Raw genomic sequence first — 115343 nt, forward strand, 5'->3', positions numbered from 1 at the left:
ACAGCAGCTCCAGCACCCCGGCGGCCTCATCGGGGCCGAGCAGCGCGGTGGGCTCGTCGGCGACGAGCAGCGCCGGCCGGATGGCCAGCGCGCGGGCGACGGCGACGCGCTGGCGCTGGACGCCGCCGATCTCGTCGGGCCGCCGCCCGGCCAGCTCGGCAAGGCCGGCCTCGGCCAGCAGCCGGGAGACGCGCTCCTCGCGTTCGTGCGCGGGGACGTTGCGCAGCCGCAGCGGAACGCCGACGTTCTCGGCGACGGTGAGGACCGGCAGCAGTCCCGGGGAGGGGAAGACGATGCCGATGCGGTCGCGGCGCAGCCTCAGCCGCTCCTGCTCCCCCATTCCGTCCAGCCGTACGCCGTCGACGGTGATCCGGCCCGAGACGGGGGTGTCGAGTCCGCCGACGAGGCCCAGGAGTGTCGTACGGCCCGCGCCGGGGCGTCCGGTGACCGCGACCAGCTCGCCGCGCCGGACGGTGAGCGACAGACCGCGCAGTACGGGGACCGCGGCGGGTGCGTGACCGTGGGAGTGGTGCAGGTCCTCGACGACGACCACGGCGCCCATACGGCCTCCCCTTCCGGACGGCTCCGGACGGTGCCGAGCCTAGCGCCCCCGCGGGCCGTTCCGGCCGGGCGGAACGACGCCACTTCTCCCGGGCGGTGGTCTCGGCCGCGTGGCCGGCCCCGGTCTTCTCCCCAGCCGGACGGAGGCGATCCGGCCCGTTCATCGGCACGGTGCCCCCGGTCCCCGCGGACTCTCCGGAACGGGCCCACGGCGGCACACCCCGTCCGCAGCCGTCGTCGGGCCGCAGGAGCATGAGGGGGCTCCGGCCCTGCCGCCTCGCACGGCGGCAGGGCTCCAGGCGGCGTCCCGGTCAGCGGACCTCGGTGATCTCCGGGCCGCGCTGGAGCTTGTCGATGCCGCCGGCGAAGCGGGAGCCCTCCTGCGCCTGCTCCTGCTGGACGCCGTCGGGCACCATCTGCGCGTCGTCGGGGAGCTTGAGGACGATCGGGTCGCGGGGGGCCATCGGGGCGTCGCCGCGCACCACGACCGTGTCGCGGAAGATCTGCTCCAGCAGTCCGGCGGCCTGCGGCTGCACCGCGCCCTGGCCGGAGATGACACCGCGCAGGAACCAGCGGGGACCGTCCACGCCGACGAAGCGCACGACCTGCATGCCGCTGTTGCCGTCGGGCAGCCTGACCGGCACCTGCGCACGCAGCTCCCAGCCCAGCGGTCCCTCGACCTCGTCGATGATCCCGCCCTTCTGCGTGATGCCCGAGGCGATCTCCTCGCGCACCTCGTCCCAGATGCCCTCGCGCTTGGGCGCGGCGAAGGCCTGGAGCTGGACGGCGCTGTCCTTGAGCACGATCGTCGCGGCGACGATGGCGTCCCCGGCGACCTCCACCCGCAGCTCCATGCCCGGCACTCCGGGCACGAACATGCCGCCCAGGTCGACCCGGCCCTCGCCCGGCGCGCGCAGTTCGCTCACGTCCCAGGGGCCGTCCGGCCGGGGGGCCGGGGGGAGCTTGACCCTGGACTGCTCGCCACCGGTGCCGTCGGCGGACCCGTCCGACGTGTCGGTGCCCTCGTCGGATCGTTCCGTCTCGAACTCGTCCGAGGCGCCCTCGGGCCCTACCTTCTTCTTGCGACGACGTCCGAACACGTCACTGTCCCTTCAGGTCGGCGGCCTCGTCGGCCGCGACCGCAGCGTAATGGTTGTGCTGTGCAGCGTGGTCCTGTGCGGCGCCGTCCTGTGCGGCGTGGCCGCCCGTGGAGCCGAAGCCCCCCGCCGCTCGCGCCGATCCCGGCAGTTCCTCCACCTCGTGGAAGCGCACCTTCTCGACTTGCTGGACGACGAGCTGGGCGATGCGGTCGAACCGCTCGAACCGCACGCTCTCGCGCGGATCGAGGTTGGCCACGATCACCCTGATCTCCCCACGGTACCCGGCATCGACGGTTCCGGGGGCATTCACGAGACAGACCCCGCAGCGGGCCGCCAGACCGGAGCGCGGATGCACGAAGGCGGCGTACCCGTCGGGCAGTGCGATGGAAACCCCCGTGGGCAGAACGGCCCGTTCCCCGGGGGCCAGTTCGGCCGCCTCGGTGGTGACCAGATCGCAGCCCGCGTCGCCGGGGTGGGCGTAGGCGGGCAGCGGCACCTCGGGGTCGAGGCGGCGGATCAGCACCTCGACGGGATCGCGCCCGGGCAGGCCGGCGCGGCTCACGGGTTCACCTCGAAGGCGCGGGCCCGGCGGACGGTGTCGGGGTCGGCCATCGCGGCCTCGATCTCGTCCTTGCGGCCGTGGTCGACGAAGTGCTCGACCTTGACCTCGATGAAGAGGGCGTCGGCGCGCACCGCCAGGGGGCCGTCGGGGCCGCCGACGCGTCCGGTGGCGGTGCAGTAGATCTTGCGTCCGTGCCGGGCCGTGGCCCGTGCCGTCAGGTGCAGTACGGAGTCCACGGGGACGGGCTGGAGGAAGTCGGTCTCCAGCCGCCCGGTGACCGAGATGGTGTGCATCAGCCAGTTCAGGGAGCCCAGGATCTCGTCCATGGCGGTGGCCAGCAGTCCGCCGTGGGCGAGGCCGGGGGCGCCCTGGTGCTCGGGGCGGACGGTGAACTCGGCGGTGACGCTGACCCCCTCGCCCGCCCGGGCCTCGAGGTGCAGTCCGTGGGGCTGCTCGGTGCCGCAGCCGAAGCACTGCGCGTAGTGGGCGCCCAGCGGCTCTCCGGGAGCGGGGGCGTCGGGGTGACGCTCCGGGGGAACGGCGTCGTCCGGCGGGGTCAGGGATGTCTTGGTGGCACTCACGGATGCTGACCTTACCGCCGGGTCAGTGAGCCGGTCGCGGGCGTGCCAAGCTGGGGACATGCTTCCTCCCGGCGTGCTGTACGACGAGCGGCTGACCGCGCCCCGCCCCTGGTGGCTGATCGCCGCCCTGTCCGGGGTCTCCCTGGGCCTGATCCTGTTCCCCCTGGGCCTGATGCCCCTGCTGGGCGGTCTGGTGGTGGGGACGGCGCTGGGCGCGGTGGCGGTGAGCGCCTACGGTTCGGCCCGCATCCGCGTGGTCGCGGACTCGCTGGTCGCGGGGGAGGCCCGGGTGCCGGTCTCCGCGCTGGGCGAGGCGCACGTCCTGGACGAGGAGGAGGCCCGCGCCTGGCGCACCCACCGCGCCGATCCGCGCGCCTACATGCTGCTGCGCGGCTACGTGCCGACGGCGCTGCGCGTCGAGGTCACCGATCCCGAGGACCCCACGCCGTACCTGTACCTGTCCACACGGCGCCCACGGGCGCTGGCCGACGCCCTGGAGGCGGCGCGCCGGTAGCGCGGCCGGCCGTACGGGCGGCCGCGGAGGTCCGGCGGTAGCGAGGGGACGCCGGGGGCGAGGGGACGGCGGGCGTCAGCCGTCCTCGTCCGGCGCGCGTGTGGGCTGCGAGGGGATGACCTTCCCCGGGCGGTCCTCCAGGGGGACGGCGTCCCAGGGGATCTGCCGTCTTCTCAGGTCGTCGCGGATCGTCTCCGCCAGCTTCCTGGTGTCGCGCCGGTTCATCAGGGCGCCCACCGCCGCGCCGATCATGAACGGCGTGAGATTGGGGAGGTTGCGCATGGTGCGCTTGAGGAGGGTCTGGCGCAGCTGGCGTCTCATGTGGTTGCCGAACGCCGCGCCGAACGTCGCGGGCACGGCCAGTTCTATCCCGCGCTCCTGGGTCCACTCGGCGAGGTAGGCGGCGGCCCGCTCCCGGACGTTGCCGGGCGGGCGCAGTCCGTAGACCTCGTGCAGTTCGGCGATGAGCTTGAGTTCGACCGCGGCCACCCCGACGACCTCGGCGGCCAGCTCGGCGGGCATCGCCGGCGGTACGGGCAGCATCGCCGAGGCGCCCACTCCGGCGCCGACGGTCGCGCTGCCCTTCATGGCGCCCGATATCAGCCTGTCGGCCATCTCCTCGGGCCCCAGGCCCGGGAACTGCCGGCGGAGCGTTTCCAGGTCCCTCACCGGGATCCTGGGCGCGAGGTCGACGATGCGGTCGGCCACCACGCCCAGGAACGCCCTGACCGTGCCGCGCTCGTGCGGCTCCCGGGCTCTGCCTTCGTCCGCGCCGTCCGCGCCGCCTGTCCGGCGCGGACGGAGCCGCCGCAGCCCGCGGCCGAGGGCGGCTGCGGGCGCGGAACGGGGTGCGGGTACGGGCGCGAGCGAGGCCTTGCCGTCCTGGCCCCGCTCGGCGTCGCGTGCTTCCTCGGCCGTCATCAGCCGGCCCCGGCTCAGGCCGCGCAGTCGCGGCAGATGGGGTGACCGTTCTTCTCCGCCGCGAGCTGCGAGCGGTGGTGGACGAGGAAGCAGCTCATGCAGGTGAACTCGTCGGCCTGGCGGGGCAGCACCCGCACGGACAGCTCCTCGTTGGAGAGGTCCGCTCCGGGCAGCTCCAGACCCTCGGCCTGCTCGAACTCGTCGACGTCGACGGTCGAGGCGGACTTGTCGTTCCGCCGGGCCTTCAGTTCCTCGATGCTGTCCTCGTTGACGTCGTCATCGGTCTTGCGTGGAGTGTCGTAGTCGGTCGCCATGTCGCTCTCCCCCTCTGGGTGTCTGTGGTGTCTCCAGCGCACGTAACGCGCGAGAGGCCGGACTTGTGCCCGACCTGAGGCGGAGATTTTGCCTCACATCAAGCCCTGTTACTCAATCGACACCCAACCGCGCCCCTGATGGGGTGACCGAGTCGGCCGTCGACCGAGGGCCCGGGACGGCCCCCGTGTCCACTTTGCGCCTACCGCCTCCCCTCTTTTCCACGATCGCGACCTGCGAAAACATGGATTTTCCGGCATTTTTCGGCAGGCCCTGGGATGCTGTACGCGTGTGACCGAAAAATCGTGTGTGTGATCGATCACAACCGGGTCGAACCATGGAGGAATTCCCGGATTTCGCCCCATAACACCGGGCCCCGCGGAGATATTCCATGATCGTCCTTTCCGCCCCGCGCCCCGGGCGTCAGACGGGGAGCGTGACCCGGACCACCAGTCCGCCCTCCTCGCGCGGCCTGGCCGCGACCGCCCCGCCGTGGGCGCGCACCACCGACCGCACGATCGACAGGCCCAGGCCGACCCCCCTGTCGCTGCCGGTGCGCTCGGTGCGCAGCCTGCGGAAGGGCTCGAAGAGGTTGTCCACCTCGTACGCCGGGACCACCGGGCCGGTGTTCTCCACCACCAGCACCGCCTGCCCGGGCTGGGCCCGGGTGTCCACCGAGACCCAGCCGTCACGGGGGACGTTGTAGCGCACGGCGTTCTGCACCAGGTTGAGCGCGACCCGTTCCAGCAGCACCCCGCTGCCCTGCACATAGGCGGGCTGGCGCACGCCCCGCAGCTCCACGCCCCGCTCCTGGGCCTCGCCGCGCGCCTGCTCCACGGCCTGGGAGGCGACCTCGGCCAGGTCCACGGGCTTGCGGTCGACGATCTCGTTCTCGCTGCGGGCGAGCAGCAGCAGACCCTCCACCAGCTGCTCGCTGCGCTCGTTCGTGGCGAGCAGCGTCTTGCCGAGCTGGACCAGCTCCGGCGAGGCGCCGGGATCGGAGAGCTGGACCTCCAGCAGGGTGCGGTTGATCGCCAGCGGGGTGCGCAGCTCGTGCGAGGCGTTGGCGACGAACCGCTGCTGGGCGGTGAACGCCCGGTCCAGCCGGTCCAGCATCTGGTCGAAGGTGTCGGCCAGCTCCTTGAGCTCGTCGTCCGGTCCGTCCAGCTCGATGCGGCGATGCAGGTCGGAACCGGCGACCCGCTGGGCGGTGCGCGTGATGCGCTCGAGCGGCGAGAGCACCCGGCCGGCCATGACGTAGCCGAAGGCGAAGGCGGCCACGGCCAGGCCCAGCAGGGCGAGCAGTGAGTGGTTGAGCAGGGCCTCCAGGGCCACCTGCCGCTGGTTCTCCATGCACTGCTGGACGGCGGCGGTCAGCTCCTGGGGGGTCAGCTCCCCGCCGTCCGCCCGGCTGGGCAGGCTGCACACGGCGTCGGTGGTCTGGTCCCGCACGCCGATGATCTGGAAGGGCAGGTGGCTGCCGTCCTTCAGCGCCTGGGCCGCCAGCAGGTAGATGATCGCCAGCAGCACCATCCCGGCGATCAGGAACATCCCGCCGTACAGCAGGGTCAGGCGTATGCGGATGGTGGGCCGCAGCCAGGGATGGGAGCGGCCCGGCTGGAAGGGGTCCCAGGTGGGCTTGGGCGGGGTCGCCGGGGGCTGGGGCGGGGGGCCGGGGGTACCGGGCGTGCTGGGTGTCATGAGGGGCTCAGATGCGGTATCCGGAGCCGGGCACGGTGACGATCACCGGCGGCTCGCCGAGTTTGCGGCGCAGGGTCATCACGGTGACCCGTACGACGTTGGTGAACGGGTCGGTGTTCTCGTCCCAGGCCTTCTCCAGGAGCTGCTCGGCGGAGACCACCGATCCCTCGCCCCGCATGAGCACCTCCAGCACCGCGAACTCCTTGGGGGCCAGCTGCACCTGCCGGCCGTCCCGGAAGACCTCGCGGCGGTTGGGGTCCAGCCGGATGCCGGCGCGCTCCAGCACCGGCGGCAGGGGGGCGGTGCTGCGGCGGCCCAGCGCCCGCACCCGGGCGGTCAGCTCGCTGAAGGCGAAGGGCTTGGGCAGGTAGTCGTCCGCGCCCAGCTCCAGGCCCTCCACCCGGTCGCTGACGTCACCGGAGGCGGTGAGCATCAGCACCCGGGTGGGCAGGCCCAGCCGGATGATCTCGCGGCACACGTCGTCACCGTGGACCAGCGGCAGGTCGCGGTCGAGCACCACCACGTCGTAGTCGTTGACCCCGACGCGTTCGAGGGCGGCGGCGCCGTCGTAGACCACGTCGACGGCCATGGCCTCCCGGCGCAGTCCGGTGGCCACGGCATCGGCGAGCAGCCGCTCGTCCTCGACGACGAGTACGCGCACGGGTGGTGTCCTTCCTGGGTTCGCGGGCGGGGGAACCGCCCCGGGGGTGTCCGAGGGCGGCGCGGCAGCGGTGCGGAGCGGGGACGGGGTGAGCCCCGGCCCGGCGGACCGGGGCGCGCCGCGTCCTGTTCCACCCCTGTCCATCGTGGTCCATCGTGCCCGCGACCTCAGTAAACGGGCCGTAAGGGACTCCCGTCGCAGCCGTTCACCGAATTTTCGTCCCTCTTGAGGTTTCTCTGAGGTTTGAGGTGGGGAGGACGGCAGTACACCCGCGATCACGCCCTGTAGGCGGCATCTCACGACCCCTCTTCCCAGTCCTCCCAGCCCCGGAAGAGCCGTCGGCCGACCGCTCGGGGAGTACACCGTGATCGCCCCACCCCCGGCACACCCCCGTGCCGACGACCCACGACGAGGGGGCGCACCATGGACGCGTTCACCGCAGGCATTCTGCAGCGCATACGGACCACGGAGTCCGACCTGATCCGCGCTCGTGAGTCGGGCGACGACTTCCTGGTGGACGTCGAGCAGGCCGAGCTCGAGGATCTGCGCCGTCTGGCCGCCGAGTACGGAGTGGAGGTCGGCGCCACCAGCGCCTGACCCGGCAGCATACGGCAGCGCCCCGGAGGGTTCTCCCCTCCGGGGCGCTGCCGCGTGCCGGGCGCAGGAGGGGCCGGTGCCCCTGGTGCCCCGGCCGGAGCCGTTCAGTCGTGCCAGGCGCCCAGTTCCTCCAGCAGCGGCTGGAGCACGCCGAAGACCCCGGGCGAGGCGGCCACCGTCAGTTCGCCCGTCGGCGGGGAGCCGGGCCGCCCGCCGGTGAGGGCGCCCGCCTCGCGGGCGACCAGATCGCCCGCGGCGAAGTCCCAGGGGTGCAGCCCCCGTTCGTAGAAGCCGTCCAACCGCCCGCCGCCCACGTCGCACAGGTCGATGGCGGCCGAACCGGAGCGGCGGATGTCGCGGACCCTCGGCAGCAGTCGGCGGGCCACCTCGGCCTGGGCCTGCCGCCGCCCGGCGACGTAGTTGAAGCCGGTGCCGATCAGCGCCTGCTCCAGCGGCGGCGAGGGGCGGCAGCGCACGCGCTCCCCGTTCAGCCAGGCGCCGGCGCCCAGCACCGCGTGGTACGTCTCGCCGCGCGGCGGGACGTGGACCACGCCGACGACCGTCTCGCCCCGGTGCTCGGCGGCGATCGAGACGGCCCAGGCGGGCTGCCCGTAGAGGTAGTTCACGGTGCCGTCGATCGGATCGATCACCCAGCGCACCCCGCTGCCGCCCTCGGTGGAGGCCCCCTCCTCCCCCAGGAAGCCGTCCTCGGGGCGGTGGTCGCCCAGGAAGCCGGTGATCAGCTTCTCGGAGGCGAGGTCCATCTCGGTGACGACGTCGACGGGGCTGCTCTTGGTCGCGGCCACCCCCAGGTCGGCGGGGCGGCCCTCGCTCAGCAGCGCGCCCGCCCGGCGGGCGGCCTCCAGCGCGAGGCCCAGGAGCTCCCTCCTGAGCGGATCCGCCACGGCGGCGGTCGCGCGGTCGGTCTCCGTTCCGGCCCCGGCGGGGCCGCCTGCGGGGGTCCCGGCGGAACTTGCGGCGTCGGTCACGGCTCTCCTCGGCGGTGTCGGACGGGTGTCGGACGGGTGTCGGGCGGCTGTAGGACGGGGGTGGGCCGGGGGTCAGGCGTACGGGCTGTCGGCGCCCGCGGCGGCGGGCTTCGGCGTACGGGCCGGGCAGCAGCCCACCGGGCACACGTCGTGGCTGGGGCCCAGCGCGCCCAGCGCGCAGCGCTCGGGCCGCTCGCCGCGCTCGGCGGCGGCGCGCTCGGTCACCAGGTCGCGCACGGCCGCGGCGAAGCGCGGGTCGGCCCCGACGGTGGCCGACCGCACCGCCGGCAGGCCCAGCTCCTCGGCCTTGGCCATCGCCTCGGTGTCGAGGTCGTACAGGACCTCCATGTGGTCCGAGACGAAGCCGATCGGGACCATCACCGCGGCCGGCGCGCCCTGCCCGCGCAGCGTCTCCAGGTGGTCGCAGATATCCGGCTCCAGCCAGGGGATGTGCGGGGCGCCGCTGCGGGACTGGTAGACCAGCTCCCAGGGCCTGTCCACCCCGGTCTCCTCGCGCACCGCGTCGGCGATCACCCGGGCCACGTCCAGGTGCTGGGCGACGTACGCGCCTCCGGCGGGCCCGGAGGTCTCGGCCTGGGAGAGGGGGATGGAGTGGGTGGTGAAGACCAGGTGCGCCCCCGCGCGGACGTCCTCGGGCAGTTCGGCGAGTGAGGCCAGCACCCCGTCGGTCACGGGGCGGACGAAGCCGGGGTGGTTGAAGTAGTGCCGCAGCTTGTCCACCCGCGGCACCGGGAGCCCCTCGGCCTCCAGGGCGGCCAGGGCCTCGGCGAGGTTCTCCCGGTACTGGCGGCAGCCGGAGTACGAGGCGTACGCGCTGGTGGCCAGCACCAGGATCCGGCGGCGGCCGTCGGCCGCCATCTCGCGCAGGGTGTCGGTCAGATACGGCGCCCAGTTCCGGTTGCCCCAGTAGACGGGCAGGTCCAGCCCGTTGGCGGCGAAGTCCTCGCGCAGGGCGGCGAGCAGCTCGCGGTTCTGGGCGTTGATCGGACTGACGCCGCCGAACAGGTGGTAGTGCTGCCCGACCTCCTCCAGCCTCTCCCGCGGGATCCCCCTTCCACGGGTGACGTTCTCCAGGAACGGCACCACGTCGTCGGGGCCCTCCGGTCCTCCGAAGGACAGCAGCAGCAGGGCGTCGTAGGGGCGGGCGTCAGTTGCGTCGGACATGTCTCGATCCTGCCATCCGGCCGCGGGGCACACCGCCCGGACCCGCGGTGGGGCCGGGAACGGCCCGCGTGAGTATGATCCCCCTCCGACCCGCCGGGTCCAGCGCCCGCGCGGTACGCCAGCCATGGGGAGGGCCGTCAGCGATGAGCACGCGCACAGCACGGCGTACGAAGCGGCCCGCACCGCCGACGTGGCGCAACTGGGCGGGCAACGCCACCGCCCGCCCGCTGCGGACCTCGGCCCCCTCCACCACCGAGGCGCTCGCGGAGGTGGTGCGCCGCGCCGCCGAGGACGGGCTGACGGTCAAGGCCGCCGGCACCGGGCACTCGTTCACGCCCGTGGCCGCCACCGAGGGGGTGCTGATACGCCCCGACCGCCTGACCGGCATCCGCCGGATCGACCGCGGGGCCGGGACGGTGACGGTGGCCGCCGGGACGCCGCTGAGGCAGCTCAACGAGGCGCTGGCGGCCGAGGGCCTGTCCCTGACCAACATGGGCGACATCATGGAGCAGACCGTCTCCGGCGCGGTCGGCACCGGCACCCACGGCACCGGCCGCGACTCCGGCTCCCTGGCCGCCCAGATCCGCGCCCTTGAGATGGTCCTGGCCGACGGTTCGGTCCTGCGGTGCTCCGGGGGAGAGGCCGGCGAGAACCCGGAGGTGTTCGCGGCGGCCCGCGTCGGCCTGGGGGCGCTGGGGGTGATCACCGAGATCACCTTCGCCGTGGAGCCGCTGTTCCTGCTGACCGCGCGCGAGGAGCCCATGCGCCTGGACGCGGTGCTGGCGGACTTCGACCATCTGGTGCGCGGCAACGAGCACTTCGAGTTCTACTGGTTCCCGCACACCGACCGCTGCGTCACCAAGCGCAACAACCGCAGCGACGGTCCGGCCGACCCGCTGCCGCGCCTGGACGGCTGGCTGGAGGACGAGTTCCTCTCCAACGGCGTCTTCCAGGCGGCCTGTTCGGTGGGCCGGGCCTTCCCCGCCGCCGTGCCCGGCATCGCGCGGATCGCCGGCCGCGCGCTGTCGGCCCGCACCTACACCGACATCCCCTACAAGGTGTTCACCTCGCCGCGCCGGGTGCGCTTCGTGGAGATGGAGTACGCCCTGCCCCGGGCGGCCGCGGTGGAGGCGCTGCGCGAACTGCGGGCGGCGGTCGGCCGTTCGGGCCTGCGGGTGAACTTCCCCGTCGAGGTGCGCGTCGCGCCCGCCGACGACATCACGCTGTCCACGGCCTCGGGCCGCGACACCGCCTACATAGCGGTGCACGTCTACCGGGGCACCCCGCACGAGCGGTACTTCACGGCCGCCGAGCAGATCATGGTCGCGCACGGCGGGCGCCCCCACTGGGGGAAGCTGCACAGCCGCGACGCCGGGTACCTGTCCGAGGTCTATCCGCGCTTCGCGGAGTTCACCGCGCTGCGCGACCGCCTCGACCCGCAGCGGGTGTTCGGCAACGACCACCTGCGGCGGGTGCTGGGCGACTGAGCCGGGCGCCGCCCCTCCGCCGCCCCGCCACCGCCGGTTCACCGCCGTCAGCCCGCCGCCCCGCGCGTCCCCCTACCGGGCCGGGTCGCACATATCTTCCTCTCCGCCCCCGCGGAGCGGTTTCCGGCCAAGGTGGTGATTCCGTTTCGGCGGATTCCGTGAAGATCCACACCTTCGATGCCGTCTTTTTACGGCCGGCGCGGTGTTCAACTCCCCGGCGCTGTGAGAACTTGGGCGGCGTGCCGATCCAACGGCGTGGCCCCAATGGAGTAGTGTGGCGAGCCCTGACCTTGGCCCCGGTCAGCCGATACCACGGACAGTCACCACCTCGGTCACTTTCCGTGGTCAACAGGCAACCGTGCCACAGTGGCGGATCAGGGCGCGGGCCCGACACGCCGGGCAGGTCGGCAAGGTTGTGGCAGGCTGCGCCCGGGCACGCCACACTCGTCTAGCGGGAGCAGCGACGCACGTGACGTCGGCAGGCACCACCCGGGAGGTTCCCATGCCCGAACTGCGTGTCGTGGCCGTCAGCAACGACGGCACACGGCTGGTGCTCAAGGCTGCCGACAACACGGAGTACACACTCCCGATCGACGAGCGGCTGCGCGCCGCCGTCCGCAACGACCGCGCCAGGCTCGGCCAGATCGAGATCGAGGTCGAGAGCCATCTGCGCCCCCGCGACATCCAGGCCCGCATACGGGCCGGAGCCACCGCCGAGGAGGTCGCCCAGCTCGCCGGCATCCCCGTGGACCGTGTACGGCGGTTCGAGGGGCCGGTGCTCGCCGAGCGCGCGTTCATGGCCGAGCGGGCCCGCAAGACACCGGTGCGCCGCCCCGGCGAGAGCACCGGCCCGCAGCTCGGCGAGGCCGTGGCCGAGCGGCTGATGCTGCGCGGCGCCGACAAGGAGACCGTGCAGTGGGACTCCTGGCGCCGGGACGACGGCACCTGGGAGGTGATGCTCGTCTACCGGGTGGCCGGCGAGCCCCACTCGGCGAGCTGGACGTACGACCCGCCGCGGCGGCTGGTGCAGGCCGTGGACGACGAGGCGCGGGCGCTGATCGGCGAGAGCGACGACACCCCCGAGCCGAGCTTCCCGTTCGTGCCGCGCATCGCGCGGCTGCCGCGCGACCGCTTCGACCGGGCGGAGCGGTCCGACGCCTCCGAGTCCGAGCCGCCGGAGGCCGCGGGCCAGGACGCCGGTGCCGAACGTGACTCCCTGACCAGCCTGTTGGAAGCGGTGCCCAGCTTCCGGGGCGATCTGGTGGTGCCGGAGCAGTCCTCCTCGCCCGACGGAGCGCCGGAGGACGAGGCCGAGGAGCCGGAGGCGGTGGAGCCGCCCGCTCCCGCGGCGAGCGCGGGGGCGGCCTACGCCGATGTGCTCATGCCGCGCTCGGTGGCGGGCCACCGCGACCGGCTCACCGGCAGCACCGACCGCCAGGCCGAGGCGGACGGCGTCCGCCCGGGCCGCCGCGCCGCGGTCCCCAGCTGGGACGAGATCGTCTTCGGCACGCGGCGCAAGAAGCAGGAGTAGGGCGGCGGCAGCGTGGCCCGGGAAGCGGGCCCGGAGGGCGGCGGGGCCGGGCCCCGCCGCCCTCCGGCGCGTGTGCCGGCCGCGCGCCGGCCCGGCCCTCAGCCCGGCTCGGGGCCCGTGGCCACCGGGCGGGAGGGGTCGGCGGACCACTGCGACCAGGAGCCCGGGTACAGCGCCGCGTCGATGCCCGCGATCGCCAGCGCCAGGATCTCGTGGGCCGCCGAGACCCCCGAACCGCAGTAGACGCCGACCTCGGTGTCCGCGTCGATGCCCAGTCCGGCGAAGCGGGCGGCCAGTTCGGCGGCGGGACGGAAGACGCCGGGAACTCCCCCGGCGGCGTTCCCGGAGACGCCCTCGGCGGTGTTCTCGGCGGTGTTCTCGGCGGTGTTCTCGGTGGTGGGCGCCGACACCGCGCCCGGGATGTGACCGGCGACGCGGTCGATCGGCTCGACCTCGCCGCGGTAGCGCTCGCCCGAGCGGGCGTCGAGCAGCACCCCGGTGCGGGCCAGGGCCGCCGCACCGTCGGCGTCGAGCACTGGCAGCGCGCCCGGCCGGGGCGTGAAGTCGCCCTCGGGCGGCTGCGGCACCTCTCCGGTCAACGGGCCCTCCCAGGCCGCGAGGCCGCCGTCCAGCACCCGCACGTCCTCGTGGCCCGCCCAGCGCAGCAGCCACCAGGCACGGGCCGCGGCCCAGCCCCGGCCGCCGTCGTAGACCACCACCGGGTGCCCCTGCCGGACCCCGGCCCGGCGCATGGCCGCCCCGAAGACCTCCGGGTCCGGGAGCGGATGACGACCCGTTCCCTCCCCCACCGGCCCGGCCAGCTCGGTCTCCAGGTCGACGTACACGGCTCCGGGCAGGTGCGCCGCCTCGTAGTCCGGGCGCCCGGACGGACCGGCCAGATCCCAGCGGACATCGAGCAGCGTTGGCGGGGTATGCGGTGGGGAAGGCGAACCGGTGAGTTCGCGCGCGAGTTGGGTAGGGGAGACGATGACTGCCATGGCCGTATCTTCGCGCGGCCGTTCCCGTATGTCCTGGCCACCGCCCGGCACGGCCCGTCCGTGTCGGCGCGCGGAGCGGGGCCGGGGGCGAGATGTCCGCTGTTCTCCCCGGAGGACCGCCTCTCCCCTTACGGGCGGGACGGCCCCGTGCGCGGCATGGGCGTCGAATGAGACCATGGGCACCGACAGTGCACGGAAGATCACCGGACGACCGCATCGACGACGGTCCCGAGGAGAGAAGTGAAGAGATGACCGAGGCAGCGGCACCACACGCTCCGGGCACCCCCTCCTGGCTGAGCCTGCTGGCCCACGACCCGGCGGCGAGCCAGGAGTTCTACCACGAGTTGTTCGGCTGGGAGTACCGGCAGGGGCCGGGGCCGGGGTCGGCCGGCCCGCACTTCCGTGCGCTGCTCGACGGGAGCGAGGTCGCGTGCATCGGCCAGATGCCGCGGGGGCGGCAGTGCCTGCCCGCCTGGCTGCCGTACCTGTCCGCCGACGACGCCGACAAGGCCGCGGAACTGGTCCGGCTGTGCGGCGGGACGGTCGGGGTGGGGCCGCTGGACATGGAGGGGACGATGCGCGTGGCGATCGCGGCGGACCCCTCCGGGGCCTCCTTCGGGATACGGCAGACGGACACGCGGCCCGGGGCCCGCATGGGCGGCGGCCCGGGCACGGTGGTGTGGAACGAGCTGGTCACCCACCGGGCGTCGGCGGTCGAGAAGTTCTACCAGACGGTCTTCGGCCTGGAGAGCGAGCCCTCCGGGGAGCGCCCGGGAGCGGGCGGTGCGGACGCGGAGCCGGACCGTCTGACCCTGACGGCGCACGGGCGGATCGTCGGCGGTGTCCGCGGCGTCGGGGGCGAGTTGCCGCACGACCGCGGCTCGCACTGGCTGATGTACGTCGAGGTGGCCGACACCGACGCGGCGGCGCGCCGGGTGGCCGAACTGGGCGGACGCGTCCTGCTCCCGCCGCACGACACGCCGTACGGGCGGACGGCGCGGGTGGCCGACCGCGAGGGCGCGCCCTTCGCGGTGGTCCACACGGGCCGCCGGGGTTCGTGAGACCCCCTGCGGAGAGCGCCCGTTGAGGGCCGTTCAGCCGTGGTGCAGGGCGGGGGCGTCCGCACCGTCCACGGGCAGCACGTCCGGGGACAGCACCCCCGCCCGGGCCGCGGCCGCGGTGAGCCGGCGCCGGTGGTGGCGCCGGCACAGCACCTCGTAGCCGACGTCCTCCCCCGCGGTGCCCTGCGGGCCCGCGACGTCCCCGACGACGACCTGTGCCCCCTCTACGACCATACGGCCGCCGACCGTGCGGGCGTTGTGGGTGGCGCGTGCGCCGCACCAGCACAGCGCCTCGACCTGGAGGGACTCGATCCGGTCGGCCAGCTCGATCAGCCGCCGGGAGCCCGGGAAGAGCCTGGTGCGGAAGTCGGTGGTGATGCCGAAGGCGAAGACGTCGATGCCCAGGTCGTCGACGACGCAGGCGAGTTGGTCGACCTGCCCCGGATCCAGGAACTGCGCCTCGTCCGCGATCACGTAGTCCGTGCGGCCACCGGATGTCAGATGCCGCACCAGATGGGCGTGGAAGTCGAAGCCCTCGCCCGCCTCCACGGCCTCGGTGACCAGGCCGAGCCTTGAGGAGAGCCGCCCCTCCCCCGCCCGGTCGTTGCGGGTGAAGATCATCCCCGACAGTCCCCGCGCCGAGCGGTTGTGCTGGATCTGGAGTGCGAGGGTGCTCTTCCCGCAGTCCATCGTTCCGGCGAAGAAGACCAGTTCGGGCATGGGGAGGCGAAACCTTTCGGCGGTCGGCGTACGGCGGTGGCGGGCGGACCCGCGCGGCGGCCGGCGGATCCGGCGGGCCCGGCGGCCCCGGGCTACGTGCGGACTTCCAGCAGGGGGACCAGCTGCTCGGCCGGCGTCATCGAGCCGTGCATGCCGATCAGTTCGGACTCGTTGGGCTCGGTCTCGGTGGCGACGACCGCGACCGTGCCGGTCATCGCGGCCACCACGTCACCGATCCGGGCGCGCACCCGGTCGTCGACGCGCGGTCCGAACCAGCCCAGTTCGATCGCCTCGTCCCGGGTGGCCACCCACGCCCGGTCCGCCAGGACCTCGCGCCAGACGGCGTGGACGTCCCCTGCGGCGCCCGGCACCGCGTACAGGTGGCGGGCCCGGCCCTCGCCACCGAGCCGTGCGACGCCGGCGCGCAGTTCCCAGTCGTGGTCGAAGTCGTAGCGGGCGTCCGGGTCCTGCGGGACGTCCACCATGCCGTGGTCGGCGGTGATGTAGAGCGCGGAGCGCGGCGGAAGCCGCTCGGCCAGGCGCTGGGCGAGGCGGTCGACGTACATCAGCTGGCCGCGCCAGGCGTCGGAGTCCACGCCGTGGCGGTGGCCGCTGCCGTCGAGTTCGGCGTAGTACGTGTAGACCAGCGCGCGGTCGGCCGAGCCCAGCCGCTCGGCGGCCAGGTCCATGCGCTCCTCGGCCGGCAGGCGGCCGAGGAAGGAGCCCCCCGACAGCGCGATCTTCGTGAGCGGGGTGTGCTCGAAGTGGGGGGCGGTGACCTGGCAGGCGGTGACGCCGGCGGCGTCGGCGAGCTGGAAGACGGTGGGGTACGGCTGCCACAGGTACGGGTCGGTCCACGGCTGCCAGCGCAGCTGGTTCATCAGCTCGCCGGTGGCCGGGTCGAGCACGGTGTAGCCGGGCAGCCCGTGGGCGCCGGGGACCTGGCCGGTGCCCACGGAGGCGAGCGAGGTGGCGGTGGTGGAGGGGAAGCCCGCGGTGAGGGGCTGCCCGGTGCCGCCGCGCGAGGTGGGCAGCAGGGAGGCCAGGAAGGGCGCCTCCCCGGGATGGGCGGCCAGCAGTTCCCAGCCCATGCCGTCCACCAGGAAGACGCACACCCGGTCGGCGGGCTCCAGCTCCAGGCCCGAGGAGAGTCCGGGCACGCCCTGCCCGGCGGCGACGGCGGGCAGCAGGTCGGCCAGCGACGCGTCGCCGTAGCGCGGCACGGGCGCGGTGCGCGGGTCCAGGGGGACGGGGTCGTGGGCGGCCGGACCGTGCGGGAGGGACTGGACCATCAGCGGGTGCCGGCGGTGGCCGCGGTCGCCTCGGACAGCGCCTGCGCGAAGGTGAGCGCCTGGCGGACGGTGTCCGGTCCGTCGCCCGCCTCGCTGACGCGCAGCGAGAGGTCGTCGGCGGTCAGGGAGCCCGTGTAGCCGTGGTCGGCCTCGCAGTTGGGGTCGCCGCAGTTGGCGGGCTCCATGTCGAGGCGGGAGACGGCGCCCCAGCCGATGGTGAGGACGACCTCGCGCGGCAGGGTGCCGGGGGTGTAGGACTCGGGGTTGGCGACGACGCGGCTGAGGACGACCGAGGAGATCCGCTCCAGCTTCACCGACTCGGTGGAGGTGGTGGCGTACGGCGAGGGGGAGGTGCCGTCGGCGGGCTGCTCGTCGGTGTGGCTGACGATGAACCGGGTGTCGGTGAGCACCAGCACCGTGACATGGCGGCGGACCTCGTTGGAGTCGAAGGTCGTCTCCTGGTGGACCACGTACGAGGAGACGGGCTCGCCGCCCACGGCGGACTCGACCGCCTCGGCCACGAGAGCCGGGTAGTAGCCGCTGCGCTCGATGGCCGCGCGCAGCCCCTGGGTCGTCGTACCGGTCTTCGCCATGCGGCCCATCCTACGGGGAGCGGGCGGATCAGTACGCGGGCAGGCGGCGGGGGCCGAGGTCGGCCCAGGCCGGATGGGCCGTGCCGAAGGGGGCGGGCGGCTCGGCGACGCGGACGGCCGCGTCCAGGACGGTCAGCCCGCGGGCGGCGACGACCACCGGTTCCAGGTCCACGGAGACGACCTCGGGATGGTCCTCGACCAGCCGGGAGACGCGCAGCAGCAGCTCCTCCAGGGCGGCGGTGTCCACCGGCTGGGCACCGCGCCAGCCGAACAGCACGGGCGCGGAGCGGATGGAGCGGACCAGCTCGGCCGCGTCCCGGTCGGTGACGGGGACGAGCCGGTGGGCGACGTCGCCCAGCAGTTCCGAGGGCGGGCCGGCCAGCCCGAAGGAGAGCACCGCGCCGATGGCGGGGTCGACGGTGGCCTTCACCGCGGTGTCCACGCCGCGGGGCGCCATGGCCTGGACGACGGGCCGCAGCTCGGCGGGATCGCCCAGCTGCTCGGTCATCCTGGCGTAGGCGCGCCGCAGTCCTGCCTCGCTGCCGATGTCCAGCCGTACGCCTCCCAGGTCGGGGCGGTGGCGCAGGTGGGGGGCGGTGGTCTTCAGGGCCACGGGGTAGCCCAGCCTCTTCGCGGCGGCGCGGGCGGCGCGGGCGTCGGGCGCGGGCAGGACGGGCTGCACCGGGACTCCGTAGTGGCCCAGCAGTTCGGCCGCCTCCCCACCGCTCAGGGGAGTGCTGCGGAGCGTGCCGCGGTCCGGCTCGCGCACCCGGGTGAGCAGGGCGGCGGCCGCCGCCTCGTCGATGTCGTCGTACTCGGGCACCCGGCCCGGTTCGGCCGCGTCGCGCCGCCACTGCGCGTAGCGGACCGCCTCCGACAGGGCGCCCACGGCGCGCTCGGGGGCGGGGTAGGCCGGCAGGCGGTGCTCGGCGAGGGCGGCGTCCAGGCCCTCGATGGCCAGATGGACCACGGCCACCGGCTTGGCCGGGGCGCTCGCGGCTCCCGCGCCGTTCCGGCCGCCGTCCTCACCGCCGCTCGCGCCACCGGCCGGCTCGCGCAGCGCCTGTGCCAGCGACTCGGCCAGCAGGGCCGCGTCCTTCGGGCCGTGGCTGGCGTCCACCCAGGGGATGGCGGTGACCACGACGGCGTCGGTGGCCGGGTCGGCGAGGGTGGCGGCCAGGGCCCGCCGGAAGTCCTCGGGGGTGGCCTCGGTGGTCAGGTCGGTGACGGGCTGCGGGCGCAGGCCCCGGGCCAGGCAGGCGTCGTAGGTGAGCAGGCACAGCGACTCGGCGTTGCCCAGGATGCCCACGCGCGGGCCGGCGGGCAGCGGCTGGGTGGCCAGCAGCACGCCGGCGTCGACGAGTTCGGTGACGGTGTCGACGCGGATGACCCCGGCCTGCCGCAGCAGCGAGGAGACCGTGGCGTCGGGGGTGCGGCCGGCCGGGACGGCGTGGCCGGGGGGAGGGGCGCTGGCGTTGTGGCGGGCGCCCTTGACCACGACGATCGGCTTGCGGGCGGCGGTGCGCCGGGCCAGGCGGTTGAACTTCCTGGGGTTGCCGAAGGACTCCAGGTACATCAGGACGACATCGGTGTCGGGGTCGTCGTCCCAGTACTGGAGCACGTCGTTGCCGGAGACGTCGGCGCGGTTGCCGGCCGAGACGAAGGTGGAGACGCCGCCGGCCCCACGGCCGCGGCGGTGCAGTCCGGCGAGCACGGCGATGCCGATGGCCCCGGACTGCGTGAACAGCCCGATGCGGCCGCGTTCGGGCGTCTCGGGCGACAGGGTGGCGTTGAGCCGGACGTCCGGGGCGGTGTTGATCAGGCCGAAGGCGTTGGGCCCGATGATGCGCATCCCGTACGAGCGGGCCTGCCGCACCAGTTCGCGCTGCGCGTCGCGGCCGAAGTCGGCGGAGAGGACGACCAGTCCCTGCACGCCCCGCTCCCCGCACTCGGCGACCACCCCCGGCACCTCCCGGGCGGGGACGGCGACGACGGCGAGGTCGACGGGCTCGGGGATGTCGCGCACCGAGCGGTGGGCGGGCACCGAGTCGATCTCGGCGCGGCCCTCCTCCAGCGCGCGGTTGACGGCGTGGACGCGGCCGGTGAAACCGGCCGTGCGCAGACTCTCCAGGACGGTGCGCCCGGCCCCTCCCGGGTTGCGGCTGGCGCCGATGACGGCGACCACGCCGGGGGACAGCAGCCGCTGCACGGAGCGGGCCTCGGCGCGCTGCTCACGGGCCCGCATGACCGCCAGGGACTGCTCGGTCGGTTCGATGCCGAAGGTGAGGTGGACCGCGCCGTCCTCGAAGCTGCGCTTCTGGGAGTAGCCGGCGTCCGTGAAGACCTTGACCATCTTCGTGTTGGCGGGCAGCACCTCGGCGACGAAGCGGCGCACCCCGCGCTCGCGGGCGCAGGCGGCGATGTGCTCCAGCAGGGCGGAGCCGACCCCGCGGCCCTGGTGGTCGTCGCGGACGAGGAAGGCGACCTCGGCCTCGTCGGCGGGCAGGGAGGCGGGACGGCCGGAGGAGTCGATGCGGTCGTAGCGGACGGTGGCGATGAACTCGCCGCCGACGATGGCGGCCAGGCCGACCCGGTCGACGTAGTCGTGGTGGGTGAAGCGGCGTACGTCGCGGTCGGAGAGCCGGGGGTAGGGGGCGAAGAAGCGGTAGTACTTCGACTGGTCGGAGACCTGCTCGTAGAACCTGACCAGGCGCTCGGCGTCGTCGGGCGTGATGGGGCGGACCCGGGCCGTGCCGCCGTCGCGCAGCACCACGTCGGCTTCCCAGTGGGCGGGGTAGGCAGGCTCGCTCGGCGTCCGCATGGGGGCCAGCCTAGTCACCGGGCCCCAGATCGCGGAGGTGTCGGCTCCCCTTCCCGGGCGCCCGCCTGTGCGAAGCTGGGCTGGGCCCCGGACATGCGCCCCGGTCCCGACCGGACCCGGCCCGGTCCGCTCCGATCCGTTTCGACCCGAAGGGCAACACCATGGCAGAGCGCCGTGTCACCGTCGGCTGGCCCGAGGGCCTGCACGCCCGCCCCGCCGCGATCTTCGTCCGCGCCGTGACCTCCTCGGGCGTCCCCGTCACCGTGGCCAGGCCGGACGGCGAACCGGTCAACGCCGCCTCGATGCTCTCGGTACTGGGACTGGGGGTGGAGGGCGGCCAGGAGATCGTGCTGGCCTCCGCGGCCGAGGACGCCGACACCGCCCTGGACCGGCTGGCGAAGCTGGTCTCCGAGGGGCTGGACGAGCTGCCCGGAGCCGTCTGAGCCACCCGGTCCGGCACCCGGCCGCGCCGGACCGGGCCCGTACACGGCACTGGATACGGACCCGGCGTGGAAACGCGGCGGAAAGCACCGGAGGAAGACACCGGCTAAGGCTGCGGGGCGAACGCCCCGCAGCCTTTCTCCGCACCCGAAGCATTTCGGGAACGCATTCCCCGCGTACTCCCGTCCTGCATACACAATTCCTGTTACGAATTGTCACACGGCGTGTTTACGGCGTGTTTCGCTCTTCTCACCGGGCCTTTCCGGCGGCCGTCGCGCGCGGCCACCGGCCGCTGCTCGCGGCGCACCGCGACGGAGCGTTCCACGTGCTCGCTCGCCAGGGCGCGCGCCCGCTCCGCGTCACCGCGCGCGACGGCGTCCACGACGGCTCCGTGCTCCCGCCACACGGCGACCGCGCGCAGCGGCGGTTCCGCGGCGTACACCCAGTTGATCTTGCGGCGCAGCTGTGTGAGCAGCGAGGCCAGGCTGGGGCTGCCCGACGCCCGGGCCAGCGTCTCGTGGTACCAGTCCTCCAGGGCCCCCAGATCGGACAGCCGCCCGCTCTCCGCGCGCTGCAGGCCCAGGCGGACCAGCCCGCGCAGCACCCTCAGCTGCGCCTCGGTGCGGCGCCGGGCGGCCCGCGCGGTACCCAGCGGCTCCAGCAGGGCGCGGATGTCGAGCAGGTCGGCGGCCTCCTGCTCGGTGGGCTGGGCGACGCAGGCGCCCGCGTGGCGGCGGGAGACGACGAAGCCCTCCGACTCCAGGGTCCGCAGGGCCTCGCGCACCGGGACGCGCGAGACGCCGTAGCGTCTGGCGAGGAGTTCCTCGGTGAGCCGGGCCCCGGGCGGGAACACACCGGAGACGATGTCGTCACGGACCGCGCTGCACACCATGTGCGCGGAAATGCGCATGGGCCGACCTCCGCCGCCGTCTCCATGTTTCCCGAAGTGCCGCAGGGACGAACTGTATTCCACTGCCACACGTTTTCCGATGCCCGTCGGAAAACAGACGTGAAAACATCCGCCGCGCGACCTCGCGGGCCGCGCGGCGGATGCCGGTGCGTGACTGCCGGGTGCCCTGCGGGCCGGGTCCGTCAGACGTCGACGCCCTTGCCGGCCAGATAGGTGATCGGGTTGAAGTCCGAGCCGTAGTAGGCGCCGTTGCGGGCCTCGAAGTGCAGGTGCGGGCCGGTGCTGTTGCCGGTGGAGCCGACCGCGCCGATCTGCTGGCCGCCGTCGACCTTCTGGCCCGCCGAGACCTTCGTGGCGGACAGGTGGGCGTACTGGGTGTACTTGCCGTCGTCGTGGCGGATGACGATCTGGTTGCCGTACGCGCCGCCCCAGCCGACCGTCACCACGGTGCCCGGGCCGACGGACCGCACCGGGGTGCCGGTGTTGGCGGGGAAGTCGATGCCGCTGTGCTTGCCGGAGGACCAGGAGGCGCCGGCCTGCTTGTAGGTGGTGGTGGTGTCCACGCCCGCGACCGGGTCGGCGTAGCCGGTGGCCGAGCGGCGCTCGGCGGAGCGGCCGGCGCGCTCGTTCGCGCGCTTCTTCTGGGCGGCCTCGCGCTCCTCGGCGGCCTTGGCAGCCTTCGCAGCCTTCTCGGCGGCCTTGGCAGCCTTCGCAGCCTTCTCGGCGGCCTTCGCGGCCCTCTCCTTCGCGGCCTTCTCCTCGGCCGCCTTCTCCGCGGCGGCGTCGGCGACGCGCTGCTGGGCCCGGGCCTGGGCCCTGACGTCGTCGGCGATCGTGTCGCCGACGGCCATGGCCTGGACGAAGCCCAGGGCGTAGGTTCGCGAGCCCTCGCCCGGAGCGGCGATCGCGGGGGTGGCGGCGGCGCCGACCACGCCGGTGACGGCAACGGCGGCGGCTCCGACCAGACCGGCGCGGGTGCGCACGGAGCGGCTGGAGAGGTGGTGCTTCTCTGTGAGGCTCTCGGTGAGCCCGGTGAGCTTCTCGGTCAGCTTCTCGGCGAGCTGCGCGGTGGCACGGGTGAACGCCATGGGTGGCGTACTCCTTTCCTTCCTTCTCGCCTACCGGGTTAGCTGTCGGGTTCGGAGCAGGAAGGTCTCCTACGGGCGCACGGCCCGATTCACCCCAGGTGCCTCGGAAGAGGACCGCTCCCGCGCAGAAGGGCGGGAGGGTGGGTCCCCGGCTCCCCCGCTCGGGGGACTCGGCGATCACTGCCGTCGGCCGCGGTCGCGGTCACTTCTGACGGCCAGCGGGGTCGACGCTAAACGGACAAATTTGAGCGAGCAAGCAAATAGCGCCTTTTGTAGGCCACACCACACAGGCCACCCACCGGAACAGCCCAAAACCGGACATACGGAAGGCCCTTGGTGTGGCAATCCCACCAAGGGCCTTCCGTCGCACAGCCGCCGCGGCGCGGCCGGGGATCACTGGTCCGTGACGACCGTCACCTCTCCGATGCCCAGGTCGCGCACCGTGTCGGCGATCTGTGACGCGTCTCCCACCAGCACCGTCACCAGGCGGTCGGCGGGGAAGGCGGCCACGGCCGCCGCCGTCGCCTCCACGGTGCCGGTCTCGGCCAGGCGGGCGTACAGCTTCGCCTGGTAGTCGTCGGGGAGGTGCTGCTCCACCTGGTCGGCGAGGGTGCCGGCCACAGCCGCCGCCGTCTCGTAACGCAGCGGGGCGACCCCCACCAGATTCTGCACGGCCGTGTCGCGCTCGGCGTCGGTGAGGCCCTCCTCCGCCAGGGTGCGCAGCACGCGCCACAGGTCCTCCAGTGCGGGACCCGTCACATCGGTGGCCACCGAGCCGTTGATCGCCAGCATCGAGGCGCCGGTGCCCTCGGGCGAGGAGCGCAGCACCTGGGCGAAGGCCCGTACGCCGTAGGTGTAGCCCTTCTCCTCGCGCAGCACCCGGTCCAGGCGGGAGGTGAGCGTGCCGCCCAGGCAGTACGTGCCGAGCACCTGGGCGGGCCAGACCCGGTCGTGCCGGTCGGGGCCGATCCGGCCGATGAGGAGCTGGGTCTGCACCGCTCCGGGCCGGTCCACGACGACCACCCGGCCGGTGTCGTCCGCGGTGATCGGCGGGACCGGGCGGGGCCCGGCAGCCGCGCCCTTCCAGTCCCCGAGGGTCTCGGCCAGCGCCTTGTCCAGGTCCACCCCGGTGAAGTCGCCGACCACCACGGCCGTGGCCGTCGAGGGCCGCACATGCTCCGCGTAGAAGGCGCGCACCGCCGCGGCGTCGATGTCCCTGATGGTCTCCTCGGCTCCCTGGCGGGGACGCGAGAGCCGGGAGTCGGCCGGGAACAGCTCCTTCGACAGTGCGATGGCCGCCCGGCGGGCGGGATTGGCCAGCTCGTGCGGGATCTCGTCCAGGCGGTTGCGCACCAGCCTCTCGACCTCGCCCTCGGGGAAGGCGGGGGCGCGCAGTGCGTCGGCGAGCAGACCCAGCGCCCTGGTCAGCCGGGAGGCGGGGACCTCCAGGGAGACCCGCACACCGGGGTGGTCGGCGTGCGCGTCCAGGGTGGCGCCGCACCGCTCCAGCTCGGCGGCGAACTCCTCGGCGCTGTGCCGGTCGGTGCCCTCGCTCAGCGCCCGGGCCATGATCCCGGCCACACCCTCCAGGTCCCGGGGCTCGGCCTCCAGCGGCGCGACGAGGTTGACCTCGACGGCCACGACCTTCTGGCCGGGGCGGTGGCAGCGCAGCACGGTCAGCCCGTTGGGCAGTTCGCCGCGCTCGGGGGCGGGGAACGCCCACGGCCGGGGCTCGCCGCCGCGGGGCTGGGGGTGGAACTCCATCGACATTCCGTTCTGGGCCGTGGCGTCGCTCACTGAGCGGCCTCCTGGTCGTGGGTGTCGGCGGCGGAGCCGGTCTCGGAGACGGTGGCGCCCTCGGAGACGTCGGCCCCGGTGTCGGGGGCGGTCACCTGGGTGGGCTCGTAGATCAGCACCGCGCGGTTGTCGGGGCGCAGCCGGGCCGCGGCCACCTCGCGCACCTCGTCGGCGGTGACCTGGAGCACGCGCTCCACAGCGGTCAGGGCGAGCTGGGGGTCGCCGAACAGCACCGCGTAGCGGCACAGTTCGTCGGCGCGGCCGCCGACCGTGGCCAGCCGGTCCAGCCACTCGCGCTCCAGCAGCGCCTGGGCGCGCTCCATCTCCGCCGGGGTCGGTCCCTCCTCGGCGAAGCGGGCCAGCTCCTCGTCGACCGCCCGCTCGATGTCGGCGATCTCGGCGTCGCCGGAGGCCTTCACGTCCAGCCACCCCATCGAGGGCGCGCCCGCCAGCCGCAGCATGCCGAAACCGGCGGTGACGGCGGTGCGGTCACGGCGGACCAGGCGGGTCTGCAGGCGGGAGGAGTCGCCGCCGCCGAGCACCGTCAGCGCCAGGTCGGCGGCGTCCGCCTCACGGGTTCCGTCGTGCGGCAGCCGGTAGGCGGCCATCATCGCCCGGGAGGGCACCTCCTCGTGGAGGATCTGCTTGACCTCCTCGCCGATGACCTCCGGCAGGGAGCCGTCGCGCGGCGGCCGCTTGCCCTCGTGGGAGGGGATGGAGCCGAAGTACTTCTCGACCCAGGCGAGCGTCCGCTGCGGGTCGATGTCGCCGACGACCGCCAGTACGGCGTTGTTCGGCGCGTAGTAGGTGCGGAAGAAGTCCCGCGCGTCCTCCAGGGAGGCGGCGTCCAGGTCGGCCATGGAGCCGATGGGGGTGTGGTGGTACGGGTGGCCCTCGGGGTAGACCATCGCCGTCAGCCTCTCGAACGCCGTGCCGTAGGGCACGTTGTCGTACCGCTGGCGGCGCTCGTTCTTCACCACGTCGCGCTGGTTCTCCATGGACTCCTCGTCCAGGGCGGCCAGCAGCGACCCCATGCGGTCGGCCTCCAGCCACAGCGCCAGCTCCAGCTGGTGGGCGGGCATCGTCTCGAAGTAGTTGGTGCGCTCGAAGCTGGTGGTGCCGTTGAGCGAGCCGCCCGCTCCCTGCACCAGCTCGAAGTGGCCGTTCCCCTTCACCTGTGCCGATCCCTGGAACATCAGGTGCTCGAAGAGGTGTGCCAGACCCGTGCGCCCGGCGACCTCGTGGCGCGATCCGACGTCGTACCAGAGGCAGACCGCGGCGACCGGCGTCTGGTGGTCCTCGGAGAGCACCACGCGCAGGCCGTTGGCCAGCCGGTGCTCGGTCGCCGTCAGGCCGCCGGCGGTGGGCGGAGGGGAGGCCGTGTGAGCCATGGGCAGGGAGTCCCTTCGATCGCGATCGCGGACCGCGTTCTCACAACGCGTGTGTGGTCACTGTATGCAAGCGACCGGACAAAGCGCGAAGTTCCCGTACGGTTCGGGGCGGGGGCCGGACTGTCGGTGCCGAGGTCCACAATGGTGCCCGTCCGCCCCCTGCCCCGGTACGGGGACACACAGTCCGCAGTACGCAAGAAGGAGTCGCAGCCGCGATGGCCCGCCGCAGCACGAAGACCCCGCCGCCCGGGGGAGAGTTCGAGGAGCGCGTCCTCGACATCGACGTCGTCGACGAGATGCAGGGCTCCTTCCTGGAGTACGCCTACTCGGTCATCTACTCGCGCGCCCTGCCCGACGCGCGCGACGGACTCAAGCCGGTCCACCGGCGGATCCTCTACCAGATGCACGAGATGGGGCTGCGGCCGGAGCGCGGCTACGTCAAGTGCGCACGCGTCGTCGGCGAGGTGATGGGCAAGCTCCACCCGCACGGCGACAGCGCCATCTACGACGCCCTGGTGCGCCTGGCCCAGCCCTTCTCCATGCGGCTGCCGCTGGTGGACGGGCACGGGAACTTCGGCTCGCTGGGCAACGACGACCCGCCCGCCGCCATGCGGTACACCGAGTGCCGCTCCGCCCCGGCGGCCGGGCTGATGGTCGAGTCGATCGACGAGGACACCGTCGACTTCGCGCCCAACTACGACGGCAGCGAGTCCGAACCGTCCGTACTGCCCTCGGCCTACCCGAACCTGCTGGTCAACGGCTCCTCCGGCATCGCGGTCGGCATGGCCACCAACATGCCCCCGCACAACCTGGGCGAGGTGATCGCCGCCGCCCGGCACCTGATCAGGCACCCCGGCGCGGACCTGGAGACGCTGATGCGTTTCGTGCCGGGCCCGGACCTGCCCACCGGCGGCCGGATCGTCGGGCTGGAGGGCATCAAGGACGCCTACGCCAAGGGGCGCGGCACCTTCAAGATCCGCGCCACGGTCTCCGTGGAGAACGTCACCGCGCGGCGCAAGGGCCTGGTCGTCACCGAACTGCCCTTCAACGTCGGCCCCGAGAAGGTCATCTCCAAGATCAAGGACCTGGTCAACGGCAAGAAGATCCAGGGCATCGCCGACGTCAAGGACCTCACCGACCGCGAGCACGGGCTGCGGCTGGTCATCGAGATCAAGAACGGCTTCAACCCCGAGGCCGTGCTGGAGCAGCTCTACAAGCTGACGCCGATGGAGGAGTCCTTCGGCATCAACAACGTCGCCCTGGTCGACGGCCAGCCGCTGACGCTGGGGCTGAAGGAGCTCCTGGAGGTCTACGTCGACCACCGCTTCACCGTGGTGCGGCGGCGCAGCGAGTTCCGGCGCGGCAAGCGGCGCGACCGGCTGCACCTGGTCGAGGGCCTGCTGGTGGCGCTGGTCGACATCGACGAGGTCATCCGGATCATCCGCTCCAGCGAGAACGCCGCACAGGCCAAGGAGTCGCTGATCGCCCGGTTCGGCCTGTCCGAGGTGCAGACGCAGTACATCCTCGACACCCCGCTGCGCAGGCTGACGAAGTTCGACCGCATCGAACTGGAGGCCGAGCGCGACCGGCTGAACGCCGAGATCGAGGAGCTGACCCGCATCCTGGAGTCCGACGCGGAGCTGCGCAAGCTGGTCTCCTCGGAGCTGTCCGCGGTCGCCAGGAAGTACGGCACCCCGCGCCGCACCGAGCTGCTGTCCTCGGCCGACGTCCCGGCGGCGGCCGTCCCGCTCCAGGTGGCGGACGATCCGTGCCGGGTGCTGCTGTCCTCCACCGGGCTGCTGGCCCGCACCGCGGGAGGCGAGCCGGCCTTCGACTCCTCCGCCAAGCGCCGCAAGCACGACGTGGTGGTCTCGGCCGTCCCCGCGACGGCCCGGGGCGAGGTGGGGGCGGTGACCTCCGCCGGGCGCCTGCTGCGGATCTCGGTCATCGACCTGCCGCAGCTCCCGGAGAACTCCGCGCCGAACCTGGCGGGCGGCGCCCGGTTCACGGAGTTCCTGTCCCTGCGGGAGGGCGAGGAGCTGGTGTGCCTCACCACTCTGGACGAGTCCTCGCCGGGGCTGGCGCTGGGCACGGAACAGGGCGTGGTCAAACGGGTGGTGCCCGACTACCCCTCCAACAAGGGCGAGTTGGAGGTCATCACCCTCAGGGAAGGCGACCGGATCGTCGGCGCGGTGGAGCTGCGCACCGGCGAGGAGGATCTGGTCTTCATCACCGACGAGGCGCAGCTGCTGCGCTTCCCCGCCGGGCAGGTCAGGCCGCAGGGGCGCCCGGCCGGCGGTGTGGCGGGCGTCAAGCTGGGCCAGGGGGCGAAGGTGATCTCCTTCACCGCCGTCGATCCGGCCGCCGACGCGGTGGTCTTCACGGTCGCGGGCTCGCACGACACGCTGGTCGGCGAGGTGGGCACGGCCAAGCTGACGCCGTTCGACCAGTATCCGCGCAAGGGCCGCGCCACGGGCGGGGTGCGCTGCCAGCGATTCCTCAAGGGCGAGGACCATCTGACCTTCGCCTGGGCGGGCGCCGCGCCCGCTCGCGCGGCGGACGCCAAGGGCTCGCCGGTGGACCTGCCGGAACCGGACCCGCGGCGCGACGGCTCGGGCACTCCGCTGGCCAAGCCGGTCTCGGTGGTCGCCGGGCCGGTGTGATCTCCCGGTGCGGCGGCCCGGCCCGTGGCCGGGCCGCCGCACCGCCCCGCGAAGCGGCGCGCTCAGGGCCGCACGTAGCGCAGGACGCCCCACATGCTGTCGGGGCTCGCCTCCTCCGGCGAGCCGGAGGCCGCGCACGAGGCCAGCTCCTCACGCACCGCGTCGGCGTCGATGCCGGAACCGATCAGCACGAGCTGGGTCAGACGCGGCTCGCCGCTCCCCCACGCCCCGGGACTGAAGCGCAGGAAGCGCCCGACCGCGTGCAGCCCGTACTTCTCCCGGTGGCCGGGCACGCCGAAGTGGACGAAGCCCTTGATCCGGTACAGGCCGTCGGGCCTGCCGTCCAGGAACTCCATGAGCCTGCGCGGGTCCACCGGCTCGTCGGTGGTGAACTCCACACTCTGGTAGGCGGCGTGGAGGTGCCCGTCGTGCCCTTCGCCGCATCCGTGCCCGGCCTCGCGGATCTCGGCCCACACGTCCTCGAAGGAGAGCTGCCGCACCCCCTGTGCACCGTCGTCGCGGGGGCGCGGGTCGAAGAGCAGCTCCGGGTCGACGCGCCCGTGGGAGGCGCGGACGACGGGCACGCCCCGGCCGATCCTCCGCAGCTCAGCGGTCAGGGCGGACAGCTCCTGCTCGCCGGTCCGGTCCGCCTTGTTGAGCACCACCAGGTCGGCCATCGCCACATGCCGTTCGAGCTCCGGGTGCCTGGCACGGGTGACCTCGAACTCCGCGGCGTCGACGACCTCCACCAGCCCGCCGTAGACGATGTTCTCCTCGGCGCTGGAGAGGATCATGCGGATCAGGGTCCGCGGCTCCGCGAGGCCGCTGGCCTCCACCACGATGACGTCGATGCGGGCCGAGGGGCGCGCGAGGCGCTCCAGCATGGCGTCCAGATCGCTGGTGTCGACGGCGCAGCACAGGCAGCCGTTGCCCAGGGAGATCATCGAGTCCACCTGCCCGGCCACCGACATGGCGTCGATCTCGATGCTGCCGAAGTCGTTGACGACCACACCGATGCGGGTGCCCCCGCTGTGGGCGAGGAGGTGGTTGAGAAGGGTGGTCTTCCCGGACCCGAGGAAACCGGCGAGCACGACGACCGGGATCCGCTTCCTGACCAAGCTCGCGCCTCCATCGTGCGGGTGGCAGCCGTACCGGAACGGCTGCCGATGGTAGCCGACGGCCCTCCCGTCCCCGATCCCGCCCGCACCCCGCGCCCGCACGGCTCTGCGGGGCCCTGGCCGGCCTCACCGTTCCGTCGGCGGGACTCCCCGGGCGCGAGCGGTTAGGCTCCCCTGTGTGAGCACCTGTTCGACCGCCTCCCGAGCGCTGGCCGAACCGCCGGCCGCCACCGCCGCGACCGCCCGGACGTGGCTGCTGGTCGAGCAGCCCGGGCCCTGGGGGGCCAAGGCCCTCACCGACAGCCGCCTCGACCCGGTGCTCGGCCGCGCGCTGGAGCGGGCCGCCGACGGCACCGGCGTACGGGTCGCGCTGATCCGCCGCCCCGGCCGCCATCCGGACCGCCACGGGCCCGCCCTCCGCCGCGTCTACCTCGCCCACACCCTCCCCGGCCGGTCCTGGGTGCGTACCGCCCTGCTCACCGGCCCGGACGAGCTGTACGGCCTCGACGCGGCCGCCATGACCTCGCTGGGCGCGGGCGACCACGGCGGGCTGTGGGAGCCGTACGGCGGCGATCCCCTGGCCCTGGTGTGCACCAACGGCAGGCGCGACCGCTGCTGCGCCACCCTGGGCCGCCCGCTGGCAGCCGAACTGGCGGCCTCAGGGACCTGCGAGGTGTGGGAGACCACCCACATCGGTGGCCATCGCTTCGCCCCCACCCTGCTGGTCCTGCCGTACGGCTACGTGTACGGCAGGCTGGGGGGCCACGCCGTCAAGGGCGTGCTGGACGAGCTGCGGCGCGGCCGGATCGCCACCGACGGCTGCCGGGGCCGGTCCGCCTGGGAGCGGCCGGGCCAGGCCGCCGATCTGGCGGTGCGCGAGCTGACGGGCGAGGCGGGCGCCGACGCCCTGGCGGTCACCGGCACTACGGGTGCCGCCCCGCGGTGGAGCGTCACGGTGGCCCACGACGACGGCCGCTCCTGGCGTGTCACGGTCGCCGAGGACACCGGCGTCCCGCCCGTGGCCGCGAGCTGCGGGGCCGTCCCCGCCGTACAGCCCCGCATGACGGCCGTGGACGTGACCCCGCTCTGACCCGCACCCCCGGGGCCGCGGCGGGGCACGGCGGCCCGGCCGCGCGCCGGTCACCGGGCCGCCGTGCCCGCCGCGCGGAACGGTTCGTGTCCGCACCGGCACGGCCCGGAGACCTCCACGCGACCGTCCCGGGGCAAACGCGTGTGGCGGGCGTACGCCCGGACCAGCAGGCAGACGGCGGCGAACTGCGCGAACCCGGCGGCCGTGCCCGCCGTGACGGGGCCGCCGCCCAGCGTCCGGCCCATAACGGCGGGCACGGCGGTGACCGCGACCAGATACGCCAGGTGGCAGGCGAGGAGGGCGGCGCCGGCGGACAGGACGAGGCGGCGGTGGCGGCCGCGCGTCCCCCGGAGGGCGGCTCCGCGGGGGCGGGCGGCGGTGGCGGCCGCCGTGCCGGGAGCGGCCCGCCGGGGGAAGGGCGCCGCGGTGGCGCCGTGCTCCTCCCCCCAGCCGGAGGCGAGGGTGTCGTGCCAGGGGTCGTCGATCCGCATGTCCCAGGATGGGCAGGGCCCCGGGCCCCGCGGCAGACCAATCCGGACTCTTCACCCTTTCAGGGGAGGATTCACCGATCCGCTCCCGCGCCCCCGGCGGGCCTGGCCGCCGGACGCCCGGGCCGTGACCTGGATCGGGGTCGTGACCTGGGCCGAAAGAGCCGCGCCGCGCCTCCGCCCCCGGGCGGGCCGGGGGCGGAGGCGCGGCGAAGGCGGCGGAAGGCCCGGGACTCCGCGGGTCAGACGTCGATCCGGGAGCGGTCCAGGGTGGCCGCGGAGGTGGTGATGAACTCCTTGCGCGGCGCGACCTCGTTGCCCATCAGCAGGTCGAAGGTCTTCTCGGCGGCCTCCAGGTCGCTGATGTTGATGCGCCGCAGGGTGCGGTGGCGCGGATCCATCGTCGTCTCCGCGAGCTGGTCGGCGTCCATCTCGCCCAGGCCCTTGTATCGCTGGATGGAGTCCTTGAAGCGGATTCCCCTGCCCTGCAGCTCCAGCAGGGTCTGGCGCAGCTCGTTGTCGGAGTAGGTGTAGATGTACTTCGCCTGGCCCCGCCGGGGATTGATCAGTTCGATCCGGTGCAGCGGCGGCACCGCCGAGAAGACCCGGCCCTGCTCGACCATCGGCCTCATGTAGCGCTGGAAGAGCGTCAGCAGCAGGCAGCGGATGTGCGCGCCGTCGACGTCGGCGTCGGCCAGGAAGATGACCTTGCCGTAGCGGGCCTGGTCGATGTCGAACGTCCGGCCGGAGCCCGCCCCTATGACCTGGATGATCGCGCCGCACTCGGCGTTCTTCAGCATGTCGGAGACGGACGACTTCTGGACGTTGAGGATCTTGCCGCGGATCGGCAGCAGCGCCTGGAACTCGGAGTTCCGGGCGAGTTTGGCGGTGCCGAGTGCCGAGTCGCCCTCGACGATGAACAGCTCGCTGCGCTCGACGTCGTCGCTGCGGCAGTCGGCGAGCTTGGCCGGCAGGGCGGAGGACTCCAGCGCGGTCTTGCGGCGCTGGGCCTCCTTGTGCTGGCGGGCGGCGATGCGGGTGCGGGCCGCGGCCACGGCCTTCTCCAGCACCGAGCGGGCCTGCTGCCTGGCGTCGCGCTTGGTGGAGGTCAGAAAGGCCTTGAGTTCCTTGGAGACCACCTGGGCGACGATCCGGGAGGCGGCCGAGGTGCCCAGCACCTCCTTGGTCTGCCCCTCGAACTGCGGCTCGGCCAGGCGCACGGTGACGACCGCCGTCATGCCCTCCAGGGCGTCGTCCTTGACGATGTCGTCCTCGGCGACGCGCAGCAGCTTGGTGGAGCGCAGCACCTCGTTCACCGTGCGGGTGACCGCGCGCTCGAAGCCGGCGACATGGGTGCCGCCCTTGGGGGTGGCGATGATGTTGACGAACGACCTGACCGTGGTGTCGTACCCCGTCCCCCAGCGCAGCGCGACGTCCACGCCCAGCTCGCGGGTGACCTCGGTGGGGATCATGTGGCCGCGCTCGTCCAGGACCGGGACGGTCTCCTTGAAGGTGCCCTGGCCCGTCAGGCGCAGCACGTCGCACAGCGGCCGGTCCGGGGCGAGGTACTCGCAGAACTCGCTGATGCCGCCGTCGTAGTGGAAGACCTCCTCCTCGGGCTTCCCGGGCGACGCGCCGTCGAGCCCGCGCTCGTCGCGGACGACGATCGTCAGGCCGGGCACCAGGAAGGCGGTCTGGCGGGCACGTGCGTGCAGGTTCTCCAGGGAGAGCCTGGCGTCCTTGAGGAAGATCTGGCGGTCGGCCCAGTACCGCACACGGGTGCCGGTACGGGCCTTGGGGATCTTCTTGCCCTTGCGCAGGCCGCTCGTCGGGTCGAAGGGGGCGTCCGGGCCGGACTCGGTGAAGATGCCCGGGACGCCGCGCCGGAAGCTGACGGAGTGCGTGCGGCCGTCGCGGTCGACCTCGACGTCGAGGCGGGCGGACAGGGCGTTGACGACGGACGCGCCGACGCCGTGCAGACCGCCGGAGGCCGCGTACGAGCCGCCTCCGAACTTTCCGCCGGCGTGCAGTTTGGTCATCACGACCTCGACGCCCGACAGCCCCGTCTTGGGCTCGATGTCGACGGGGATGCCGCGGCCGTTGTCCTGCACCTCGACGGAGCCGTCCTCCCGGAGGATGACCTCGATGTGGTCGCAGTGCCCTCCGAGGGCCTCGTCGACCGAGTTGTCGATGATCTCCCAGAGGCAGTGCATGAGGCCGCGGCTGTCGGTGGAGCCGATGTACATGCCGGGCCGCTTGCGCACCGCCTCCAGCCCCTCGAGGACGAGCAGGTGCCGCGCGGTGTAGTTGGAACCGTCACGGTCCGCGCCCGTGAGCAGGGCGGTGGACGGCATGGGGTTTCCCCTGCCGGAGGCCAGGGGAGTCTCGGCGGTCACGCGGTTCGCTCCTCGCTGAATTTCGCTGGGGATGGCTGTCTTGCGGGTCAGAGGGTACCGAGGCCATGGAGAGCCAAGGTGAAGCCACCCAGGAGAAGGCCCATGCTAAACCAGCGTCGACCAAACGTTCGATAACTCGTCCGGGTGACGTGTACATCACGTTCCCTTCCGGGCATGAACCATCTAGGCTCCGGGCACGTCCTCTGGAACGACACCGGCGAGACCGGCGCCGGAGGAGACAACCGAACACACAACATGAAGACGACAAAGATCAACACATCTCTGTAAACGGCTCATTCGCCGCCAACCGGCAACATGTCAGCCACCTCACACAGAGATTTTCGAGGAAAAGCCACGAGCGGGAACGTTTTCGGCCTGGTTGGATGTTGACCCTGGTACGACAGCTCGTCGAGCTAGAGAAGAGGCGACGTGACTACTGTTCTGACCCCCGCGAGCCCGCTGACGGCCGCTGACCGCTGCGACCGTTGCGGCGCCCAGGCATACCTGCGTGTTGTGCTCGTCAGCGGTGGAGAGCTGCTGTTCTGCGCCCACCACGGCCGCAAGTTCGAGCCGGAACTCAAGAAGATCGCTGCGGAGATACAGGACGAGACCGAACGGCTCAACGCCACCCCCGCGACGGCGGGTGGCGGCGAGCACTGACCTGCCGACCGACGGCGAACGCGTCCCCATCCGACGAGCTCGGACCGGCCCAGGGCCGGACGCCACGGGCGGTCGCCCCCTCGCGGGGCGGTCGCCCGTTTGCCGTATCCGGGCACAGGCGGGCGCGGCGGGCAGCGGCGTGACGGGGAGGGCACGAGGGCTCCCGCACGCCGGGAGACAGGCGCATGGGACCTCCCTGAGCCTGCGATCGTCCCCGCCCTCACCCCAGGGTGAGCCATGCGGGCTACTTCCGCATCCGGAGAACCGCCCGCACCCGCGTGCCACGGCACGGATGCCGGAGGGCCCGGAACCCCGCTGCGGGGTTCCGGGCCCTCCGGCATCCGCGGACGGACCCGATGGGTCAGTCGAGGTAGTCCCGCAGAACCTGTGAACGGGAGGGGTGGCGCAGCTTCGACATCGTCTTGGACTCGATCTGGCGGATCCGCTCGCGGGTCACGCCGTAGACCTTGCCGATCTCGTCCAGCGTCTTGGGCTGGCCGTCGGTGAGGCCGAAGCGCATCGAGACCACGCCGGCCTCGCGCTCGCTGAGCGTGTCGAGCACGGAGTGGAGCTGCTCCTGCAGGAGCGTGAAGCTGACCGCGTCGGCCGGGACGACCGCCTCGGAGTCCTCGATGAGGTCACCGAACTCGCTGTCGCCGTCCTCGCCCAGCGGGGTGTGCAGGGAGATCGGCTCGCGACCGTACTTCTGGACCTCGACGACCTTCTCCGGGGTCATGTCGAGTTCCTTGGCCAGCTCCTCCGGAGTGGGCTCGCGGCCCAGGTCCTGAAGCATCTGGCGCTGGACGCGCGCGAGCTTGTTGATCACCTCGACCATGTGCACCGGAATGCGGATGGTGCGCGCCTGGTCGGCCATGGCGCGGGTGATGGCCTGGCGGATCCACCAGGTCGCGTAGGTCGAGAACTTGTAGCCCTTGGTGTAGTCGAACTTCTCGACCGCGCGGATCAGGCCCAGGTTGCCCTCCTGGATCAGGTCCAGGAAGAGCATGCCCCGGCCGGTGTAGCGCTTGGCCAGCGAGACCACCAGACGGAGGTTGGCCTCCAGGAGGTGGTTCTTGGCCCGGCGGCCGTCCTCGGCGATGATCTCCAGCTCGCGCTTGAGCTTGGGGGCGATCTTGTCGCTGTTGGCGAGCTTGTCCTCGGCGAAGAGACCGGCCTCGATGCGCTTGGCCAGCTCGACCTCCTGCTCGGCGTTGAGCAGGGGGACCTTGCCGATCTGCTTGAGGTAGTCCTTGACCGGGTCGGCGGTGGCGCCCGCCGCGGCGACCTGCTGGGCGGGGGCGTCGTCCTCGTCCTCGTCGGACAGGACGAAACCCTCGTTCTCGCCCTTGGGCTCCGCCGCGGGGTCCTCGGCGACCTTGCCGCCCTTGATCGGAGGCTCGTCGATGGCGTCCTCTTCGCCCTCGAGCAGCTCGTCGACGTCCGCCTTCTTGGCGGCGGTCTTCTTCGCGGGCGCCTTCTTGGCCGCGGTCTTCTTGGCCGCGGCCTTCTTCGCGGGCGCCTTCTTGGCGGCGGTCTTCTTGGCGGGCTTGGCCGCGGTCTCCTCGGCGGTCCCTTCCGCGTCCTCGGCGGGGTCCTCGGAGGCGGCGGCCGGAGCGGCCTTCCTGACGGCGGTCTTCTTGGCGGCGACCGTCTTGGTCGCGGTGCGTTTGGCCGGGGCCTTCGCTGCGACGCTCTTCCGGGTGCGCTTGGGGGCCTCCGCGGCACTCACCATCAGCGTCACACCCTCCTCATCGAGGATCTGGTTGAGACTGCGCAGGACGTTCTTCCACTGGGTCGGCGGAATCTGGTCGGCCTCGAAGGCCCGACGCACATCGTCGCCGGCGATCTGCCCCTCGGCCTTTCCCCGCTCAATGAGCGCCATCACAGACGCGGACTCGGCGATCTCCGCAGGGAGCGTACGGGATGTGCTGGCCGACACGAACAACCTCTCGGAACGATGGAAACGGCTTCGGCCCCGCCCACGAGGGGATCCGGGACCTGCAAGCCCCGGCGGGGATGACCGGCGGCTCGGGCGGAGCGACAGGGGAGACTACAGCGCCGGATGCGGCGTCCGTATTCCCCCGGTAGCTGCCACCTCTTGAGTCATCGCGCTGCCACGCGAAGCGTTACGCCCAACCGGAGTGTCCCGGGTCACATGACATAGAAGGACAGAGATCCCCATACGGGGACTTATCACCGGCCGCGGCCCGGGGTGGTCGGCGCCGCGGGTCGGCGCCGCGGAAGCGGGCGAACCGGCCGGAAGGACGTCGCCGGACCCCGCCGGGCGGGATCCGGCGACACCGTGCCGGTGCGGCCGGTACCGGACGTCAGTGCTCGCGGGGCGCCGGCACCACGTGGTCGGAGCCGCCGCCCGCGGCCGGAGCCGCAGCGGAGGCCTGGGCGTCGGAGGGCACGACGGGGGCGGCCGGAGCGGGCGCACCGGGCATCGCGGGGACGGCCACCTCGGAGGGGACCGCGAGCAGCTGGCGCACCGCGTTCTCCGCGGCGGCCGCCTCCCCGGAGGCTACGGCTTCGGCGATCCTGCGATGGTGCGCCAGGGACGCCTCAGTGGGACGCTCACATCCGGCGGCGGGCGCCCCGGAGACCTGGAGAGCCGCGCCGACGATGCCGGAGAGGTGCTCCAGCATCCGGTTGCCTGCGGCCTGCAGGAGCAGGGCGTGGAACTCGGCGTCGGCCCGGGAGAAGGTCAGGGTGTCGCCCTGGGCGAGTGTGTGGCCCATGATCTCGACCATGTCCGCGAGTCGCTGCTGCACCTCGTCGCCGCTGCGGTCCGCGGCGAGGCGGGCGGCCAGCGGCTCGATGGCCCAGCGCAGCTCGCACAGCTCGCGGCGCTGGTCATCGCGCTGCGGGCCGAAGGCGCGCCACTCGATGATGTCGGGGTCGAGGAGGTTCCAGTCGCTGACCGGCCGGACCCGCGTTCCGACATTGGGGCGGGCACTGACCAGGCCCTTGGCCTCGAGGACCCGGAGCGACTCTCGGACGACGGTGCGCGACACCTCGAATCGCTGGCCGATCTCCTCGGGTACGAGGGGACGGTCGGCGCCGAGGTCTCCGGAGACGATCATCTGTCCCAGTTGCTGTACGAGTTGGCCGTGCAGCCCGCGCCCCCGGCTTCCGGCGGCACGTCGTCCGGCCCGGGCCATGTCCGCTTCGCCGCCGTCCCACGCGGGGACGGTGGTGGCACGGGTCGCGCCGGTCGACTCGGCATAGGCGTAACGGTCCGGCTCGCCCGAACCCGTGAGGCCGGAGTCGGCGGAGCGAGCCGAGGTCATCATGGTGTGCGCAAGGGTAGTCACGCATCCTTTGTCGGCGGTGCTCCGGACGGCCTTGAGGGCTTTGGTGAAAAGCACACGAAAGGGTGATCAGTGGTCTCCTCGCGATTGACGCCTTATCGGAAAGAAACGGTCTTCCGATCGGGCATATGCGGCAGATGGCGCGCACCTGTGGCGGCGCGGGACCACTGATGGCCCCGGATCCGCTGGTGAGAGGCGTGCCGGCTCGTCGACGGAAGGGTCTGCGGGTCAAGCGCCGCTCCGGGGGAGGACGGGAATCCGGCCCCCTTCCCCCCTCAGACCTCCGGGCGCAGCATCGGCGGGTTCAGCACCGTGGCGCCACCGGCCCGGAACAACTGTGCGGGCCGACCGCCCTGACGGGTCGTCGTACCGCCGGTGGGCACCAGGAAGCCCGGGGTGCCGGTGACCTTGCGGTGGAAGTTCCTCGGGTCGAGTGCGACGCCCCACACCGCTTCGTAGACCCGCCGCAGTTCCCCCACGGTGAACTCCGGCGGGCAGAAGGCGGTGGCGAGCGAGGAGTACTCGATCTTCGACCGGGCCCGCTCCACCCCGTCCGCGAGGATCCTGGAGTGGTCGAAGGCCAGCAGAGCGGGCTGCTCGCCGCTTCGGTCCGGGCCGCCCCCGGAAGGCAGCAGGGTGTCCACCGGCGCCCAGCGGACGCTGTCGGCGTCGCCGCCGGCCGTGGGGGTGGGCAGGTCGGGGGCCAGTACCAGATGGGCGACGCTGACCACCCGCATCCGCGGGTCCCGCCCCGGATCACCATAGGTGGCGAGCTGTTCGAGATGGGCGCCGGTGTGCCGGTCGTCCGGCCCCTGGACGCGCAGTCCGGTCTCCTCGGTGAGTTCGCGGGCGGCCGCGGCCCCGAGATCCTCGTCGATGCGCACGAAACCTCCGGGCAGTGCCCACCGCCCCTGGTACGGAGGTTCGCCCCGGCGTACGACCAGCGCGCACAGGGCGTGCCTTCGCACGGTGAGCACGACCAGATCGACGGTGACGGCGAAGGGGGGAAAGGCCGACGGGTCGTAGGGCATGACGTGATCATAGTCGTCTGCCTGACGATAAACAGAGGCTCGCGCCGCTCCGCCGTCAGCCCTGGACCGCCGCGGTTCCGAGGCCGCGCGCGGCCCGCTGCCTCCGCAGACACCGCCTCAACGGTTCGGGGTCGAGCCCGCTGTTGCACGCGCCGTGGAGCAGCCGTGCGAAGACATACCCCGGATCCAGCTCCAGTGCCCGGCCCAGCGCCACACGCGCGCCGGGCTCGTCCCCACCGGACCAGGCGACCCAGCCGGCCAGGGTGAGCGGGGCCGCCGCGTGCTCGGCGTAGGCCCCGACGCACCGCCGGGCCAGCGCCCGCCACAGCCGCAGCGCGGGGGCGGCGTCCTCGCCCTCCATCCACTCCGCGGCCCAGTCCCGGGTGATCCGGTCCTGGAGGCCGAGGATCACGGTGGCGGCCTCCTCGTGGGAGAGGAGGCGGTCGTCCCTGGCGTCGGCTCCGGCCACTCCCTCCCTCCGGTCCGCCGTCGCCGCGTCCCGGTAGCGGTCGAGCAGCCGCCCGGCGAGCGCCAGGGTCTCGGCACGCACCGTCGCGCGGTCGGCCTCGCCCAGCATCCGGGGCACCAGGGCCGTGCCCGCGATGTCGAGGGCCTGCTCCTGCGGTCCGGCGGCCGGTGGACCCAGCGGCGCGAGCCTGGCCGTCATCTCCTTCAGCGTGCCCTCCACCCGCAGCCCTGCGTACGCCGCCGCGGCCGCCATGGCGGAGGTGCCGGGAACGCCCAGCGGTGTGCCCTCGGCGGGGCAGCACCGGGCGTCGGGGCAGCAGTAGGACCAGTAGCGGCCGTCGGAGACGCACAGTGCCTCGTACACCGGCATGTCCAGCGCTCCGCAGGCGGTCCGCAGCCGCTGGGCGAGAGGACGGAGCCGTTCCATGACGGCCCGGCCGCTCTCGCCGTCTGCGGGATCCTGGCACAGGAAGGCGAGTGCCGCGTCGGGGCGGTCACCGCGCGGGACGCCGCTGCCTCGCAGACAGTCGGCGAGCTGCTCGGCCAGTCCGGGCCATCCCTCCTCCCGCGCGGGAATGCCCACGCGGAGCCGGCCGCCGAAGCGGCCGCTCGGACCGTGGAGGCCGACCAGGACGATGGAGTCGTCGGGGTGGTAGCCGAGCAGGTAGGGAAGGGAGTCGATCAGCTCGGCCGGACCGCGCAGGGTGACCTGTGTGGTGGCGGACGGCTGCCGGGTGGATCCGCTGTGCTGTGTCATGCCCCGACATTGGCGCGGACGGACGGGGCGCCGTGCGGCTCCGTCCACAGGCGGCCTCAACAGGCATATATGTCGATATACCGATGATCACATTGGCTGTATGGACGTCTGGTTGTCCACAGGCGGTTCGCACGGTGTCGGTGTCATCGGGTTGCATGGACGCATGAGCGAGGAGAATCTGCGTGCCGCGGCCGACGCCGTACTGGCCCGCCTGACCGGCGACACCACCGGTACGGCGAGGCTGCGCACCGACCAGTGGCGGGCCGTCGAGGCTCTGGTGGTGGAGCGCCGGCGGGCCTTGGTGGTCCAGCGCACGGGTTGGGGCAAGTCGGCGGTGTACTTCGTGGCGACGGCGCTGCTGCGCGAGCGCGGTGAGGGGCCGACCGTGATCGTCTCCCCGCTCCTGGCCCTGATGCGCAACCAGGTCGAGGCCGCGGAGCGGGCGGGCGTGCGCGCCCGGACGATCAACTCCGCGAACACCGAGGAGTGGGACACCGTCCACGCCGAGGTGGCCGCGGGCGAGGTCGACGTACTGCTCGTCAGTCCGGAGCGCCTGAACAACCCCGACTTCCGTGACCAGGTCCTGCCGAAGCTGGCCGCCACGACCGGACTGCTGGTGGTCGACGAGGCGCACTGCATCTCCGACTGGGGCCATGACTTCAGGCCCGACTACCGGCGGCTGCGGACGATGCTCGCCGAGCTTCCCCCGGGCGTCCCGGTGCTGGCCACCACCGCGACGGCCAACGCGCGGGTGACGGCCGACGTGGCCGAGCAGCTGGGCACCGGCGGGACGGGGACGGACGCGCTGGTGCTGCGCGGCCCGCTGGACCGTGAGAGCCTCAGCCTGGGGGTGCTGCGCCTGCCGGATGCGGCACACCGGCTGGCCTGGCTCGACGGTCATCTCCACGAGCTGCCGGGCTCCGGCATCGTCTACACGCTGACGGTCTCGGCGGCCGAGGAGGTCGCGGCGTTCCTGCGGCAGCGTGGGCACACGGTGGCCTCCTACACCGGGCGGACGGAGAACGCCGACCGGGAGGCAGCCGAGGCGGACCTGCTCGGCAACAGGGTCAAGGCGCTGGTGGCCACCTCCGCGCTGGGCATGGGCTTCGACAAGCCGGACCTGGGCTTCGTCGTCCACCTCGGTTCCCCCTCCTCCCCCATCGCCTACTACCAGCAGGTGGGCCGGGCCGGGCGCGGTGTGGAGCACGCCGAGGTGCTGCTGCTGCCCGGCCCTGAGGACGAGGCGATCTGGCGGTACTTCTCCTCCCTGGCCTTTCCTCCGGAGGAACAGGTGCGGCGCACCCTGGACGTGCTGGCGTCGGCCGACCGGCCACTGTCGCTGCCGGCTCTGGAACCGCTGGTGGAACTGCGCCGCTCGCGGCTGGAGATGATGCTCAAGGTGCTCGACGTGGACGGGGCGGTGCGGCGGGTGCGCGGCGGCTGGGTCTCCACGGGAGAGCCCTGGTCCTACGACGCCGAGCGGTACGCCTGGGTGGCGCGGCAGCGGGAGGCCGAGCAGCGTGCGATGAAGGAGTACGCCGCCACCTCCGGGTGCCGGATGGAGTTCCTGCGGCGGCAGCTGGACGACACGGAGGCGGCGCCCTGCGGGCGGTGCGACAACTGCGCGGGCCCGCGTTTCGGCGCCGATGTCGATCCGGCGGCGCTGGAGGCCGCCCGGGGGGAACTGGGGCGCCCCGGCGTGGAGGTGGAGCCCCGCAGGATGTGGCCGACGGGGCTGCCCGCGATCGGGCTGGACCTCAAGGGCCGTGTCCCTCCGGGCGAGCAGGCGGCTCCCGGCAGGGCGCTGGGCCGGCTGTCCGACATCGGATGGGGCAACCGGCTGCGCCCGCTGCTGGAGTCGCCCTCGCAGGACGGGCCGGTGCCCGACGACGTGGCCGGCGCCGTGGTCTCCGTACTCGCCGACTGGGCGCGGGGGCCGGGCGGCTGGGCCTCCGGAGAGGAAGGCGCGCCGGCCCGCCCGGTGGGGGTGGTGACGATGAGCTCGCGGACCCGGCCGCAGCTGATCAGGTCTCTCGGGGAGCGGATCGCGGCGGTCGGCCGGATACCGCTGCTGGGCACCGTGGAGTACGCCGACGCGGCGTCGGACACCCGTATTCCGCGCAGCAACAGCGCGCAGCGCCTCCGGGCCCTGCACGGCGCGCTGACCGTGCCCGAGCCGCTGGCGGAGGCGGTCGCGGCGGCCGGTGGCCCGGTACTGCTGGTGGACGACTTCACGGAGACCGGCTGGACCCTGGCCGTGGCCGCGCGGCTGCTGCGCCGGGCCGGAGCCCAGGGGGTGATGCCGCTGGTGCTGGCCATACGGGGTTGAGCCGCCCGCCGGTACGCACGCCCACCGCCGCGGGAGGCTCCGGCGTGACCGGGGCGACTCTTTGTTCCATTGCCGCAACCGTGTTCACCCGTGAGAATTGATGTGGTGCCACGGAGGGAGGACCATGACCGTCGGCTTCGTCTCACCGCCGCCCGCCGAGACCCCGTCCCGCGCCGGACGCACTCTCGAACCCGCCGAGTGGGCCGCCGCCGGGATCCCTCTGCTTCGCAGTCCGCGCGAACTGGTCGCCGGTCTGCACACCCGCCACCGGCCCGGACCGGCCACCTCCGTCGTCGCGGTGCTCGACCCGGATGAGCGGATCGTCGCCAGCGCGTCGTTCTCCCGGGCCAACTCCGCTCCGGACGGCTGGGAGTGCCGCAACGTCCTGCTGTCCCAGCTGCGCAGGATCGTCCCGCACGACCTGCGCCGCCGCAGGCCCTCGCGGACCGCCGTCCTGCTGTGCTGCCGGGGGGACGGCCCGGGCTGGAGGGACGAGGACGGCGCGTGGATGTGGGGACTGCGCGACGCCTGCATCCTGCACGGCCTGCGGTGCGGGGCGTACATCACACTGACCCGTGGCGGCTGGCAGGTGCTCGGCGAGGACCGCGGCGGACGACGGCCGTACGTCGGCGGCCCCGCCGCCTGGGACACACGGCCGGAAAACGGAGGCCCGGGAGACGGGGCCCCGGAGTAAGGCGACCGTGGGACAGGGCCCGGAAACCGTCCGGGGCGCGGCGGGGTACGACGGCCCGCTGACCCGCCGGGCCGCGGGCCGCGGGCCGGGGCACCGGTTCAGAGCAGGGTGCGCAGCCGTCCCGGATCGCCGCAGACGATCAGCCGCGACCCCGTCCTGGCAAGGGCCGCGGGCAGCGCCCGGGCAGCCTGCTCGTCCGTCCCGCCGTTGACCGCGAGCACGACGACCGGACGGCCGGTGGTGCGGTCCGCGGCCGACGCGTGGGCGTAGAAGACGTCTTCGCCCTCGGCCTGTTGGCGCCAGTAGGCGTCCTCGCCGAAGGTGAGTTCGTGCTGCGCCCAGGGGTGCTGCTCACCGGTGGTGAACACCAGGACGTCGGCGGGCGAGCGGCCCTCGTCGAGCAGCCTGTCGACGGTCTCGTCCGCGACCTCGACCGCGGTGGCATCGGTGGCATCGACGAGCTGGATCTGCGGTGCGTCCTTCCCCGGAGCGTCCTTCCCCGGGGCCGTCCTCGCCTCCGCTGCCTCCGCCGCAGGGCGCGAGGGCCCGGCGGTGCGCGTCGGCACCGGCCTGCCGGGAGCGGGACGGCTGCGGTCGGCCCGCTGCGGCGTCGGCCGGGGGCCGGGCCGGGGACCGGGAACGGGTGCGGAGGGGTGGGGAATCTGTGGGGCCCGGGCGGTACCCGTCGTGTTGCGGGGGCCGGGGACATTCGGGTGGATCTTGGGCTCCTCGGAGCTGTGCGGCATGGGGTGTTGTCTATCAAACGCCGGTGCGTAACGCGCCAGCGGGTTCGGAAAAAGATTCGGTTTCGGCTCAGAAGAGGCCGATCTGCTCGATCCGTTCGGCACGTGCCCGTTTCAGGTGCCGCCAGCGCGGCAGCGCGTCCAGGTACGACCACGACAGCCGGTGGTGGGGTGTGGGCCCCAACTCCTCAAGGGCGGCACGGTGGACGGGCGAGGGGTAACCGGCGTTGCGGTCGAAGCCGAACTCGGTGTGATCGGCGCCCAGTTCGGCCATATGGGAGTCCCGGTGCACCTTGGCGATCACGGACGCCGCGGCGACCGGGACACACGACCGGTCGCCCTTGACCACCGTGCGGACCCTCCAGGGCGCCCCCAGGTAGTCGTGCCCGCCGTCGAGGATCACAGCGTCGGGACGGACCGGCAGCGCCTCCAGCGCGCGTACGGCGGCGAGCCGGAGGGCGGCCGTCATCCCCAGTTCGTCGATCTCCTCCGGAGAGGAGTGCCCGAGCGCGTGGGCTGTGACCCAGTCGGTGAGCGTTCCGGCGAGTTCGGTGCGGCGGACGGGCCCGATGAGCTTGGAGTCCGTCAGTCCTTCGGGCGGCCTGCGCAGCCCGGTGACCGCCGCGCAGACGGTGACGGGCCCCGCCCAGGCGCCCCGGCCGACCTCGTCGATCCCGGCGACGACCTTCGCCCCCGTGGTGGCCCGCAGGGAACGTTCGACGCGGTGGGTGGGAGGCTCGTACGGCATGGCGCCAGCCAGGGTACGCCCCTCCGCCCGGCAGGCGTTCCCCGGGGGCCGGAGAGGGCCGTCCCCCTCCCCCGCACGGCACGGCCCAGCCCGCCCAGCCCACCCGGCCCGCCCGGCCAGGCACGGCACGGCGCGGTTCAGCGGGACTCCGGAGTCCGCCCCTCCCGGTCCAGCCTCCCGCAGGGGAGCTCTGCCCGGTCGGCGGGGCGGTCGGTGAGCACGGCACGGGCCCGCGTCTCGCCGTAACTGGTCGCGTACCAGGGCTTGTCCCCGTCCAGGACGTTCCGGGCGATGTCCCGCAGGGCGCAGGAGCGCTGGGGCTCGGGCAGGGTGTCCAGGGCCGGTACGGCGTCCGCGGAGAGCCCCCGCAGATACGCCAGGTCGATCTGCCCGGTGCGCTCGAAGCGCCGCACGTTCTGCTCGGCCACCAGCCCGTCCGGCGAGACCAGCCCGAAGCACAGCACGGCGGCCGCCGCGCTCGCCACCACCGCGCGCGGCAGCCAGCGCCCGCCGAACACCCCGGCCGCCATGATCAGGACGATGACGATGCCGAACCACAGCTCGATCCCGGCCACGGACACCCTCAGCCTGGTCAGGCCGTACGCGTCGACGTACAACTCCATGCGGCGCAGCGCCGAGAGCACCACGACGAGGGTCAGCGCGCAGAGGACGCCCAGGACGGCGCGGACCAGTGTGCGGTCGCGGGCCGCGCCGCGCGGCGCCCAGCGCAGGGCCAGCGCGATCACGACGAGGGTCAGGAGGGTGACGGTCAGCAGCTGCCAGAAGCCCTGGCGGGCGTACTCCGAGTAGGTCAGCCCGGTCTCGCTGAGCACCTTGTCGTAACCGCCGAAGAGGACGGCGAGCTGGATGGCGATGAAGACGGCGAACAGGCCGTTCAGCACGACCAGGGGAAGCGCCCACTCCACGCGCCCCCGGGGCCGCCCGCGGCCGCCCTCGACGCGGTCCCATCGCCAGGGGGCCGCGGCGGTGCGGGCCGCTCCCAGCGCGGCCGCCACCCCCAGGACGAACAGGAGGGCGTGCGCCGGCCCGTCCGACACCGACACCTCGGGCACCAGCCCGGCCAGCAGGTCCGCGAAGGCCGCGTCCGCCCCCGCGAACAGCGCACCGAAGACGGCCAGCAGCACGGCCGCGACACCGGCCGTCCGGACGACGGGCCACCAGCGGTCGCGCGAGCCGTCCGCCCGCTCGCGCAGCCCGCGCCAGGCCCAGAGGACGCCCGGCAGGACCTCGCCGAACACACCGGCGCATCCGATCAGCGTCCCGCGCCAGGTGCGCGTGCCGTGCAGCGCCAGCGATCCCGTCGCCAGGGCGGCCGCCAGCGCCAGGAAGGTCGGCCACCCCGCGTCCCGCAGCGCGGGCACCAGCAGCAGCGCCGTCCCGCCCGCGGCCCACACCAGTGACCACGGGTGGATCCCGCGCCCCGCCGCCCGCCCGGCGAGGTACGCGGCCAGGGCGGCCGGCAGGGCGGTCAGCAGCACGTTGAGGCCCAGCCCGTCACCGAGCAGCAGTCCGGCCAGCGTTCCGGTGGCCAGCACGGCCCAGAGGGAACCCCCGCCGATCGGCGGGGGTTCCTCCGGCCTCGCGGCCGTCACCCAGGCGGGCGGGGGCGGAGGCTCGTACGCGGCCCAGGACGACGCGCCGTGGGGCGCGCCGGACCGCCGTCCGCCCGGGGCGGCGTCCTGCTTCGCCGTACGGGCGGACTTCCGCGGCGGCCCGGCGTCGCCGGGGGCGGCCTCCCGGCGCGGGGCATCATCGTGCCCGCCCTCCTGCCGTACGGCAGCCTTCCGCGGGGTGTCATCCGCCTCGTTCGCCGCGGGCACGCCGGACGGCTGATCGGACATGGGTCCCCCTCCCCCACCGCGCCTTCCCCCCACCGCCCTGCGGTGATCAACGCGACGACTCGGGCGCCACCGTAGTGCGCCTCCGGCGCGCACCTCCGCCCCGAGCGCCGCTCTGTGACAGAGCGGTGACAAGGGCGGCGGCAGGGAGCGCACCCGGCGTACGCCCGGCGACCGGCCGAAGACGCCGTGCCCGCCCGCCGCTGCGTCAGCGCCTCACCGGAGCCTGCCGGGACGCCCGCGTACCCCGGACATCCCGTACGTCTCCCCGGACTCCCCCTCGTAGGGCCCGGCGTACGACTCGGGGGTGCACCATCGCTCGAACGGCCGGTCCAGGTGGTAGCGCCCGTCCGTTCCCAGTTCCAGGGTCCGCATCTCCCCGTTGCCCGGGTTGGACAGCGACTCGAACTCCGCGACCGTCCAGTGCAGCCACCTCATGCAGAACAGCCGCATGGTCAGCCCGTGCGTCACCAGCAGCACGTTCGGAGGGTGGTCGGGGAACTCGAAACTGCGCCACAGGCTCTCCAGGAAGGCCCCCACCCGGTCGTAGACGTCCGCACCCGACTCGCCCTGCGCGAACCGGTAGAAGAAGTGCCCGTACGCGTCGCGCGCCGCCTTCTGCCGCCGTACGTCCTCGCGGTCCTGCCAGTTGCCCCAGTCCTGCTCGCGCAGCCGGGGCTCCTCGCGCATCCGCACCCGCGTCGGATCCAGGCGCAGCGCGCGGAAGGTCTGGTGGGTGCGGCGGTACGGCGAGACGTAGGCCGAGATCCGCTCGTCGCCGAAGAGCGCCCGCAGCCGCTCCCCCGCCGCCTCGGCCTGCCGGAATCCGCGTTCGGTCAGGCTCAGGGCGTGGTCGGGCACCCGCTCGTAGACCGAGTCGTCGAAGTTCCCCTCCGACTCGCCGTGCCGGACCAGGACGATGCGCCGGGGTCGTGCCATGCACCCCACCCTAGGCGCGCGGCGGCTCAACAGCCCAACCGCAGCCGGCGCGGCGGTGTCGGAACGGCTCCGGTGCCGACTCCGGCGGGGGCGGGGGCGGGGACAGGGGCGTCAGACCGTCCAGGACGGTTCGAGGTCGATCACGTCCCCGCCGACCGCCGTGACATCCGCCCCCAGTTGGGCACGGAGCGCCAACCGCTCGATCCGCTCCGTGCGGTACTTGCCGTGCTCCGCCGCCGAGTCCCACATCGACAGCACCAGGAACTCGTCCTCGGCCTGCGCCTGCGCGAAGACCCCTCGCAGCATCCCGGGCGACCCGGCCATCGCCGGGTTCCACACCTTCTCCTGCATCAGGGTGTAGTGCTCGATGCGCTCGCGGCGCACCCGGCAGTGGGCGACGCGCAGCAGGTCCGCGTCCGTGAACTGCGGCCGGAACCCCACCTTCACATCGAAGCGGTACTCGAACAGCCGGACCTGGGCGTCCTTGTAGGTGCCGTTCTGCGACGCCGCCAGCCGGTCGTGGGAGCGTGCCATGAACGAGTCGTAGAAGGCCCGGCTCTCCCAGAAGCCGAACAGGTGCGCGACGCCCGGCCGGGACCGGCTCCAGCCGCCGCCCTGCGCGCGGAAACCCGGCTCGCCCAGCAGGCCGGCCCACTTCCGCTGCCCCCTCTCGAAGCCGCGTCGGTCGACCACCGTGCAGCGCATCCACTTGACCAGCACCGCGCCATCGTACGGCCATATCGGTGACTGATCGCATGGCTTCGCCCCCTCTGCGTCCGCCGGGAGGCGACTGCGCCGCGGCCGGGCCCCAGCGGGCTCCCGGTGGCCCCGGCGGCACCCCGATTCACCGCACCGCACCCGCCAGGTACTCCTCGTACGTGATCCGGCCCACCGCGTGGTCCGGCGCCAGATGGCCGCCCGCCCGGTAACCGCGGAAGACCGCCCCTGGCAGCCGCAGCGGCAGCACCGGGCGGCGGCGGCCGCGCGCCCTGAGCGTCACCCGGGTCAGCTCCGCGTGGTCGCGTACCCGGGGCCCGCCCATGTCGGGCACCCGTCCGGCGGGCTCGCCGACGGCCAGGTCCGCCAGCCGCTCGGCCACCTCCCCGGCGTCGACGGGCTGGAAGCGCACCCCTGCCAGCGCCAGTGCCACCGGCGACAGGCGCTGCGCGTCGGTGATCCTGGCGATCAGGTCGTGGAACTGGGTGGCCCGCAGAATGGTCCAGGGCAGGCCCGACTCCGCCACGACCCGCTCGGCCGCCAGCTTGGCGCGGTAGTAGGGGAGCGGCACCCGGTCCACTCCGACGATGGAGATGTACACCAGGTGCGGACGGCTCCCCGCGCGGTGCGCCGCGTCGGCCAGGCGCCGGGTCGCGGCCACGTCGCCGCCTCCGAGCGTGGTCGCGCAGTGCACGATCACACCGGCGCCCGACACCGCCGCGTCGACGCCCTCGCCCGTGGCCAGGTCGCCGGTCGCCCACCGGCAGGGTCCGTGATCACCCGCCGGACGCGGGCGGCGGCTGAGCACCCGCACCGCGCGCCCCCGCGCCGGCAGCCCGCGCACCACGGCGCGGCCGAGTGTGCCGGTGCCGCCGGTCACCAGTACGAGGGCCTCGGCATCCGTTCCGGGCTCCACGGGTTCCACCACTCGTCCGCCTTCCCTGCCGTTCCCGCCGCCAGCGACGCGGCGCCGTCCACGGCGCCCGTGACGTCCCTTCCCCGTCCGGGGCGGGCGGGCACCCCTGGACACGGCATCTCGCCCGTCCGCCCCAACACCCACCGGGACCGGAGACCGGGTGCCGTGGACAAACCGCCTGGTAGCCGGGAGAGTTGATGTGCTGTCACGACGGCCGCACGCGTCGGTCCCCGGCCCGGGGGCGGTCGCGTCCCGCAGCAGCTCAGTTCCTAGGAAGGGGAGCCTGGTGAGCAGTCCCAACAAGGGGATGGAGAAGGTCGAGGTGGCGATCAGGTGGGACCCCAGCCCCTCCGAGTCCTCGCCCCACGACCTCGACATCATCGCCGCGACCTACAGCGCGGAGGACCCGCACGGTGAGCCCACGTACATCGTGCACTTCGACAGCCGCTCGCCCGACGGCACCATCAGCCTCAGCAGGGACAGCCGGACCGGCCTGGGGCTCGGCTACGACGAGGTCATGACCCTGGAACTCGGCCGGCTGGCCTCCTCCTACGCCCGGGTGGTGGTGGGCGTGGCGGTCCAGCAGCACAGCGGACGCCGGACGTTCGGCGACATAGCGCGCACCGGTGTGCGGATCAGGGAGGGGTACGTCGAGCTGGCCGAGCACGACTTCTCGGGCGTGTCCGGGGCGACGGCCGCCACCGTCGCGGAGTTCACCCGCAACGGCACGGGTGCCTGGGAGTTCCGTGAGCACCTGCGCGGGTTCGACGCCGATCCGGAGTCGTTCATCCGTCTGATGGGCGGCGCCCCCGTCTGACGTACCGGCCCGTACCTGCCCCGGCCCGCCGCGCGGCGGGCCGGGGCAGGAGGCACCGGGCGGCGCGGAGGGCGCCGACCGCTCCGGTCGGCGCCCTCCGGTCGCCCCGCGGTGCGGCGCAGGACACCCGCCGCACCGCGGGTCAGCTGCAGCCGCTGGTGGAGCCGCAGCCCTCGCACAGGTAGCAGCTTCCCGCGCGGCGCATCTTGGTGCCGCAGGAGAAGCACAGCGGCGCGTCGGCGTTGAGGCCGAGCTGCATCTCCACCAGCTCGGTGGAGCTGTGCGCCTCCTTCGGCGCCGGGACCGGGGCCTGCGGCTCGGAGGTGTTGCTCACCGCCTTGGGAGGCTCCACCTGGCGCGGGGCCGACTGGGCCAGGCTCTCGACGTCCAGCTCGTCGTCGGCCGGCTCGTAGGAACCGGTCTCCAGATGGCGCTGGCGCTCCTCGGCGGAGTGGATGCCGAGGGCCGAGCGGGTCTCGAAGGGCAGGAAGTCCAGCGCCAGGCGGCGGAAGATGTAGTCGACGATCGACTGCGCCATCCGCACGTCCGGGTCGTCGGTCATGCCGGCCGGTTCGAACCGCATGTTGGTGAACTTCGAGACGTAGGTCTCCAGCGGCACGCCGTACTGCAGGCCCACCGAGACGGCGATCGAGAAGGCGTCCATCATGCCCGCGAGGGTCGAGCCCTGCTTGGACATCTTCAGGAAGACCTCGCCCAGGCCGTCGTCCGGGTAGGAGTTGGCGGTCATGTAGCCCTCGGCGCCGCCGACGGTGAAGGAGGTGGTGATGCCGGGCCGGCCCTTGGGCAGGCGCTTGCGCACCGGGCGGTACTCGACGACCTTCTCGGCCTCGGACTGCCGCTCCTCGGCCTTCCCCTCCTTCTTCTTGGCGGAGAGCGGCTGGCCGACCTTGCAGTTGTCGCGGTAGATCGCCAGCGCCTTCAGGCCGAGCTTCCAGCCCTCGAAGTAGATCTCCTCGACCTCCTCGACGGTGGCCGACTCGGGCATGTTGACCGTCTTGGAGATCGCACCGGACAGGAAGGGCTGGGCGGCGGCCATCATCCGCACGTGCCCCATCGGGGAGATGGAGCGCTCGCCCATGGCGCAGTCGAAGACCTCGTAGTGCTCCTGGCGCAGGCCCGGGGCGTCGATGACGTTGCCGTGCTCGGCGATGTGCTCGACGATCGCCTCGACCTGCTCGGGCTGGTAGCCGAGCCGCTTGAGCGCCTTGGGCACGGTGTTGTTGACGATCTGCATCGAGCCGCCGCCGACCAGCTTCTTGAACTTGACCAGGGCCAGGTCGGGTTCGATGCCGGTGGTGTCGCAGTCCATCATCAGGCCGATGGTGCCGGTGGGGGCCAGCACGGACGCCTGGGCGTTGCGGAACCCGTTCTTCTTGCCCAGCCGGAGCACGTCCTGCCACGCCTCGGTGGCCGCGGCCCACACCGGGGTGTCCAGGTCGTCCATGCGCTTGGCGTCGGCGTTGGCGTCGGCGTGCTGCCTCATGACGCGCTGGTGGGCGTCGGCGTTGCGGGCGTAGCCCTCGTACGGGCCGACGATCGCGGCCAGCTCGGCGGAGCGGCGGTAGGAGGTGCCGGTCATCAGGGAGGTGATCGCACCGGCCAGGGCGCGGCCGCCGTCGGAGTCGTAGGCGTGGCCGGTGGCCATCAGCAGGGCGCCGAGGTTGGCGTAGCCGATGCCCAGCTGGCGGAAGGCGCGGGTGGTCTCGCCGATCTTCTCGGTGGGGAAGTCGGCGAAGCAGATGGAGATGTCCATCGCGGTGATGACCAGCTCGACCACCTTGGCGAAGCGCTCGGCGTCGAAGGACTGGTTGCCGGCGTCGTCGTCGCGCAGGAACTTCATCAGGTTCAGCGAGGCCAGGTTGCACGAGGAGTTGTCCAGGTGCATGTACTCGCTGCACGGGTTGGAGGCGGTGATGCGGCCCGACTCCGGCGAGGTGTGCCAGTGGTTGATGGTGTCGTCGTACTGGATGCCGGGGTCGGCGCAGGCCCAGGCGGCCTCGGCCATCTTGCGGAACAGCGCCTTGGCGTCGACCTCCTCGATGGTCTCGCCGGTCATCCGGGCGCGCAGGCCGAACTTCCGCCCGTCCTCGACGGCCTTCATGAAGGCGTCGTTGACGCGGACGGAGTTGTTGGCGTTCTGGTACTGGACGGACGTGATGTCGTCGCCGCCCAGGTCCATGTCGAAGCCCGCGTCGCGCAGGGCGCGGATCTTCTCCTCCTCCTTGACCTTGGTCTCGATGAACGCCTCGACGTCGGGGTGGTCGACGTCCAGGACGACCATCTTGGCCGCGCGGCGGGTGGCGCCGCCGGACTTGATCGTCCCGGCGGAGGCGTCGGCGCCGCGCATGAAGGACACCGGGCCCGAGGCGTTGCCGCCGGAGGAGAGCAGTTCCTTGGAGGAGCGGATGCGCGAGAGGTTCAGGCCGGCGCCGGAACCGCCCTTGAAGATCATCCCCTCTTCCTTGTACCACTCCAGGATCGACTCCATGGAGTCGTCCACGGAGAGGATGAAGCAGGCGGAGACCTGCTGGGGCTGGGCGGTGCCGACGTTGAACCACACCGGGGAGTTGAACGAGAACACCTGGTGGAGCACGGCGTAGGCCAGCTCGTGCTCGAAGATCTCGGCGTCGGCAGGGGAGGCGAAGTAGCCGTGCTTCTCGCCGGCGGCGCGGTAGGCCTTCACCACGCGGTCGATCAGCTGCTTGAGGCTGGTCTCGCGCTGGGGGGTGCCGACGGCGCCGCGGAAGTACTTGCTGGTGACGATGTTGACCGCGTTCACCGACCAGAAGTCGGGGAACTCCACGCCGCGCTGCTCGAAGTTGACCGAGCCGTCGCGCCAGTTGGTCATGACGACGTCACGGCGCTCCCAGACCACCTCGTCGTACGGGTGCACCCCCGGGGTGGTGTGGATGCGCTCGATCCGCAGACCCTTGCCGGCCTTGGTCCCCTTGGACCGGGACCCTCGTGCCGGGTCGCTCGTCGTCTCTGTCATTCCGCCTCCCTGTACAGGCATAACGCCCTGACACACCCCGCACTTCCCGGGGTGTGGTGTTCGTTTCGATGGCCGGAGCACGTCGCGCTCCGGTCAGGTCCGTGCGGGGCCGCTCAGCTTCCGGCGGCCAGTGGCGCGGGCGGGGCGGCGGGGTTCTCGCCGCCCCCGCCGTCACGTCCGCCCCCGCCGTCACGTCCGCCCCCGCCGTCACTTCCGTCTCCGGTCTCCCCGGCTCCGCCGCGGTCTCCGGCTCCCGCGGCCGTGGTTCCGCCCGAGCCGTCGCCGCCCGCCGGCGCCCGCTCTCCGCGCAGCTCGGCGATCGCGGCCTCGAAGTCCTCCAGCGAGTCGAACGCCCGGTAGACGGAGGCGAAGCGCAGGTACGCCACGAGGTCCAGCTCGCGCAGCGGGCCGAGTATGGCCAGCCCGACGTCGTGCGTGGACAGCTCGGCGCTCCCGGTGGCGCGTACCGCCTCCTCGACCCGCTGGCCCAGCTTGGCGAGCGCGTCCTCGGTGACCGGGCGTCCCTGGCACGCCTTGCGCACCCCGGCGATCACCTTGTCCCGGCTGAAGGGCTCGGTGACCCCGCTCCGCTTGATGACCATCAACGACGCGTTCTCCACCGTCGTGAAGCGGCGGGAGCAGTGCGGACACTGGCGGCGTCGGCGGATCGCGGTGCCGTCGTCGGTGGTGCGGCTGTCGACGACGCGGCTGTCGGGGTGCCGGCAGAAGGGGCAGTGCATCGCTTCCCACCCTCCTTCACCCTCGGTGGCGCAGCATGAGCGGCGCAGCAGAACAGCATTGGACACGCGTTCGAGTACCCGGCGAGCGGGCCCCGAAGCGGCCACCAGCATAGGTGATGCCCGCCGCTCTTCAGGACCGGGGGACCACAACTTCTGGGTGGCTGCCGAACATCTAACCACTACATCTGGTGGCTGCTCGACGAACACGCCTTGCGTGTCGGAAACGCCGGAACGGCAAACGTACGAGAGGCTACCGTAGTGATCGGAGGCGATCCGCGAGCCATACACCGCCCTCATCGATCACGTCAGCTAATCTGCGAAATTTCACTCGAACGTGTGTTTGGCGCAACCTTTCGAAAGCACCTACCGTTGTCCAACCAGGGAGAACCGCTTGAGAGGGGCCGACGTGACCACCACCGCAGAGAGCGCCACCATCACCCCACGGGACAGTTCCCGGGGCCGGGCCGATCATGTGCAGGAAGCAAACGCCGTTCCCGGCACGTCCGGCGACGCGAACGGCGCGGGGGCCGCCAAGCCCGCCCGCTCGCTGCCCGGCCGCCCACCGGGGATCCGTGCCGACAGCTCCGGGCTGACGGACCGGCAGCGCCGGGTGATCGAGGTGATCCGCGACTCGGTGCAGCGCCGCGGCTACCCGCCGTCGATGCGGGAGATCGGCCAGGCCGTCGGCCTGTCCTCCACCTCCTCCGTGGCCCACCAGCTGATGGCCCTGGAGCGCAAGGGCTTCCTGCGGCGCGACCCGCACCGGCCCCGCGCCTACGAGGTGCGCGCCTCGGACGCGCCCACCAGCCAGACCACCGACACCACCGGCAAGCCCGCCGCCTCCTACGTCCCCCTGGTCGGCCGGATCGCCGCCGGCGGCCCGATCCTGGCCGAGGAGTCGGTGGAGGACGTCTTCCCCCTGCCCCGCCAGCTCGTCGGCGACGGCGAGCTGTTCGTGCTCAAGGTCGTCGGCGACTCCATGGTCGACGCGGCGATCTGCGACGGCGACTGGGTCACGGTGCGCCGCCAGCCGGTCGCGGAGAACGGCGACATCGTCGCCGCCATGCTGGACGGCGAGGCGACCGTCAAGCGCTTCAGGCGCGAGGACGGGCATGTGTGGCTGATCCCCCACAACTCCGCCTACCAGCCGATCCCCGGCGACGAGGCCACCATCCTCGGCAAGGTCGTCGCGGTGCTGCGGCGCGTCTGACGCCCCGGCCTCACGCCGACCTCACGAGACGGCCTCACGGAGGCCGGAACAGACCGCCCCGGGGCCACTGCGCCGGTCCCGGGGCCCGGCCGCACCCCGGCGGGAGCTCAAGGCTCCGGGCCCCGCCGGGCTCCTGCCCGCCCGCCCCCACCTGCCCTGCTCGGCTGCTCTGCCCTACGCGCCCCTACGCGCCCTCCCTGGCCGCGGCGTCGATGGCCGCCAGTGAACGGCGCACCTGGTTGCGGTCGGTGGTGTACCAGAAGTCCGGCATCGAGGCCCGCAGGAAGCTCCCGTACCGGGCCCGGGACAGCCGCGGATCCAGCACCGCGACCACGCCCCGGTCCCCCGTCGCCCGCACCAGACGGCCCGCCCCCTGCGCCATCAGCAGGGCGGCGTGAGTGGCGGCCACCGCCATGAAGCCGTTGCCGCCCGCCTCCTCCACCGCCTTCTGCCGGGCGCTCATCAGCGGATCGTCGGGGCGCGGGAACGGGATGCGGTCCATCACCACCAGCTGGCAGTTCGGACCCGGCACGTCCACCCCCTGCCACAGCGACAGCGTCCCGAACAGGCAGGTCTCGGCGTCCTCGGCGAAGCGGCGGATCAGCTCGCCCAGGGTCTCCTCGCCCTGCAGCAGCACGGGTACGTCCAGCCGTCCGCGCAGTTCCTCCGCGGCCGCCTGGGCGGCCCGCATCGAGGAGAACAGTCCGAGCGTGCGCCCTCCGGCCGCCTGGACCAGCTCGGTCAGCTCGTCCAGCATGTCGCCGCGGCCGCCCTCCCGGCCGGGAGGTGACAGGTGCTGGGCGACATAGAGGATGCCCTGCCTGCGGTAGTCGAAGGGCGAGCCGACGTCCAGCCCCCGCCACTGCGGAACCCCGGCGTCCGCCTCCGCTGAGCCGTGCCCGTCCCCCCCGTCCCCGTCCTCGCCGCCGGCGGCGCCCGCGCCCCCGGCCTCCGCGGCACCACCGGAGCGCTCGGCCGCGCCACCGGCCTCGGTGACCCGTCCCTCCGAGCTCAGCCCCAGGGAGGCGCCGACCCCGTCGAAGTCCCCGCCGAGCTTGAGCGTGGCGGAGGCCAGGACCACCGACCGGTCCTCGAACAGCTTCTCCCGCAGCAGGCCGGAGACCGCCAGCGGGGCGACCCGCAGCGAGGCTCCGTAGCGGTCGTGGCGCTCGTACCAGACGACGTCGTACTCCGAGCCCTGCACGATGCGCTCGGCGACCGCGTGGACGTTCTCCACCGACGCCAGGGCCTGGCGGCGGACGGCGTCCTCGTCCTGGACGGACCGGTCGCGGGTGTTGCCCAGTGCGGTGATGACCGCGCGGGCCGCGTCGCGCAGCGCCGTCAGGGCGTACCCGAGGTCCTCGGGGATCTCCTCGAGCCGGCCCGGCAGCGCCAGTTCCATCAGCCGCTCGAAGCCCTCCGCGGCCGTCTGGAGCCGGTCGGCCTCCTTCTCGTCGACCAGCTTGGCCGCACGGCGCACCGCCCGGTTGACCCCGCCGGGCGTCAGCTCGCCGGTGGCCACCCCGGTGACCCGGGAGACCAGTTCGTGCGCCTCGTCGACGATCAGGACCTCGTGGCCGGGGAGCACCGGCGCACCCTCGATGGCGTCGATGGCCAGCAGCGCGTGGTTGGTGACGATCACCTCGGCGAGCTTGGCCCGCTCGCGCGCCGCCTCCGCGAAGCACTCCGCCCCGTAGGCGCAGCGGGTGGCACCCAGGCACTCCCGCGAGGAGACCGACACCTGGGACCAGGCACGGTCGGAGACGCCCGGGGTGAGGTCGTCGCGGTCGCCGGTCTCGGTCTCGTCCGCCCAGTCCCGCAGCCTCAGCAGGTCCTTGCCCAGCCGGCTGGTGGGGGCCGCGGCCTCGAAGGGGTCGAAGAGGCCGTCCTCGTCGTCCTGCGGCACCCCCTCGTGGAGGCGGTGCAGGCACAGGTAGTTGGAACGTCCCTTGAGCATGGCGTACTCCGGGCGGCGGCGCAGCAGCGGATGGAGCGCCTCCACCGTGCGCGGCAGGTCGCGTTCGACCAGTTGCCGCTGCAGGGCGAGCGTCGCGGTCGCGATGACCGTGCGCTCGCCGTGCGCCAGGGCGGGCACCAGGTAGCCCAGCGACTTGCCGGTCCCGGTGCCCGCCTGGACCAGCAGGTGGACGTTGCTGTCGATGGCCTCGGCCACGGCTTCGGCCATGGCGACCTGGCCGGGTCGCTCGGTGCCTCCGACGGCGGTGACCGCGGCGTGGAGGAGATCGGTGAGGGCGGGCTTGGTCATAGGAACGCCACCTTACGCGGCGTCGCCGACAGCCGTGGCCGGTACGGCCCACAGCTCACCTGGGGAGTCACAGGGCATGGCGCAGCGCCCGGTCGCGGACCACCACGGCGGCCCGTTTGCCCGGGAGTTCCGCCTCGGCCGCCAGCCGGAAACCCGCCCGCAGGAAGGCCGCGACGGACGGGACGTTGCGGATGTCGGGTTCGGCGATGACGCGGCCGCACGTCGGCCGCCGGTCCAGGACGAGGTCGGAGACCGCCCGCAGCAGCACCGTGCCGACACCGCGCCCCCGGTCCGCCGCCGCGCCGATCAGCAGGTGCAGCCCGGTGTCGTGCGGGCGCACCGGGTGGTACCGGGCGAGCGGGTCGAGATCGGCGCGGTAGACCTCCCAGTAGCTCATGGGGACGCCCGAGAGCACCCCCAGGCACGGCACGCTGCGCCCGTCGCCGTCCACCTGGGCCCGCAGATGCGCGGCGGTGGTCTCGGCGGGGCCGGCCAGGTGCCAGAAGGCCGCCACCGCGGGGTCGTTCATCCAGGCGGTGATCAGCCGCAGATCGCGTTCGATGCGGACGGGGACGAGCCGGAAGACTCCGGCGGCCGTGGTGGCCGGTCCCCAGTCGGCGACGGTGTCCAGCAGGTCCGGCCGCGCCGCGGGCTCCGGCACCGGCCCGTACGGTGTGCCGTACGGGCCGGCGGGCAGTCGCAGGTCGAGGGTGTCGTCGGTGCCGGCGGCCGACGGGGCGGCCGGGGTCACCGGGGCCGCCGTATCCGCTGCCGCGCGCGTCGCGGCAGCGGATACGGCGGGTGCGGCGGGTGCGGGGCAGGCCGGTGGAACACCGGTGGTCATGGCGGTGCCTCCTGTGCGGTTCAGGGCTTCACCAGGGGGTTGGTGACGGTGACGTAGACGGACTGGGTGTCCACCGGTCCGACCAGCTCGTCCAGTCCGTGCAGCCGGGTGAGGAGGTTGGCCTTGCACCGCAGGATCGGGGAGTGCAGCAGCAGGGCGGGCAGCGGTGAGCGGCCGGCACTCCCGCCGGAGCCGTCGGCGGGGCGGTCGGCGTCGGTGAGGAAGCGGCGCAGCGCGGCGAGCAGCAGCCTCTCGTCGGCCAGGCCCTGGGAGCCGAACGCCCCGATCAGGCCCAGCACGTTGTTGACGCCCAGGTAGTAGGCGAAGCGCTCGTCGACGACCTCGTCGGCGACGAAGGTGTCGCTGTCGGCCCCGATGCCCGGCAGGCGCCGCCGGAGCGCCTCGCGGTGGGACTCGCGGAAGTAGTACCCCTGGTTGTCGCGGTAGCGTCCGCCCACCGGCCAGCCGTCGCCGTCGAGCAGGACCACGGTGTTCTGCTGGTGTGCCTCCAGGGCGACGCCCGCCTCGGCGTCCAGCCACAGCACGGGGCGCACGACGGTGTGGAGGTAGCGCAGGAACCACTCGGCGGCGACGGTGGCCACCGGCCGCCCCGTACGGGCCGCGAGCCGGGCGACGGCGTCGGCCAGCCGGGAGCGGAGCGCGCCGCGGGGGTCGCCGGGCCAGGGCCGGGGGGAGGTCAGCCCGGCCAGGCACACGGCGTCGTCGCCGGGCCCGAAGGGGTTGTGCCGGATGACTGTGTCCAGCCCTGCCACCGGTTCCCCGCCGCCGTCGTCGACGGCGAGCCAGGCGGGGTCGCGCACGATGTCGAAGCCCGGGCGGCCGGGGAAGGCCGCCCGCCAGCGCGCGCCCAGGCCGGTGCGCAGCAGCCGGTGCACCTCCACTCCCCGGTGCAGCTCCTTGCGGAGGTTCTCCCGGCGGGAGTTGGTGATCCGCAGACCCAGCGAGAGCTTGAGCATCGCCGGTACGCCGGGCCGGTGGACGGTGCGCACGGAGGAGGTCGGGTACCAGGGGTCGCCGTGCGGGCCGAGATCGTGGAGCACGCCTGCCTCCAGCAGCGCCGCGACGGCGGGGCGCTGCCGTACCTCGCGGGCCTGCCAGGGGTGCAGCGGAAGGGGGACCGTCCCCTCGGGCAGGCGCAGCCCGGGCCCGGCCAGCTCGGCGGCGATCCGTTCGGCGGGCACGGTCCGGCCGCGGTCGGTCCAGGCCGAGTCACAGGCCAGGACGGAGCGGTCGACGGCCATCCAGTGCAGGGGGAAGGATCCGCGCAGCTCGGGGGACCAGGCGCGCGCCTCCGCGTCGGTGAGCCCCTCGCGGCTCTTGGGCACCGGGTGCAGCGGGTGCCCGAGGATCAGGGACTGCTCGCCGTCCAGGAACGGGTCGGCGGCGGGCGGCGCTTCGGGGCGGGCACGGCGGTCGGCGAGGAAGACGGCGGTACGGCGTACGGAGTCGGCGACCCGGCCGACCAGTTCCGCGCCCTCCCCCGCGACGGGCCCCGGTACCGCGGGGCCGCGGTGCGCGGCCTCCCGCGCCAGCAGGGCGGCCAGCGTCACCGCGTCGACGGGGGCGGTACCGGGCGCCGCGCCCTCCAGGGCCGGCGGGCCGAAGCGGTGCCAGCCGGTGGCGGACCAGTGGCGGACCGGCACCCGCAGCACCAGGCCGCAGGAGGCCAGGGCGACGCGGAGGGCGCTCCCGCCACCGGAGCCGCCGGGCCGGGGCAGGTCGTTCTCCCTCACCCAGCAGCGCAGCAGATTCTCGGCGGCCGCGGCGTCGGCGGCCGCGACCGGGTCGGGGTGCTCCAGCGGGTCGTCCGCCTTCCTCTCCCCGGTGTGCGCCTGTGGCACGGCACGGCTCGGCTGCCGGGGTACGACGGGGTCCGCGGGATCCGCGACCACGGCGGGTTCCGCGACCACGGCGGGTTCCGCGACCACGGCGGGTTCCGCGACCACGGCGGGCCGCCCTCCCGCCGGGGCCGCCGCCTCCTGCGTCGTCCTCCCGTCCGGAGCGGGACATGCGTTCACGGAAGTCTCCCTGGGGGTGAGGGCACCGCACCGGTGCGTGGTCGTCCGGTTCCCGTGGCACGGCGTCGCCGGTACGAGCGCGCCGCATCTCCGCCCGTACCAACGACGCCGCCCCCGCCGGATCACGGTCCGGGGCGAGATCGTTGCCTCCCGGGCGGGTTGGAACCGCGGACCCGCCGTGCGCCGTCCCCCGCAGCACCGGCATAGTGGGGCCCGCCTCGTTCGGCGGGGCCCATGGCAGGCCGGTAGGTGCAGCGTTCCGTCTCAGGGGGATTCTCAGTCCATGTCAGCTACGAGCAGGAGGCGGCCCGCGCTGGCCGCAGCGGCGATAGCCGCGGCCCTGGCCGTCACGGCCACCGCGTGCGGCCCCGCCGAGGACGAGTCCGGTGCGCAGGCCGGTCCCAGCGCCACCGAGCCGGACGGGGAGGGCGGACCCGGCATCGACGGTCTCCGCCTGCCGAAGGAACTGCCCGCCGCCCTGAAGGACTTCGATCCCGAGAAGTGGAAGAACGGGGAGTGGCGGAACTGGGACAAGGACGACTGGCTGCGTGAGGCCAGGGACTTCGTCAACCCGATCATCGAGGGCCTGTGGGACCCGGACCGGATGAAGGACGCCGAGGAGAACGACCGCAGGGTCGACCCCGACGCCGGCGACGAGAGCACGGGCGGTGAGGGGGACGAGGGCATCACCGACCCCGACCCCGCGCCGAGGAAGGCCCGGCCGGTCGCGACGCCGTACCACGAGAACGCCCCGGCGGTGGGCAAGGTGTTCATGGACACCCCCAAGGGCCCCATGGTCTGCTCCGGCACCGTCGTCGAGGACCCCCGCAACCCGGGGAAGTCCAACCTGGTGGCCACCGCCGGGCACTGCGTGCACGCGGGCTCGGCCGGCGGCTGGTTCCGCAACGTCGTCTTCGTGCCCGCGTACAACGACTCGGCGCTGAAGGCCTCACAGCTGGAGCAGGCGTCCCCGGCCGAGGTCGCGCCGCACGGCGTGTTCTGGGCGACCTGGGCGCAGACGACCGAGCACTGGATCTCCAACGGTGCCGAGACCGGCGGTCTGGGCGCCTCGCAGGACTTCGCCGTGCTGCAGGTGGAGGCCGAGGACAAGGGCGGCAAGTCGCTGGAGGAGACCGTCGGCACCGCCGTGCCGGTCGACTTCGGCAAGCCGTCGGTGGCCTCGCTCTCCCCGGTGCGGGCCTACGGCTACCCCGCCGCCCCGCCCTTCGACGGGCTCACCATGCACACCTGCACCGACCGTGCGGGCCGGCTGACCCTGAGCGACTCGGAGTCCACGATGTACCGCATCGGCTGCACCATGACCGGCGGTTCCTCGGGCGGCGGCTGGTTCGCCGAGGGGGCCTCCGGAGAGCAGACGCTGGTGTCGGTCACCTCCATCGGCACGATCGACCACACCTGGCTGGCCGGTCCGCGGCTGGGCGAGGAGGCCGAGGGCGTCCTGGAGGGCGTCAGCGAGAAGTTCGCCGGCAAGAACTGAGCGCGCCGGGCGTGACGTGCCGAGGGCCCCGCCGCTCCCTACGGGGAGCGGCGGGGCCCTCGGCCTGTCTCTGTCCTGTACGCGGGTGCGGGGGCGGTGCGCCGGGTGGTCAGACCATGGCCATCGGGCTGCGCACCGTGTCGCTGCCGGGCACCGGCTCGGACGGGTCGCTGCCCAGCTCCACGATGCGGTTGTCGGCGTCGACGTGCACCACCGCGGGCCGGTGGGAGCGGGCCTCGGCATCGTCCATCTGCGCGTAGCTGATGAGGATCACCAGGTCCCCGGGGTGGACCAGATGCGCGGCCGCGCCGTTGATCCCGATCACCCCGGAGCCGCGCCGCCCCTCGATGACGTAGGTCTCCAGGCGGGCGCCGTTGGTGATGTCGACGATGTGGACCAGCTCTCCGGGCAGCAGGTCGGCGGCCTCCATCAGGTCCGCGTCGATCGTGACGGACCCCACGTAGTGGAGATCCGCCTCGGTGACCGTGGCACGGTGGATCTTCGACTTGAACATGGTGCGCAGCACGGTGCCGACTCCTCGAAGGTGGGTAGGGTCGCGCTCCCGGGGCGGGATGCGCGCCGTCCCGCCCATCGTACGGCCGCGCCCCCGGCCGCCCGGTGGAGCGTGACCCGGATCACGGTCGGCCGACGGAAGCCGGGCGGTGCGGTGCGTTGACGATGTCTTCGGGAAGGCTCTGAACGCTCGTGGTTTCCAGCCGTTCCAGCCGATGTGACGTCCGGACGCGGGGACGCGTGCTTCTTCCGTCGCACCGCCCCGCGGAGGCGGGCCTTTCTCTCACCTCGCGGCGGGTACCCACGGTGTGTCCGACATGAAGCGTTTCCGGAAGACCGTTCCGGGGGCCGCGAGGGCCGCTTCGACCGCCTCTGCCGCGATCCCGCCGCTCGTGGCCCGCCTTGGGACCTTGAGATAGCCGCAGGCCCGGATGAGGTCCGCGGCCGAGGCCCAGGTGTCGGCGGCCACGACCACCTCGTCCAGGGCGTCGCACGCGTTGGTCGCGTCGACCAGGACCGCGTACGCGACGACGAGGTCTGCCACGCGCGCCCTGGCGGTCATGTCCCCCACGTTCCCTCCCCCCGGTAAGGGCAGCGGGACCACACTATGCGCGACCTCGCCACCTGCTCCCCTGGCGGTGTCCGCCAATGGCCCGCATCGCGGCTCCTGAAGCCAGGAGGAGCAGGCCCAGGCTGAGCGCGGGGAGCCCCGGGCCGGGAAGAACGTACATAGCTGCTCCGAGGACCGTGACTACGGCACCGGTCGACATCAGCACGATGCCGATTCGCGAGAGGGACATGGTTTCTCCTTGGCTGTCGGCCTGTACGGCCGATGGGTGAGGCGTTCAGTCGTGGTGATCCATGCGGTGCCTTCCGGCCCCGAATGTGGTTCCCGGAGAGGATCAGCGTCCCCAGGAGGTCCTCGAGGAGTCGGCATAGCGCATGTGATGCCGGTGGGCTTGTGGATGTGGTGCTCCGGGGCGGGGGCGGGAGACTTGTCCGCATGCCGAAGAAATCATCTCGCCGCGGCGGAGGCTTCGCGCGGATGCTGCAGTCGCTGGGGCCGGCGGAGGAGACCGGCGGCGAGTTCGTCCCGTCTCCGGCGACCGCGGGACTTCTCGTCGACGACGACGGCGACGCATGGGTGCTGACCAAGCACCCGCTCGACGCCCGGACGGCCAGGCGGCTCATGCGCCGGGCCGACGTGGTGGTCATCGGTGACGGCGCGGGTGATGTCCTGCGCCGCGTCGGGACGGCGGCGCAGGACAGGGAAGCGGCGTGGGCCGAGGTCGAAGACCGCCTCGGCCGCGAGGACCACCCCAGCTACTCGGCTTTTCGCGGACGGTCCGACGACGGAAGGAGACTGCTCTACATCGAGCAGTCCTGCTGAGAGGCGTAACGGTTCGTGCGGTCAGCCGCCCGCACGCGAGCCGTTCCCGTCCTCGCCACCTTCGCGCATGTCCGCGCCGAAGAGGCTGCCCCGCTCTCGATACCTCGAAGGCGGCGTCCGGGCAACCGCCTGCCGCGGGGCGGACCGTGGCCCGGATCACCGTCGGTCGGCCGCCGCCTCCCGCGGCCCGCGGCGCAGACTCCGGCACCGCAGATAACGCCCCCTGACCGGCCACACCACCGGGGACAGCGCACACCAGGCCGCCAAAACCGCCACCGGCACAGCGGAGACCGGATCGAGCAGAAGGGAAACAGCCCCGTCCAGAAGGCCGGCCAGGTCCCCTCCGAAGAAGACCGGACCGCAGACGATCCCCACTGCGAACACCACCACGACTCCGGCGGCCAGCCAGGACAGGAACCAGGCGAACCGCTCGGCGGCCGAGGCACGCGGAAACCCCTCACGCCACCGTCCGGCCGTGTCCGGGTGATTCACGCCGGGCGGGAAGAAGAGGACCACCAGGACGTAACCCAGCAGGACCGCGGCCGGAAGATCCGGCACCCCCGCTCAGTCCCCCGGCCAGGACGACCGCAGTGGCACCCGTGCAGGCTGTCCGACCACCCGCTCTCGCAACCCGATGGACGAAAGTCTCACCATGCGGGCCTTGGAATCGGTCGATCATCCTACTGCGCCGGAACCCCGCCCCCAGATCGCCTCTCCTTTCTCGCCGCCCATCTGCGGCGAAAAGATGGGAGCAGCACAAACCCAACGACACCGGCACCGACTGGAGGCAGAACAAACAGCCAAGCATCAAGGAGGAAAACGGATGAAATAAAGAGCGACACTGCATACACGACAGACTGGGCGAGTCTGTGCATTTTATCCCCTCCTGGAGGCGGAGCGCTCTTCCGCAAACAGCTGGACCGCTGGGCCCGGCTCCTGAAAGCCGGACCCAGCGGCAGACCATCGGCCAGGAATTCATAGTTCACCAAGCGCTTCCTGCACTCCGGACGTACACAACCACCGAAAGGAGCAGAAGCCAGGAGACAACGATCGCAGCTCTGGCCGCCTTGCCGACGGTCTTCTTGATCCAGCGGCCCCAAGTGATCAGCAACAGCAAACTGTATCCATCCAGAAACGCCGCAATGACATGACTTGCAACGTAGGGGTCGAGGTATTGCACGCCCCCCCCCAAAAAACGGGTGACGGTTTTCAGCAGAGGGCCCGCCGGGTCTGGCAGCCCGGCCCGAGGCGGCCTGCCGCCCCCGGCCGACGTCGGCTACGCCCGCGCGGGCACAGGCGTGCACACACCCGTCCGCCCGCACCCGGACACCTCCTCGTCTCTGGCCGCGGACAACCTCACCCACAACTGGCCACTGCGCGGCACACGCCTTCGTCAGCTGCCGGAGCGTCGACCGCGCCGGAACAACCGCTGCAACAGGGATCGGGACAAGGGCTCCTCACGCGAGAAGAACTCCCGGCTCAACCGTTCCGCTTCATCCGCGTTCGCCCAGACGACCGCCAGCTCCTCGTCGAGCACGTACGGCAGATCGCCCTCGGTGGGGATCAGCCGGCCGCCGACGTCCTTTCCGGTCTCCCGTTCCGCCTCGGCGATACGAGGGTCAGTCCAGTAGAGGAGCCATGCGCCCTCGGCATAGGGCTCCAGCAGTGCAACACAGCCGGCCGGCTGTCCCTTGGTCGCTCTGCCGATCCGGCTGCCCTCGGGCTTCACCACTATGGCGCCCACCTTCTCGGCTTCCGGTGCTGGATGTGCAGGTTCCGGTGCAGGTGATGTCCCCTCTGGTACCGCTCGATGTTGGACACGCACCCGCCCTGGTTCCTCTTCCATGCAGCGGAGCGTCAGTGATTGTTCCCCTTGTGGTACCAACGTGCCTTGCCGTTCCGGGTTCGGGTGCGCGTGACGCCACGCCAGCCGACATGCATCTTTCCGGCCAGTCAGCTCGACGCGCGAGTAGCCTGTATCGACGACTTCCCGGCGTTGAAGGCGCGGACCACGCGATACGCCCTGACTCCCCAGGCCACAGCGCCCAGTCCCGGCACGAACGTGGCCGCCGTCAACGCGATGTTCCATTTGTTGCGCCAGGCCCACTGTCCGACCTTGTCGTACCAGGCCTTGCCGTCGAGGTCGAACCGGTTGACGGGGTCGCCGGGGTAGCCGTAGGCGTTGTCACCGCCGCCGTAGACCGGGTCGGTAGAGAGGAAGCGTCCGGTGGTGGCGGCCAGGTCCCCGGAGGCGGAGTCGACGTTGCGGGTCAGGGCTCCGGTGGCGGTGTCCTCCACGATCCAGCGGGGGCTGTCGCCGTCGCCGTCGTAGTGGTTGCGCTTGGACGCCGTCTGCGTCCAGGTGCTGCCGCTGCCGGTCTCCACCGTCCAGGAGCGGAAGCGCATCACGGCATCCAGGGTCCAGGTCTGCCGCTTGCCGTCCGCGGTCCGCCGGTGTGCCGGGAACGGTCCGCTCAGCAGAAAGGCGGCTCTCCCCCGGCAGGAGAGTGCATGTACGGCCTCCTCCTCCACCTGTGCCCTCTGCGTAGCCCGCAACTCGTCAGTTCACGGATATCCCACCGTGTCCGTCGGGCGCATGGGCGAGACGGGCGATCCGTGGACTTCGCCGCTCGCGGGGCGGGCCGGCACGGCGGCCGACGGCCGGCAGAACCCGCCTGCCGTATACGCCGCGCCTGCCGCGAGGGCCCGCGTAAGCGGATTCGCAGGCGCCGTCCCGGCCTCCCCGATCGCACGCTGCTCGAGGAAGAGGCTCCACAGAGGCCGCGAGGACGACGGGACCGCGGTCCTCACCGGCGACCCCGGCGCCGCGCCGCCGACCGGCCACCCGGACGCCACACCCCGGAGACCCACAGACCGTCCACGATCCCCCCGACCACGATCAGGGAGATGAACGGAACGTACACCCCGGCCCCGGAGTCACCGAAGGCGATCCCCGCGAACAGGACACCGAGAACACCCGTCGGCAGGATCCACTTGAACTTCCATGGCTGCTCCACCCTCGAATAAGCGGCCACGACGGAGAAAACCGCCAAAAGAGCGAGCCCCCAGTCCTCCAAATCCATGCAATTCCCCCATCACAGTGGTCATCGGACGAGGGGCGTCGCCCGGGAATCCCGGCCGACGCCCCCCTTCTTTCAGCCAGAACTTACCAGCCGTTCTGATAGGCCCGGTATCCGTAGTAAGCCTGCACTCCTGACCGGAATGAAGACCGGACGGGGTGGCGGCGCCAGGCCGACCGGAACCTCTGGTTGATCACCCGTTTCCGCGAAGCCCGGTGCCGTCCTCTGGCTCTGTGGCTTCTATATATACGGGTCGGACGGTACTTGTATGCACCGCGAATGGAGCGGAATCTCGTTCCCACCACGTCGATGCCGGTGTTGAAGGCTGCCCGCTTCCAGCTGATCTCCCCTCGGTGGGCCTGGTAACCGTTCCAGGCTGCGCTTGCCAGGGCGGCTGCTCCGGCTGCCGCTGCGCACATACCGGCGGTGGCCACCACGCATGCCCCTACCGCCACGAACCCTGTGATCGTCGATGCCCGGCGCAGTGTCTTGCGCCAGTTCCACTTGCCGTCGAGGTCGTAGCGGTTGAGCGGGTCGGCCTGGGCGTACTCGTAGGCGTTGAGGTTGCCGCCGTAGACCGGGTCGATGGACAGGAACCGGCCGGTGGCGGGGTTGTAGAGGCGGACGCCCATGAGGGTGAGGCCGGTGAGGGTCTCGGTGGAGCGCTGTTTGGCGCCGAGCCAGGTGTAGCGGGTGGCCGGCTGGCCCGGGCGGGGGTTGCCGTACTCGTCGCCATCCAGGGCGACAGGCGCCTGGCCGGCGTCCAGCGGGAGCTGGAGGGCCACATCACCGTGGATGGTGGACAGCTGCAGGACGGTGTCGCCGGTCTTGCCGCCGGTGGCCTGCCGGTGCGCCGGGGTGCTCAGCCCTACAGAGGCGCGGCTCCCTCCCGGCAGGAGAGGAAGCCGCCCTATATGACTGCTGCTGATCAACCGGTGAACTCGGGTTTCATCCACAGACCGCTGAAGTGGCCGGCGTCATCGATCCCGAGCACCGTTTCTCCGCGAACAGGAGGGCCTCGCTGGTGGGTGCGGCCCCGGCCACCAGCGCCCAGCCGGTTCTCCCGTCCAGGACGACATCATGGCGCATGTCGTCGACGAGGACGGCCATGCCGAGTGCGAAATCCCTCTCGGAGACCCGGAACGCTCAGACCCGCCGCCCCCCCCGCCATTCGCAGGCGAGCCACATGGCGGCCGACGGCCGGCAGAACACACCTTCGACTCCCGGCTCTACCGCCCCTCCGGAGCGGCGCAGCCGGGCATTCTCCCGTCAGGGGAATGCCCGGCTCCCTCGCCGTTGGGCTCAGCTCTTCGGTTCGAGGAGGAGGCTGACCGCCGAGGCCGTCAGCCTCCCGGAGATTCTCTCCGCTTCGAACTCGAACTTCCCATCACCCAGGTAGTCAAAGGCGTGAAAGACTCCTGCGTCCTCCGGAACGGAAGGCTGGGATTCCGTCAGATTCAGACATGTGACCCCATGGAATACCAGCCGGAAGATTCTTCCCCCCCGTAGATCGCGGAAGACAAGAGCGAAATCCCTTCCACCGTCTTCGGAACTGGGCTCCTCAAGGCCGACCAAGTCGGACCAGTTGTGGAGGTCTATGTATCCTGCCTCCTCGCTGACGCAGGATATTATTTCACTCCCAGCCTCCCATGGGCTCATGCCGGAGAATTTCACCAGCATCTGGTCACCTCCTCCATCGCACATGCCACCACACTCTTCCGATGTTCCGCCAGGACATGGGATAAGCTTTACGCTGCGTTTTCCCCCAACCGTGCGGAGAACGAGGGTTCCTCGGCTGGTAAACCTTATGAGGGGTTCGAACCCCGCCGTGCGCCTTGCCGTGGAGATCGTAGTGCCACCGCCCCTTCCGGCCTGTAATGGAGACACGGGCCCTGTTTCCATTGTACTTACGGGAAATCCGCGCAGCGGCCCGTACCTTTTTCCCGTGGTTCCATGCGCGCCAGCCTGCCCGGGCTCCCCGGTAGACCTTGCCGCAGTACCTGAAGCACGCCATGCCGAGACGAGCCGCGCCGATGACCAGCGGAACCCATCTGCCGTCGAGGTCGTACTTGTTGCGCGGATCCGCGTAGGCATATTCGTAGGCGTTGGCGCTGCCTCCCTGGACGGGGTCGGTGGACAGGAAGCGTCCGGTCCTCGGGTTGTAGAGGCGGACGCCCATGAGGGTGAGGCCGGTGAGGGTCTCGGTGGAGCGCTGTTTGGCGCCGAGCCAGGTGTAGCGGGTGGCCGGCTGGCCCGGGCGAGGGTTGCCGTACTCGTCGCTGTCCAGGGCGACAGGTGCCTGGGTGGTGTCCAGCGGGAGCTGGAGGGCCACATCACCGTGGATGGTGGACAGTTGCAGGACGGTGTCGCCGGTCCTGCCGGTGGTGGCGGCCAGGTCGCCGGAGGCGGAGTCGACGTTGCGGGTCAGGGCTCCGGTGGCGGTGTCCTCCACGATCCAGCGGGGGTTGTCGCCGTCGCCGTCGTAGTGGTTGCGCTTGGACGCGGTCTGCGTCCAGGTGCTGCCGCTGCCGGTCTCCACCGTCCAGGAGCGGAAGCGCAACGCGGCGTCCAGCGTCCAGGTCTGGCGCTTGCCGCCGGCGGTCTGCCGGTGGACCAGGTCGTTGGCGTAGTAGCCGAGGGTGCCGTTGCCGGGGGCGGCGGTGGTGCGGCCGAACGCGTCGTAGGTGTAGCCGGCGTCGACCAGGCGGTCGGCGCTGTCGTAGGTGTGGCTGGTGGTGGTGCCTCCGGTGGTCGGGCAGTCGGCGCCGGGCGCGCCGACCGCGGTGGTCAGGGTCTTGCGGTTGGTCCGGGCGTCGAAGGTGTAGGCGCGGCGGGTGCACACCGTGCCGGCGGTGTCCTCGACGGTGGTCAGGCGGCCCGTGGCGTCGTACCGGTAGGTCTGGTCGGACCAGCCGCTGTGGCTGGTGTTCTGGCCGTGGACGGACTCGGTCACCGTGTCCGCGTAGACCAGGGTGCCGTCACTGTCGCGGGTGTAGGTGCGCTCGGTGGCCGCTCCGGTGGTGTCCTCGGTGACGGTGAGGGTGTAGCCGCCTGGCAGTTTCTCGGTGGCGACCGAGCCGTCGGCGTCGTAGGTGGCCGAGAAGGCACCTGCGACGGAGTCGGTGATCCTGGTGGCCAGGCCGCGGGGCTCGGTGGTGTGGTCGTAGGTGTAGGTGACGGTGGACGGGACGGTGTCGGTGGCCTTCACCGGCCGGTCGAGCAGGTCGTACTCGGTGGTGGTCTTCCCGCCGTCGGCGTCGGTGTAGGAGATGAGGCGGCCGAGCCGGTCGTACGCCTTGGTGATCGTGCCACCGGTGGGCGAGACGGTCTTGACGGCCTGTCCGGTGGCCGGGTCGTACTCGGTGGTGGCCTCGGGTACCGCCTGCCCGATCCCGCCGGTGGTCCTCACCGTGGTGGGACGGCCCGCGTCGTCGTGGGACGTGGTGGTGGTGCGGGTGACACCGTTCGCGGTCTCGGTGACCTTGGCCTCGTTGCCCCACCAGTCGTACTCGGTGGTGGTGGTCGGCAGCTGGGCGGGGTTGGTCCCGCCGCCGGTGATCTCGCCGCCGGGCGAGGTCGAGCAGACGAGGTCGGCCCACTCCGGGCGCCCGGCACAGGCGCCGGTGCCGGTGGCCGACCAGTAGGTCGTCACGCGGGTGGCGGCGTCGGCGCCGGTAGCACCCGGTGCGATGACCTTCGTTTCACGGCCCTGTGTGTCGTAGGTCTTCTCCGTGGTGATGGCCAGACCACCCGGGTCCTGGATCGTCTTGGCCGGCAGGCCCTTGGCCCAGTCGTAGACGGTCTGCGTCACCCGGGTCTCGCCGTGGACGGTGGGGTGCTCGCGCACCTGCGCGCCCGTGGTGACCTTGGTGACCTGGTCCTTGACCTTGGCGGTGCCGTCGGTCGGACGTCCGGCGTCGTACTCGTTGGCCGTCCAGCTCCGGGCGGTGACCGATGTGCCGGCCGGGGCCAGGGTGGTGGTGCCCGACTTCAGGTCGGCGGTCAGGTCCACGCGCCGCAGCGGCCCGAACTCCTCCAGTTCCCGGGTGCCGGTGTCGTTGTAGACCGACTTCGTCGCCAGCAGGTCGGCGCGCTCGGCCGGGGTGAGCTGGGCGATGCCCAGGTCGGCCTGGACGGCCCGGTCACCGGCCGTCAGTCCCAGGGCGACGGCTCGGTTGGCGGCCGACAGCTCGCGGACGGTGTTGCCGAAGCGGTCGTACTCGGTGGTGGAGATGTGCCCGCCGGGTGCGGCGGAGTTGACCTCGCGTCCGGAGACGCCCAGGTAGTGCACCTGGGCCCGCCGGTAGGCGGCCGGGGGCAGCGCGCTGCCGGTGTGGGAGGCGGGGACGGCGTCGGCGGGGAAGACCGCGGTGGCGTCGGTGGGGGCGTCCAGCTGGCCCCAGGTCCTGACGTCGTTCGCACCCATGTTGTAGGGGGCAGCGGCGCTGCCGGTCAGGGGCACGTCGTAGACGACGCTGGTGGCCGCGGTGCCTTCGACCGTGCCGGCGGTGCCCTGCTTCAGGCCCGGCCGGGTGGCCTTGAGCAGCATGCCCTCACCGGCGGTGGAGGCGCTGCCGGCCTTGCCGTAGGCGAAGGTCCACGGAAGCTGGCCGGGCGGGGTGAGCTGGGTGACCCGCCCCGCGGCGTCGTAGGCGTACTCGGTCTTCAGCGCCGGGCTGATCAGCGGGTTCCATGCCTGGCGCAGCCGGCCGGAGGTGTCGTAGGCGTAGGTCTGCACCGCCTTGGCGGTGGCGTTCGCCGCGCCGGGGGCGGTGGACCACAGCCGCAGTTCCTTCACCTGGCCGCTGTAGTCGCCGAAGGCGTCGGCGGTGGCGGTGGTGGCGGTGGCGTAGACGAACTCCAGCACCCGGCAGCCCTTGGTGGCCGGATCCGCGGTGCAGGCCGCAGCCGTGGCGGCCGAGGTCGGGGCGATGACCCGCTTGGGGCGGGCGAGCTTCTTGCCGCCGGCGGTCACCGTCTCGGAGACGATGGTGGTGGTGGAGTTGGTCAGACCGTCCAGCAGGGTGGAGGAGACCTGCCAGGTGGTGGCCGCCGCGTCGGGCTTGGTGAAGGTGGTGACCGTGCCCTCGGTGTCGGTGAGGGTGAAGGAGCCGGTCACGCTGCCCCTGAGGGTCAGGTCCTCCGCCCCGGGCTCCGGAATCCAGCCGGTCTTCGCGGCGTTGGCGGTGAAGTGGATCGCGTCGCCCTCCTCCAGTACCACGTCCACGGCCGTGTCGGAGACCTTGCGCAGGTGGGTGTAGTCGGACTCCGTCAGCTCCGCGGCCGTGCCGGTCACCCACTCCTTGCCGAAGATCGGTGCCTGCCCCTCCTGCGTCGCGCCCTTGTCGGGGGTGCGGGAGGATGCGGTACGGGTCACCGACATGTCGAAGTGGGAGGCGTCGGTCTCCGACAGGGTGTAGTCGCCGGTGAGGAGGTTGACCGAACCGGGGCCGACCTCGCTGGTGGCGGCGCCGGTGGCGTTGCGGTCGACGACGGCGGTCAGCGGCTCGGTGGCGCCGGTGGCACTGCCCGGGCCGGTGAAGTCGGCCTTGATCTGTACCGATCCGTCGGGGTCGACGGTGTCGGTGGCGTTCCACACCAGCCGCGCGTTCCTGCCGCCCGTCAGCGGCACCGGCCAGGCGGTCAGTGCCGTGCCGCCGGAGGTGACGTCCCCGGCCGGGATGCGCGTCCAGTCGTCGGCCTCGGAGCGGCGCCAGGAGAAGGACACGGCGTTGTACTTGCTCCCGTCGGCCTCGGCGACCAGCGGCAGGCGGCGGGCGGTGCGCTCGCCGTCGGCCGGCTGGAGGAAGCCGCCGGGCCCGGCGTGGAAGGTGTACTCGATCGCGTCGGACTTGTTGTCGGCCTTGTCCACCGCCCGCACCTGGAGGGTGTGGGTGCCGTCCTTGGGCGGGGTGATCGAGAGGGCCTTGTTCGCGCTGGAGCCGCCGGTGGCGACCTTGGTCCAGGTCACGCCGTCCAGCGTCCACTCCAGCCAGTTGTGGTCGCTGCCGGCGGGCGGGGTGACGGTGAAGGTGCCGGCCTGACCGGCGCCCTTGACCCAGGAACCCGACGGGTAGTCTGTGGAAGTGATCTTGGTGGGGGCGGAGGGGGCCGTGGTGTCGACGGTGAAGGTCTTCCACGCCGACCAGCCGGTGTTGTAGTGCGCCCCGTCGTACGGGCTGGTGCGGAACTTGTAGGTCTTGCCGTTGGCCAGTACCCCGGCGGGGACGGTGACGGAGGCGACCTGCCCGCTGGGCACGTACTTGGAGACGATCACGTCGCCGACCTGGGTGTTGGTGGCGTTGTCGTAGATCTGGAAGGTGCCGTTGACCTTGTCCCCGTCGGCGTCGACGAAGGTGTCCCGCAGGGTGGGCGTGGTGGTGTTGACCACGTAGGCGCCGCTGTAGGAGAAGTACGGCGGACCGGCCTCCTGCTTGGTGCCGGTGCGCGGCCGGTAGTTGTAGTTCACCACCAGCTTCGGCGGGTTGGCGGCGGCGTTGGCGGAGCTGACCTGCTTCCAGTGGGTCGTCGCGTCGGTGGCGGCGCGCAGGCCCATGTGACCGCGGGAGGTCTTCGCCGACGCCCACGTCTGCACCAGGCCGGTGACGTCGGCGTTGATCCAGCCCGCTCCGCCGCAGGCCGCGCGGCCCTTGGTCTCGGTGGAGGAGTGGCGCTGGGCGATCCAGGAGGGCTGGTTGTCCCACCGGGTGGCGGTGGAGGGGGCGCCGGTCTCCCAGATCGTCCACTCGTACGGCTTGCAGTCGGAGTTGCCGGAGTGGACGTTCCACAGCGACAGCTTCGCGCTGGAGACCAGCGCGTCGGAGATCGGCGCGGTGTTCCAGGTGATGAACGACCGCGACAGCCTCGTGGTGCCGTCCGGGTTGGTGGTGCCCGGGTTGCCCAGGTGCAGCTCGGTGTTGGTGGACCAGTCGGTGGTCTCACCGCGCTTGACCAGGGTGTCGAAGACGTTGGACAGCGCCGAGGTGGAGGGGTCCACCGTCACCGGGTACTTGGTGTCCGGGTCGGCGAGGAAGTCGGCGTCGGGGGTGATGACCAGGTCGACGCCGTCGCCGGTCTTGACGACCTTCCAGTCGACCTTCGCCCGGTTGGTGTGCTCGCCGGAGACCTCGTCCACGGCGGCGTCCCACATCACCGGTGCGGGCATCACCGCCCGCTTCTTCCTGCCCGAGGCGGCGTCGGTGAACAGCAGGCTGCCGTCCCTTTGCTGCTTGACCTTCAGCCCGTCGGTCTTCAGCGGCAGCGTGTAGGAGTACTCCTTCGCCGCGGGCCGCTTGTTGATCTCGACGAACTGCTCGAACCCGGTCCGGGTGGCCTCCACGACCACATCGGCGTCCGGCAGCGCACCGGCGTAGGTGGCGCGGGTGCCCTCCAGGGTCGGGGCGGGCAGGCCGCCCTTCCACTGCAGGGTGATCTGCTCCTCCCCCTCCCCCAGCGTCACCAGGTCGCGGGCCGGGGCCTTCTCCGCCGCCGCCAGGGACTTGGGCAGCGTGCCGCCCTTGCCCGCCAGGCTCAGCCCCGCCGGGTGGGCGGCGGCCTCGACCGAGCCGTCCGACCGCCGCACCAGATCGACGTCCACCTCGACCCACTCGCCGTCGCGCTGGAAGCGGACCGGGCCGGCCGACAGCTCGGTGGTCAGGCTGCCGTCCTTGTTCACCCACGTCGTCGAGGTCTCCGTCCGCTCCGACAGCGCCTCGACCCGCTTCCCCGACAACCGGGCGGCCACCTTCGCCGAGGGGATGTCCGCGGCGCTCCGCGGTCCCTTCCCGCTCTCCGGCCGGGCCGGGGCCTGGGTCTTCTTCGCCGGGAGCGCGACGGCCTGGCCCGACGTGGCGACGACGAGAGCCGTCTCGGCGGTGAGCAGGGCCGCGGCGGCCAGGGCTATACGGGGCAGCAGGCGTCTGCGGCGCTGCAGCGCCAGTACGGACCCCTCCCACTCCTCGGGCGGGGGTGTGTGGTCTCTCACCGGGTGTGTCCTTCTTCTCGACAGCACAGGTCGCCGCTGATCCGACCACCGGTCCGACCGGAAAAGAAGTGAGATCTTCACCGATTCCGCGTACAACTTCCCACAGGCTTCACAGGTGCCGGGTACTCCTCAACTCCCGCCGCCGCAAGGAGGGTTGGATGACCACCGGAAAGCGGAGCCGCATCCGGGCGCCGCAGAGCTCATGGATCGCCTTCGGGACGGTCGCCCTGGTGATCGCCGGGTCGCTCACCCTGGTCGCGCTGGACGTGCTCAGCCAGCCGCTGAGCCGCCGCACGGTGGTCACCGGTCTCCTGCTGCTGATCGTCCTGCCCGCCGTGCTGCTCGGCCAGTACGCGCCTCCTCCCTACCGGCTCCCCTACCGCTGGCGGTGGTGGCTGCTCGGCGCGCAGGCGCTGCTGACCTATCTGCCGATCCTGCTCTTCCCCAGCCCCTGGCTCAGCCTGCTGGGCTTTCTGGCCGGAGCGGTCCTGCTGACCGTTCCCCCGCCCTCCTCGGTGGTGATCGCGGCCGGTGTCGTCGCCAGCGGACCGCTGCTGGCCGGGACGCTGGTCGATACCCAGCGCAGCTCCCTGAACGTGCTGGTGTCCACCGTGATCACGGCCAGCAGCGTCTACGGTGTGGCGCACCTGGCCCTGCTCGCCTCCCGGTTGCAGGCCGTGCAGGCCCAGGCCGCCCGGCTGGCCGAGCAGCGCGAACGCGACCGGATCGCCCGGGACCTGCACGATCTGCTGGGATCCTCGCTGGTGTCGATCGCGGTGCGGTGCGAGTCCGCGCTCCACCGTGCCGGGTCCTCCGGAGCGGACGCGTCCGCTCCGGAGGACCCGGCACGGCGCGCACTGGCCGAGGCCGCTGCGCTGGCCCGCCGTACGCACACCGAGGTGCGGGCGGTGGCGCACGGACGGCTGTCGGTGTCGCTGCGTACCGAACTCGTCCACGCCCGGCGGCTGCTCACCCAGGCCGGCATCACCACCCGTGTCACCGCCCCGCCGGACAGCCGGCTGTCGCCCGCGGTGGGCAACTGCCTGGGCGCGGTGCTGCGGGAGGCCACCGGCAACCTCCTGCGGCACAGCCGGGCCACGGACTGCGAGATCGTCCTGGCCGAGCACGGCGGGCGGGTGGAGCTCACCGTCGTCAACGACGGCGCTCCTCGCCGCCGGCCGGTTGCCGGTGCGGGGCTGACCGGCCTGGCGGCCCGGGCGGCAGCGCTCGGCGGCGCCCTGACCTTCGGCGCCGGAGACGAGTCGTTCCGGCTGTCGGTGGTGGTGCCGCTAGATCCAGCCGTTGCGCTCGGCGATCCTGACGGCGTCGACGAGGGTGCGGGCATGGAGTTTGCCCACTGCGGAGGATATGCGGTTGCGCACCGTCCCCACCCCGAGGAATAGCTCCGCGGCGATCTCCCGGGCCCCCGCCCCGCTCGCGGACAACCTCAGCACCTCGGCCTCGCGTGCGGTCAGCGGATTCTCGCCCAGCTCCGAACTCCGCTCGGCCAGGCGGGGATCGACGGCCCGGCCTCCGGCCGCGACGGTGCGCACGGCCGAGGCGAGCTCGCCCGGCGTGGCGGTCTTCAGCAGGTAGCCCGCCGCTCCCGCGTCCAGGGCCCTGCGTAACAGTCCGGGGCGGTCCAGTGCGGTGAGCATCAGGCAGCGGCACACCGGAAGCCTCTCGCGCAGCCGTCCGGCCACCGCGATGCCGTCCAGACCGGGCAGATCGATGTCTAGGACCGCGACATCGGGCCCGTGCCGCAGCGCCGCCTCCAGCGCGGACGGGCCGTCGGCCGCCTGCCCGGCGACCTCGATGCCCAGTTGTCCGTCCAGGATCTCCGCCAGTCCCGCCCGCACCACGTGCATGTCCTCGGCGACCAGCACTTTGATCATGGATTCAGTATGCCCCCCGGTCTCCACACGGCCGCGGGCCCGCCCCCGGGAAGGGGGCGGGCCCGGTCGGCGGTGTCGGGACCCGCGTGCGGCGCGGGAGCTCAGGCTCCCGTGCCCGCGGTGACGTACGCCCTGAGCTCGGCGGCCAGTTCCTCGTGGACACGGGCCTTAAGCAGCGTGCCGCCCTCGGTGTGCTCCTCGGAGACGACCTCCCCGTCGGCGTGGACCCGGGAGACCAGGTCGCCGCGGGTGTAGGGCACCAGCACCGTCAGCTCCACGGCCGGGCGCGGCAGCTCCCGGTCGATCAGCTCCAGCAGCTCGTCGACGCCCTGCCCGGTGCGGGCGGAGACGGCGATGGCGTGCTTCTCGGCGCGCAGCAGCCGTGCCAGGGTGAGCGGATCGGCCGCGTCCGCCTTGTTGACCACCACGATCTCGGGCACGTCCGTCGCGCCGACGTCCCGGATCACCTCGCGCACGGCGGCGAGCTGCTCCTCCGGCGCCGGGTGCGAGCCGTCGACCACGTGCAGGATCAGATCGGCGTCGCCGACCTCCTCCATCGTGGAGCGGAACGCCTCGACGAGGTGGTGCGGCAGATGGCGTACGAAGCCGACGGTGTCGGCCAGGGTGTACGCCCGCCCGCTGGGGGTCTCGGCGCGGCGCACGGTCGGGTCGAGGGTGGCGAACAGCGCGTTCTCCACCAGCACGCCCGCGCCCGTGAGGCGGTTGAGCAGCGAGGACTTGCCCGCGTTGGTGTATCCGGCGATGGCGACCGACGGCACCTTGTTGCGGCGCCGCTCCTGCCGCTTGACGTCGCGGCCGGTCTTCATCTCCGCGATCTCCCGGCGCATCTTCGCCATCTTCTCGCGGATCCGCCGCCGGTCCGTCTCGATCTTGGTCTCACCGGGACCGCGGGTGGCCATGCCACCGCCCGAGGACCCGGAGCCGCCGCCGCCCATCTGCCGGGACAGCGACTGACCCCAGCCCCGCAGCCTGGGCAGCATGTACTGCATCTGCGCGAGCGAGACCTGCGCCTTGCCCTCCCGGGACTTGGCGTGCTGGGCGAAGATGTCGAGGATCAGGGCGGTGCGGTCCACCACCTTGACCTTGACGACGTCCTCGAGGTGGATGAGCTGGCCGGGGCTGAGCTCACCGTCGCACACGACGGTGTCGGCCGCCGTCTCGACCACGATGTCGCGCAGTTCCTGCGCCTTGCCGGAGCCGATGTAGGTGGCCGGGTCCGGCTTGTCGCGGCGCTGGATCACACCGTCGAGGACGAGTGCGCCGGCGGTCTCGGCGAGGGCGGCGAGCTCCGCGAGGGAGTTCTCGGCGTCCTGCACCGTCCCGGAGGTCCACACTCCCACGAGCACCACGCGTTCCAGCCGCAGCTGCCGGTACTCGACCTCGGTGACGTCCTGGAGCTCGGTGGAAAGGCCCGCGACGCGGCGCAGGGCCGCACGCTCGGAGCGGTCGTACTGGTCGCCGTCGCGCTCGCCGTCGATCTCGTGACTCCAAGCGACGTCCTCCTCCATCAGGGCGTCGGCTCGGCGGTACGTCTCGGCGAGGCGCTGGCCGTTCTGCGGAAGGGAGGAAGAGAAGGTCAAGTGAGTCCTTACGTCGATGGAGTGAAGGTATCCGGGTCAACGTGCGCGGCGCCCGGAACATTCCCGCTGCGGGCACGGACGCCGACGCGGGCCGCGGCCCGCTCCGGACACGATGATGGTGGCACGGTGCGGCCCGGCCGTCACCTGGTTTGCGCGACGGTCCGCCCTTCCGGGCGGACCGGGCTCCCCGGAACGGGCTCCTCAGGACTGGGGGCGGGTGGCCCGGACGACGTCGTAGACGCCGGGCACCTCCCGCATGGCCCGCATCAGCCGGGGCAGCTCGCCGGCGTCCTCCAGCCACAGGGTGTAGGTGTGCCGCACCCGGTGCTCCCTGGGCGGCTCGACCTCGGCGGAGACCACGGCGGCTCCTTCCGCCGCGATGGCCTCGGTCAGATCGGCGAGGAGGTGCGGGCGGCTCAGCGACTCGGCGTGCAGCGTCACCCGGCAGCCGGCGCCGGAGTCCTGCCACCGCACGGCCACGGTCCCGCGGCCGGCGGCGGTCATCCGGGCCACGGTGGGGCAGCCCTCCCGGTGCACGGTCACCGCACCGCCGCGTACCGCGAAGCCGACCACGGCGTCGGGCGGCACGGGCGTGCAGCAGCGGGCCAGCCGCACCAGGGCTCCGGGCAGCCCGACCACGGCCGCGGACCTGTCACGGGGCTGCACGGTCCGGCCGGGGGCGTCGGACTCGACGGCGGAAGCGGCAGCGGCAGGAGGGTGAAGGGGCGTCCGGGGCGCGGCCGGCGGTGCCGTACGGGCCTCCCCGCCCGTGCCCTCCGTCCGCTCGCCCTCCGCCCCCTCGCCGTCCTCCGCGCAGGCGTCGAGCCAGGTGCGGATGGCGATCCGCGCGGTGGGGGTGCGGGCGTGCTCCAGCCACTGGGGGGAGGGGCCGGACGTGCCCTCGGGAGCCATCAGCAGCTGCAGCGAGTCGCCGTCGCTCAGCACGGTGCCCAGTGCCGCGAGCCGTCCGTCCACCCGGGCGCCGACCAGGGCGTGCCCGGCCGCGCCGTAGCGGGCGTAGGCGGCGTCCACGCAGGTGGCGCCCGCGGGCAGGTGGAGGGCGGCGGTCCGGCCGGGACCGCCCGGGTCGGTGCAGAAGACGGTGATCTCGCGGTCCTGGGCGAGGTCGTCGCGCAGCTCGGCCCAGAAGGTGTCCGGGTCGGGCGCGTGGCTCTGCCACTCCAGCAGCCGTTCCAGCCAGCCGGGGCGGGTGGGGTCGGCGCGTCCGTCGTCCGCGGCGGCCGCCTCGCCGACGGGGTCGGCGTGGGGGGCGCCGGAGGTCCGGTGCGGGTCGCCCAGGGCGATCACCCCGGCCTCGGCGACCCGGTGCATCCGGCGGGTGCGGACCAGGACCTCGGCCACTCGCCCTGAGGTGTCGGCGACGGCGGTGTGCAGTGACTGGTACAGGTTGAACTTCGGCACGGCGATGAAGTCCTTGAACTCCGACATCATCGGCGTGAAGCAGGTGTGCAGTTCCCCCAGGACCGCGTAGCAGTCCGCGTTCTCGGCGACCAGGATCAGCAGTCGCCCGAAGTCGCAGGGCCCCAGCTCGCCGCGTTTGGCGCGGGCCCGGTGGACGGAGAGGAAGTGCCGCGGCCGGATGAGGACCTCGGCCGCGATGTCCGCCTCGCGCAGTACGGCCCGCACCGATTCGGCGATCTCGGCCAGCGGGTCGGCGCCGGCGTTGTGGGCGCGGATCAGCTCCCGGGTGCGGGCGTACTCCTCGGGGTGGAGGACGGCGAAGACCAGGTCCTCCAGCTCGGTCTTGAGCGCCTGCACGCCCAGCCGCTCGGCCAGCGGGATCAGCACGTCGCGGGTGACGCGGGCGATGCGCGCCTGCTTCTCGGGCCGCATCACGCCCAGGGTGCGCATGTTGTGCAGCCGGTCGGCGAGCTTGATGGACATCACCCGCACGTCGTTGCCGGTGGCCACCAGCATCTTGCGGAAGGTCTCCGGTTCGGCGGCGGCGCCGTAGTCGACCTTCTCCAGTTTGGTGACGCCGTCGACGAGGTAGCCCACCTCCTCGCCGAACTCCGCCCGCACCTGTTCCAGCGTCACATCGGTGTCCTCGACGGTGTCGTGGAGCAGGGAGGCCGTCAAGGTCGTGGTCTCGGCGCCGAGTTCGGCCAGGATCAGGGTGACGGCCAGGGGGTGGGTGATGTAGGGCTCGCCGCTCTTGCGCGTCTGCCCCCGGTGCGAGGACTCCGCCAGGACGTAGGCGCGGCGCAGGATGTCGAGGTCGGCGCCGGGGTGGTGGGCGCGGTGCGCCTTGGCCACGTGCTCGATGGCGTCGGGGAGGGCGTGGCGGGGCGACGGGCCCAGGAGGGCCGCACGACCGAGCTTGCGAAGGCTCCGTACTGCGCTCATGGCACCTCCCACTGCGCCGGGGGGCTTGATCCTACCGAGCCTCCCACACGCCGCGTGCCGCCTCCCGCCCTCAGTGGCCGGGATCACCCGTTCGAGCGGTCAGCCCTCGGGGAGCCGAGCAGGCCGGGGTCGATCGTGCCCTCGGCCACGATCACGGCGGGGCCGGTCATCTCGACACCGCCGTCCGGGTGTTCGGTGATCACCAGCCGCCCGCCGGGGACGTCGACGGTGTAGGTGACCGGAGTGCCGTCCGCGGCCGGGTCCGCGCCGTCGCGGCGGGCGGCGGCGACCATGACCGCGCAGGCGCCCGTACCGCAGGAGCGGGTCTCGCCGGAACCGCGCTCGTGCACCCGCAGGGCCACGTGGCGCGGCCCCCGGCCGACGGCGAACTCGACGTTGACGCCCTCGGGGTAGGCGGCGGCCGGAGCCACGGCCGGGGCGGTGTACAGGTCGCCGGCGTGGGCGAGGTCGTCGACGAAGGCGACGGCGTGCGGGTTGCCCATGTCGACGTTGAGCGCGGGCCAGCTGCGCTCCCCCACCGTGACGGTGACGTCCGTCTCCGTGCCGCCGGGCAGCTTGGCGGCGCCCATGTGGACGGTGACGCCGCCGTCCCCGGCAAGACGCACCCGGCGCACACCGGCCCGGGTGGCGACGGCGAGGTCGCCGGCCCCGGCCAGCCCGGCGCGCTGGAGGTAGCGCGCGAAGACCCGTACGCCGTTGCCGCACATCTCCGCGACGCTGCCGTCGGCGTTGCGGTAGTCCATGAACCACTCGGCCTCGCCGGCCATCGAGCGCGCCTCGGGGTGGGCGGCGGAGCGCACCACCCGCAGCAGGCCGTCCCCGCCGATCCCGGCGCGCCGGTCGCACAGCCGGGCCACGGTCTCGGCGGGCAGCTCCAGCACCCCGTCCGGGTCGGGGATGATCACGAAGTCGTTCTCGGTGCCGTGCCCCTTGAGGAACGGCACGGGCGTGCCTGCGGTCCCTGCTGCGCTGTTCACGGTGCCCATCGTACGGGGGCGGGCCCGGCCGCCGGACGGGCCGCCGGGGCAGTGGGGCCGGACGGGCCGGACTAGCGGAGCCGGGCGACGCGCCAGACGGCCAGCGCCACGAGGGTGGCGGTGACCAGCGCGTACAGGGCGACCAGACGCCAGTCGGGGCGCTCGCCGGAGCCGCGCGGCGGCAACCCCGGCCAGGCGAGGCCGACGCGGCGGGCGGCCATCATGCCCCAGCCGGCGGCGCAGCAGCTGAGGAGAAGCCCGAGCATGGCGACCACCGCCCCGCCCTCGCCGAGCCCGAAGGCGAGCGGGAAGGCGAACATCAGCGAGCCGGCCGCGCCCAGGCCCACGATCGGGGCGAGCTGCCACAGCCGCAGTTTCCGGGGCGGGCGGAGCTCGCCGTAGGACTCGTCCCCCTCGGCGGACGCCTCCTCCAGCGCCTCGAGGCCGTCCCCGTCCTCCGGTGGGCCCACGCCGTCCAGGCCGCCCGGGCCGCCGACGGCCGCGCCGTCGGCGCGGAGCTGCTCGACGACCGGTTCGTCGCTGTTGCGAGGGCCGGCCTCCATCGCCACGTGCCCTCCCAACTCCCGGCTCTGCGGCTCAATCGACGGTCGATGCTCGCCGATGCTCGATGATGGCACGCCAGGACGGCCGTCCAGCGCCCGCTGGGCGTCCCGATGCCATCACGTGATCAGGCTGTGACCGCTCGTTCGAGGAGGGCCAGAGCCCGGTCGGGGAGTTCGCCGCGGTCGTCCGCCGCGCCGCTGAGCCAGTGGACGCGCGGGTCGCGGCGGAACCAGGAGTCCTGGCGGCGTGCGAAGCGCTTGGTGGCGCGTACGGTCTCGGCACGCGCCTCGTCCTCGGTGCACTCGCCTGCCAGGGCGGCCAGGATCTGCTGGTAGCCCAGGGCCCGCGAGGCCGTACGGCCCTCCCGCAGTCCGGCGCGCTCCAGCTCGCGCACCTCCTCGACCAGCCCGGCCTCCCACATCCGGTCGACCCGGCGGGCGATCCGCTCGTCGAGTTCGGGGCGCCCGACGTCGACCCCGATCTGGAGGGTGTCGTAGACGGATTCGGGGCCGGGGAGATTGGCGGTGAAGGGGCGGCCGGTGATCTCGATGACCTCCAGGGCGCGGACGATCCGGCGGCCGTTGCCGGGCAGGATCGCGCGGGCCGCCTCGGGGTCGACGGCGGCGAGCCGGGCGTGCAGCGCCCCGGAGCCGGACTCGGCCAGCTCGTCCTCCAGCCGGGCCCGCACGGCCGGGTCGGTGCCGGGGAACTCCAGTGCGTCGACGGCGCCGCGCACGTAGAGCCCGGACCCGCCCACGAGCACGGGGGTGCGCCCCCGGGCGAGCAGGCGGTCGATCTCGGCACGGGCCAGGCGCTGGTACTCGGCGACGCTGGCGGTGACCGTGACGTCCCAGATGTCCATGAGGTGGTGCGGAACGCCCTGGCGCTCCTCCTGCGTCAGCTTGGCGGTGCCGATGTCCATGCCCCGGTAGAGCTGCATGGAGTCGGCGTTGATCACCTCGCCGCCGAGGTGCCTGGCGAGGGCGACGCCCAGGTCGGACTTTCCGGCCGCGGTGGGGCCGACCACGGCGATGACACGGGGAGTGGGGGGTGAGCTGCTCACGGCCCAAGTCTCGCAAACACGCGGGGAGGGCTCCGAACGGGCTGCGCGGCCCCTCGTCCGCGGCCGCCGCCGTGTTCCACCGGTCCGCGCTCCGTACACCCGGGCCGGACACCGGAGCGCGGGCCGGTGCGCCGCTCCGCGGGGCGCGGAATCGCGACCGCGCGGGTAAGGTCTGTGGTGTATATGGGGGCATTCGCATCATTCACCTCATTCCTCGTGATTCGGAGGCGGCTCGGAAGAACGTCCCCGTCCCTTCCCGCCCCATCCGCGGAGCCGGAGCGGACCACGGGCTCCGTCTCGGGGCGGGAGCCGCCGGAGAGCGCGAGAGAACGGAGTGACCGTCATGGGCATCATGGACAGGGTCAAGAACATGGTCGGCCGGCACGGCGGGAAGGCCGGGGAGACATCCGGCGGCGGGACCGGAGGCAGGCACCGGCGCAGCACCGGGACCCGCGACGCGAAGATCCAGGAGGCGCGGGAGCGGATGACCCGTGAGAGGGACGAGAAGGGGGACACCGCCGGCCCCGCCGCCTGAGCGGCCACCGCCCCGCCGCGTGCGGGGGGCGGGCGGAGACGGGCGGGCGGCCTACGACCAGCTCGACACCAGATAACCGACACCGTAGGGCGCCTGGTCGTACAGCAGCCGCCCCTGGAGCCCCGCGCCCTCGGCCGCGCCGGCCAGCACCTGCCAGCAGGCCCGGCCGGACGCCTTCAGCTCGTAGGCCAGTTCCTCGTCGAGGGCCAGCAGCCCGGCGGGGTCGGCGGCGCCCAGGGCGCGGGCCGCGTCCGCGTCGAAGGCGGGGGCGCGCTCGTCGAAGTACCCCGGCGCCTTGATCGTCCGGCAGGCGCTGCCGTCGCCCATCGCCAGCAGCGCGACGCGCTCCGCCGAGGCGGCCAGTTCCCGCCCGGTCCGCGCACAGTGCTCCCTCGGCAGCGGCTCCCCCACGCCGAGCCCCTCCACGGGCGCCGCGCTCCAGCGCGTGCGCTCCAGCAGCCAGGCGCCGACGGCCAGGGACGGCGGCAGCGGATGTCCGGCGGGCGGGCCCTCGCCCAGCCGGACCTCCAGATCGACACCGAAGGGGCGGAAGGAGCCGGTGGCGCCCTGCGGATACCTGCCCCGGCCCGCCGGCTCCGCGGCGCCGACGACGACGAGCCGGTCGGGACGCGCGGCGGCCAGGACGGCGACCGCGTCGTAGCAGGCGGCCCGGGCGTCGTCCATCTCGTGCGCGGCGCCTCCCGCCACCTCGGGCACCAGCAGCGGCGGGCAGGGGCATACGGCTGCGGCGACAAGCATGGCGCGCAGCCTACCGCCCCGAGGCCCTCCCGCGGTCGGGCGCGCAGGGGGCTCGTACACGCCTGACCAGCGCACACCCGGCGTACAACCGGCTCACGGTCGGAGCGTGTACGCCGGGCCTGCGCGCGGGTGCGCGCCGGAAGGCGGACGCGTCAGCCGGCGGTGCAGCCGCCCGGCGCGGCGGGCAGCGGCTCGGGGACCCCTACGGTCGGCAGCCCGAGCATCACGCCCCGGGGCTTCGGCTCGGGCGCGGCGTTGCGCCGCTCCCAGGCGTCTCCCGCGCGGGTGCGCCGAACCCCCAGCACCGCGCCCTCGGCCAGCAGGTGGTGCGGGGCGGCATAGGTGATCCCGACGGTGGCCATGTCCCCCGGGCGCGGCACGTCCTCGTCGGGGCGGGTGAAGTGGACCAGGCGGTTGTCGGGGGCACGGCCGGACAGCCGCCGCGTGGCGCCGTCCTTGCGGCCCTCGCCCTCGGCGACCATGACCTCCAGCGTCCGCCCGACCTGCTTCTTGTTCTCGGCCCAGGAGATCTCCTCCTGGAGGGCCACCAGGCGCTCGTACCGCGCCTGCACGGCCTCCTTGGGGACCTGCCCGTCCATCTCGGCGGCCGGGGTGCCGGGGCGCTTGGAGTACTGGAAGGTGAACGCCTGCGCGAAACGGGCCTCGCGGACGACGTGGAGGGTCTGCTCGAAGTCCTCCTCGGTCTCGCCGGGGAAGCCCACGATGATGTCGGTGGAGATCGCGGCGTCGGGGATCGCGGACCGGACCTTCTCGATGATGCCCAGGAATCGCTCCTGCCGGTAGGAGCGGCGCATCGCCTTCAGCACGCGGTCGGAGCCGGACTGCAGCGGCATGTGCAGCTGCGGCATCACGTTCTCCGTCTCGGCCATGGCGGCGATGACGTCGTCGGTGAAGTCGCGCGGGTGCGGGGAGGTGAAGCGGACCCGCTCCAGCCCCTCGACCTTCCCGCAGGCGCGCAGCAGCTTGGAGAACGCCTCCCGGTCGCCGATGTCGGACCCGTAGGCGTTGACGTTCTGCCCCAGCAGGGTGATCTCGGTGACGCCCTCGGCGACCAGCGCCTCGACCTCGGCCAGGATGTCGCCGGGCCGGCGGTCCTTCTCCTTGCCGCGCAGCGCGGGGACGATGCAGAACGTGCAGGTGTTGTTGCAGCCGACCGAGATGGAGACCCAGGCGGCGTACGCGCTCTCGCGCCGGGTCGGCAGCGTGGAGGGGAACGCCTCCAGCGACTCGGCGATCTCGACCTGCGCCTCCTGCCGGACGCGGGCGCGCTCCAGCAGTACCGGCAGACTGCCGATGTTGTGGGTGCCGAAGACCACGTCGACCCAGGGCGCGCGCCGCACGATGGTGTCGCGGTCCTTCTGCGCCAGGCAACCTCCGACCGCGATCTGCATGCCCGGCCTGGACGCCTTCTTCGGGGCGAGGTGGCCGAGGTTGCCGTACAGCTTGTTGTCGGCGTTCTCCCGCACCGCGCAGGTGTTGAAGACGACCACGTCGGCGTCGTCGGCGTCCCCGGGAGCCCGGACATAGCCCGCGTCCTCCAGCAGGCCCGACAGGCGCTCGGAGTCGTGGACGTTCATCTGGCACCCGTAGGTGCGCACCTGGTAAGTCTTCGCACTCATCTCAGTCGACAGGGTACGTGCTCCCGGGCCCGCCCCGCCCCTCCCTTCCGCACACCGGTCCTGGCAGGATCGAGGGCATGGTCTCTCCGCACGTGCGGCGCCCGTGGGCGCGGCGGCCGTCGGCGGCCGCCGCGGCCGCGGCGGCCGTGCTCGCGCTGCTGCTGTGGTGGCTGCTGCCCGGCGGCGGTCCGGCGCCCGGCGGCCAGGTCGTCTTCACCACCGGCGCCCGGGGCGGGGTCTACGAACGCTACGGGGAGTTGCTGAAGGAGCAGCTGGGCCGCGACCTGCCCGAGGTGGACGTGACCCTCGTGCCCAGCCAGGGCTCGGTGCAGAACATCGAGCGGCTGGTCTCCGGCGAGGCATCCTTCACCATCGCCGCGGCCGACGCGGTCGCCGCCTACGTCAACTCCGGCGGAGAGGGCGCCGACCGGCTGCGGGCCTGCGCGCGGCTGTACGACGACTACATCCAGCTCGTCGTACCGGCCGACTCGCCGGTGCGCGCCGCCGAGGACCTGGAGGGGCTGCGGGTCGGACTCGGGCAGCGGCGCTCAGGCGTCAACCTGATCGCGGGCCGGCTGCTGAAGGCCGCCGGCCTGGACCCCGACGAGGACGTCCAGCCGGTGCTCCGGGGCATCGACCGGATGCCGGAACTGCTGGTCCGCGGGGAGCTGGACGCCTTCTTCTGGTCGGGCGGGCTGCCGACCGGCGCGATCGAGGAGCTCGCGGAGGCCATCGAGATCCGCCTCGTCCCGCTGGGCGACCTGGTGCCGGCGCTGCACGCGCAGGAGCCGCGGACCCGCTCCTACCGGGCGGCCCTGATGCCCTCCGATGCCTATCCGGCCGTCCAGGACGGCAAGGCCGTGGAGACGATCGCGGTGGCGAACCTGCTGGTCACCGTGGACGGCACGGACGCCGCGCTGACCGAGGGGGTGACCCGCTCGGTGATCAACAGCCGGGACCGCATCGGCCGCGAGGTCCACGCCGCGCAGAGGGTCGACCTGCGTACGGCCATCTACACCCATCCGCTCCCGCTGCACCTGGGCGCCGAGCGCTACTACCGCTCCGTGAAGTCCTGATCCGGGCCCGGGAGCCCGTCCCGGACGGGCCCGGGACGGACGCGGGGCGCCCGGTGGCGCCACGGCTGCGGTCCGCTCGGAGCCTTGGAGCGTCACCCCGCGTCCGGCGCGTTCCGCGGCAGGTCGATCACCACGCGCAGGCCGTGCGGTTCGTTGTGGGCGAAGGAGATGTCCGCCCCGCCGGCGGCGAGCAGCGCGCGGGAGATGGACAGGCCCAGGCCGGAGCCGGAAACGTTCTGGTGGCGGCCGCTGCGCCAGAAACGGTCCCCGATCCGGTTCAGCTCGTCCTCGGTGAGGCCGGGCCCGTGGTCGGCGACCTCGACCGCCACCCGTCCGCCGCCGGCGGTGACGGTGACGGTGACCGACTCCCCGGCGGGGGTGAACTTCACCGCGTTGTCCACGACCGCGTCCAGCGCGCTGGAGAGCGCGACCGGGTCCGCCCAGCCGGTCACCGCGCCCTGCCCGGCCGCGCGCAGCTCCACCCCCTCGCGGTCGGCCACCGGACGCCAGGCGGCGACGCGTTCGGCGGCGAGCGCGGCGATGTCGGTCAGTCGCAGATCGGCGGGCGTGTGCTCGGCCAGCGCGAGGTCGAGGAGGTCGTCGAGCACCCGGGCCAGCCGCTTGCCCTCGGCCCGTACCGAGGCGATCTCCTCGTTGTCCTCGGGCAGCTCCAGGGCCAGCAGGTCGATGCGGAGCAGCAGGGCGGCCAGCGGGTTGCGCAGTTGGTGGGAGGCGTCGGCGACGAAGGCCCGCTGCTGCTCCAGGACGGTCTCGACGTGGTCGGCCATCTCGTTGAAGGACCGGGCCAGGCGCTGGAGTTCCGGCGGCCCGCTCAGGGCGGCCACCCGGGAGGTCAGCCGTCCGGTGGCGATGTCGTGGCTGGCCTTGTCCAGTACACGCACCGGTTTGAGAACCCAGCCGGTCAGCCGGACGGCGACGGCGACGGCGACGAGCATGGCGGCCGCCTCCCCGGCGGCCAGCGGCAGCCAGTCGTGCAGGACGCGCGAGCGCATCGGCCCGGTGGGGGAGTCGGTGAGGACGACGGCGACGACGTCGCCGTCGCGGACGACCGGTGAGGCGACCGCGATCCGGCCGTCCTGCCAGGGCCACACCTGGGGCGGATCGTGGCTGCGGCGCCCGGCCAGGGCCTCGGCGAAGGCCGCAGCGCCCTCCCCCTGGCGCGGGGGCCGCCAGGCCGCCGGGGCCGCGGCCATCGTGCTGCCGTCGCGGTAGAAGACGCCGGCCCTGATGCCGTACAGGTCGTGGTACCGGCCGAGTTCGTCGCGCAGCGTCGCCAGCCGCTCGTCCTGCTGGCGGGCCTCGGCGGTGGTGGGGCTGCGGGCCGGGGGGCGGGTGGTGACGTACTGGGCCAGGGAGGCGAAGCGCGCGGTGTCGTCGATGCGGTCGATGACGACGTTCTGCTGCTCGGCGGCGGCCATGCTCGCGGCGAGCGGGAAGCCGAGGGCGAGCAGGACGCCGGCCATCAGGGCGATGAGGAGGGCGAGGAGGCGTGTGCGCACGGCGGGCGGTCCTCTTTCGTCCCGGCCCCGGCCTCAGCCGGCGGGGGCGACGAGCCGGTAGCCGACTCCGCGCACCGTCTCGATCAGGGCGGGCAGGGCCAGCTTGGAGCGGAGCGAGGCGATGTGCACCTCCAGGGTGCGGCCTGTGCCCTCCCAGTTGGTGCGCCACACCTCGCTGATGATCTGCTCACGGCGGAAGACGACGCCGGGGCGCTGGGCGAGCAGCGCGAGCAGGTCGAACTCCTTGCGGGTGAGGGGGACCGCCTCACCGTGCACCGTGACCCTGCGGGTGTCGGTCTCGATGGTCAGCGCCCCCAGACGCAGCTCACCGGTCCCCGCGCCCGGGGCGCTCGCGGTCTCCCCGCCCGCGGCGCGGTCGGCGCCCGGGTCGCCCGGTGCGCCGGCCGGAGCGGTGGGGGCGGTGGGGGCAGTGCGGCGACTGACGGCGTGGATCCGGGCGAGGAGCTCGGCGGTGTCGTACGGCTTGACCACGTAGTCGTCGGCGCCGAGGTTGAGGCCGTGGACGCGGGAGCGCACATCGGCCCGCGCCGTGACCATGATCACCGGGGTGCTGGTCAGCCGCCGGATGCGTCCGCACACCTCGAAGCCGTCGATGTCGGGCAGGCCGAGATCGAGCAGCACCACGTCGAAGGGCGGCGCGGCGCCGTCCGGGAGCAGGCGCCGCAGTGCCTCCTCGCCTCCGCGGGCGTGCACCACGTCGAAACCGTGCCGGGCGAGCACGGCGGACAGCGCCGCGGCCACGCGGTCGTCGTCCTCGACGAGCAGCAGTCTCATGGCCCCTCTTCTCCCCCGGTGCTCCCCCGCGCGCCTCCCCGGCCCCTCACGGGCGTGGCAGTCATCCACCCCGATCCGGCCCGGCGCGTCAAGACCCGACGGGCCGCAGCCCGCACGAACCCCTACGTTAAGCAGCCGATACGCCGACCGGTGAACCTTTAGGGCGATACATCCCTTTGCGGCTGAATCGTTATGCTCAAGTTCAGCTCAGATGGGATGACGCTGCTCAACGGTGGTCACTAAGGTCCCCTCAACCGACGAGGACGGAGCGAATGACGCCGATGAGCAACGTATCGGTGACCAAGGACGCCGCACCGACGGCGGAGAACCTGGTCGTCCTGGACAATGTCAACAAGCACTTCGGTGCCCTGCACGTCCTTCAGGACATCGACCTGACCATTGCGCGGGGCGAAGTCGTCGTCGTCATCGGGCCCTCGGGGTCCGGGAAGTCCACGCTGTGCCGCACCATCAACCGCCTGGAGACGATCGACTCCGGGACGATCCTGATCGACGGCAAGCCCCTGCCCGCCGAGGGCAGGGAACTGGCCCGGCTCCGCGCCGACGTCGGCATGGTCTTCCAGTCGTTCAACCTCTTCGCGCACAAGACGGTGCTGGAGAACGTCATGCTGGGCCAGCTCAAGGTCCGCCGCGCCGAGAAGAAGGCGGCGGAGGAGAAGGCCCGCTCCCTGCTCGACCGGGTGGGCGTGGCCAACCAGGCCGACAAGTACCCCGCCCAGCTCTCCGGCGGTCAGCAGCAGCGCGTGGCCATCGCCCGCGCGCTGGCGATGGACCCGAAGGTGATGCTCTTCGACGAGCCGACCTCCGCGCTCGACCCCGAGATGATCAACGAGGTCCTGGAGGTCATGCAGCAGCTCGCGCAGGGCGGCATGACGATGATCGTCGTCACCCATGAGATGGGCTTCGCCCGCTCCGCCGCGAACCGGGTGGTCTTCATGGCCGACGGGCGGATCGTCGAGGAGGCCACTCCCGACCAGTTCTTCAGCAACCCGCGCAGCGACCGCGCCAAGGACTTCCTGTCGAAGATCCTCCACCACTGATCCGGCAACGGCTCAGCGGACCTTTGCACGATACGACTCCAGGGATGTTCACCATGACCCTCCGCAAGTCCGGCCTCGCGGCCGCCACCGCCGTCGTCCTCGCCCTGACCGCCACCGCGTGCGGTGGCGGCGGTGACAGCGGCTCCGACGGCGACAAGATCACCATCGGCATCAAGTTCGACCAGCCGGGCCTGGGCCTGAAGACGCAGGACGGCGAGTACACCGGCTTCGACGTGGACGTGGCCAGGTACGTCGCCAAGGAACTGGGCTACGACGAGAAGGACATCACCTGGAAGGAGGCTCCCAGCGGCGAGCGGGAGAACATGATCTCCAACGGTGATGTGAAGTTCATCGTCGCCACCTACTCGATCACCGACGAGCGCAAGGAGCGGGTCGACTTCGCCGGTCCGTACTTCATCGCCCACCAGGACTTCCTGGTCCGTGCCGACGACGACTCCACGTGGAACCAGGACGAGCTGAACACCAAGGAGCTGAAGCTCTGCTCGGTCACCGGCTCCACCTCCGCGCAGAACGTCAAGAACAAGTTCGCGCAGAAGGCCGACCTGCAGGAGTACGGCGGTTACTCGGAGTGCCTGACCGGCCTGGAGAACAAGGCCGTCGACGCCCTGACCACCGACGACTCCATCCTGGCCGGTTACGCGGCGCAGAAGGAGCACCAGGGCAAGTTCAAGCTCGCCGGCCTCAGCCTCAGCGACGAGTCCTACGGCATCGGCCTGAAGAAGGGCGACACCGAGCTGCAGAAGCAGATCAACGACGCCCTCACCAAGATGGTCGAGGACGGCTCCTGGGAGAAGGCCGCCGACAAGCACTTCGGTCCGGCCAACTACGACTACGAGCCCGCCCCGGAGATCACCGAGAAGAGCTGACGACGGCAGGCGCGGCGCGCCGCCCCCGAACGGGCGGCGTGCCGCGCCTTCCGACGCCGTCCGACGAGACGCCATCCGACGAGGCGAGAGCGCGGGAGAACGTGTTCGACTTTCTTGATTCCGGGCAGTACGACGTGCTCGGAGCCTTCTGGGTGACGGTGCAGCTCACCTTCTACTCGGCGATCGGCTCCCTGGTCTGGGGGACGATCCTGGCCGGTATGCGGGTCAGTCCGACGCCGCTGATGCGGACCTTCGGCACCGTCTACGTCAACGCCGTGCGGAACACCCCGCTGACGGTGATCATCGTGGCCACGTCCCTGGGCCTGTACCAGACGCTGGGAATCACACTGGCCGGCGGCGACTCCAAGGAGATCGGTTTCCGGCTGGCGGTGCTCGGCCTGATCGCCTACCACGCCACCTTCGTGTGCGAGGCGCTGCGCTCGGGCATCAACACGGTGCCCGTCGGCCAGGCGGAGGCGGCGCGCGCGCTGGGACTGGGGTTCTTCCAGGTACTGACCCTCATCATCCTCCCGCAGGCGTTCCGGTCGGTCGTGGCGCCCCTGGCGAACGTGCTGATCGCCCTGACCAAGAACACCACGGTGGCGGCGGCCATCGGCGTGTCGGAGGCCGCCCTGCTGATGAAGGAGATGGTGGAGATCGAGAGCGACGCCATCTTCCTGGTCTTCGCGGTCTTCGCCTTCGGGTTCGTTGTCCTGACCCTCCCGACCGGCATGCTGCTGGGCTGGGTGAGCAAGCGCGTGGCGGTGAAGCGATGAGTGACCTGTCCGTTCTCTACGACGCGCCGGGGCCGCGCGCCAAGGCCCGCAACCTGGTCTACTCGGCGGTCTTCCTCGTCCTCCTCGGGCTCGTCCTGTGGTGGGTCCTGGACACGATGGCCGGCAAGAACCAGCTCGCCGCGGAGAAGTGGAGCCCGTTCGTCACCGACTCCCGGGTGTGGACGACGTATCTGATCCCCGGGCTGCTGAACACCCTCAAGGCCGCGGTGCTGGCCATCGTCATCGCCCTCCCGCTGGGCGCCCTGCTCGGCATCGGCCGGCTGTCGGAGCACCGGTGGGTCAGCCGGCCGGTCGGCACGGTGGTGGAGTTCTTCCGCGCCATCCCGGTGCTGCTGATGATGGTCTTCGCCAACCAGGCGTACGCGCAGTTCACCGACATCGATTCCGAAGTGCGCCCGCTGTACGCCGTGGTGACCGGTCTGGTGCTCTACAACGCCTCGGTCATCGCCGAGATCGTGCGGGCGGGCATCCTGTCCCTGCCCTCGGGCCAGACGGACGCGGCCAAGGCCATCGGCATGCGCAAGAGCCAGATCATGATCTACGTGCTGCTGCCGCAGGCGGTCACGGCGATGCTGCCGGCGCTGGTCAGTCAGCTCGTGGTGATCGTCAAGGACACCGCCCTGGGCGGCGCGGTGCTCGGCTACGCCGAACTCCTCAACCAGACGCGGGTGATCACCGCCAACTACGGCGCCAACACCATCGCGGCCCTCACCGTGATCGCGCTGATCTTCATCGTGCTGAACTTCCTGCTCACCAGCTTCGCGAGCTGGCTCGAAGGACGGCTGCGGCGCGGCAAGCGGTCCACCGGCGCCGTGCTGCACGGCGGCGCCGACACGGAGATGGAGTTCGACGAACCCCACATCGAGCCCCGCACACGGAAGTAGCCGCGCACCGCGCCCGCCTTCCGCGCCCGCTGCGCACCCGCTGCCTGTGCCCCCGTCGCTTGACGGGGGCACAGGCAGTAGGTTGCATACGATGTGTGATCGTGTACCGGGCTCCATCGGCTCCACCCCCTCTTCCCTCCCCGGACCGTGAGAACTGCGAGGGCCGCCCGTCGTGGACCCGGTGATCGTCGTCGGCGCGGGACCTGCCGGACTGGCGCTGGCACTGGCGCTGGCGCGTCACGGTGTGCCGTCGGTGGTGCTGGACGGCGGTGACGGCGAGGTGGAGCAGCGCACGGCGCGCACCTGCGTCCTGCGGCCGGACACGGCGGCGTACGCGGCGACCCTGGGCGGCGCCCGGTGGGCGGCGTGGCGCACCGAACGGCGGCGGCAGCCGGTGCGGCGGGTCGAACTGGACCCTCTGACCTCGCCGGTGCACATACAGCAGTACGCGCTGGAGCGGGGCATGCGGGCCGCGCTGGAGCGCGAGCCACTGGCCGAGATCGTCACCGGGGCCCGCCTGGACGAGCTGCGGCAGGACGAGCGGGGGGTCTCGGCGCACACCCGCGGCGCTCCCGGCTCCGCCGGCACCTGGTGGCGGGGCAGTTATCTGGTGGGCTGCGACGGCGCCCGCTCCACGGTGCGCAAGCTGCTGGGGATCCGCTTCCCCGGGCGCACCTCCGTCGAGCGGCACGCGGTGGCGGCCCTGCGCGTGGAACTGCCCTGGGACGGTGAGGCGCTGCTGCACCGCGACGTGCCCGGCGGCGAGAGCGAGGTGGTGGCGCGCCCGCTGCCGAACGGCGTGTGGCGGCTGGACTGGCTGCTGCCGCCGCGCGGCGATCTGGTCACTCCGGACGCGCTGCTGGCACGGATACGCGACACCCTGGCCGCATGGTGTGAGGAGGCCCCTCCCTACGAACTGCTGGACACCGGTGTGCACATCGCCCATCAGCGGCTGGCGCGTCACTGGCGCTCGGGCCGGGCCTTCCTGGCCGGGGACGCGGCGCATCTGCTGGGGGCGCTGGGCACCCAGCCGGTCGACGAGGGGTTGCGGGACGCGGTCAATCTGGCCTGGAAACTGGCGCTGTGCCTCCACGGCCGGGCATCCGGGGAACTGCTCGACAGCTACGAGGCCGAACGGCGCGGCGCGGTGGGAGCCCGGCTGCGCGCCCTGGACCAGGCTCTGCCACTGGTACGCGGGGGCGGAGGACTGCGCACCCTGCTGTCCGGCGCCTCACGAGGGCATCTGGAACTGCTGACGGACGGGCATCTGGGCCGGGGGCCGCTGGGCGCGTCACCGTGCTACGGACGTTCGCCGCTGGCGCCGGGGCAGGACACCGTCCCCGGAGCGCTCACGGTCGGGACCGAGCCGGGATCACCTGTGCGGGACGTACCGGTGACGGCCCTGGACGGAGCGCGAGGGCGTCTGTGGGAGCGGCTGGGCAGTGAGCTGCTGGTGCTGCTGGTCGCGCCGGGCACCCATGTGTGGGACAGCCGCCACTGGCTGTCTGCCGGGTTGATGCCGGAGCTGGCCGCCGTGGTGGAACGGCTGCCGGTGCCCGCGGAGCTGCTGGTGGCCGAGAGCTATCCGGGCGCGGTCGCCCATACCGCCCTGGTGATCCGCCCGGACGGGCATCTGGTCACCGCTCTGCCCGGTGCCCGGACCGGCGAACTGCGCGCCTGCGTCGAGGCGGTACGCGGCGCCCTGGCCGGGGAGGCGGGCGCAGCGGATCCGTGATCCTGCCGGCCAGTACCGCACGGTTCAGTCCGCGTCGTACAGCGGGTACTCCTCCACGTCCTCCCCCTCCGCTTCCAGTGCCTCCCTCACCACCCGGAGGGCGAGCCCCTCGGGGTAGCCCTTGCGCGCCAGCATCCCGGCGAGCCGACGCAGCCGCCTGTCACGCTCCAGTCCCTTGGTGGCACGCAGTTTGCGCTCCACCAGGGCTCGGGCGGTCCGCTCCTCGCGCTCCGGGTCCAGTTGCTCCACCGCGTGGTCGATCAGTTCGGAGTCCACGCCCTTGTGCCGCAGTTCCCGGGCGAGGGCCCGTCGGGCGAGGCCCCGGCCGTGGTGGCGGGACTCCACCCAGGCATCGGCGAACGCCGCGTCGTCGATCAGCCCGGCGTCCTCCAGCCGGGAGAGCACCGACTCGGCGACGTCCTCGGGGATCTCCCGCTTGCGCAGTGCCTCGGCGAGTTGCCCACGGGTGCGCGGCGTTCCGGTGAGCAGGCGCAGGCAGATCGCCCGCGCCCGCTCCTCCGGATCCGCCGGTGGCTCCCCCTGACGCCCCGCCACGGCTCAGCTCTTGGCCGCTGCGGTGCTCTTGACCGCCTTGGCGCGCGTCGCCGGTGCGGGCACCGTCTTCGCCGCCGCGGCCGGGGCGGCCTCGGCTCCGGCCGCGTCCGCGCCCGGCTCGCCCTCGGGGGCCTCGGTCTTCGGGCCGATGCCGAGCTTCTCCTTGATCTTCTTCTCGATCTCGTTGGCCAGATCGGGGTTGTCGCGCAGGAAGTTGCGGGCGTTCTCCTTGCCCTGCCCCAACTGGTCGCCCTCATAGGTGTACCAGGCGCCCGACTTGCGGATGAAGCCGTGCTCCACCCCCATGTCGATCAGCCCGCCCTCCCGGCTGATCCCGATGCCGTAGAGGATGTCGAACTCCGCCTGCTTGAACGGCGGGGCCACCTTGTTCTTGACCACCTTCACCCGGGTGCGGTTGCCCACCGCCTCCGTGCCGTCCTTGAGCGTCTCGATCCGGCGGATGTCCAGCCGCACCGAGGCGTAGAACTTCAGCGCCCGGCCACCGGTGGTCGTCTCCGGCGACCCGAACATCACGCCGACCTTCTCGCGGAGCTGGTTGATGAAGATGGCGGTGGTCTTGGACTGGCTGAGCGCACCGGTGATCTTGCGCAGCGCCTGGCTCATCAGCCGCGCCTGCAGACCCACATGGGAGTCGCCCATCTCGCCCTCGATCTCCGCGCGCGGCACCAGGGCCGCCACCGAGTCGATCACGATCAGGTCCAGCGCGCCGGAGCGGATGAGCATGTCGGTGATCTCCAGCGCCTGCTCGCCGTTGTCGGGCTGGGACAGGATCAGGGAGTCCACGTCCACGCCCAGCCGCTTGGCGTACTCCGGGTCCAGGGCGTGCTCGGCGTCGACGAAGGCGACCGTGCCGCCCATCCGCTGGGCGTTGGCCACCGCGTGCAGGGTCAGGGTGGTCTTGCCGGAGGACTCCGGCCCGTAGACCTCCACCACCCGGCCGCGCGGCAGGCCGCCCACGCCCAGGGCGACGTCCAGGGCGGTCGACCCGGTCGGGATCACCTCGACGGGCTCGTTCGGCCGCTCGCCCAGGCGCATCACGGCGCCCTTGCCGAACTGCCGTTCAATCTGTGCGAGCGCGGCGTCGAGCGCCTTCTCGCGGTCGTTTCCTGCCATGGGTGCCACCCGGTTCGCTTGAGTCGATCGCTTCACATCAAAAGACGCTAGCGCCTGCCACTGACAATCGGCCCGGACACCGTTCCCAGCAGCCCGGCTCCTCAATGAGAATGGCTGTTCGATTTTTGTGTCAAGTTGCCCCACCTCCCTGTGGAAAACCGGGAGAACCCGGGAAACCAGCAGCTCGGAAGTGCTTCGTACGGCCGGGCGCCAGGCCGCGCCCGGCCGCTTCGAGGCTCACTCACCTCAACTCGGCGGGCACGTCCACGGCCACGCAGACCGCGCGCCAGACCTCCTTCGCCCCCCACCCCGCCTCCAGGGCCTCGTGGACCGTCCGGCCGCCCAGCTCGGACATCACGTGATCGCGTGCGAAGGAGTCGGCGTACGCCTCACCGAAGTGGGCCGCCATCCGCTCCCAGAAGACCGTCAACCGCATGCCCCCCAGTATCCGCCCACCCGGACGGAGGAGCCGGGCGGCCGGGCGGGGAACCGGCCTACCCCAGGGCCCGCAGCCCCGCGGTGACCAGGACGGCGGCGGCCACCACCACCAGGAAGGGCGCGCGCAGCACCAGTGCGACCGCCGCCGCCGCGAGGCCTCCCGCGCGGGCGTCGGCCACCAGCGCGCCGCCCTCGCCGCCGAAGGTCTGCTGTGCGGTGAGCGCCGCCAGCAGCGCCACGGGCAGCAGGGCCGCCAGCCGCCGCACCAGCGGGCGCTCCAGCGCGCCGGCCGGCACCGACAGCCCGAGCAGCTTGACGAGGTAGCAGCCGACGGCCGTCGCCCCGATCGCGATCCACACGCCCTCCGGGCTCATCGGACCTCTCCTCCGTTCCGCCGTCCGGCCCGCCGCCCCCGCGCCAGCAGCACCAGGGGCGCGGCGAGCGCCGCCACCAGCACCGGGACCCCGGCCGGAAGGACCGGCAGGAGACCAAGTCCCAGCAGCACCGCGAGCCCGGCCGTGGCGCGCTCGGCCGCCGTGCGCAGCATGGGCGCCAGCAGCGCCAGGAAGACGGCCGGGCCCGCGGCGTCCAGCCCCCAGGCGGCGGTGTCGCCGAGCGCGGCGGCACCCAGCGCGCCGAGCAGGGTGGTCAGGTTCCACAGCAGGTAGAGGCTGATGCCGGTGACGGCGAACCCGATCCGCGCCGCACGGCGGTCCCGCTGGGCGAGGGCGACCAGGGACGTCTCGTCGATGACCAGGTGGGCGGCCGCCGGCCGCACCGCGCGCGGCAGCCGCAGCAGCGAGGACAGCCGCAGCCCGTAGAAGGCGTTGCGGGTGCCGAGGAAGAAGGCCCCGGCAGCGGCGGTGAGCGGGCTGCCGCCCGCGGCGAGCGCGCCGACCAGGGCGAACTGCGAAGCGCCGGTGAAGACCAGCAGGCTGAGCGCACAGGTCTGCGCGAGACTCAGCCCGGCTCCGGCGGATGTGACCCCGAAGGCGAACCCGGACAGGCCCACGGCCACACCGACGCCGAGGGCGTCGCGGACCACGGCCCTGTCGTCACCGCGGTCGTCACCGCGGTCGTCACCGCGGTCGCCGGCGGACGGCGGTGCGGTGGAGGCGTCCCCCCCGGCCGGGCGGGCCTGGGCGGCCCGGAGGGCCTGGGCGGTCTGAGTGGTCTGGGCCGTGGGGGCGGTCTGGGGCGTCTGGTTCCTCTCGGGCACGGCGCGATGCTAGGCGCGGCCCTCCCGCCCGGTCTTGTACGTTCTTGCGCGTTCGCGCTGGTAGGCGCCGGGCGGCACGCCGACGATCCGGTGGAAGTGCCGTCCCAGGTGCGGCTGGTCGGTGAAGCCGACGGCGACGGCCGCCTCGGCCGGCGGCGCCCCCTCCTCCAGCAGCCGGCGGGCGCGGCGGACCCGGGCACTGGTCAGCCAGGCGTGCGGCGGCATGCCGTACCGCTCGCGGAAGGCACGCAGCAGCGAGAACGGGCTCGTCCCCAGTTCCGCGGCGAGCACCTCCAGAGTGGGCGGCTCCGTCATCCGCTCCAGGAGGATCTCGCGGGCGCGCGCCGCCTTGCACGCGCCCGCCGTGCGGACCGTACGCGCGGGGAGCGCGGCGCCGTTCCGGTGCAGCAGCCGGGTGACGGCGACCCGCAGCAGGGTGTCGGCGGCCAGTGCGTTGCCCTGCTCGGCGGCCCGGTGCACCTCGGTGATCAGGCGCGCGGCCTCCGGGTCGTGCACGACGGGCTCGGTGAACCCCGCGGTGCCCCGGATGGCCGTCGTCTCGGCGGCGACGGCCGCGACCGTGCGCGAGGAGGTGTAGAGCGTGGCGTACGCCCAGCCCTCCGGGACACCGGCGCGCGCGGTGTGCGCCACCTCCGGGTTGATCATGACGACGGCCCCGGCGCCGGCCCGCTCCACGCCCTGCGGCAGCCCGATCTCCTCGACGCCGCCGGTGACGGCGGCGAGTACGTAGCCGTCGTGGGCGTGCTTGGGGAAGGTGTGCCGTATGTACCGGGCGCGCAGCAGGTCCGTGTCCGGCAACCGGTCGTACCGCCAGTGCCGCGCCCACTCCTCCGTGCCCATGTCCTCCATTGTGCGGCCCTCCCGCGAGGCCTCCGCCGCGGCTCCGGCCGCGGGGCCGCTGCGGGGGCCGCTGCGGGGGCCGGAGCCGGGAGGCCGGTACGGGGATGTCAGTGAGGGGGTGCACGATGGAGGCCATGGACCGGTCACCGGCTCTCGACGCGTTCTCCCCCGCGACCCGCTCCTGGTTCACGGGGGCCTTCCAGGCTCCCACCGCCGCCCAGGAGGGCGCCTGGCGGGCGATCGCCGAGGAGCGCGACGTCCTGGTCGTCGCGCCGACCGGCTCCGGCAAGACCCTGGCCGCCTTCCTCGCCGCCCTGGACCGGCTGGCGGCCACGCCGCCCCCGGCCGATCCGGCCCGCCGCTGCCGTGTGCTGTACGTCTCACCGCTGAAGGCCCTGGCGGTGGACGTCGAGCGCAATCTGCGCAGCCCGCTGACGGGCATCCGCCAGGAGTCGGTGCGGCTGGGGCTTCCCGAGCCCGACGTCCGCGTCGGCGTCCGCTCCGGCGACACCCCGCCAGCCGAGCGCCGCGCGCTGGTCCGGCGCCCGCCGGACATCCTGATCACCACGCCCGAGTCGCTGTTCCTGATGCTCACCTCCGCCGCCCGCGAGGCCCTGCGCGGAGTGGAGACGGTGATCCTGGACGAGGTGCACGCCGTGGCCGGGACGAAGCGCGGCGCGCACCTGGCGCTCTCCCTGGAGCGTCTGGACGAGCTGCTGGACCGCCCGGCCCGCCGCATCGGGCTGTCGGCGACGGTGCGGCCGGTGGACGAGGTGGCGCGCTTCCTCTCGCCCCGCCGCGGCGCGCACGTCGTGCAGCCGCCCTCGGGCAAGGAGTTCGACCTGTCGGTCGTGGTGCCCGTGCCGGACATGGGCGAGCTGGGCGGCTCGCCGGTGCGGGACGCGGGCGGGGAGGGGCCCGGCGGCCAGGGGGACCGGCCGTCCATCTGGCCGTCGGTGGAGGAGCGGATCGCCGACCTCGTCCAGGCCCACCGTTCCACCATCGTCTTCGCCAACTCCCGGCGCCTGGCCGAGCGGCTGTGCAACCGGCTCAACGAGATCGCCTACGAGCGGGCCACCGGCGAGCCCGTCCCCGAGGGGCACTCGCCCGCCGAGCTGATGGGGGGGTCGGGAGCCTCGGGGGGCGCGCCGCCGGTACTGGCCCGCGCCCACCACGGCTCGGTCTCCAAGGAGCAGCGGGCACAGGTCGAGGAGGATCTGAAGGCGGGACGCCTGCCCGCCGTGGTCGCCACCTCCAGTCTGGAGCTGGGCATCGACATGGGCGCGGTGGACCTGGTGATCCAGGTCGAGTCGCCGCCCTCGGTCGCCTCCGGGCTGCAGCGGGTGGGCCGCGCCGGGCACCAGGTGGGCGCGGTCTCGGCCGGGGTGGTCTTCCCCAAGTACCGGGGCGACCTGGTGCAGTCCGCGGTGGTCACCGAGCGGATGCGCGAGGGCGCCATCGAGGCCCTGCGCGTCCCCTCCAACCCGCTGGACGTGCTGGCGCAGCAGATCGTCGCCATGGCCTCCATGGACACCTGGGACGTCGACGAGCTGCTCGCGGTCGTGCGGCGCGCCGCGCCCTTCGCGTCGCTGCCGGAGTCGGCGTACACCGCCGTGCTGGACATGCTCGCCGGGCGCTATCCCTCCGACGCCTTCGCCGAGCTGCGTCCCCGCCTGGTGTGGGACCGCGTCGCCCACACCGTCGCCGGCCGCCCCGGGGCCCAGCGGCTGGCGGTCACCTCGGGCGGGACGATCCCCGACCGCGGTCTGTTCGGCGTCTTCCTCGCCGGCTCCGACCCGAAGAAGGGCGGCGGACGCGTCGGGGAACTGGACGAGGAGATGGTCTACGAGTCGCGGGTGGGCGACGTGTTCACCCTGGGCACGACCAGCTGGCGCATCGAGGACATCACCCGCGACCGCGTCCTGGTCACCCCCGCCCCCGGCGTTCCCGGGCGGCTGCCGTTCTGGAAGGGCGACCAGCTCGGCCGCCCGCTGGAGCTGGGCCGCGCGCTGGGTGCGTTCCTGCGCGAGATCGGCGGACTGGCCCCGGAGGCGGCCCGGGAGCGGCTGGCGGCGGCCGGGCTGGACGGGTGGGCCGTCGACAACGTCCTGGCCTATCTGGACGAGCAGCGGCAGGCCTGCGGACACGTCCCCGACGACCGGACGATCGTCGTGGAGCGCTTCCGCGACGAGCTGGGCGACTGGCGGATCGTGGTCCACTCCCCCTTCGGCGCCCAGGTGCACGCGCCCTGGGCGCTGGCGCTGGGAGCCCGGCTCGGCGAGCGGTTCGGCATGGACGCGCAGGTCATGCACGCCGACGACGGCATCGTGCTGCGGCTGCCCGACACCGATCTGATGGGCTTCGACCTCGGCGCGGACTTCGGCGCGGCTCCGGCCCCGGGCTCCGCGAACGCCCCGGACCACGACCCGGACCAGCCTCCCGTCGGCGCCGCCGACGTCCTGTTCGACCGCGACGAGGTGGAGCGGACCGTCACCGACCAGGTCGGCGGCTCGGCCCTGTTCGCCTCCCGCTTCCGCGAGTGCGCCGCCCGCGCCCTGCTGCTGCCCCGCCGCGATCCCGGCCGGCGCACACCGCTGTGGCAGCAACGCCAGCGTGCCGCCCAACTGCTCCAGGTGACCAGTGAGTTCGGATCGTTCCCGATCGTCCTGGAGGCGGTGCGCGAGTGCCTCCAGGACGTCTTCGACGTACCCGGACTGGCCGAGCTGATGGGTGATGTCGAGTCGCGCCGGGTGCGCCTGGTGGAGGTCACCACACCCGAGCCCTCCCCGTTCGCCCGCTCCCTGCTGTTCGGATACGTCGCCCAGTACCTGTACGAGGGCGACTCCCCGCTCGCCGAGCGCCGCGCCGCCGCGCTGTCGCTGGACTCCCGGCTGCTGGCCGAGCTGCTGGGCCGTGCCGAGCTGCGCGAGCTGCTCGATCCGGAGGTCCTGGCCGAGCTGGAGCGCGAGTTGCAGTGGCTGCCCGGCGACGGCTCCGGCGACGGGGCCGGCGGGGTTCCCCGGGTCAAGGACGCCGAGGGCGTCGCCGACGTACTGCGCCTGCTGGGCCCGCTCACCGGCGACGAACTGGCCGAGCGGGGCGCCGAGCCGCAGTGGGCGAGGGAGCTGGAGCACGCCCGTCGCGCCATCCGCGTCCGTATCGCGGGCCGCGAGCACTGGGCGGCCGTCGAGGACGCGGGGCGGCTGCGGGACGCGCTGGGCGCGGCGCTGCCCGTCGGTGTGCCCGAGGCCTTCACCGAGCCCGTGGCCGATCCGCTGGGCGACCTGCTGGCCCGGTACGCCCGCACCCACGGCCCGTTCACCACCGCGCGGGCCGCCGAGCGCTTCGGTCTGGGCACGGCGGTCGCCGACGGCGCCCTGCACCGGCTGGCGGCGGCCGGCCGGGTGGTCCGGGGCGAGTTCCACCCCTCGGGAATCGAGCAGGAGTGGTGCGACACGGGTGTGCTGCGGCGGCTGCGCCGCCGCTCCCTGGCCGCGCTGCGCCAGGAGCTGGAGCCGGTGCCGCCCGCCTCGCTCGCCTTGTTCCTGCCCCAGTGGCAGCATCTGGGGGCCGAGGCCGGCGGGCTGCGCGGCGTCGACGGGCTGCTGCGCGCCGTCGAACAGCTCCAGGGCGCCCCCGTGCCCGCCTCCGCCCTGGAGAAGCTGGTCCTGCCGTCCCGCGTCGCCGACTACCACCCGGCGATGCTGGACGAGCTGACCGCCGCCGGAGAGGTCCTCTGGGCGGGTGCGGGCGCGCTGCCGGGCAAGGACGGCTGGGTCCGCCTCCACCTCGCCGACAGCGCCCCGCTGCTGCTGCCCGACGCCCTCCCGCTGGAGCCCACCCCGCTCCACCGGGCTGTCCTGGAGGCGCTCTCGGGCGGGTACGGCCTGTTCTTCCGGCAGATCGCCGACCGGGTGCGCGCCACCGGGCACGAGGCGTCCGATGCCGAGCTGGCCGAGGCCGTGTGGGACCTGGCCTGGTCCGGGCGGCTCACGGGCGACACCCTCACCCCGCTGCGCGCCCTGCTCGGCTCCGGCCGCACCGCGGGGGCCACGGCGCACCGCGCCAGGCGGAGCACCCCCCGCGGCCGGTACGGCTCCCCCGTCCCCCTGCCTCCCGTCGCGCCGGCCGGTGCCTCCCGCCGTCCCACCGCCTCCCGGAACGGCCCTCCGACGGTCGCCGGCCGCTGGTCGCTGCTGCCCGACCGGGAGACCGATCCCACTCACCGGGCCCACGCCCTGGCCCGCACCCTGCTGGACCGGCACGGCGTGGTCACCCGGGGCGCGGTCGCCGCCGAGGGGGTCGAGGGCGGCTTCTCGGCCGCCTACCGCGTGCTGTCGGCCTTCGAGGAGAGCGGCCGGGCCCGGCGCGGCTATGTGGTGGAGGGGCTGGGTGCCGCCCAGTTCGCCGTGGACGGCGCGGTGGACCGGCTGCGCGCGATCAGCACGGCCCGCGAGAAGCCCGAGGGCACCCGCCCGCGCACCGCCGTACTCGCCGCCGCCGATCCCGCCAACGCCTACGGGGCCGCCCTGCCCTGGCCCGATCCGCCCTCCCCCGCCGCGGCCGCCGACGGCGGACCGGCCCCGGGCAGGGCGGCCGCGGCCCACAAGCCGGGCCGCAAGGCGGGTTCCCTGGTGGTGCTGGTCGACGGCGAGCTCGTCCTCTACCTCGAGCGCGGCGGCAGGACGCTGCTGGCCTGGCGGACCGAGGGGCCGTCGCTGAACGCCGCCGTCGAGGCGCTGGCCGGGGCCGCGCACCGCGGGATGCTGGGCACTCTGACCGTGGAGCGTGTCAACGGCTCCCCGGCCCTGGGCTCCCCCGTCGGCGCCGCCCTGGAGGCCGCGGGCTTCCACGCGACCCCGCGCGGGCTGCGGTTGCGCGCATGACGGCGTGACGGTGCTGCGGCAGGAGGCCCGGGACTCGCGGGGACCGAGGAGGCGCGGGACGCGTAGGGGCCGGGACGGCGGGAAGCGGTCGAGGAGCGGACGCCGAAAGCGACGGACGGGAGAGGAGCGGCCGGGTGCCCGAGGGAGACACCGTCTGGCGCACCGCCCGGCAGCTGGACAGGGCGCTGTCGGGAGCGCCCCTCGCCCGCTGCGACCTGCGCGTGCCCAAGCTCGCCACCGTCGACCTCACCGGACGCGAGGTGCTGGAGACCGTCGCGCGCGGCAAGCACCTCCTCACCCGCTTCGAAGGCGGTCTGACGCTCCACTCCCATCTGCGGATGGACGGCGCCTGGCGCGTCTACGCATCCGGCCGCCGGTGGAGCGGCGGCCCCGGCCACCAGATCCGCGCCGTCCTCGCCACCGCCGCCCAATCGGCCGTGGGGTACCGCCTCCCCGTCCTGGAGCTGCTGCGCACCGCCGACGAGGACGGGGCCGTGGGTCATCTGGGCCCGGACCTCCTGGGCCCCGACTGGGACGAGGCGAAGGCCCTGAGCCGCCTGCTGGCGGATCCCGCCCGCCCTGTCGCCGAGGCCCTGCTGGACCAGCGCAACCTGGCCGGGATCGGCAACGTCTACGCGGCGGAGCTCTGCTTCCTGGGCAGGGTGACGCCCTGGCTGCCGGTCGGCGAGGTCCCCTCCCCCGGGCGTCTGACGGCTCTGGCGAAGAAGCTGCTGGAGGTGAACAAGGCCCGCACGCTCCGCGTCACCACCGGCGACGTGCGCGCCGGCCGGAACCTGTGGGTGTACGGCCGTGCGGGGAAGCCGTGCCCGCGCTGCGGCACGACCGTCCGCACCTGGGTGCCCGGGCCCTCCACCACCCGGCGCGTGGCGTACTGGTGCCCCGGCTGCCAGACGGGGCCCCCGCCCCCGCCGCTCTGAACGAGGGATCCGCACGTCCGGACGGCGAATCGGCCCGAGCGGCGGCCGGATCACGGTCCGCCGCCGCGCCCGGCGGCGGACTCGCCCGGCGACGCCGCGGGCCCGGCCCGGACGCGGGATACGCGTCCGGGCCGGGCCCGCGGTGGTTCTCTCGCGGGGTGTGCCCGCGCCGCACCGGTCAGGCGGCGACGACGTCCACGGCCTCCGTCGGCGCCTTGATGGTCACCCGCTCCCCCGATCGCTCCGTGACGGACGTCACGGTGACCGGGTTGAGAACGGGACGGCGCATCGGCGCGGGGACCGTGTCGCTCGCCGCGGACTGCGCCAGCTCCGCGAGCGCCAGCTCGTCGCTGACCTCCCGCATCAGCTCGGACATCCGCACGTCCAACGCCTCGCAGATCGAGGCGAGCAGTTCGGAGGAAGCCTCCTTCTGCCCCCGCTCGACCTCGGAGAGGTAGCCGAGCGACACCCGGGCGGACGAGGAGACTTCGCGCAGGGTACGGCCCTGGCGCTGGCGCTGCCGACGCAGCACGTCACCCAGCAGGCGACGGAGCAGAATCATCGGTGGCTCCCTCCTAGGACCGCTGACCCGGATCCTTCTTGCCCCACCGTACCGCCTTGGGCCGCGGCCGTGCGGGGAGCGATGCTGTGTTCACTCAGGGCTGCAAACATCCATTCCCCCCACTGTGTTCCGTATCCTTTGCCGGCGCATTTTCCATGAGTTCGCTCAAGAGCAACTGGATGACGGCCCGTACGCTCCCGTCGCGGATCTCCGCCCGGTCGCCGTCCAGGCTCAGTCTCAGCGCCACGCGGCGGACGCCCCCGCCGGCCTGCTGCGACCCGGCCGGCGCGTCCACCGCGTCCGCCGCACCGGAGGCGTCCGGTCCGGCGACCGCCACATAGACCCTGCCCACCGGCTTGCCGTCCTGCGGCTCGGGGCCGGCCACCCCGGTGGTCGCCACTCCCCAGTCCGTGCCCAGTACGCGTCTGACGCCGACCGCCATCTGCCGGGCCACCTCGGCGTCGACCGCGCCCCGTTCCCGCAGCAGTTCCCCGTCCACCCCGAGGACCTCGTGCTTGACCTCGGTGGCGTAGGCGGTGACCGAGCCCCGTACGGTCGCCGAGGCGCCGGGAGCGGCGGTCAGTTCGGCCGCGACGAGCCCACCGGTCAGCGACTCGGCCGCGGCGACGGTCTGGCCGCGGTCCGCCAGCAGCTTCAGCGCCTGCGCGGTGATCCGCCTGGTCTCGTCGGCACCGCCGTCGGGGCCGAGCCCGGGCTCGGCCTCCCTCTCACCGCTCATCGGCGCGCTCCGCCGCCAGACCTGCCCGCCGCAGGACCAGTGCCTGCCGCACGTAGTCCAGCCCGGTGCCGACCGTCAGCGCCACGGCCGCGGCCATCACCCACCAGCGCAGTGTGGCGAGCGGCCCGGTCAGGGCCAGGATGTACATGCCCACGGCGACGCCCTGGGTGAGGGTCTTCATCTTCCCGCCCCGGCTGGCCGGGATCACGCCGTGCCGGATCACCCAGAAGCGCATCAGGGTGATGCCGATCTCCCGGAAGAGGATCACACCCGTGACCCACCAGGGCAGGTCGGAGAGCGCCGACAGGCAGATCAGCGCCGCACCCATGATCGCCTTGTCCGCGATCGGATCGGCGATCTTGCCGAAGTCGGTGACCAGGTCGTACCGCCGCGCCAGTTCGCCGTCGAAGAGGTCGGTGATCATCGCGATGGAGAAGGCCGCCCAGGCGAAGGCGCGCCAGACCGGGTCGTGCCCCCCGTCGGCGAGCATCAGGAACACGAAGGCCGGCACCAGGAGGAGCCTCACCATGGTGAGGATGTTCGCGATGTTCCACAGGCTCACCGTGCGGACCGCGGCGGTCTTCCGTCGCGCCATGGCTCCACCACCCGCTGCTGAGGCCGGGATGTCCGTCATGCGCCCGCCTCCTCACTACTCTCGGAGCACCCCCAGACGACGTCCGGGGGCGGCTCGGCAACGAGATCCACACCCTCGGTCGCCACCACCTTCGCTTCGACCATCTGTCCCACGGAGAGCTGCGAGGAGCCGGTGAGACCGGTGAGGAACGTCTGCCCGTCGGTCTCAGGGGCCTGGTGCGCCCCGCGCCCGACCGGGCCGTCCTCTCCGTCCACCGACTCGACCAGTACCCGTACGGTCTCGCCGACGCGCTCCTCCGCGCGCTGCGCGGTCAGCTCCTCGGCGAGCCGCGAGACGCGGTCCAGCCGCTCGGCCACCGTCTCGGGGTCGGTCTTGTCCTCGTAGGTCGCCGCTTCGGTACCTTCCTCGTCCGAGTACCCGAAGACTCCGATCGCATCCAGCCTGGCCGCGACCAGAAAACGCTCCAGTTCCGCGAGGTCCGCCTCGCTCTCGCCGGGGAAGCCCACGATGAAGTTCGAGCGGACGCCCGCCTGCGGCGCCCTGGCGCGGATGGTGTCCAGCAGTTCGAGGAAGCGGTCGGTGTCGCCGAAGCGCCGCATGGCGCGCAGCACGCCCGGGGCGGAGTGCTGGAAGGAGAGGTCGAAGTAGGGGGCGACCTTCTCCGTGCCGGTCAGGACGTCGATCAGCCCGGGCCGCATCTCGGCGGGCTGCAGGTAGCTCACCCGGATCCGCTCGATGCCGTCCACCGCGGCCAGCTCCGGCAGCAGCGTCTCCAGCAGGCGGATGTCGCCGAGGTCCTTGCCGTAGGAGGTGTTGTTCTCGGAGACCAGCATGACCTCCTTCACCCCCTGCTCCGCCAGCCAGCGGGTCTCGCCCAGCACGTCCGAGGGGCGCCGGGAGACGAAGGCTCCGCGGAAGGAGGGGATGGCGCAGAACGAGCACCGGCGGTCGCAGCCGGAGGCCAGTTTCACCGAGGCGACCGGGCTGCTGTCCAGCCGCCTGCGCAGCGGCGCCCGCGGGCCCGAGGCCGGGGCCACCCCGTCGGGCAGGTCGGCGGGGGACGAGCCGGCCGCGGCTGCGTCCCCGTGCCCGGGCAGCGCGACGGCGGCGCCCTGCCGCTCCGCCGGGCTGATGGGCAGGAGCTTGCGGCGGTCCCTCGGGACGTGGGGGACGTGGGCGCCGCCGGAGAGGATGGTGCGGAGGCGGTCCGAGATGTCGGTGTAGTCGTCGAAGCCGAGCACCCCGTCGGCCTCGGGCAGCGCCTCGGCCAGTTCCTTGCCGTAGCGCTCGGCCATGCAGCCGACCGCGACCACGGCCTGGGTGCGGCCGTGGTCCTTGAGGTCGTTCGCCTCCAGCAGGGCGTCTACGGAGTCCTTCTTGGCGGCCTCGACGAAGCCGCAGGTGTTGACGACGGCGACGTCCGCGTCGGCGGCTTCCTCGACGAGCTCCCAGCCGTCCGCCGCCAGACGGCCTGCGAGCTCCTCCGAGTCCACCTCGTTGCGGGCGCATCCAAGGGTGACGAGGGCGACGGTGCGGCGTTCGGGCATGGGCTTAAGCCTACTTCGTTCCACCCGGCCCACCCGCCGCCAGGGTCATCACCCCTGCTCCGGGTCCCCCTTGGTGTAGCTGACGCGCTGCACCTGGCCGACTTCGCCGACCTTGTCGACCTCCTTGCCGTTGACGAAGAGGGTGACCGCACCGGCGTTGCCGAGCACCAGGTCGATCCGCTTGTCGTCGGTGAAGGTCCTGGAGTCGCCGTCCTGGAGGACGCCCTCCTCCAGCAGCCGGCCGTTGTGGGCCTCGGCCGAGAACCAGCTCTTGCCGTCCTCGGCGACCAGCTTGACCGTGACCTTGTCGGCGGGCGCGGCGGCGATGGCGCTCTCGGAGACGGACGGGTCCGGGTCGGGCTCGGCGGGCTTGGCGGGATCCGGCTCGCCGGCGGGATCCGGCGACGGGCCGTCCTGGGCCACCGGGGTGCGCGCCGGCTCGTCACCGCCGCTGAAGAGGGTGAAGCCGACGAAGCCCACCACGGCCACGATCGCGGCGACCATGGCGGCGGTCCAGTTCGGGCGGCTCGGCTCGGGACGGATGCGTTCGGCCTCGAAGAGGGCGGCCGCGGGGGTGGGCGCCGGACGGCCGCCGTGCTCGGCGTCGTACTGCGCCACCAGCTCGTCCGGATCCAGACCGACGGCCTTGGCGAGGGTGCGGACATGACCGCGGGCGTAGACGTCGCCTCCGCATCGGGAGAAGTCGTCCTGTTCGATGGCGTGCACGATCGGGACGCGCACACGGGTGGTCGCACTGACCTCGTCCACCGTCAGTTGCGCGTCGATACGGGCCTTCTGGATCGCCTGACCGACCGAAGGCCGGTCTTCTGGGGGAGAGTTGCCGATGGACACGGGGGCGCCTTTCGAGCGTGAGCCACCTGCTGGGTGTTCAGTCTAGAGGGGGTGCGGAAGGGTGGGGCAAGCGGGCGGAGGGAGTCTGTCCGCCATAGGGATGGCCGTGCCACCCATCGGTGAACACCGACCGCGTGCTCCCTCACGTTGACGTTTTGCCAGGGAGAAGGGTTGCCTAGCTCATTCCTACGAGTGAGTTTCCCCGCGAATCATCGCGAGTACGTCCTCCAGCTCGTCGGGCTTGACCAGAACGTCCCGCGCCTTGGAGCCCTCGCTGGGGCCGACCACTCCGCGCGACTCCATCAGGTCCATCAGCCTGCCCGCCTTGGCGAACCCCACGCGCAGCTTGCGCTGGAGCATCGAGGTGGACCCGAACTGCGTGTTGACCACCAGCTCGGCCGCCTGGCACAGCAGGTCCAGGTCGTCGCCGATCTCCTCGTCGATCTCCTTCTTCCTGCCCTGCCCGACCGTGACGTCGTCGCGGAAGACCGGGGCCATCTGCTTCTTGCAGTGCGCCACGACGGCCGCGACCTCCTCCTCCGTCACGAAGGCGCCCTGCATACGGGTGGGCTTGCCGGCCCCCATCGGCAGGAACAGTCCGTCGCCCTTGCCGATCAGCTTCTCGGCGCCCGCCTGGTCGAGGATGACCCGGCTGTCGGCGAGCGAGGAGGTGGCGAAGGCCAGGCGCGACGGCACGTTCGCCTTGATCAGACCGGTGACGACGTCGACGGAGGGGCGCTGGGTGGCCAGCACCAGATGGATGCCCGCCGCCCGCGCGAGCTGGGTGATCCGCACGATCGCGTCCTCCACGTCGCGCGGCGCCACCATCATCAGGTCGGCCAGCTCGTCCACGATGACCAGCAGGTACGGGTAGGGGGCGAGCTCGCGTTCGCTGCCCTCGGCGGCCTTGACCTTCCCCGCGCGCACCGCGGCGTTGAAGTCGTCGATGTGGCGGAAGCCGTAGGCGGCCAGGTCGTCGTAGCGCAGGTCCATCTCGCGTACGACCCACTGCAGCGCCTCGGCGGCCTTCTTGGGGTTGGTGATGATCGGGGTGATCAGGTGCGGGATGCCCTCGTACGCGGTCAGCTCCACCCGCTTGGGGTCCACCAGCACCATCCGGACGTCCTCCGGGGTGGACCGGATCATCACCGAGGTGATCAGGCAGTTGATGCAGGAGGACTTCCCGGAGCCGGTCGCGCCCGCCACCAGGATGTGCGGCATCTTCGCCAGGTTGGCCGTGACGTAGCCGCCCTCGACGTCCTTGCCGAGCCCGACCAGCAGCGGATGGTCGTCGCCGGCGGCCTCCGCCAGGCGGAGCACGTCGCCGAGGTTGACCATCTCGCGGTCGGTGTTGGGGATCTCGATGCCGACCGCCGACTTGCCGGGGATCGGGCTGATGATCCGCACGTCCGGGCTGGCGACGGCGTAGGCGATGTTCTTGGCCAGTGCGGTGATCTTCTCGACCTTCACCGCGGGGCCGAGCTCCACCTCGTAGCGCGTGACCGTCGGGCCGCGGGTGAAGCCGGTGACGACGGCGTCCACCTTGAACTCGGAGAAGACGGTCGTCAGCGACTCCACGACCGCGTCGTTGGCGGCGCTGCGGGTACGGCCCGGCCCGCCGCGCTCCAGCAGGTCCAGCGAGGGCAGCGCATAGGTGACGTCCCCGGCGAGCCGGAGCTGCTCGGCACGCGGCGGCAGGGGGTCGGCGGGCGGCTCGGCCGGCGCCTTGGTCAGGTCCGGTACGGAAGCGGTCCGTTCCTTCCGCTCCGGGCTCTCCCGCTCCGCGCTCCCCCGTTCCCCGCTCTGCCGCTCGCCCCCGCCGTCCCGCTCGGCGCGGACCGAGCTGGTGAGGTCGGCGACCAGCGGCGAGGGCTGTACGCCGTGCAGGACGGCGCCCTCCAACTGGGCCGCCGCGGCGGCGGCCACGTCCACCGCGCCCGGGGAGCCGTCCGGGGTACGCGCGGCCCGGGGGGTGCGGCGGGAGCGGCGCCGGCCGTCCAGCGCGTCCTTCTCCGCCTGGAACGCGTCGTCGCCGTCCTTGCGCAGCCTCGCCCGTCGCGGCCGGGGCTCCTCCTCGCCGTACGCATCGCGGTCGGCGTACCCTTGCGGCCCGCCGCGGGAATCGGTGTCCTGCGCCACCAGCCCGAGCCGCACGCCCAGTTGGCGCAGCCGCTGGGGGACGGCGTTGACGGGGGTGGCGGTGACGACGAGCAGCCCGAAGACGGTCACCAGCAGCAGCAGCGGTACGGCCAGGGCCGCGCTGACGGTGAGGACCAGCGGCTGGGAGACGGCCCAGCCGATCATGCCGCCCGCGTCCCGTACCGCCTCGTGGCCCTCACCGCGCCCCGGCGAACCGCAGGCGATGTGCACCAGCCCCAGCACGCCGACGGCCAGCGCGGACAGCCCGATGACGATGCGTCCGTTGGCCTCCGGCTTCTCCGGATGCCGCATCAGCCGCACCGCGACGGCGCCCAGCAGCACCGGCGCCACCAGGTCCATACGGCCGAAGGCTCCGGTCACCAGCATCCCGACCAGATCGCCCACCGGCCCCTGCAGGTTGGACCAGGTGCCGGCCGCGACCACCAGGGCGATGCCCAGCAGCAGCAGCGCCACCCCGTCCTTGCGGTGCGCCGGGTCCAGTCCCCTGGCCCCCCGGCCCACGCCGCGCAGCAGCGCCCCGACGGCGTGCGCGACCCCGAGCCAGACGGCCCTGACCAGCCGGAAGACGGCGTTGGTGGGAGAAGGCGCGGGTCTGGGCGGGACCTTCGCCGCCCTCCCCGGCGCCGGTTTCCTGGGCGCGGCAGACCTCGGTGCCGGGGCCTTCCTGGCGGGAGCCTTCTTGGCGGGCGCCTTCTTGGCGGCCTTGCCGGACGTACGTGAGGCCATGGTGCCGAGATTACCCGCGAGAGCCCCTCAAGACACGGACGCCCGTGCGGTCGGCGGGACGGGGGCGTGCCCGGCCCGCGGCACACGGGACCCGGCCGGGACTGGGCGGGGTGACCCCCCGTCGGGCCGCTCGCACACCTGGCGGCGGGTCAGTTCTGCGACGGGAGCGAGGCCGGCCGTCCGTCGTTGCCCGGCTCCAGCGCGTCCAGCGCCCGCCGCAGGCCGGTGAGCTTGCGCTCCAGGTGCGCGGCCGTGGCGACGGCCGCGGCGTCCGAGGACTCGTCCAGGTGCTTGGACAGCGCCTCGGCCTGCTCCTCCACCGCCGCCAGCCGCGCGGAGAGTTCGGCCAGGAGGCCCGAGGGCTCCGTCCCCTTGTCGCCGTCCTCGCCGGAGCGCCGGCCCTCGAGCTGGAGCCGCAGCAGGGCCGCCTGCTCACGCAGCTGAACGTTCTTCATGTACAGGTCGACGAAGACCGACACCTTCGCCCGCAGAACCCACGGGTCGAACGGCTTGGAGATGTAGTCCACCGCGCCGGCCGCGTAGCCGCGGAAGGTGTGGTGCGGACCGTGGTTGATGGCCGTGAGGAAGATGATCGGGATGTCCCGGGTGCGCTCCCGTCGCTTGATGTGGGCGGCGGTCTCGAAACCGTCCATGCCCGGCATCTGCACATCCAGCAGGATGACCGCGAAGTCGTCCGTGAGCAGCGCCTTGAGCGCCTCCTCCCCTGACGATGCCCGTACCAGCGTCTGGTCCAGCGCGGAGAGGATGGCCTCCAGCGCCAGCAGATTCTCCGGTCGGTCATCGACCAGGAGGATCTTGGCCTTCTGCACCATGGCCCGTCCTCCTCGCCCTGGCAGCGCTCTGGACGCCGCCACCGGCAACGACTCCTTTGCGCCGCCCGTTCTTGTGCCGGTCATGGTAGCCCCACCTCGCGGCCCACCACACCCTGTCACCGAGATGTCACTGTGCACGTACCTGAAACGCTGTGAGAGACCCGAAGGTTCCCCGATTGCTGCATTTCCACACCTAATGCGTCGCACTTCACCGGCACGCCGCCGACCACGGAACCATCGCACATCACTCCCCGCGCATCCACCGCGCCATGACGGACAGCAGATGATCGGTGTCCACCGGCTTGGTGACGTAGTCGGACGCCCCGGCCTCGATGCTCTTCTCCCGGTCGCCCTTCATCGCCTTCGCCGTCAGCGCGATGATCGGCAGCCCGGCGAACTGCGGCATCCGCCGGATCGCCGCGGTCGTGGCGTACCCGTCCATCTCCGGCATCATGATGTCCATCAGGACGACCGCCACGTCGTCGTGCTGCTCCAGCACCTCGATGCCCTCGCGCCCGTTCTCGGCGTAGAGCACCTGCAGGCCGTTCTGCTCCAGCACGCTGGTGAGCGCGAAGACGTTGCGGATGTCGTCGTCGACGATGAGCACCTTCTCACCGCCGAAGGCGCCCCGCGGACGCTCCTCCGCCCTCCGGGAGGTGTCCTGCCACACCTCCCCGCCGCTCTCCGGCTCCTGCGGCGGGGGCTGCTTCCGCGGCATGGGGGGAACCTGCCGTCGGCGGGAGGCGAGGGCCGCAGCGGCGCGCTCGGCGGCGGGCACGTCCAGGGTGCCGCCCGCCTCCCGGGCCTGCTCCTCCTCGGCGCCGGAAGCCCCGGACGCCCCGGACGCGGCGGAGGGAGCAGGGGCCCCGGACCCGCCGCCCGGCTCCCCCTCGGCCGCGGGAGCGGGAGCGGGCGCGGCCTCCCGGGAGCCCTCCCCCGGCTGCGGGTGGCCCTGGGGCGGCAGGTCGCCGGCGGTCAGGGGCAGGTAGAGGGTGAAGGTCGAGCCGCGGCCCGGCTCACTGACCGCGTGGATCTCGCCGCCGAGCAGCCGCGCGATCTCGCGGCTGATGGACAGCCCCAGGCCGGTGCCGCCGTACTTGCGGCTGGTCGTGCCGTCCGCCTGCTTGAACGCCTCGAAGATCACACGCATCTTGCTCTGCGCGATCCCGATGCCGGTGTCGGTCACCGAGAAGGCGATCAGGTCGGAGTCGGGGTCGCGCAGCGAACCGTGCTCCAGCATCTGCTCGCGGATCGACTCCGGCACGTCCGCCCCGGCCGAGCGGATCACCAGCTCCACCGCACCGCTGTCGGTGAACTTCACCGCGTTAGACAGCAGGTTGCGCAGCACCTGCAGCAGGCGCTGCTCGTCGGTGTGGAGGGTGGGGGGCAGTTCCGGCGAGACCCGCACGGAGAAGTCGAGCCCCTTCTCCGCGGTGAGCGGCCGGAAGGTCGCCTCCACGTAGTCCACGAGCTGCACCAGCGCGATACGGGTGGGGCTGACGTCCATCTTGCCGGCCTCGACCTTGGACAGGTCCAGGATGTCGTTGATCAGCTGGAGCAGGTCGGAACCGGCGCCGTGGATCGTCTCGGCGAACTCCACCTGCTTGGGCGAGAGGTTCCCCTCGGCGTTGTCGGCCAGCAGCTTGGCGAGGATCAGCAGCGAGTTGAGCGGGGTGCGCAGCTCGTGCGACATGTTCGCCAGGAACTCGGACTTGTAGCGCATCGAGACCGCCAACTGCTCGGCGCGCTCCTCCAGGACCTGCCGGGCGTCCTCGATCTCGGAGTTCTTGATCTCGATGTCGCGGTTGGTCTTGGCCAGCAGCTCCGCCTTCTCCTCCAGCTCCTCGTTCGATGCCTGCAGGGCCCGCTGGCGGCTCTCCAGCTCCACCGACCGCTCCTGGAGCTGCTCGGCCAGCTCCTGCGACTGCCGCAGGAGCACCTCGGTCTTGGTGTTGACGCTGATGGTGTTGACGCTCGTGGCGATCATCTCGGCGATCTGGCTCAGGAAGTCCTTCTGGATCTGGGTGAAGGGCTGGAAGGTGGCCAGTTCGATGACGCCGAGCACCCTGCCCTCGAAGAGCAGCGGCAGCACGATCACCTGGGCGGGCGGCGCCTCGCCGAGCCCGGAGGCGATCTTCAGATAGCCGGGCGGCGCGTGCTCGACGAGGATCGTGCGCTTCTCCTCGGCCGCGATGCCCACCAGGGACTCACCGGGCAGGAAGGTCGTGGGCATGGTGCCCGGGGAGTAGCCGTAGGTGCCGATCATCCGCAGCTCGTACGAGCCGTCCTCGCTCGCCCCCACCCCGAGCTCCGGGCCGCCGCCGGTCGGGGCGGCCACGAAGAACGCGCCGTGCTGGGCGGAGACCACCGGGGTCAGCTCGCTCATGATCAGCCGTGCCACGTCCTCCAGGTCGCGGCGGCCCTGCATCAGACCGGAGATACGGGCGAGGTTGCCCTTGAGCCAGTCCTGCTCCTGGTTGGCGAGCGTGGTCTCGCGCAGCGTGGCGATCATGGTGTTGACGTTGTCCTGGAGCGCCAGGATCTCGCCGGCGGCGTCCACGTCGATCTTCACGTTGTGGTCGCCGCGGGTAACCGCCGCGGCGACCGCCGCGATGGCGCGCACCTGACGGGTCAGATTGCCCGCCATCTCGTTCACCGACTCGGTGAGGTCCTTCCAGGTGCCCGAGACGCCGTCGACCCGCGCCTGGCCGCCCAGCTGCCCCTCGGTGCCCACCTCACGGGCCACCCGCGTGACCTGCTCGGCGAACGAGGAGAGCTGGTCCACCATCGTGTTGATGGTGGTCTTCAGCTCCAGGATCTCGCCGCGCGCGTCGATGTCGATCTTCTTGGTGAGGTCGCCCTTGGCGATCGCGGTGGTGACCATCGCGATGTTGCGGACCTGGCCGGTGAGGTTGGAGGCCATGGAGTTCACGGACTCCGTCAGGTCCTTCCAGGTGCCCGACACCCCGGGCACCCGCGCCTGGCC

General features: G+C 72.9%; 92 protein-coding genes, 3 pseudogenes and 1 riboswitch (2 of these 96 running past the window's edge). Of the genes and pseudogenes, 25 read left to right on the top strand and 70 right to left on the bottom strand.

The genetic code is table 11. The features are described 5' to 3' along the window. From QPK52_RS06045 to QPK52_RS06060, 4 genes are all read right to left on the bottom strand, one after another. Positions 1 to 562: the 5' portion of an ABC transporter ATP-binding protein gene (locus QPK52_RS06045; RefSeq protein WP_410535992.1), read on the bottom strand. The gene continues 149 nt to the left of window position 1, outside the view; 562 of the gene's 711 nt are visible here — the first part of the coding sequence; it begins with the start codon at positions 560 to 562; its stop codon lies off the left edge, out of view. 310 nt (positions 563 to 872) lie between these two features. Continuing rightward, positions 873 to 1661 (bottom strand): DUF3710 domain-containing protein, encoded by a 789-nt coding sequence (locus QPK52_RS06050; protein ID WP_410535993.1) that lies wholly within the window; start codon positions 1659 to 1661, stop codon positions 873 to 875. A gap of 1 nt (position 1662) precedes the next feature. Then, positions 1663 to 2223 carry a dUTP diphosphatase gene (dut, locus tag QPK52_RS06055; RefSeq protein ID WP_410535994.1) on the bottom strand — a complete coding sequence of 187 codons (561 nt, stop codon included), beginning with the start codon at positions 2221 to 2223 and terminating at the stop codon, positions 1663 to 1665. Continuing rightward, the gene (locus tag QPK52_RS06060) at positions 2220 to 2804 is read right to left on the bottom strand and encodes a PaaI family thioesterase (protein ID WP_410535995.1); all 585 of its coding nucleotides are present in this window, start codon (positions 2802 to 2804) and stop codon (positions 2220 to 2222) included. Before QPK52_RS06060 ends, dut begins: the two co-directional genes overlap by 4 nt. A gap of 58 nt (positions 2805 to 2862) precedes the next feature. On the opposite strand from QPK52_RS06060, the gene QPK52_RS06065 reads away from it, so the two are divergent. Next, positions 2863 to 3318 carry a DUF3093 domain-containing protein gene (locus QPK52_RS06065; protein ID WP_410535996.1) on the top strand — a complete coding sequence of 152 codons (456 nt, stop codon included), beginning with the start codon at positions 2863 to 2865 and terminating at the stop codon, positions 3316 to 3318. Between the two features lie 75 nt (positions 3319 to 3393). On the opposite strand, the gene QPK52_RS06070 is transcribed toward QPK52_RS06065, so the two are convergent. The 4 genes from QPK52_RS06070 to QPK52_RS06085 form a co-directional block, all read right to left on the bottom strand. Next, a complete protein-coding gene (locus QPK52_RS06070) occupies positions 3394 to 4239 on the bottom strand; it encodes a hypothetical protein (protein ID WP_410535997.1) in 846 nt (281 codons plus the stop codon). A gap of 14 nt (positions 4240 to 4253) precedes the next feature. Beyond that, complete coding sequence (locus tag QPK52_RS06075) at positions 4254 to 4553, bottom strand: DUF4193 domain-containing protein (RefSeq protein ID WP_093662716.1); 300 nt, start codon at positions 4551 to 4553, stop codon at positions 4254 to 4256. A 421-nt stretch (positions 4554 to 4974) separates the two neighbouring features. Beyond that, positions 4975 to 6252 (bottom strand): sensor histidine kinase, encoded by a 1278-nt coding sequence (locus QPK52_RS06080; RefSeq protein WP_410535998.1) that lies wholly within the window; start codon positions 6250 to 6252, stop codon positions 4975 to 4977. A gap of 7 nt (positions 6253 to 6259) precedes the next feature. Further along, positions 6260 to 6913, bottom strand: a complete 654-nt coding sequence (locus tag QPK52_RS06085; RefSeq protein WP_093662714.1) for a response regulator transcription factor — start codon at positions 6911 to 6913, stop codon at positions 6260 to 6262. Between the two features lie 423 nt (positions 6914 to 7336). Here QPK52_RS06085 and QPK52_RS06090 point away from each other — a divergent pair, with 423 nt between their 5' ends. Further along, positions 7337 to 7510, top strand: a complete 174-nt coding sequence (locus tag QPK52_RS06090; RefSeq protein ID WP_410535999.1) for a hypothetical protein — start codon at positions 7337 to 7339, stop codon at positions 7508 to 7510. A gap of 104 nt (positions 7511 to 7614) precedes the next feature. Here the strand turns inward: QPK52_RS06090 and QPK52_RS06095 are convergent, their stop codons facing one another. Beyond that, the gene (locus QPK52_RS06095; protein WP_410540225.1) at positions 7615 to 8415 is read right to left on the bottom strand and encodes an inositol monophosphatase family protein; all 801 of its coding nucleotides are present in this window, start codon (positions 8413 to 8415) and stop codon (positions 7615 to 7617) included. Positions 8416 to 8571: 156 nt separating this feature from the next. Next, positions 8572 to 9684: a ferrochelatase gene (locus QPK52_RS06100; RefSeq protein WP_410536000.1), complete on the bottom strand. Its 1113-nt coding sequence runs from the start codon at positions 9682 to 9684 to the stop codon at positions 8572 to 8574. Positions 9685 to 9827: 143 nt separating this feature from the next. Here QPK52_RS06100 and QPK52_RS06105 point away from each other — a divergent pair, with 143 nt between their 5' ends. Both QPK52_RS06105 and sepH read left to right on the top strand, forming a co-directional pair. Beyond that, positions 9828 to 11171: a D-arabinono-1,4-lactone oxidase gene (locus QPK52_RS06105; protein ID WP_410536001.1), complete on the top strand. Its 1344-nt coding sequence runs from the start codon at positions 9828 to 9830 to the stop codon at positions 11169 to 11171. 469 nt (positions 11172 to 11640) lie between these two features. Then, positions 11641 to 12702: a septation protein SepH gene (gene sepH / locus QPK52_RS06110; protein WP_410536002.1), complete on the top strand. Its 1062-nt coding sequence runs from the start codon at positions 11641 to 11643 to the stop codon at positions 12700 to 12702. A gap of 98 nt (positions 12703 to 12800) precedes the next feature. Here the strand turns inward: sepH and QPK52_RS06115 are convergent, their stop codons facing one another. After that, on the bottom strand, positions 12801 to 13700 hold the full coding sequence (locus tag QPK52_RS06115; RefSeq protein ID WP_410536003.1) for a sulfurtransferase: 900 nt from the start codon (positions 13698 to 13700) through the stop codon (positions 12801 to 12803). A gap of 248 nt (positions 13701 to 13948) precedes the next feature. On the opposite strand from QPK52_RS06115, the gene QPK52_RS06120 reads away from it, so the two are divergent. Next, entirely contained in the window at positions 13949 to 14761 is an 813-nt protein-coding gene (locus QPK52_RS06120; RefSeq protein ID WP_410536004.1) for a VOC family protein, read from the top strand. A gap of 33 nt (positions 14762 to 14794) precedes the next feature. Here QPK52_RS06120 and QPK52_RS06125 read toward each other — a convergent pair whose 3' ends face one another. The 4 genes from QPK52_RS06125 to QPK52_RS06140 all read right to left on the bottom strand — a co-directional run bounded on the left by QPK52_RS06125 (position 14795) and on the right by QPK52_RS06140 (position 20187). Further along, the gene (locus QPK52_RS06125; protein WP_410536005.1) at positions 14795 to 15481 is read right to left on the bottom strand and encodes a thymidine kinase; all 687 of its coding nucleotides are present in this window, start codon (positions 15479 to 15481) and stop codon (positions 14795 to 14797) included. Positions 15482 to 15573: 92 nt separating this feature from the next. Continuing rightward, on the bottom strand, positions 15574 to 16773 hold the full coding sequence (locus tag QPK52_RS06130) for an alkaline phosphatase family protein (protein WP_410536006.1): 1200 nt from the start codon (positions 16771 to 16773) through the stop codon (positions 15574 to 15576). After that, on the bottom strand, positions 16773 to 17366 hold the full coding sequence (locus tag QPK52_RS06135; protein ID WP_093662706.1) for a DUF5998 family protein: 594 nt from the start codon (positions 17364 to 17366) through the stop codon (positions 16773 to 16775). Before QPK52_RS06135 ends, QPK52_RS06130 begins: the two co-directional genes overlap by 1 nt. A 28-nt stretch (positions 17367 to 17394) precedes the next feature. Continuing rightward, positions 17395 to 20187, bottom strand: a complete 2793-nt coding sequence (locus QPK52_RS06140) for a GNAT family N-acetyltransferase (RefSeq protein ID WP_410536007.1) — start codon at positions 20185 to 20187, stop codon at positions 17395 to 17397. Between the two features lie 161 nt (positions 20188 to 20348). Here QPK52_RS06140 and QPK52_RS06145 point away from each other — a divergent pair, with 161 nt between their 5' ends. After that, a complete protein-coding gene (locus QPK52_RS06145; protein ID WP_093662704.1) occupies positions 20349 to 20630 on the top strand; it encodes an HPr family phosphocarrier protein in 282 nt (93 codons plus the stop codon). Positions 20631 to 20833: 203 nt separating this feature from the next. On the opposite strand, the gene QPK52_RS06150 is transcribed toward QPK52_RS06145, so the two are convergent. The 4 genes from QPK52_RS06150 to QPK52_RS06165 all read right to left on the bottom strand — a co-directional run bounded on the left by QPK52_RS06150 (position 20834) and on the right by QPK52_RS06165 (position 25814). Next, positions 20834 to 21538 carry a GntR family transcriptional regulator gene (locus QPK52_RS06150; RefSeq protein ID WP_410536008.1) on the bottom strand — a complete coding sequence of 235 codons (705 nt, stop codon included), beginning with the start codon at positions 21536 to 21538 and terminating at the stop codon, positions 20834 to 20836. A gap of 182 nt (positions 21539 to 21720) precedes the next feature. Next, complete coding sequence (locus tag QPK52_RS06155; protein WP_410536009.1) at positions 21721 to 22626, bottom strand: M23 family metallopeptidase; 906 nt, start codon at positions 22624 to 22626, stop codon at positions 21721 to 21723. A 13-nt stretch (positions 22627 to 22639) separates the two neighbouring features. Further along, positions 22640 to 22812, bottom strand: a riboswitch (cyclic di-AMP (ydaO/yuaA leader). Positions 22813 to 23019: 207 nt separating this feature from the next. Continuing rightward, the gene (locus QPK52_RS06160) at positions 23020 to 24396 is read right to left on the bottom strand and encodes a M16 family metallopeptidase (RefSeq protein WP_410540226.1); all 1377 of its coding nucleotides are present in this window, start codon (positions 24394 to 24396) and stop codon (positions 23020 to 23022) included. 23 nt (positions 24397 to 24419) lie between these two features. Continuing rightward, entirely contained in the window at positions 24420 to 25814 is a 1395-nt protein-coding gene (locus QPK52_RS06165) for a M16 family metallopeptidase (RefSeq protein WP_410536010.1), read from the bottom strand. Positions 25815 to 26029: 215 nt separating this feature from the next. Here QPK52_RS06165 and QPK52_RS06170 point away from each other — a divergent pair, with 215 nt between their 5' ends. Continuing rightward, positions 26030 to 28477, top strand: a complete 2448-nt coding sequence (locus QPK52_RS06170) for a DNA topoisomerase (ATP-hydrolyzing) subunit A (RefSeq protein ID WP_410536011.1) — start codon at positions 26030 to 26032, stop codon at positions 28475 to 28477. 62 nt (positions 28478 to 28539) lie between these two features. On the opposite strand, the gene QPK52_RS06175 is transcribed toward QPK52_RS06170, so the two are convergent. Further along, the gene (locus QPK52_RS06175; RefSeq protein ID WP_410536012.1) at positions 28540 to 29595 is read right to left on the bottom strand and encodes a CobW family GTP-binding protein; all 1056 of its coding nucleotides are present in this window, start codon (positions 29593 to 29595) and stop codon (positions 28540 to 28542) included. Between the two features lie 178 nt (positions 29596 to 29773). Here QPK52_RS06175 and QPK52_RS06180 point away from each other — a divergent pair, with 178 nt between their 5' ends. Continuing rightward, entirely contained in the window at positions 29774 to 30685 is a 912-nt protein-coding gene (locus QPK52_RS06180) for a sucrase ferredoxin (protein ID WP_410536013.1), read from the top strand. 50 nt (positions 30686 to 30735) lie between these two features. On the opposite strand, the gene QPK52_RS06185 is transcribed toward QPK52_RS06180, so the two are convergent. After that, a complete protein-coding gene (locus QPK52_RS06185) occupies positions 30736 to 31176 on the bottom strand; it encodes a DUF485 domain-containing protein (protein ID WP_410536014.1) in 441 nt (146 codons plus the stop codon). A 239-nt stretch (positions 31177 to 31415) separates the two neighbouring features. Next, a complete protein-coding gene (locus tag QPK52_RS06190) occupies positions 31416 to 33527 on the bottom strand; it encodes a type IIA DNA topoisomerase subunit B (protein WP_410540227.1) in 2112 nt (703 codons plus the stop codon). 471 nt (positions 33528 to 33998) lie between these two features. On the opposite strand from QPK52_RS06190, the gene QPK52_RS06195 reads away from it, so the two are divergent. After that, on the top strand, positions 33999 to 34229 hold the full coding sequence (locus QPK52_RS06195; RefSeq protein WP_410536015.1) for a hypothetical protein: 231 nt from the start codon (positions 33999 to 34001) through the stop codon (positions 34227 to 34229). Between the two features lie 361 nt (positions 34230 to 34590). Here the strand turns inward: QPK52_RS06195 and QPK52_RS06200 are convergent, their stop codons facing one another. From QPK52_RS06200 to QPK52_RS06215, 4 genes are all read right to left on the bottom strand, one after another. Continuing rightward, positions 34591 to 36168, bottom strand: a complete 1578-nt coding sequence (locus QPK52_RS06200; RefSeq protein ID WP_410536016.1) for an RNA polymerase sigma factor — start codon at positions 36166 to 36168, stop codon at positions 34591 to 34593. Between the two features lie 388 nt (positions 36169 to 36556). Then, complete coding sequence (locus QPK52_RS06205) at positions 36557 to 37525, bottom strand: FadR/GntR family transcriptional regulator (RefSeq protein ID WP_410540228.1); 969 nt, start codon at positions 37523 to 37525, stop codon at positions 36557 to 36559. Between the two features lie 293 nt (positions 37526 to 37818). Beyond that, positions 37819 to 38574 carry an NUDIX hydrolase gene (locus QPK52_RS06210; protein ID WP_410536017.1) on the bottom strand — a complete coding sequence of 252 codons (756 nt, stop codon included), beginning with the start codon at positions 38572 to 38574 and terminating at the stop codon, positions 37819 to 37821. A 55-nt stretch (positions 38575 to 38629) separates the two neighbouring features. After that, on the bottom strand, positions 38630 to 39799 hold the full coding sequence (locus tag QPK52_RS06215; RefSeq protein ID WP_410536018.1) for a DUF4192 domain-containing protein: 1170 nt from the start codon (positions 39797 to 39799) through the stop codon (positions 38630 to 38632). 163 nt (positions 39800 to 39962) lie between these two features. On the opposite strand from QPK52_RS06215, the gene QPK52_RS06220 reads away from it, so the two are divergent. Both QPK52_RS06220 and QPK52_RS06225 read left to right on the top strand, forming a co-directional pair. Continuing rightward, a complete protein-coding gene (locus tag QPK52_RS06220; protein WP_410536019.1) occupies positions 39963 to 42128 on the top strand; it encodes a RecQ family ATP-dependent DNA helicase in 2166 nt (721 codons plus the stop codon). Between the two features lie 124 nt (positions 42129 to 42252). Beyond that, entirely contained in the window at positions 42253 to 42822 is a 570-nt protein-coding gene (locus QPK52_RS06225) for a hypothetical protein (protein WP_410536020.1), read from the top strand. 98 nt (positions 42823 to 42920) lie between these two features. Here the strand turns inward: QPK52_RS06225 and QPK52_RS06230 are convergent, their stop codons facing one another. The 6 genes from QPK52_RS06230 to QPK52_RS06255 all read right to left on the bottom strand — a co-directional run bounded on the left by QPK52_RS06230 (position 42921) and on the right by QPK52_RS06255 (position 48756). Then, positions 42921 to 43388 (bottom strand): hypothetical protein, encoded by a 468-nt coding sequence (locus QPK52_RS06230; RefSeq protein ID WP_410536021.1) that lies wholly within the window; start codon positions 43386 to 43388, stop codon positions 42921 to 42923. 247 nt (positions 43389 to 43635) lie between these two features. Further along, complete coding sequence (locus tag QPK52_RS06235; RefSeq protein WP_410536022.1) at positions 43636 to 44313, bottom strand: ribonuclease HII; 678 nt, start codon at positions 44311 to 44313, stop codon at positions 43636 to 43638. Between the two features lie 137 nt (positions 44314 to 44450). Continuing rightward, positions 44451 to 46175 carry a DUF4173 domain-containing protein gene (locus tag QPK52_RS06240; RefSeq protein WP_410536023.1) on the bottom strand — a complete coding sequence of 575 codons (1725 nt, stop codon included), beginning with the start codon at positions 46173 to 46175 and terminating at the stop codon, positions 44451 to 44453. Between the two features lie 213 nt (positions 46176 to 46388). Beyond that, positions 46389 to 47111 (bottom strand): histidine phosphatase family protein, encoded by a 723-nt coding sequence (locus tag QPK52_RS06245; RefSeq protein WP_410536024.1) that lies wholly within the window; start codon positions 47109 to 47111, stop codon positions 46389 to 46391. A 111-nt stretch (positions 47112 to 47222) separates the two neighbouring features. Then, positions 47223 to 47831: a YdbC family protein gene (locus QPK52_RS06250; protein WP_093662682.1), complete on the bottom strand. Its 609-nt coding sequence runs from the start codon at positions 47829 to 47831 to the stop codon at positions 47223 to 47225. A 124-nt stretch (positions 47832 to 47955) separates the two neighbouring features. Next, a complete protein-coding gene (locus QPK52_RS06255) occupies positions 47956 to 48756 on the bottom strand; it encodes an SDR family oxidoreductase (RefSeq protein WP_410536025.1) in 801 nt (266 codons plus the stop codon). 274 nt (positions 48757 to 49030) lie between these two features. Here QPK52_RS06255 and QPK52_RS06260 point away from each other — a divergent pair, with 274 nt between their 5' ends. Further along, on the top strand, positions 49031 to 49561 hold the full coding sequence (locus tag QPK52_RS06260; RefSeq protein ID WP_410536026.1) for a TerD family protein: 531 nt from the start codon (positions 49031 to 49033) through the stop codon (positions 49559 to 49561). A 142-nt stretch (positions 49562 to 49703) separates the two neighbouring features. Here the strand turns inward: QPK52_RS06260 and QPK52_RS06265 are convergent, their stop codons facing one another. Together QPK52_RS06265 and nrdR are read right to left on the bottom strand one after the other, a co-directional pair. Then, on the bottom strand, positions 49704 to 52574 hold the full coding sequence (locus QPK52_RS06265; protein WP_410536027.1) for a vitamin B12-dependent ribonucleotide reductase: 2871 nt from the start codon (positions 52572 to 52574) through the stop codon (positions 49704 to 49706). 113 nt (positions 52575 to 52687) lie between these two features. Further along, complete coding sequence (nrdR, locus tag QPK52_RS06270; RefSeq protein WP_410536028.1) at positions 52688 to 53314, bottom strand: transcriptional regulator NrdR; 627 nt, start codon at positions 53312 to 53314, stop codon at positions 52688 to 52690. A 472-nt stretch (positions 53315 to 53786) separates the two neighbouring features. On the opposite strand from nrdR, the gene lexA reads away from it, so the two are divergent. Further along, positions 53787 to 54524, top strand: coding sequence for a transcriptional repressor LexA (gene lexA, locus QPK52_RS06275; RefSeq protein ID WP_410540229.1), 738 nt, complete (start codon positions 53787 to 53789; stop codon positions 54522 to 54524). A gap of 184 nt (positions 54525 to 54708) precedes the next feature. Here lexA and QPK52_RS06280 read toward each other — a convergent pair whose 3' ends face one another. The 3 genes from QPK52_RS06280 to QPK52_RS06290 all read right to left on the bottom strand — a co-directional run bounded on the left by QPK52_RS06280 (position 54709) and on the right by QPK52_RS06290 (position 59673). Continuing rightward, complete coding sequence (locus tag QPK52_RS06280; RefSeq protein WP_410536029.1) at positions 54709 to 56790, bottom strand: ATP-dependent DNA helicase; 2082 nt, start codon at positions 56788 to 56790, stop codon at positions 54709 to 54711. Positions 56791 to 56857: 67 nt separating this feature from the next. Continuing rightward, on the bottom strand, positions 56858 to 57634 hold the full coding sequence (locus QPK52_RS06285; RefSeq protein WP_410536030.1) for a GNAT family N-acetyltransferase: 777 nt from the start codon (positions 57632 to 57634) through the stop codon (positions 56858 to 56860). A gap of 20 nt (positions 57635 to 57654) precedes the next feature. Next, on the bottom strand, positions 57655 to 59673 hold the full coding sequence (locus tag QPK52_RS06290) for an IucA/IucC family protein (protein WP_410536031.1): 2019 nt from the start codon (positions 59671 to 59673) through the stop codon (positions 57655 to 57657). Positions 59674 to 59956: 283 nt separating this feature from the next. Here QPK52_RS06290 and QPK52_RS06295 point away from each other — a divergent pair, with 283 nt between their 5' ends. After that, on the top strand, positions 59957 to 61171 hold the full coding sequence (locus QPK52_RS06295) for a trypsin-like serine peptidase (protein ID WP_410536032.1): 1215 nt from the start codon (positions 59957 to 59959) through the stop codon (positions 61169 to 61171). A gap of 109 nt (positions 61172 to 61280) precedes the next feature. Here QPK52_RS06295 and panD read toward each other — a convergent pair whose 3' ends face one another. Continuing rightward, a complete protein-coding gene (panD, locus tag QPK52_RS06300; RefSeq protein WP_093662665.1) occupies positions 61281 to 61697 on the bottom strand; it encodes an aspartate 1-decarboxylase in 417 nt (138 codons plus the stop codon). A gap of 270 nt (positions 61698 to 61967) precedes the next feature. Further along, positions 61968 to 62246 (bottom strand): hypothetical protein, encoded by a 279-nt coding sequence (locus QPK52_RS06305; protein WP_410540230.1) that lies wholly within the window; start codon positions 62244 to 62246, stop codon positions 61968 to 61970. Between the two features lie 441 nt (positions 62247 to 62687). On the opposite strand from QPK52_RS06305, the gene QPK52_RS06310 reads away from it, so the two are divergent. After that, positions 62688 to 63074, top strand: coding sequence for a hypothetical protein (locus QPK52_RS06310; RefSeq protein ID WP_410536033.1), 387 nt, complete (start codon positions 62688 to 62690; stop codon positions 63072 to 63074). 156 nt (positions 63075 to 63230) lie between these two features. Here QPK52_RS06310 and QPK52_RS06315 read toward each other — a convergent pair whose 3' ends face one another. The 7 genes and pseudogenes from QPK52_RS06315 to QPK52_RS06345 all read right to left on the bottom strand — a co-directional run bounded on the left by QPK52_RS06315 (position 63231) and on the right by QPK52_RS06345 (position 73898). Next, complete coding sequence (locus tag QPK52_RS06315; RefSeq protein WP_410536034.1) at positions 63231 to 63632, bottom strand: hypothetical protein; 402 nt, start codon at positions 63630 to 63632, stop codon at positions 63231 to 63233. 835 nt (positions 63633 to 64467) lie between these two features. Further along, on the bottom strand, positions 64468 to 64806 hold the full coding sequence (locus QPK52_RS06320; protein WP_410536035.1) for a hypothetical protein: 339 nt from the start codon (positions 64804 to 64806) through the stop codon (positions 64468 to 64470). 266 nt (positions 64807 to 65072) lie between these two features. After that, positions 65073 to 65534, bottom strand: a pseudogene (locus tag QPK52_RS06325) (hypothetical protein); the annotation flags it as partial. Between the two features lie 347 nt (positions 65535 to 65881). Further along, positions 65882 to 66109 (bottom strand): hypothetical protein, encoded by a 228-nt coding sequence (locus QPK52_RS06330; protein WP_410536036.1) that lies wholly within the window; start codon positions 66107 to 66109, stop codon positions 65882 to 65884. A gap of 131 nt (positions 66110 to 66240) precedes the next feature. Next, positions 66241 to 66996: pseudogene (locus QPK52_RS06335) on the bottom strand (RHS repeat-associated core domain-containing protein); the annotation flags it as partial. A gap of 460 nt (positions 66997 to 67456) precedes the next feature. After that, complete coding sequence (locus QPK52_RS06340; protein WP_410536037.1) at positions 67457 to 67834, bottom strand: hypothetical protein; 378 nt, start codon at positions 67832 to 67834, stop codon at positions 67457 to 67459. Positions 67835 to 67838: 4 nt separating this feature from the next. Beyond that, entirely contained in the window at positions 67839 to 73898 is a 6060-nt protein-coding gene (locus QPK52_RS06345) for a DNRLRE domain-containing protein (RefSeq protein WP_410540231.1), read from the bottom strand. A 398-nt stretch (positions 73899 to 74296) separates the two neighbouring features. Between QPK52_RS06345 and QPK52_RS06350 the strand changes: the two genes are divergently transcribed. Then, complete coding sequence (locus QPK52_RS06350) at positions 74297 to 75541, top strand: sensor histidine kinase (protein WP_410536038.1); 1245 nt, start codon at positions 74297 to 74299, stop codon at positions 75539 to 75541. On the opposite strand, the gene QPK52_RS06355 is transcribed toward QPK52_RS06350, so the two are convergent. The 6 genes from QPK52_RS06355 to miaA form a co-directional block, all read right to left on the bottom strand. Further along, on the bottom strand, positions 75428 to 76033 hold the full coding sequence (locus QPK52_RS06355; RefSeq protein WP_410536039.1) for a response regulator transcription factor: 606 nt from the start codon (positions 76031 to 76033) through the stop codon (positions 75428 to 75430). The genes QPK52_RS06350 and QPK52_RS06355 overlap by 114 nt on opposite strands. A gap of 101 nt (positions 76034 to 76134) precedes the next feature. Continuing rightward, a complete protein-coding gene (gene hflX, locus QPK52_RS06360; RefSeq protein ID WP_410536040.1) occupies positions 76135 to 77634 on the bottom strand; it encodes a GTPase HflX in 1500 nt (499 codons plus the stop codon). 201 nt (positions 77635 to 77835) lie between these two features. After that, on the bottom strand, positions 77836 to 80001 hold the full coding sequence (locus tag QPK52_RS06365) for a RelA/SpoT family protein (protein WP_410536041.1): 2166 nt from the start codon (positions 79999 to 80001) through the stop codon (positions 77836 to 77838). A gap of 83 nt (positions 80002 to 80084) precedes the next feature. Beyond that, the gene (gene dapF / locus QPK52_RS06370; protein WP_410536042.1) at positions 80085 to 81008 is read right to left on the bottom strand and encodes a diaminopimelate epimerase; all 924 of its coding nucleotides are present in this window, start codon (positions 81006 to 81008) and stop codon (positions 80085 to 80087) included. A 62-nt stretch (positions 81009 to 81070) separates the two neighbouring features. Next, positions 81071 to 81562: a hypothetical protein gene (locus tag QPK52_RS06375; protein ID WP_410540232.1), complete on the bottom strand. Its 492-nt coding sequence runs from the start codon at positions 81560 to 81562 to the stop codon at positions 81071 to 81073. Positions 81563 to 81687: 125 nt separating this feature from the next. Continuing rightward, on the bottom strand, positions 81688 to 82626 hold the full coding sequence (miaA, locus tag QPK52_RS06380) for a tRNA (adenosine(37)-N6)-dimethylallyltransferase MiaA (RefSeq protein ID WP_410536043.1): 939 nt from the start codon (positions 82624 to 82626) through the stop codon (positions 81688 to 81690). Positions 82627 to 82969: 343 nt separating this feature from the next. Here miaA and QPK52_RS06385 point away from each other — a divergent pair, with 343 nt between their 5' ends. Next, complete coding sequence (locus tag QPK52_RS06385) at positions 82970 to 83161, top strand: hypothetical protein (protein WP_410536044.1); 192 nt, start codon at positions 82970 to 82972, stop codon at positions 83159 to 83161. 51 nt (positions 83162 to 83212) lie between these two features. Here QPK52_RS06385 and QPK52_RS06390 read toward each other — a convergent pair whose 3' ends face one another. Together QPK52_RS06390 and miaB are read right to left on the bottom strand one after the other, a co-directional pair. Continuing rightward, positions 83213 to 83920, bottom strand: coding sequence for a class III extradiol dioxygenase subunit B-like domain-containing protein (locus QPK52_RS06390; RefSeq protein WP_410536045.1), 708 nt, complete (start codon positions 83918 to 83920; stop codon positions 83213 to 83215). Between the two features lie 152 nt (positions 83921 to 84072). Then, positions 84073 to 85560, bottom strand: coding sequence for a tRNA (N6-isopentenyl adenosine(37)-C2)-methylthiotransferase MiaB (miaB, locus tag QPK52_RS06395; protein ID WP_410536046.1), 1488 nt, complete (start codon positions 85558 to 85560; stop codon positions 84073 to 84075). 77 nt (positions 85561 to 85637) lie between these two features. Between miaB and QPK52_RS06400 the strand changes: the two genes are divergently transcribed. Then, positions 85638 to 86636 (top strand): TAXI family TRAP transporter solute-binding subunit, encoded by a 999-nt coding sequence (locus QPK52_RS06400; protein ID WP_410536047.1) that lies wholly within the window; start codon positions 85638 to 85640, stop codon positions 86634 to 86636. Between the two features lie 92 nt (positions 86637 to 86728). Here QPK52_RS06400 and QPK52_RS06405 read toward each other — a convergent pair whose 3' ends face one another. Together QPK52_RS06405 and QPK52_RS06410 are read right to left on the bottom strand one after the other, a co-directional pair. Then, positions 86729 to 88156 carry a sensor histidine kinase gene (locus QPK52_RS06405; RefSeq protein WP_410536048.1) on the bottom strand — a complete coding sequence of 476 codons (1428 nt, stop codon included), beginning with the start codon at positions 88154 to 88156 and terminating at the stop codon, positions 86729 to 86731. A gap of 33 nt (positions 88157 to 88189) precedes the next feature. Beyond that, positions 88190 to 88951, bottom strand: coding sequence for a response regulator transcription factor (locus tag QPK52_RS06410; RefSeq protein ID WP_410536049.1), 762 nt, complete (start codon positions 88949 to 88951; stop codon positions 88190 to 88192). A gap of 281 nt (positions 88952 to 89232) precedes the next feature. Here QPK52_RS06410 and QPK52_RS06415 point away from each other — a divergent pair, with 281 nt between their 5' ends. The 5 genes from QPK52_RS06415 (at position 89233) to QPK52_RS06435 (ending at position 94312) form a co-directional block, all read left to right on the top strand. Next, positions 89233 to 90009 carry an amino acid ABC transporter ATP-binding protein gene (locus QPK52_RS06415; protein ID WP_410536050.1) on the top strand — a complete coding sequence of 259 codons (777 nt, stop codon included), beginning with the start codon at positions 89233 to 89235 and terminating at the stop codon, positions 90007 to 90009. Between the two features lie 53 nt (positions 90010 to 90062). Then, positions 90063 to 90896, top strand: coding sequence for a glutamate ABC transporter substrate-binding protein (locus QPK52_RS06420; RefSeq protein ID WP_410540233.1), 834 nt, complete (start codon positions 90063 to 90065; stop codon positions 90894 to 90896). A gap of 101 nt (positions 90897 to 90997) precedes the next feature. Further along, positions 90998 to 91672 (top strand): amino acid ABC transporter permease, encoded by a 675-nt coding sequence (locus QPK52_RS06425; RefSeq protein ID WP_410536051.1) that lies wholly within the window; start codon positions 90998 to 91000, stop codon positions 91670 to 91672. Further along, positions 91669 to 92577 carry an amino acid ABC transporter permease gene (locus QPK52_RS06430; protein WP_410536052.1) on the top strand — a complete coding sequence of 303 codons (909 nt, stop codon included), beginning with the start codon at positions 91669 to 91671 and terminating at the stop codon, positions 92575 to 92577. Before QPK52_RS06425 ends, QPK52_RS06430 begins: the two co-directional genes overlap by 4 nt. A gap of 172 nt (positions 92578 to 92749) precedes the next feature. Next, positions 92750 to 94312 (top strand): FAD-dependent monooxygenase, encoded by a 1563-nt coding sequence (locus tag QPK52_RS06435; RefSeq protein ID WP_410536053.1) that lies wholly within the window; start codon positions 92750 to 92752, stop codon positions 94310 to 94312. 24 nt (positions 94313 to 94336) lie between these two features. On the opposite strand, the pseudogene recX reads toward QPK52_RS06435, so the two are convergent. From recX to QPK52_RS06465, 6 genes and pseudogenes are all read right to left on the bottom strand, one after another. After that, positions 94337 to 94871, bottom strand: a pseudogene (gene recX / locus QPK52_RS06440) (recombination regulator RecX); the annotation flags it as partial. Further along, positions 94871 to 96001 carry a recombinase RecA gene (recA, locus tag QPK52_RS06445; protein ID WP_410536054.1) on the bottom strand — a complete coding sequence of 377 codons (1131 nt, stop codon included), beginning with the start codon at positions 95999 to 96001 and terminating at the stop codon, positions 94871 to 94873. The pseudogene recX and the gene recA, both read right to left, overlap by 1 nt. 241 nt (positions 96002 to 96242) lie before the next feature. Continuing rightward, entirely contained in the window at positions 96243 to 96437 is a 195-nt protein-coding gene (locus QPK52_RS06450; protein WP_093663386.1) for a DUF3046 domain-containing protein, read from the bottom strand. A 58-nt stretch (positions 96438 to 96495) separates the two neighbouring features. After that, on the bottom strand, positions 96496 to 96813 hold the full coding sequence (locus tag QPK52_RS06455; protein WP_410536055.1) for an AzlD domain-containing protein: 318 nt from the start codon (positions 96811 to 96813) through the stop codon (positions 96496 to 96498). Next, positions 96810 to 97484 carry an AzlC family ABC transporter permease gene (locus QPK52_RS06460; protein ID WP_410540234.1) on the bottom strand — a complete coding sequence of 225 codons (675 nt, stop codon included), beginning with the start codon at positions 97482 to 97484 and terminating at the stop codon, positions 96810 to 96812. The genes QPK52_RS06455 and QPK52_RS06460 overlap by 4 nt, the downstream gene beginning before the upstream one ends. Positions 97485 to 97667: 183 nt before the next feature. Beyond that, positions 97668 to 98519, bottom strand: a complete 852-nt coding sequence (locus QPK52_RS06465) for a helix-turn-helix domain-containing protein (RefSeq protein WP_410536056.1) — start codon at positions 98517 to 98519, stop codon at positions 97668 to 97670. Between the two features lie 134 nt (positions 98520 to 98653). On the opposite strand from QPK52_RS06465, the gene QPK52_RS06470 reads away from it, so the two are divergent. Beyond that, complete coding sequence (locus QPK52_RS06470; RefSeq protein WP_410536057.1) at positions 98654 to 103405, top strand: ATP-dependent helicase; 4752 nt, start codon at positions 98654 to 98656, stop codon at positions 103403 to 103405. A 134-nt stretch (positions 103406 to 103539) separates the two neighbouring features. Continuing rightward, positions 103540 to 104343, top strand: coding sequence for an Fpg/Nei family DNA glycosylase (locus QPK52_RS06475; RefSeq protein WP_410536058.1), 804 nt, complete (start codon positions 103540 to 103542; stop codon positions 104341 to 104343). Between the two features lie 178 nt (positions 104344 to 104521). On the opposite strand, the gene QPK52_RS06480 is transcribed toward QPK52_RS06475, so the two are convergent. From QPK52_RS06480 to QPK52_RS06515, 8 genes are all read right to left on the bottom strand, one after another. Beyond that, positions 104522 to 104905, bottom strand: a complete 384-nt coding sequence (locus QPK52_RS06480; RefSeq protein ID WP_093663381.1) for a helix-turn-helix domain-containing protein — start codon at positions 104903 to 104905, stop codon at positions 104522 to 104524. Positions 104906 to 104999: 94 nt separating this feature from the next. Continuing rightward, on the bottom strand, positions 105000 to 105644 hold the full coding sequence (locus tag QPK52_RS06485; RefSeq protein WP_410536059.1) for a CinA family protein: 645 nt from the start codon (positions 105642 to 105644) through the stop codon (positions 105000 to 105002). Beyond that, positions 105634 to 106278 carry a CDP-diacylglycerol--glycerol-3-phosphate 3-phosphatidyltransferase gene (gene pgsA / locus QPK52_RS06490; protein ID WP_410536060.1) on the bottom strand — a complete coding sequence of 215 codons (645 nt, stop codon included), beginning with the start codon at positions 106276 to 106278 and terminating at the stop codon, positions 105634 to 105636. Before pgsA ends, QPK52_RS06485 begins: the two co-directional genes overlap by 11 nt. After that, positions 106275 to 107786, bottom strand: coding sequence for a 30S ribosomal protein S12 methylthiotransferase RimO (gene rimO, locus QPK52_RS06495; protein ID WP_410536061.1), 1512 nt, complete (start codon positions 107784 to 107786; stop codon positions 106275 to 106277). The genes pgsA and rimO overlap by 4 nt, the downstream gene beginning before the upstream one ends. Before the next feature lie 48 nt (positions 107787 to 107834). Continuing rightward, positions 107835 to 108638, bottom strand: a complete 804-nt coding sequence (locus tag QPK52_RS06500; RefSeq protein ID WP_410536062.1) for a RodZ domain-containing protein — start codon at positions 108636 to 108638, stop codon at positions 107835 to 107837. Between the two features lie 186 nt (positions 108639 to 108824). Continuing rightward, positions 108825 to 111524: a DNA translocase FtsK gene (locus QPK52_RS06505; protein WP_410536063.1), complete on the bottom strand. Its 2700-nt coding sequence runs from the start codon at positions 111522 to 111524 to the stop codon at positions 108825 to 108827. Between the two features lie 149 nt (positions 111525 to 111673). Beyond that, the gene (locus QPK52_RS06510) at positions 111674 to 112357 is read right to left on the bottom strand and encodes a two-component system response regulator (protein WP_093663375.1); all 684 of its coding nucleotides are present in this window, start codon (positions 112355 to 112357) and stop codon (positions 111674 to 111676) included. 244 nt (positions 112358 to 112601) lie between these two features. Further along, positions 112602 to 115343 carry the final stretch of a HAMP domain-containing protein gene (locus QPK52_RS06515; RefSeq protein WP_410536064.1) on the bottom strand. The gene runs 2796 nt beyond the window's last position, so the window shows 2742 of its 5538 coding nt (coding positions 2797–5538); its start codon lies beyond the right edge, outside the window; it ends in the stop codon at positions 112602 to 112604.

This window comes from Streptomyces sp. KL2 (assembly GCF_046529545.1).
GTDB lineage: Bacteria > Actinomycetota > Actinomycetes > Streptomycetales > Streptomycetaceae > Streptomyces > Streptomyces radiopugnans.

Excerpts from the sequence above, each read along its gene's own strand:
- QPK52_RS06065 (WP_410535996.1), top strand. The coding sequence starts at position 2,863 with ATGCTTCCTCCCGGCGTGCTGTACGACGAGCGGCTGACCGCGCCCCGC.
- QPK52_RS06070 (WP_410535997.1), bottom strand. The coding sequence starts at position 4,239 with ATGACGGCCGAGGAAGCACGCGACGCCGAGCGGGGCCAGGACGGCAAG.
- QPK52_RS06075 (WP_093662716.1), bottom strand. The coding sequence starts at position 4,553 with ATGGCGACCGACTACGACACTCCACGCAAGACCGATGACGACGTCAAC.
- QPK52_RS06080 (WP_410535998.1), bottom strand. The coding sequence starts at position 6,252 with ATGACACCCAGCACGCCCGGTACCCCCGGCCCCCCGCCCCAGCCCCCG.
- QPK52_RS06090 (WP_410535999.1), top strand. The coding sequence starts at position 7,337 with ATGGACGCGTTCACCGCAGGCATTCTGCAGCGCATACGGACCACGGAG.
- QPK52_RS06100 (WP_410536000.1), bottom strand. The coding sequence starts at position 9,684 with ATGTCCGACGCAACTGACGCCCGCCCCTACGACGCCCTGCTGCTGCTG.
- QPK52_RS06105 (WP_410536001.1), top strand. The coding sequence starts at position 9,828 with ATGAGCACGCGCACAGCACGGCGTACGAAGCGGCCCGCACCGCCGACG.
- QPK52_RS06115 (WP_410536003.1), bottom strand. The coding sequence starts at position 13,700 with ATGGCAGTCATCGTCTCCCCTACCCAACTCGCGCGCGAACTCACCGGT.
- QPK52_RS06120 (WP_410536004.1), top strand. The coding sequence starts at position 13,949 with ATGACCGAGGCAGCGGCACCACACGCTCCGGGCACCCCCTCCTGGCTG.
- QPK52_RS06125 (WP_410536005.1), bottom strand. The coding sequence starts at position 15,481 with ATGCCCGAACTGGTCTTCTTCGCCGGAACGATGGACTGCGGGAAGAGC.
- QPK52_RS06130 (WP_410536006.1), bottom strand. The coding sequence starts at position 16,773 with ATGGTCCAGTCCCTCCCGCACGGTCCGGCCGCCCACGACCCCGTCCCC.
- QPK52_RS06135 (WP_093662706.1), bottom strand. The coding sequence starts at position 17,366 with ATGGCGAAGACCGGTACGACGACCCAGGGGCTGCGCGCGGCCATCGAG.
- QPK52_RS06140 (WP_410536007.1), bottom strand. The coding sequence starts at position 20,187 with ATGCGGACGCCGAGCGAGCCTGCCTACCCCGCCCACTGGGAAGCCGAC.
- QPK52_RS06145 (WP_093662704.1), top strand. The coding sequence starts at position 20,349 with ATGGCAGAGCGCCGTGTCACCGTCGGCTGGCCCGAGGGCCTGCACGCC.
- QPK52_RS06150 (WP_410536008.1), bottom strand. The coding sequence starts at position 21,538 with ATGCGCATTTCCGCGCACATGGTGTGCAGCGCGGTCCGTGACGACATC.
- QPK52_RS06155 (WP_410536009.1), bottom strand. The coding sequence starts at position 22,626 with ATGGCGTTCACCCGTGCCACCGCGCAGCTCGCCGAGAAGCTGACCGAG.
- QPK52_RS06160 (WP_410540226.1), bottom strand. The coding sequence starts at position 24,396 with ATGTCGATGGAGTTCCACCCCCAGCCCCGCGGCGGCGAGCCCCGGCCG.
- QPK52_RS06165 (WP_410536010.1), bottom strand. The coding sequence starts at position 25,814 with ATGGCTCACACGGCCTCCCCTCCGCCCACCGCCGGCGGCCTGACGGCG.
- QPK52_RS06170 (WP_410536011.1), top strand. The coding sequence starts at position 26,030 with ATGGCCCGCCGCAGCACGAAGACCCCGCCGCCCGGGGGAGAGTTCGAG.
- QPK52_RS06185 (WP_410536014.1), bottom strand. The coding sequence starts at position 31,176 with ATGCGGATCGACGACCCCTGGCACGACACCCTCGCCTCCGGCTGGGGG.
- QPK52_RS06190 (WP_410540227.1), bottom strand. The coding sequence starts at position 33,527 with ATGCCGTCCACCGCCCTGCTCACGGGCGCGGACCGTGACGGTTCCAAC.
- QPK52_RS06205 (WP_410540228.1), bottom strand. The coding sequence starts at position 37,525 with ATGATGACCTCGGCTCGCTCCGCCGACTCCGGCCTCACGGGTTCGGGC.
- QPK52_RS06210 (WP_410536017.1), bottom strand. The coding sequence starts at position 38,574 with ATGCCCTACGACCCGTCGGCCTTTCCCCCCTTCGCCGTCACCGTCGAT.
- QPK52_RS06215 (WP_410536018.1), bottom strand. The coding sequence starts at position 39,799 with ATGACACAGCACAGCGGATCCACCCGGCAGCCGTCCGCCACCACACAG.
- QPK52_RS06220 (WP_410536019.1), top strand. The coding sequence starts at position 39,963 with ATGAGCGAGGAGAATCTGCGTGCCGCGGCCGACGCCGTACTGGCCCGC.
- QPK52_RS06225 (WP_410536020.1), top strand. The coding sequence starts at position 42,253 with ATGACCGTCGGCTTCGTCTCACCGCCGCCCGCCGAGACCCCGTCCCGC.
- QPK52_RS06235 (WP_410536022.1), bottom strand. The coding sequence starts at position 44,313 with ATGCCGTACGAGCCTCCCACCCACCGCGTCGAACGTTCCCTGCGGGCC.
- QPK52_RS06240 (WP_410536023.1), bottom strand. The coding sequence starts at position 46,175 with ATGTCCGATCAGCCGTCCGGCGTGCCCGCGGCGAACGAGGCGGATGAC.
- QPK52_RS06245 (WP_410536024.1), bottom strand. The coding sequence starts at position 47,111 with ATGGCACGACCCCGGCGCATCGTCCTGGTCCGGCACGGCGAGTCGGAG.
- QPK52_RS06265 (WP_410536027.1), bottom strand. The coding sequence starts at position 52,574 with ATGACAGAGACGACGAGCGACCCGGCACGAGGGTCCCGGTCCAAGGGG.
- nrdR (WP_410536028.1), bottom strand. The coding sequence starts at position 53,314 with ATGCACTGCCCCTTCTGCCGGCACCCCGACAGCCGCGTCGTCGACAGC.
- QPK52_RS06280 (WP_410536029.1), bottom strand. The coding sequence starts at position 56,790 with ATGACCAAGCCCGCCCTCACCGATCTCCTCCACGCCGCGGTCACCGCC.
- QPK52_RS06285 (WP_410536030.1), bottom strand. The coding sequence starts at position 57,634 with ATGACCACCGGTGTTCCACCGGCCTGCCCCGCACCCGCCGCACCCGCC.
- QPK52_RS06295 (WP_410536032.1), top strand. The coding sequence starts at position 59,957 with ATGTCAGCTACGAGCAGGAGGCGGCCCGCGCTGGCCGCAGCGGCGATA.
- QPK52_RS06305 (WP_410540230.1), bottom strand. The coding sequence starts at position 62,246 with ATGACCGCCAGGGCGCGCGTGGCAGACCTCGTCGTCGCGTACGCGGTC.
- QPK52_RS06310 (WP_410536033.1), top strand. The coding sequence starts at position 62,688 with ATGCCGAAGAAATCATCTCGCCGCGGCGGAGGCTTCGCGCGGATGCTG.
- QPK52_RS06340 (WP_410536037.1), bottom strand. The coding sequence starts at position 67,834 with ATGCTGGTGAAATTCTCCGGCATGAGCCCATGGGAGGCTGGGAGTGAA.
- QPK52_RS06350 (WP_410536038.1), top strand. The coding sequence starts at position 74,297 with ATGACCACCGGAAAGCGGAGCCGCATCCGGGCGCCGCAGAGCTCATGG.
- QPK52_RS06355 (WP_410536039.1), bottom strand. The coding sequence starts at position 76,033 with ATGATCAAAGTGCTGGTCGCCGAGGACATGCACGTGGTGCGGGCGGGA.
- QPK52_RS06365 (WP_410536041.1), bottom strand. The coding sequence starts at position 80,001 with ATGAGCGCAGTACGGAGCCTTCGCAAGCTCGGTCGTGCGGCCCTCCTG.
- dapF (WP_410536042.1), bottom strand. The coding sequence starts at position 81,008 with ATGGGCACCGTGAACAGCGCAGCAGGGACCGCAGGCACGCCCGTGCCG.
- QPK52_RS06375 (WP_410540232.1), bottom strand. The coding sequence starts at position 81,562 with ATGGAGGCCGGCCCTCGCAACAGCGACGAACCGGTCGTCGAGCAGCTC.
- QPK52_RS06385 (WP_410536044.1), top strand. The coding sequence starts at position 82,970 with ATGGGCATCATGGACAGGGTCAAGAACATGGTCGGCCGGCACGGCGGG.
- QPK52_RS06390 (WP_410536045.1), bottom strand. The coding sequence starts at position 83,920 with ATGCTTGTCGCCGCAGCCGTATGCCCCTGCCCGCCGCTGCTGGTGCCC.
- miaB (WP_410536046.1), bottom strand. The coding sequence starts at position 85,560 with ATGAGTGCGAAGACTTACCAGGTGCGCACCTACGGGTGCCAGATGAAC.
- QPK52_RS06400 (WP_410536047.1), top strand. The coding sequence starts at position 85,638 with ATGGTCTCTCCGCACGTGCGGCGCCCGTGGGCGCGGCGGCCGTCGGCG.
- QPK52_RS06410 (WP_410536049.1), bottom strand. The coding sequence starts at position 88,951 with ATGAGACTGCTGCTCGTCGAGGACGACGACCGCGTGGCCGCGGCGCTG.
- QPK52_RS06415 (WP_410536050.1), top strand. The coding sequence starts at position 89,233 with ATGAGCAACGTATCGGTGACCAAGGACGCCGCACCGACGGCGGAGAAC.
- QPK52_RS06420 (WP_410540233.1), top strand. The coding sequence starts at position 90,063 with ATGACCCTCCGCAAGTCCGGCCTCGCGGCCGCCACCGCCGTCGTCCTC.
- QPK52_RS06430 (WP_410536052.1), top strand. The coding sequence starts at position 91,669 with ATGAGTGACCTGTCCGTTCTCTACGACGCGCCGGGGCCGCGCGCCAAG.
- recA (WP_410536054.1), bottom strand. The coding sequence starts at position 96,001 with ATGGCAGGAAACGACCGCGAGAAGGCGCTCGACGCCGCGCTCGCACAG.
- QPK52_RS06450 (WP_093663386.1), bottom strand. The coding sequence starts at position 96,437 with ATGCGGTTGACGGTCTTCTGGGAGCGGATGGCGGCCCACTTCGGTGAG.
- QPK52_RS06455 (WP_410536055.1), bottom strand. The coding sequence starts at position 96,813 with ATGAGCCCGGAGGGCGTGTGGATCGCGATCGGGGCGACGGCCGTCGGC.
- QPK52_RS06465 (WP_410536056.1), bottom strand. The coding sequence starts at position 98,519 with ATGGGCACGGAGGAGTGGGCGCGGCACTGGCGGTACGACCGGTTGCCG.
- QPK52_RS06470 (WP_410536057.1), top strand. The coding sequence starts at position 98,654 with ATGGACCGGTCACCGGCTCTCGACGCGTTCTCCCCCGCGACCCGCTCC.
- QPK52_RS06480 (WP_093663381.1), bottom strand. The coding sequence starts at position 104,905 with ATGATTCTGCTCCGTCGCCTGCTGGGTGACGTGCTGCGTCGGCAGCGC.
- QPK52_RS06485 (WP_410536059.1), bottom strand. The coding sequence starts at position 105,644 with ATGAGCGGTGAGAGGGAGGCCGAGCCCGGGCTCGGCCCCGACGGCGGT.
- pgsA (WP_410536060.1), bottom strand. The coding sequence starts at position 106,278 with ATGACGGACATCCCGGCCTCAGCAGCGGGTGGTGGAGCCATGGCGCGA.
- rimO (WP_410536061.1), bottom strand. The coding sequence starts at position 107,786 with ATGCCCGAACGCCGCACCGTCGCCCTCGTCACCCTTGGATGCGCCCGC.
- QPK52_RS06505 (WP_410536063.1), bottom strand. The coding sequence starts at position 111,524 with ATGGCCTCACGTACGTCCGGCAAGGCCGCCAAGAAGGCGCCCGCCAAG.
- QPK52_RS06510 (WP_093663375.1), bottom strand. The coding sequence starts at position 112,357 with ATGGTGCAGAAGGCCAAGATCCTCCTGGTCGATGACCGACCGGAGAAT.